General features: G+C 71.0%; 106 protein-coding genes (1 of these 106 running past the window's edge). 56 read left to right on the plus strand and 50 right to left on the minus strand.

All coding sequences use genetic code 11. From position 1 onward, the window contains the following. Positions 1 to 688: 688 nt before the first annotated feature. Complete coding sequence (lipA, locus tag AB0G04_RS30475; protein ID WP_360989832.1) at positions 689 to 1,585, minus strand: lipoyl synthase; 897 nt, start codon at positions 1,583 to 1,585, stop codon at positions 689 to 691. Between the two features lie 392 nt (positions 1,586 to 1,977). Here lipA and aspS point away from each other — a divergent pair, with 392 nt between their 5' ends. Both aspS and AB0G04_RS30485 read left to right on the plus strand, forming a co-directional pair. After that, the gene (gene aspS, locus AB0G04_RS30480; RefSeq protein WP_360989528.1) at positions 1,978 to 3,240 is read left to right on the plus strand and encodes an aspartate--tRNA(Asn) ligase; all 1,263 of its coding nucleotides are present in this window, start codon (positions 1,978 to 1,980) and stop codon (positions 3,238 to 3,240) included. Positions 3,241 to 3,276: 36 nt separating this feature from the next. After that, positions 3,277 to 4,443: a hypothetical protein gene (locus AB0G04_RS30485; protein WP_360989531.1), complete on the plus strand. Its 1,167-nt coding sequence runs from the start codon at positions 3,277 to 3,279 to the stop codon at positions 4,441 to 4,443. A gap of 139 nt (positions 4,444 to 4,582) precedes the next feature. On the opposite strand, the gene AB0G04_RS30490 is transcribed toward AB0G04_RS30485, so the two are convergent. The 7 genes from AB0G04_RS30490 to lpdA form a co-directional block, all read right to left on the minus strand. After that, positions 4,583 to 4,747: a peptide ABC transporter substrate-binding protein gene (locus AB0G04_RS30490; protein ID WP_106316781.1), complete on the minus strand. Its 165-nt coding sequence runs from the start codon at positions 4,745 to 4,747 to the stop codon at positions 4,583 to 4,585. Then, positions 4,747 to 5,376, minus strand: a complete 630-nt coding sequence (gene lipB, locus AB0G04_RS30495; RefSeq protein WP_360989534.1) for a lipoyl(octanoyl) transferase LipB — start codon at positions 5,374 to 5,376, stop codon at positions 4,747 to 4,749. The genes AB0G04_RS30490 and lipB overlap by 1 nt, the downstream gene beginning before the upstream one ends. 10 nt (positions 5,377 to 5,386) lie before the next feature. Next, positions 5,387 to 7,297: a DUF2079 domain-containing protein gene (locus AB0G04_RS30500; RefSeq protein ID WP_360989537.1), complete on the minus strand. Its 1,911-nt coding sequence runs from the start codon at positions 7,295 to 7,297 to the stop codon at positions 5,387 to 5,389. Positions 7,298 to 7,323: 26 nt separating this feature from the next. Next, positions 7,324 to 9,195 (minus strand): DUF2079 domain-containing protein, encoded by a 1,872-nt coding sequence (locus AB0G04_RS30505; protein ID WP_360989540.1) that lies wholly within the window; start codon positions 9,193 to 9,195, stop codon positions 7,324 to 7,326. 31 nt (positions 9,196 to 9,226) lie between these two features. Continuing rightward, entirely contained in the window at positions 9,227 to 10,144 is a 918-nt protein-coding gene (locus AB0G04_RS30510; RefSeq protein WP_360989543.1) for a TIGR01777 family oxidoreductase, read from the minus strand. 88 nt (positions 10,145 to 10,232) lie between these two features. Continuing rightward, entirely contained in the window at positions 10,233 to 12,137 is a 1,905-nt protein-coding gene (sucB, locus tag AB0G04_RS30515; RefSeq protein ID WP_360989545.1) for a 2-oxoglutarate dehydrogenase, E2 component, dihydrolipoamide succinyltransferase, read from the minus strand. 40 nt (positions 12,138 to 12,177) lie between these two features. Further along, the gene (gene lpdA, locus AB0G04_RS30520) at positions 12,178 to 13,569 is read right to left on the minus strand and encodes a dihydrolipoyl dehydrogenase (protein ID WP_360989548.1); all 1,392 of its coding nucleotides are present in this window, start codon (positions 13,567 to 13,569) and stop codon (positions 12,178 to 12,180) included. A 164-nt stretch (positions 13,570 to 13,733) separates the two neighbouring features. Here lpdA and AB0G04_RS30525 point away from each other — a divergent pair, with 164 nt between their 5' ends. Then, positions 13,734 to 14,054, plus strand: coding sequence for a hypothetical protein (locus AB0G04_RS30525; RefSeq protein ID WP_360989551.1), 321 nt, complete (start codon positions 13,734 to 13,736; stop codon positions 14,052 to 14,054). Positions 14,055 to 14,075: 21 nt separating this feature from the next. On the opposite strand, the gene AB0G04_RS30530 is transcribed toward AB0G04_RS30525, so the two are convergent. Continuing rightward, positions 14,076 to 15,611, minus strand: coding sequence for a leucyl aminopeptidase (locus AB0G04_RS30530; protein WP_360989553.1), 1,536 nt, complete (start codon positions 15,609 to 15,611; stop codon positions 14,076 to 14,078). Positions 15,612 to 15,730: 119 nt separating this feature from the next. Here AB0G04_RS30530 and gcvT point away from each other — a divergent pair, with 119 nt between their 5' ends. Continuing rightward, a complete protein-coding gene (gene gcvT / locus AB0G04_RS30535) occupies positions 15,731 to 16,822 on the plus strand; it encodes a glycine cleavage system aminomethyltransferase GcvT (protein ID WP_360989556.1) in 1,092 nt (363 codons plus the stop codon). Between the two features lie 127 nt (positions 16,823 to 16,949). Here gcvT and AB0G04_RS30540 read toward each other — a convergent pair whose 3' ends face one another. Both AB0G04_RS30540 and AB0G04_RS30545 read right to left on the minus strand, forming a co-directional pair. Further along, positions 16,950 to 17,684 (minus strand): adenosylcobinamide-GDP ribazoletransferase, encoded by a 735-nt coding sequence (locus tag AB0G04_RS30540; RefSeq protein WP_360989558.1) that lies wholly within the window; start codon positions 17,682 to 17,684, stop codon positions 16,950 to 16,952. Beyond that, positions 17,677 to 19,554, minus strand: a complete 1,878-nt coding sequence (locus AB0G04_RS30545; RefSeq protein WP_360989561.1) for a bifunctional adenosylcobinamide kinase/adenosylcobinamide-phosphate guanylyltransferase — start codon at positions 19,552 to 19,554, stop codon at positions 17,677 to 17,679. The genes AB0G04_RS30540 and AB0G04_RS30545 overlap by 8 nt, the downstream gene beginning before the upstream one ends. An 82-nt stretch (positions 19,555 to 19,636) precedes the next feature. On the opposite strand from AB0G04_RS30545, the gene AB0G04_RS30550 reads away from it, so the two are divergent. Both AB0G04_RS30550 and AB0G04_RS30555 read left to right on the plus strand, forming a co-directional pair. Beyond that, entirely contained in the window at positions 19,637 to 19,834 is a 198-nt protein-coding gene (locus AB0G04_RS30550; RefSeq protein ID WP_106316865.1) for a hypothetical protein, read from the plus strand. Between the two features lie 10 nt (positions 19,835 to 19,844). Further along, positions 19,845 to 20,663, plus strand: a complete 819-nt coding sequence (locus tag AB0G04_RS30555) for a site-2 protease family protein (RefSeq protein WP_360989564.1) — start codon at positions 19,845 to 19,847, stop codon at positions 20,661 to 20,663. A 4-nt stretch (positions 20,664 to 20,667) separates the two neighbouring features. Here the strand turns inward: AB0G04_RS30555 and AB0G04_RS30560 are convergent, their stop codons facing one another. Both AB0G04_RS30560 and AB0G04_RS30565 read right to left on the minus strand, forming a co-directional pair. Continuing rightward, positions 20,668 to 21,666 (minus strand): aldo/keto reductase family protein, encoded by a 999-nt coding sequence (locus AB0G04_RS30560; RefSeq protein WP_360989567.1) that lies wholly within the window; start codon positions 21,664 to 21,666, stop codon positions 20,668 to 20,670. Between the two features lie 20 nt (positions 21,667 to 21,686). Further along, positions 21,687 to 23,951: a WG repeat-containing protein gene (locus AB0G04_RS30565; protein WP_360989570.1), complete on the minus strand. Its 2,265-nt coding sequence runs from the start codon at positions 23,949 to 23,951 to the stop codon at positions 21,687 to 21,689. A 5,132-nt stretch (positions 23,952 to 29,083) separates the two neighbouring features. Between AB0G04_RS30565 and AB0G04_RS30570 the strand changes: the two genes are divergently transcribed. From AB0G04_RS30570 to AB0G04_RS30580, 3 genes are read left to right on the plus strand one after another with little or no spacing between them, the layout of a single operon-like run. After that, positions 29,084 to 29,794, plus strand: a complete 711-nt coding sequence (locus tag AB0G04_RS30570; RefSeq protein WP_360989573.1) for an ABC-2 family transporter protein — start codon at positions 29,084 to 29,086, stop codon at positions 29,792 to 29,794. Beyond that, the gene (locus tag AB0G04_RS30575) at positions 29,787 to 30,587 is read left to right on the plus strand and encodes an ABC-2 family transporter protein (RefSeq protein ID WP_360989576.1); all 801 of its coding nucleotides are present in this window, start codon (positions 29,787 to 29,789) and stop codon (positions 30,585 to 30,587) included. Before AB0G04_RS30570 ends, AB0G04_RS30575 begins: the two co-directional genes overlap by 8 nt. Continuing rightward, positions 30,584 to 31,534 carry an ATP-binding cassette domain-containing protein gene (locus AB0G04_RS30580; RefSeq protein ID WP_360989579.1) on the plus strand — a complete coding sequence of 317 codons (951 nt, stop codon included), beginning with the start codon at positions 30,584 to 30,586 and terminating at the stop codon, positions 31,532 to 31,534. Before AB0G04_RS30575 ends, AB0G04_RS30580 begins: the two co-directional genes overlap by 4 nt. A 58-nt stretch (positions 31,535 to 31,592) precedes the next feature. Here the strand turns inward: AB0G04_RS30580 and AB0G04_RS30585 are convergent, their stop codons facing one another. Next, the gene (locus tag AB0G04_RS30585) at positions 31,593 to 32,150 is read right to left on the minus strand and encodes an XRE family transcriptional regulator (RefSeq protein ID WP_360989582.1); all 558 of its coding nucleotides are present in this window, start codon (positions 32,148 to 32,150) and stop codon (positions 31,593 to 31,595) included. Positions 32,151 to 32,216: 66 nt separating this feature from the next. On the opposite strand from AB0G04_RS30585, the gene AB0G04_RS30590 reads away from it, so the two are divergent. Then, complete coding sequence (locus tag AB0G04_RS30590) at positions 32,217 to 33,053, plus strand: AzlC family ABC transporter permease (RefSeq protein ID WP_360989584.1); 837 nt, start codon at positions 32,217 to 32,219, stop codon at positions 33,051 to 33,053. Further along, entirely contained in the window at positions 33,050 to 33,355 is a 306-nt protein-coding gene (locus AB0G04_RS30595) for an AzlD domain-containing protein (protein WP_360989836.1), read from the plus strand. Before AB0G04_RS30590 ends, AB0G04_RS30595 begins: the two co-directional genes overlap by 4 nt. A 191-nt stretch (positions 33,356 to 33,546) precedes the next feature. On the opposite strand, the gene AB0G04_RS30600 is transcribed toward AB0G04_RS30595, so the two are convergent. The 3 genes from AB0G04_RS30600 to nadA all read right to left on the minus strand — a co-directional run bounded on the left by AB0G04_RS30600 (position 33,547) and on the right by nadA (position 37,016). Then, the gene (locus AB0G04_RS30600) at positions 33,547 to 34,170 is read right to left on the minus strand and encodes a DUF3043 domain-containing protein (RefSeq protein WP_360989587.1); all 624 of its coding nucleotides are present in this window, start codon (positions 34,168 to 34,170) and stop codon (positions 33,547 to 33,549) included. 105 nt (positions 34,171 to 34,275) lie between these two features. After that, on the minus strand, positions 34,276 to 35,631 hold the full coding sequence (gene murA, locus AB0G04_RS30605) for a UDP-N-acetylglucosamine 1-carboxyvinyltransferase (protein ID WP_360989590.1): 1,356 nt from the start codon (positions 35,629 to 35,631) through the stop codon (positions 34,276 to 34,278). A 206-nt stretch (positions 35,632 to 35,837) separates the two neighbouring features. Then, the gene (gene nadA, locus AB0G04_RS30610; RefSeq protein ID WP_360989592.1) at positions 35,838 to 37,016 is read right to left on the minus strand and encodes a quinolinate synthase NadA; all 1,179 of its coding nucleotides are present in this window, start codon (positions 37,014 to 37,016) and stop codon (positions 35,838 to 35,840) included. 60 nt (positions 37,017 to 37,076) lie between these two features. On the opposite strand from nadA, the gene AB0G04_RS30615 reads away from it, so the two are divergent. From AB0G04_RS30615 to AB0G04_RS30630, 4 genes are all read left to right on the plus strand, one after another. Then, positions 37,077 to 38,195: a glycerate kinase gene (locus tag AB0G04_RS30615; RefSeq protein ID WP_360989595.1), complete on the plus strand. Its 1,119-nt coding sequence runs from the start codon at positions 37,077 to 37,079 to the stop codon at positions 38,193 to 38,195. Positions 38,196 to 38,284: 89 nt separating this feature from the next. Beyond that, the gene (erpA, locus tag AB0G04_RS30620) at positions 38,285 to 38,653 is read left to right on the plus strand and encodes an iron-sulfur cluster insertion protein ErpA (protein WP_109592071.1); all 369 of its coding nucleotides are present in this window, start codon (positions 38,285 to 38,287) and stop codon (positions 38,651 to 38,653) included. 130 nt (positions 38,654 to 38,783) lie between these two features. Then, complete coding sequence (locus AB0G04_RS30625) at positions 38,784 to 39,761, plus strand: carbohydrate kinase family protein (RefSeq protein WP_360989598.1); 978 nt, start codon at positions 38,784 to 38,786, stop codon at positions 39,759 to 39,761. An 18-nt stretch (positions 39,762 to 39,779) separates the two neighbouring features. After that, positions 39,780 to 40,292, plus strand: a complete 513-nt coding sequence (locus AB0G04_RS30630; RefSeq protein WP_360989601.1) for an AAA family ATPase — start codon at positions 39,780 to 39,782, stop codon at positions 40,290 to 40,292. A 44-nt stretch (positions 40,293 to 40,336) separates the two neighbouring features. Here AB0G04_RS30630 and AB0G04_RS30635 read toward each other — a convergent pair whose 3' ends face one another. Both AB0G04_RS30635 and AB0G04_RS30640 read right to left on the minus strand, forming a co-directional pair. Beyond that, positions 40,337 to 40,546, minus strand: a complete 210-nt coding sequence (locus tag AB0G04_RS30635; RefSeq protein ID WP_360989604.1) for a sulfurtransferase TusA family protein — start codon at positions 40,544 to 40,546, stop codon at positions 40,337 to 40,339. After that, positions 40,543 to 41,688: an aminotransferase class V-fold PLP-dependent enzyme gene (locus AB0G04_RS30640; protein WP_360989607.1), complete on the minus strand. Its 1,146-nt coding sequence runs from the start codon at positions 41,686 to 41,688 to the stop codon at positions 40,543 to 40,545. Before AB0G04_RS30640 ends, AB0G04_RS30635 begins: the two co-directional genes overlap by 4 nt. 157 nt (positions 41,689 to 41,845) lie before the next feature. Between AB0G04_RS30640 and coxB the strand changes: the two genes are divergently transcribed. Both coxB and AB0G04_RS30650 read left to right on the plus strand, forming a co-directional pair. Next, complete coding sequence (gene coxB / locus AB0G04_RS30645) at positions 41,846 to 42,781, plus strand: cytochrome c oxidase subunit II (RefSeq protein ID WP_360989610.1); 936 nt, start codon at positions 41,846 to 41,848, stop codon at positions 42,779 to 42,781. Positions 42,782 to 42,791: 10 nt separating this feature from the next. Beyond that, entirely contained in the window at positions 42,792 to 43,259 is a 468-nt protein-coding gene (locus AB0G04_RS30650; RefSeq protein ID WP_360989613.1) for a cytochrome c oxidase subunit 4, read from the plus strand. A 130-nt stretch (positions 43,260 to 43,389) separates the two neighbouring features. Here the strand turns inward: AB0G04_RS30650 and AB0G04_RS30655 are convergent, their stop codons facing one another. The 4 genes from AB0G04_RS30655 to AB0G04_RS30670 all read right to left on the minus strand — a co-directional run bounded on the left by AB0G04_RS30655 (position 43,390) and on the right by AB0G04_RS30670 (position 46,201). Beyond that, positions 43,390 to 43,593 (minus strand): hypothetical protein, encoded by a 204-nt coding sequence (locus AB0G04_RS30655; protein ID WP_360989616.1) that lies wholly within the window; start codon positions 43,591 to 43,593, stop codon positions 43,390 to 43,392. Positions 43,594 to 43,701: 108 nt separating this feature from the next. Further along, the gene (trpD, locus tag AB0G04_RS30660; RefSeq protein WP_360989619.1) at positions 43,702 to 44,760 is read right to left on the minus strand and encodes an anthranilate phosphoribosyltransferase; all 1,059 of its coding nucleotides are present in this window, start codon (positions 44,758 to 44,760) and stop codon (positions 43,702 to 43,704) included. Between the two features lie 39 nt (positions 44,761 to 44,799). Continuing rightward, complete coding sequence (locus tag AB0G04_RS30665; RefSeq protein WP_360989621.1) at positions 44,800 to 45,225, minus strand: hypothetical protein; 426 nt, start codon at positions 45,223 to 45,225, stop codon at positions 44,800 to 44,802. A 49-nt stretch (positions 45,226 to 45,274) separates the two neighbouring features. Beyond that, positions 45,275 to 46,201: a cytochrome c oxidase assembly protein gene (locus AB0G04_RS30670; protein WP_360989839.1), complete on the minus strand. Its 927-nt coding sequence runs from the start codon at positions 46,199 to 46,201 to the stop codon at positions 45,275 to 45,277. Between the two features lie 133 nt (positions 46,202 to 46,334). On the opposite strand from AB0G04_RS30670, the gene AB0G04_RS30675 reads away from it, so the two are divergent. The 4 genes from AB0G04_RS30675 to AB0G04_RS30690 are packed head-to-tail and all read left to right on the plus strand — an operon-like array spanning position 46,335 to position 50,532. Next, positions 46,335 to 46,931: a heme-copper oxidase subunit III gene (locus tag AB0G04_RS30675; RefSeq protein ID WP_360989624.1), complete on the plus strand. Its 597-nt coding sequence runs from the start codon at positions 46,335 to 46,337 to the stop codon at positions 46,929 to 46,931. A gap of 51 nt (positions 46,932 to 46,982) precedes the next feature. Beyond that, the gene (locus tag AB0G04_RS30680; RefSeq protein WP_360989626.1) at positions 46,983 to 47,831 is read left to right on the plus strand and encodes a c-type cytochrome; all 849 of its coding nucleotides are present in this window, start codon (positions 46,983 to 46,985) and stop codon (positions 47,829 to 47,831) included. Next, positions 47,828 to 48,925 (plus strand): Rieske 2Fe-2S domain-containing protein, encoded by a 1,098-nt coding sequence (locus AB0G04_RS30685; RefSeq protein ID WP_360989629.1) that lies wholly within the window; start codon positions 47,828 to 47,830, stop codon positions 48,923 to 48,925. Before AB0G04_RS30680 ends, AB0G04_RS30685 begins: the two co-directional genes overlap by 4 nt. Further along, complete coding sequence (locus tag AB0G04_RS30690) at positions 48,922 to 50,532, plus strand: ubiquinol-cytochrome c reductase cytochrome b subunit (RefSeq protein ID WP_360989632.1); 1,611 nt, start codon at positions 48,922 to 48,924, stop codon at positions 50,530 to 50,532. The genes AB0G04_RS30685 and AB0G04_RS30690 overlap by 4 nt, the downstream gene beginning before the upstream one ends. 759 nt (positions 50,533 to 51,291) lie before the next feature. Here AB0G04_RS30690 and AB0G04_RS30695 read toward each other — a convergent pair. The 8 genes from AB0G04_RS30695 to AB0G04_RS30730 all read right to left on the minus strand — a co-directional run bounded on the left by AB0G04_RS30695 (position 51,292) and on the right by AB0G04_RS30730 (position 59,345). Then, the gene (locus tag AB0G04_RS30695) at positions 51,292 to 51,690 is read right to left on the minus strand and encodes a hypothetical protein (RefSeq protein WP_360989634.1); all 399 of its coding nucleotides are present in this window, start codon (positions 51,688 to 51,690) and stop codon (positions 51,292 to 51,294) included. 98 nt (positions 51,691 to 51,788) lie between these two features. After that, positions 51,789 to 52,070 (minus strand): hypothetical protein, encoded by a 282-nt coding sequence (locus AB0G04_RS30700; protein ID WP_360989637.1) that lies wholly within the window; start codon positions 52,068 to 52,070, stop codon positions 51,789 to 51,791. Positions 52,071 to 52,464: 394 nt separating this feature from the next. Continuing rightward, positions 52,465 to 53,664, minus strand: a complete 1,200-nt coding sequence (locus tag AB0G04_RS30705; RefSeq protein WP_360989640.1) for a barstar family protein — start codon at positions 53,662 to 53,664, stop codon at positions 52,465 to 52,467. Between the two features lie 4 nt (positions 53,665 to 53,668). Next, entirely contained in the window at positions 53,669 to 53,956 is a 288-nt protein-coding gene (locus AB0G04_RS30710; RefSeq protein WP_109592101.1) for an Lrp/AsnC ligand binding domain-containing protein, read from the minus strand. A gap of 165 nt (positions 53,957 to 54,121) precedes the next feature. Beyond that, positions 54,122 to 54,955: a sugar phosphate nucleotidyltransferase gene (locus AB0G04_RS30715; RefSeq protein WP_360989643.1), complete on the minus strand. Its 834-nt coding sequence runs from the start codon at positions 54,953 to 54,955 to the stop codon at positions 54,122 to 54,124. Further along, a complete protein-coding gene (locus AB0G04_RS30720) occupies positions 54,952 to 55,524 on the minus strand; it encodes an NUDIX domain-containing protein (protein ID WP_360989646.1) in 573 nt (190 codons plus the stop codon). The genes AB0G04_RS30715 and AB0G04_RS30720 overlap by 4 nt, the downstream gene beginning before the upstream one ends. Positions 55,525 to 55,556: 32 nt before the next feature. After that, positions 55,557 to 57,341 carry an HD domain-containing protein gene (locus AB0G04_RS30725; RefSeq protein ID WP_360989648.1) on the minus strand — a complete coding sequence of 595 codons (1,785 nt, stop codon included), beginning with the start codon at positions 57,339 to 57,341 and terminating at the stop codon, positions 55,557 to 55,559. 201 nt (positions 57,342 to 57,542) lie between these two features. Further along, entirely contained in the window at positions 57,543 to 59,345 is a 1,803-nt protein-coding gene (locus tag AB0G04_RS30730; protein ID WP_360989651.1) for a DEDD exonuclease domain-containing protein, read from the minus strand. Between the two features lie 106 nt (positions 59,346 to 59,451). Between AB0G04_RS30730 and AB0G04_RS30735 the strand changes: the two genes are divergently transcribed. The 4 genes from AB0G04_RS30735 to AB0G04_RS30750 all read left to right on the plus strand — a co-directional run bounded on the left by AB0G04_RS30735 (position 59,452) and on the right by AB0G04_RS30750 (position 63,870). Beyond that, positions 59,452 to 60,840, plus strand: coding sequence for an NYN domain-containing protein (locus AB0G04_RS30735; protein WP_360989654.1), 1,389 nt, complete (start codon positions 59,452 to 59,454; stop codon positions 60,838 to 60,840). A gap of 95 nt (positions 60,841 to 60,935) precedes the next feature. Beyond that, a complete protein-coding gene (locus AB0G04_RS30740) occupies positions 60,936 to 61,157 on the plus strand; it encodes a hypothetical protein (protein WP_360989656.1) in 222 nt (73 codons plus the stop codon). A 329-nt stretch (positions 61,158 to 61,486) separates the two neighbouring features. Beyond that, complete coding sequence (locus AB0G04_RS30745) at positions 61,487 to 62,743, plus strand: M48 family metallopeptidase (RefSeq protein ID WP_360989658.1); 1,257 nt, start codon at positions 61,487 to 61,489, stop codon at positions 62,741 to 62,743. Next, a complete protein-coding gene (locus AB0G04_RS30750; RefSeq protein WP_360989661.1) occupies positions 62,743 to 63,870 on the plus strand; it encodes a glycosyltransferase family 4 protein in 1,128 nt (375 codons plus the stop codon). The genes AB0G04_RS30745 and AB0G04_RS30750 overlap by 1 nt, the downstream gene beginning before the upstream one ends. Before the next feature lie 140 nt (positions 63,871 to 64,010). Here AB0G04_RS30750 and AB0G04_RS30755 read toward each other — a convergent pair whose 3' ends face one another. Then, entirely contained in the window at positions 64,011 to 64,553 is a 543-nt protein-coding gene (locus AB0G04_RS30755; RefSeq protein WP_360989664.1) for a DUF4240 domain-containing protein, read from the minus strand. Positions 64,554 to 64,773: 220 nt separating this feature from the next. Here AB0G04_RS30755 and AB0G04_RS30760 point away from each other — a divergent pair, with 220 nt between their 5' ends. Continuing rightward, positions 64,774 to 65,103 carry a thioredoxin family protein gene (locus AB0G04_RS30760; RefSeq protein ID WP_360989667.1) on the plus strand — a complete coding sequence of 110 codons (330 nt, stop codon included), beginning with the start codon at positions 64,774 to 64,776 and terminating at the stop codon, positions 65,101 to 65,103. A gap of 47 nt (positions 65,104 to 65,150) precedes the next feature. Here the strand turns inward: AB0G04_RS30760 and AB0G04_RS30765 are convergent, their stop codons facing one another. Beyond that, positions 65,151 to 66,425, minus strand: a complete 1,275-nt coding sequence (locus tag AB0G04_RS30765; RefSeq protein WP_360989670.1) for an MFS transporter — start codon at positions 66,423 to 66,425, stop codon at positions 65,151 to 65,153. A gap of 70 nt (positions 66,426 to 66,495) precedes the next feature. Here AB0G04_RS30765 and AB0G04_RS30770 point away from each other — a divergent pair, with 70 nt between their 5' ends. Next, positions 66,496 to 66,990 carry a MarR family transcriptional regulator gene (locus tag AB0G04_RS30770; protein WP_360989672.1) on the plus strand — a complete coding sequence of 165 codons (495 nt, stop codon included), beginning with the start codon at positions 66,496 to 66,498 and terminating at the stop codon, positions 66,988 to 66,990. Between the two features lie 148 nt (positions 66,991 to 67,138). Here the strand turns inward: AB0G04_RS30770 and AB0G04_RS30775 are convergent, their stop codons facing one another. Beyond that, a complete protein-coding gene (locus AB0G04_RS30775; RefSeq protein WP_014688640.1) occupies positions 67,139 to 67,807 on the minus strand; it encodes a response regulator transcription factor in 669 nt (222 codons plus the stop codon). Positions 67,808 to 67,814: 7 nt separating this feature from the next. Continuing rightward, positions 67,815 to 69,443, minus strand: a complete 1,629-nt coding sequence (locus AB0G04_RS30780) for a GAF domain-containing sensor histidine kinase (RefSeq protein WP_360989842.1) — start codon at positions 69,441 to 69,443, stop codon at positions 67,815 to 67,817. A 157-nt stretch (positions 69,444 to 69,600) separates the two neighbouring features. Here AB0G04_RS30780 and AB0G04_RS30785 point away from each other — a divergent pair, with 157 nt between their 5' ends. From AB0G04_RS30785 to AB0G04_RS30810, 6 genes are read left to right on the plus strand one after another with little or no spacing between them, the layout of a single operon-like run. Then, a complete protein-coding gene (locus AB0G04_RS30785) occupies positions 69,601 to 70,053 on the plus strand; it encodes an SRPBCC family protein (protein WP_360989674.1) in 453 nt (150 codons plus the stop codon). A gap of 23 nt (positions 70,054 to 70,076) precedes the next feature. Continuing rightward, positions 70,077 to 70,841 (plus strand): hypothetical protein, encoded by a 765-nt coding sequence (locus AB0G04_RS30790; protein ID WP_360989677.1) that lies wholly within the window; start codon positions 70,077 to 70,079, stop codon positions 70,839 to 70,841. Between the two features lie 25 nt (positions 70,842 to 70,866). Beyond that, complete coding sequence (locus tag AB0G04_RS30795; RefSeq protein WP_360989680.1) at positions 70,867 to 71,814, plus strand: ROK family glucokinase; 948 nt, start codon at positions 70,867 to 70,869, stop codon at positions 71,812 to 71,814. A gap of 11 nt (positions 71,815 to 71,825) precedes the next feature. Then, positions 71,826 to 72,503, plus strand: coding sequence for an endonuclease/exonuclease/phosphatase family protein (locus tag AB0G04_RS30800; RefSeq protein ID WP_360989683.1), 678 nt, complete (start codon positions 71,826 to 71,828; stop codon positions 72,501 to 72,503). A gap of 25 nt (positions 72,504 to 72,528) precedes the next feature. After that, complete coding sequence (locus tag AB0G04_RS30805; RefSeq protein ID WP_360989685.1) at positions 72,529 to 73,848, plus strand: NAD(P)-binding domain-containing protein; 1,320 nt, start codon at positions 72,529 to 72,531, stop codon at positions 73,846 to 73,848. Continuing rightward, the gene (locus tag AB0G04_RS30810; protein ID WP_360989687.1) at positions 73,845 to 74,615 is read left to right on the plus strand and encodes an alpha/beta hydrolase; all 771 of its coding nucleotides are present in this window, start codon (positions 73,845 to 73,847) and stop codon (positions 74,613 to 74,615) included. Before AB0G04_RS30805 ends, AB0G04_RS30810 begins: the two co-directional genes overlap by 4 nt. Here the strand turns inward: AB0G04_RS30810 and AB0G04_RS30815 are convergent. Together AB0G04_RS30815 and AB0G04_RS30820 are read right to left on the minus strand one after the other, a co-directional pair. Then, a complete protein-coding gene (locus AB0G04_RS30815; protein WP_360989690.1) occupies positions 74,604 to 76,064 on the minus strand; it encodes a trehalose-6-phosphate synthase in 1,461 nt (486 codons plus the stop codon). The two genes, AB0G04_RS30810 and AB0G04_RS30815, sit on opposite strands and share 12 nt — an antisense overlap. A gap of 34 nt (positions 76,065 to 76,098) precedes the next feature. Beyond that, positions 76,099 to 76,896, minus strand: coding sequence for a DUF308 domain-containing protein (locus tag AB0G04_RS30820; RefSeq protein WP_360989692.1), 798 nt, complete (start codon positions 76,894 to 76,896; stop codon positions 76,099 to 76,101). Positions 76,897 to 77,038: 142 nt separating this feature from the next. On the opposite strand from AB0G04_RS30820, the gene AB0G04_RS30825 reads away from it, so the two are divergent. Further along, positions 77,039 to 77,713 (plus strand): lysophospholipid acyltransferase family protein, encoded by a 675-nt coding sequence (locus AB0G04_RS30825; RefSeq protein WP_360989695.1) that lies wholly within the window; start codon positions 77,039 to 77,041, stop codon positions 77,711 to 77,713. Here AB0G04_RS30825 and AB0G04_RS30830 read toward each other — a convergent pair. Then, positions 77,710 to 78,399 (minus strand): Crp/Fnr family transcriptional regulator, encoded by a 690-nt coding sequence (locus AB0G04_RS30830; protein ID WP_106316915.1) that lies wholly within the window; start codon positions 78,397 to 78,399, stop codon positions 77,710 to 77,712. The genes AB0G04_RS30825 and AB0G04_RS30830 overlap by 4 nt on opposite strands. Before the next feature lie 236 nt (positions 78,400 to 78,635). Here AB0G04_RS30830 and AB0G04_RS30835 point away from each other — a divergent pair, with 236 nt between their 5' ends. After that, a complete protein-coding gene (locus AB0G04_RS30835; protein ID WP_360989698.1) occupies positions 78,636 to 79,490 on the plus strand; it encodes a phosphotransferase in 855 nt (284 codons plus the stop codon). 34 nt (positions 79,491 to 79,524) lie between these two features. After that, on the plus strand, positions 79,525 to 80,019 hold the full coding sequence (locus tag AB0G04_RS30840) for a polyadenylate-specific 3'-exoribonuclease AS (protein ID WP_360989701.1): 495 nt from the start codon (positions 79,525 to 79,527) through the stop codon (positions 80,017 to 80,019). Here the strand turns inward: AB0G04_RS30840 and AB0G04_RS30845 are convergent. Then, positions 80,000 to 80,650, minus strand: a complete 651-nt coding sequence (locus AB0G04_RS30845) for a helix-turn-helix domain-containing protein (protein ID WP_360989704.1) — start codon at positions 80,648 to 80,650, stop codon at positions 80,000 to 80,002. The genes AB0G04_RS30840 and AB0G04_RS30845 overlap by 20 nt on opposite strands. A gap of 100 nt (positions 80,651 to 80,750) precedes the next feature. Between AB0G04_RS30845 and AB0G04_RS30850 the strand changes: the two genes are divergently transcribed. The 4 genes from AB0G04_RS30850 (at position 80,751) to proC (ending at position 85,168) form a co-directional block, all read left to right on the plus strand. After that, positions 80,751 to 82,229: an MFS transporter gene (locus AB0G04_RS30850; RefSeq protein ID WP_360989706.1), complete on the plus strand. Its 1,479-nt coding sequence runs from the start codon at positions 80,751 to 80,753 to the stop codon at positions 82,227 to 82,229. 255 nt (positions 82,230 to 82,484) lie between these two features. Beyond that, on the plus strand, positions 82,485 to 82,982 hold the full coding sequence (locus AB0G04_RS30855; protein WP_360989709.1) for a pyridoxamine 5'-phosphate oxidase family protein: 498 nt from the start codon (positions 82,485 to 82,487) through the stop codon (positions 82,980 to 82,982). A gap of 142 nt (positions 82,983 to 83,124) precedes the next feature. Further along, a complete protein-coding gene (locus AB0G04_RS30860; protein ID WP_360989711.1) occupies positions 83,125 to 84,153 on the plus strand; it encodes a 6-phosphofructokinase in 1,029 nt (342 codons plus the stop codon). Positions 84,154 to 84,355: 202 nt separating this feature from the next. Continuing rightward, positions 84,356 to 85,168, plus strand: a complete 813-nt coding sequence (proC, locus tag AB0G04_RS30865; RefSeq protein WP_360989714.1) for a pyrroline-5-carboxylate reductase — start codon at positions 84,356 to 84,358, stop codon at positions 85,166 to 85,168. A 101-nt stretch (positions 85,169 to 85,269) separates the two neighbouring features. Here proC and AB0G04_RS30870 read toward each other — a convergent pair whose 3' ends face one another. Beyond that, positions 85,270 to 85,947 carry a DUF429 domain-containing protein gene (locus tag AB0G04_RS30870; RefSeq protein ID WP_360989716.1) on the minus strand — a complete coding sequence of 226 codons (678 nt, stop codon included), beginning with the start codon at positions 85,945 to 85,947 and terminating at the stop codon, positions 85,270 to 85,272. A 254-nt stretch (positions 85,948 to 86,201) separates the two neighbouring features. Here AB0G04_RS30870 and AB0G04_RS30875 point away from each other — a divergent pair, with 254 nt between their 5' ends. The 5 genes from AB0G04_RS30875 to AB0G04_RS30895 all read left to right on the plus strand — a co-directional run bounded on the left by AB0G04_RS30875 (position 86,202) and on the right by AB0G04_RS30895 (position 92,960). Further along, on the plus strand, positions 86,202 to 87,674 hold the full coding sequence (locus tag AB0G04_RS30875; RefSeq protein WP_360989719.1) for a glycosyl hydrolase family 18 protein: 1,473 nt from the start codon (positions 86,202 to 86,204) through the stop codon (positions 87,672 to 87,674). A 71-nt stretch (positions 87,675 to 87,745) separates the two neighbouring features. Then, positions 87,746 to 89,152, plus strand: a complete 1,407-nt coding sequence (locus tag AB0G04_RS30880; protein WP_360989722.1) for a class II 3-deoxy-7-phosphoheptulonate synthase — start codon at positions 87,746 to 87,748, stop codon at positions 89,150 to 89,152. After that, positions 89,145 to 90,164, plus strand: coding sequence for a GntG family PLP-dependent aldolase (locus AB0G04_RS30885; RefSeq protein WP_360989724.1), 1,020 nt, complete (start codon positions 89,145 to 89,147; stop codon positions 90,162 to 90,164). Before AB0G04_RS30880 ends, AB0G04_RS30885 begins: the two co-directional genes overlap by 8 nt. Before the next feature lie 214 nt (positions 90,165 to 90,378). Beyond that, positions 90,379 to 91,710, plus strand: coding sequence for an IPT/TIG domain-containing protein (locus AB0G04_RS30890; RefSeq protein WP_360989727.1), 1,332 nt, complete (start codon positions 90,379 to 90,381; stop codon positions 91,708 to 91,710). Between the two features lie 26 nt (positions 91,711 to 91,736). After that, a complete protein-coding gene (locus AB0G04_RS30895) occupies positions 91,737 to 92,960 on the plus strand; it encodes an IPT/TIG domain-containing protein (protein ID WP_360989730.1) in 1,224 nt (407 codons plus the stop codon). Here the strand turns inward: AB0G04_RS30895 and AB0G04_RS30900 are convergent. Then, the gene (locus AB0G04_RS30900) at positions 92,945 to 93,631 is read right to left on the minus strand and encodes a hypothetical protein (protein ID WP_360989733.1); all 687 of its coding nucleotides are present in this window, start codon (positions 93,629 to 93,631) and stop codon (positions 92,945 to 92,947) included. The two genes, AB0G04_RS30895 and AB0G04_RS30900, sit on opposite strands and share 16 nt — an antisense overlap. Positions 93,632 to 93,702: 71 nt before the next feature. Between AB0G04_RS30900 and AB0G04_RS30905 the strand changes: the two genes are divergently transcribed. Next, complete coding sequence (locus AB0G04_RS30905) at positions 93,703 to 94,536, plus strand: LysR family transcriptional regulator (RefSeq protein ID WP_360989736.1); 834 nt, start codon at positions 93,703 to 93,705, stop codon at positions 94,534 to 94,536. Here the strand turns inward: AB0G04_RS30905 and AB0G04_RS30910 are convergent. Continuing rightward, entirely contained in the window at positions 94,511 to 95,380 is an 870-nt protein-coding gene (locus AB0G04_RS30910; protein ID WP_360989844.1) for a deoxyribonuclease IV, read from the minus strand. The two genes, AB0G04_RS30905 and AB0G04_RS30910, sit on opposite strands and share 26 nt — an antisense overlap. Then, positions 95,368 to 97,362, minus strand: a complete 1,995-nt coding sequence (pknB, locus tag AB0G04_RS30915; protein ID WP_360989738.1) for a Stk1 family PASTA domain-containing Ser/Thr kinase — start codon at positions 97,360 to 97,362, stop codon at positions 95,368 to 95,370. The genes AB0G04_RS30910 and pknB overlap by 13 nt, the downstream gene beginning before the upstream one ends. Positions 97,363 to 97,576: 214 nt before the next feature. Here pknB and AB0G04_RS30920 point away from each other — a divergent pair, with 214 nt between their 5' ends. Together AB0G04_RS30920 and AB0G04_RS30925 are read left to right on the plus strand one after the other, a co-directional pair. Beyond that, a complete protein-coding gene (locus AB0G04_RS30920; RefSeq protein WP_360989741.1) occupies positions 97,577 to 98,149 on the plus strand; it encodes a hypothetical protein in 573 nt (190 codons plus the stop codon). A 92-nt stretch (positions 98,150 to 98,241) separates the two neighbouring features. Next, positions 98,242 to 98,592, plus strand: a complete 351-nt coding sequence (locus AB0G04_RS30925) for an Rv2175c family DNA-binding protein (RefSeq protein ID WP_360989744.1) — start codon at positions 98,242 to 98,244, stop codon at positions 98,590 to 98,592. A gap of 45 nt (positions 98,593 to 98,637) precedes the next feature. Here AB0G04_RS30925 and AB0G04_RS30930 read toward each other — a convergent pair whose 3' ends face one another. Beyond that, a complete protein-coding gene (locus AB0G04_RS30930) occupies positions 98,638 to 99,708 on the minus strand; it encodes a polyprenyl synthetase family protein (protein WP_360989747.1) in 1,071 nt (356 codons plus the stop codon). 95 nt (positions 99,709 to 99,803) lie between these two features. On the opposite strand from AB0G04_RS30930, the gene metF reads away from it, so the two are divergent. The 4 genes from metF (at position 99,804) to AB0G04_RS30950 (ending at position 102,981) form a co-directional block, all read left to right on the plus strand. Further along, a complete protein-coding gene (gene metF / locus AB0G04_RS30935; RefSeq protein ID WP_360989750.1) occupies positions 99,804 to 100,727 on the plus strand; it encodes a methylenetetrahydrofolate reductase [NAD(P)H] in 924 nt (307 codons plus the stop codon). Positions 100,728 to 100,969: 242 nt separating this feature from the next. Next, positions 100,970 to 101,638, plus strand: coding sequence for a CDP-alcohol phosphatidyltransferase family protein (locus AB0G04_RS30940; protein ID WP_360989847.1), 669 nt, complete (start codon positions 100,970 to 100,972; stop codon positions 101,636 to 101,638). A gap of 132 nt (positions 101,639 to 101,770) precedes the next feature. Then, positions 101,771 to 102,208 carry an HNH endonuclease gene (locus AB0G04_RS30945; RefSeq protein WP_360989753.1) on the plus strand — a complete coding sequence of 146 codons (438 nt, stop codon included), beginning with the start codon at positions 101,771 to 101,773 and terminating at the stop codon, positions 102,206 to 102,208. A gap of 281 nt (positions 102,209 to 102,489) precedes the next feature. Beyond that, entirely contained in the window at positions 102,490 to 102,981 is a 492-nt protein-coding gene (locus AB0G04_RS30950; RefSeq protein WP_360989755.1) for a hypothetical protein, read from the plus strand. A gap of 31 nt (positions 102,982 to 103,012) precedes the next feature. Here the strand turns inward: AB0G04_RS30950 and AB0G04_RS30955 are convergent, their stop codons facing one another. Next, complete coding sequence (locus AB0G04_RS30955) at positions 103,013 to 103,153, minus strand: hypothetical protein (protein WP_360989758.1); 141 nt, start codon at positions 103,151 to 103,153, stop codon at positions 103,013 to 103,015. After that, positions 103,150 to 104,415: an FAD-dependent monooxygenase gene (locus AB0G04_RS30960; RefSeq protein WP_360989760.1), complete on the minus strand. Its 1,266-nt coding sequence runs from the start codon at positions 104,413 to 104,415 to the stop codon at positions 103,150 to 103,152. Before AB0G04_RS30960 ends, AB0G04_RS30955 begins: the two co-directional genes overlap by 4 nt. 42 nt (positions 104,416 to 104,457) lie before the next feature. Between AB0G04_RS30960 and AB0G04_RS30965 the strand changes: the two genes are divergently transcribed. Continuing rightward, the gene (locus AB0G04_RS30965; protein ID WP_360989763.1) at positions 104,458 to 105,039 is read left to right on the plus strand and encodes a TetR/AcrR family transcriptional regulator; all 582 of its coding nucleotides are present in this window, start codon (positions 104,458 to 104,460) and stop codon (positions 105,037 to 105,039) included. A 281-nt stretch (positions 105,040 to 105,320) separates the two neighbouring features. Here the strand turns inward: AB0G04_RS30965 and AB0G04_RS30970 are convergent, their stop codons facing one another. Genes AB0G04_RS30970 through AB0G04_RS30980 form a run of 3 tightly spaced genes read right to left on the minus strand, consistent with a single transcriptional unit; the run spans position 105,321 to position 108,663 of the window. Further along, positions 105,321 to 106,064, minus strand: a complete 744-nt coding sequence (locus AB0G04_RS30970; RefSeq protein WP_360989766.1) for a succinate dehydrogenase/fumarate reductase iron-sulfur subunit — start codon at positions 106,062 to 106,064, stop codon at positions 105,321 to 105,323. Further along, complete coding sequence (locus AB0G04_RS30975; protein ID WP_360989769.1) at positions 106,064 to 108,013, minus strand: fumarate reductase/succinate dehydrogenase flavoprotein subunit; 1,950 nt, start codon at positions 108,011 to 108,013, stop codon at positions 106,064 to 106,066. The genes AB0G04_RS30970 and AB0G04_RS30975 overlap by 1 nt, the downstream gene beginning before the upstream one ends. Positions 108,014 to 108,015: 2 nt before the next feature. Continuing rightward, the gene (locus AB0G04_RS30980) at positions 108,016 to 108,663 is read right to left on the minus strand and encodes a succinate dehydrogenase cytochrome b subunit (RefSeq protein ID WP_360989849.1); all 648 of its coding nucleotides are present in this window, start codon (positions 108,661 to 108,663) and stop codon (positions 108,016 to 108,018) included. A gap of 164 nt (positions 108,664 to 108,827) precedes the next feature. Between AB0G04_RS30980 and AB0G04_RS30985 the strand changes: the two genes are divergently transcribed. The 3 genes from AB0G04_RS30985 to AB0G04_RS30995 all read left to right on the plus strand — a co-directional run bounded on the left by AB0G04_RS30985 (position 108,828) and on the right by AB0G04_RS30995 (position 112,333). Next, positions 108,828 to 109,736, plus strand: coding sequence for a LysR substrate-binding domain-containing protein (locus tag AB0G04_RS30985; RefSeq protein ID WP_360989852.1), 909 nt, complete (start codon positions 108,828 to 108,830; stop codon positions 109,734 to 109,736). A gap of 33 nt (positions 109,737 to 109,769) precedes the next feature. Continuing rightward, complete coding sequence (locus tag AB0G04_RS30990; protein ID WP_360989772.1) at positions 109,770 to 110,525, plus strand: methyltransferase domain-containing protein; 756 nt, start codon at positions 109,770 to 109,772, stop codon at positions 110,523 to 110,525. Between the two features lie 95 nt (positions 110,526 to 110,620). Further along, entirely contained in the window at positions 110,621 to 112,333 is a 1,713-nt protein-coding gene (locus AB0G04_RS30995) for a substrate-binding domain-containing protein (RefSeq protein WP_360989774.1), read from the plus strand. Positions 112,334 to 112,388: 55 nt separating this feature from the next. On the opposite strand, the gene crtI is transcribed toward AB0G04_RS30995, so the two are convergent. After that, positions 112,389 to 113,162 carry the 3' portion of a phytoene desaturase family protein gene (gene crtI / locus AB0G04_RS31000; RefSeq protein ID WP_360989777.1) on the minus strand. It continues 660 nt past the right edge of the window, so the window shows 774 of its 1,434 coding nt (coding positions 661-1,434); its start codon lies beyond the right edge, outside the window; the stop codon is at positions 112,389 to 112,391.

Here is a 113,162-nt window from a genome sequence, read left to right on the forward strand (position 1 = left end):
CAAACCACGGTGGACAGCCGCAATCAGAGCGTTCCGCCGGTCACCTCGACCAAGCCTGGCCGGGCTGCGGTCGTACGACCAGTAAATAAGTAGCCGCGACCAAGCCTGGCCGGGCTGCGGTCGTAGATCAATGAAACAAGTAGCCGCGGATAACGCGCGCTGTGAACCCGTAACCGCATGACGCAGAGTCATGACTTGGTGGACCTCGCGGTCCTCGTGAGGCAGCCCGGCGGGGCGGTGTCGGACCGTCAGCATCATCCGCCCCGCCGTCTAAAAAGCGACCGGGCGAATTCGCCAACAGAGTCCCGGGCCGGTGCGGGGCTCGCTGCGTTCAGGATGCCGACGGGAGGGCCAGTGCGCGGCGGAACCGGGCCGAGATGTCGGCCGAAGCACCAGGTCGAAGCACCAGGTCGAAGCGCCAGGCCGAAGCGCCAGGCCGGATCGTTCGGCCGCAGCCTGGACCGCGCGTCGGCGGCGGCCCGGCCCAGGGCTGGGTCGTTCGGCCGAAGCTCGGGATCGGGTGTCGGCGGCCAGGGCCGAATCGTCGGCCGCAACGGCCGGGCCGCGTCGTCGGCTGCGGCGCGAGGGCTGAGACGCCGGCCGTGGCCCAGGCCCGAGATGTCAGCCGCTGGCCTGGCCAGGGATGCAGCCGCGGGCCTGGCCAAGGATGCAGCCGCGGGCCGGGATGTCAGCCGCGGGCTTCGAGGGCCTGACGGTAGAGCCGCCCCGCGCGGTAGGAGGATCGGACCAGCGGCCCGCTCATCACGCCGGAGAAGCCGATCTGCTCGGCCTCCTCGCGGAGCTCGACGAACTCCTCGGGCTTGACCCAGCGCTCAACCGGGTGGTGCCGCGGGGTGGGGCGGAGGTACTGGGTGATGGTGATCAGCTCGCATCCGGCCTCGTGGAGGTCGCGGAGGGCGGCGGTGATCTCGGCCCGGTCCTCGCCCATGCCGAGGATCAGGTTGCTCTTGGTGACGAGGCCGGCCGCGCGGGCCTGGGTGATCACGTCGAGGGAGCGCTCGTAGCGGAAGCCGGGCCGGATGCGCTTGAAGATGCGCGGCACGGTCTCCAGGTTGTGGGCGAGCACCTCGGGGCGGGCACCGAACACCTCGGCCAGCTGGTCCGGGTCGGCGTTGAAGTCGGGGATGAGCAGCTCGACGCCGCACCCGGGCTGCAGCTTGTGGATCTGACGGACCGTTTCGGCGTAGAGCCAGGCGCCGCCGTCGGGCAGGTCGTCGCGGGCGACACCGGTGACGGTGGCGTAGCGCAGGCCCATGGTGGCGACGGACTCGCCGACGCGGCGGGGCTCGTCGGCGTCGAACTCGGCCGGCTTGCCGGTGTCGATCTGGCAGAAGTCGCAGCGGCGGGTGCACTGGTCACCGCCGATGAGGAAGGTGGCCTCGCGGTCTTCCCAGCACTCGTAGATGTTGGGGCAGCCGGCTTCCTGGCAGACCGTGTGCAGGCCTTCCTTCTGCACGAGGCCGCGCATCTCGGTGTACTCAGGGCCCATCTTCGCCTTGACCTTGATCCACGGCGGCTTCCGCTCGATGGGAGTCTCGGCGTTGCGCGCCTCGATGCGCAGCATGCGGCGGCCCTCGGGAGCAATAGTCACAACCCGAAGATACGCCCGCAGGGCGCATGCACACCGCAGGGGCGACGAGGCTCACGTGGCCATTCCTGTGAGGGCCGTCACCCATAATTCAGAAGAACGCCGCATCGGTGACTGTTAGCGTTCCCACCACGGCGATGATGGGACCGAGTAGCGCTTCGATCCGCCGGCCGAGAGAGCCACCCGGCAGCTGGGAAGGGTGGCCCGCGCGCCGGAGCGTGAAGACACCCCGGAGCCGCGGCACGAAAAAAGAGGCGCCCGTCCTCGAAGCCGGAAGACGGGCGCGAAGGTGCGGTGGTACCGCGAGGATCCCGCTCGCCCGCACCTCCCTGGGGCCGCGTTGCTGCATCCCGAGGAGGTAACCCGCCATGCAACGCATCCTCTCCACCCAGCTGGTCGAAAGAACCGGCGAAACCGTCACGATCGCCGGCTGGATCCATCGCCGCCGGCTGCTCAAATCGGTGGCCTTCCTGATCGTCCGGGACGCCGCGGGGCTCAGTCAGGTCGTCGTCACCGACCCGGCGGCCCGCGAACAGCTGGAGCAGCTGACCGAGGAGAGCGTCGTCGAGGTGACCGCGCTGGTCACCGCCAACGAGCAGGCGCCGCACGGGGTCGAGCTGACCGGCCCCATCATCCGGGAACTGAGCCGGGTGACCGTACAACTGCCGTTCGAACTGCATCGGCCCGCGCTGAGCGCGGGCCTTCCCGCCCAGCTGGACCACGCTGCTCTGGCGTTGCGGCATCCGAGCCGCGTCGCGAACCTGCGGATCGCGGCGGCCGCGGCGAAGGGTTTCCGGGCGGCGCTGGAGGCGCAGCGGTTCGTCGAGATCCACACACCGAAGATCGTCGAGTCGGCGACCGAGTCGGGTGCGAACGTGTTCAAGCTCGACTATTTCGGGCGCCCCGGGTATCTGGCGCAGTCGCCGCAGTTCTACAAGCAGCTGATGGTCGGCGTGTTCGAGCGGGTCTTCGAGGTGGGCCCGGTGTTCCGGGCCGAGCCCAGCGACACCGCCCGGCACCTGGCGCAGTACACGTCGCTGGACGCCGAGATGGGTTTCATCGCCGACCATCGGGACGTGATGGCCGCGCTGACCAGGACGATCGCCGGAATGCTGAGCGAGATCCGGGAACAGAGCGGGATCGGTACGGACATCCTCGACGAGGTGCCGGCGGTCCACTTCAGCGAGGCGCTGCGGATCGCGGGCGCACCCGCGGACGAACCCGACCTGGCGCCGGCCCACGAGCGGGCGCTGGGGGAGTGGGCGCTGAGGGAGCACGGCTCGGAGTTCCTTTTCGTGACCGGCTATCCGATGCGCAAGCGGCCGTTCTACACGCATCCGGACCCGGCCGACCCAACGTGGTCGAACGGCTTCGACCTGCTTTTCCGCGGCCTCGAGATCGTCACCGGCGGGCAGCGCCTGCACCGCTACGAGGACTACGTGGCCGCGCTGGAGAGGCATGGGCAGCCGCTCGAACCGTACGCCGGATATCTCGACGGCTTCCGGTACGGCATGCCGCCGCACGGCGGCTGGGCGATCGGCCTGGAACGGTTCGTGGCGAGGCTGACCGGAGTGGCGAATGTGCGGGAGACGACCGCGTTCCCCCGCGACCTCCATCGGATCGCGCCCTAGCTGCCGTTCAGGCGCGATCACCGGCGGTGGGGTTGAATGCTGGTCGTGATGATCGATCTCGACCGGGTCGCCCCACCGCCCGAGCCGGCGCCCCGATCGCGCTCCTGGCCGGCCGCGGTCGTCGCCATGGCCTTGGCGCTGCTGCTCACCGGGGCTGCGCCGATACCCAGGATCGCCGAGCTCCGGCAGGTCGCCGTCACCGCGGGTGAGGCCGGCCCGTGGCTGCTGACGTCCGGCGCGCTGTACAGCACACACTCCTCCGCCAACGGCCGCTCCGACTTCGACGTCGTCGCCCGTTCGCTGACGACGGGTGAGGCACTCTGGCAGCGGGAGGTCGCATGGTGGGGCGAGGTCCCGGTGCTCACCGAGACCGGTACGGCGCTCGTTCTGGCGACCCGTGAGCGGGCCGCCCGGCCGCTGGTTCTGGATGCGCGGACCGGCGCGGATCTGGTCGACCCGGACACCTACACGACCGCCCGGCCGGCCGGTGAACGGGTGCTGCTGTGGCACGAGCCGACCGGACGGCTCAGCCTCTACGACCCGGCTGCCAGGCGGGTCGCCTGGCAGCGGAAGTCCGACGGTCTGGTGGACGCGGCCGTGACATCCGATGGCCGCCTGCTGGTACTGACCGGGAGCGACTTCGTCACACTGGCGCTGAGCAGCGGGGATCTGCTGGGCCGGGTGGTCCGCGACGAGATCTGGGGCAGGGAGCTGTCGATCGCGGCCACCGCGGGGTCGTCGGCCTACCTGCTCGGCAGGATGAACCTCAACGCCGTCCGATTGCCGGGCAGTCCGCTGTGGAGCGCCCCCCTGCCGCTTCCCGGCGAAGCGGTGCCGTGCGGCACCCGGATCTGCGTCTCCGGCGGGGTCGGCCTCTTCGCGCTCGATCCGGCGACCGGCAGCATCGTCTGGGACAACCACGACTGGGTCGGCGGTGCGGACGGCCTGGTCCGCACCCGGCACGGCCACGTGCTGCGTATCGATCCGGAGACCGGGCGGGTCCGGACGGATCTCGGCCCCGGTCTGCCCGCCGATGACATGCTGCTGCGGCCCGGCTCCGGCGGCGTCGATCTGGTGGATCTGACGACCGGGCAGATCCGGGCACACCAGCCGGGCGTCCAGCCGGGCGCCTGCCGGCGCGCCGGCGAACACCTCGCCTGTCAGAAGGACGGCGGTCAGGTCACGGTCTGGCGGTTGCCTTGAGAAACGCGATGGTACGGCCGTCGAGGAGCACCGTGAGTCGCGGAGCGAGGTGGCTGCCGGGGCGCGGCCCCAGCGCCACTTTCGGGCTGAAGCCGCTGGTCACCGCCACCCCGAGCGTCTGGGCGTACCGGATGGATGTCTAGAGAAGGACCGCTACGGTGACCACCGTGACGATCACGAACGGGATGATCGTCGTGCACACGAGGATGGCCCAGGCGATCGGGTGCCCGAAATTGAGCACCACTCCGCCGCCCGGTCTCGGGACGAAGACCCGCTTGTCGCGCGGGTCGCGGTAGAGGGCCATCAGAGCAGCGTCGCGAGGTGGCGTTCGACGACCGGCATGACCTCGGTGACCGGAACCGGCCGGCCGATCTCGGCGCTGAGCGAGGTGACCGCCGCGTCCCGGATGCCGCAGGGGACGAAGCGATCGAAGTTCGACAGGTCGCAGTCGCAGTTGAGCGCGAAGCCGTGCAGGGTGACCCCCCGCGACACCCGGATGCCGATCTGGGCGATCTTGCGGTCGAGCCCGCCGTCGGTGGCCCGGACCCAGGCACCGCTGCGGCCCTCGATGCGCTCGGCCGTCACGCCGAACTCGGCGCACACGTCGATCAGCATCTGCTCGGTGCGGCGCACGTAGGCGACCACGTCGACCGGTTCGGGCAGGCGCAGGATGGGGTAGCCGACGATCTGGCCGGGACCGTGCCAGGTGATCCTGCCGCCGCGGTCGACGTCGACCACCGGGGTGCCGTCGAACGGCCGGTCGGCCGGCTCGGTGCGCTTGCCGGCCGTGAAGACGCTGGGGTGCTCCAGCAGCAGCACCGTGTCGGGCTGGGTGCCCGCGGCGACGCCCTCGTGCAGACGCTTCTGCTCCTCCCAGGCCTCCAGGTAGTCGACCAGGCCGGGCCGCAGGACGGTGAGAACGGAAGATGTCACGGCCGCAAGCCTACTTCTCTTCCCACTGGTCGACCGGATCCACTCCGGGACGGATGCGCCACACCAGTACGTCGTCCACGTGCTCCGGCTCGCCGAGCAGATCGGTGGTGACCCGCAGCAAAGCGTCCCGGTTGAGCGGGCCCTTCGGGCCGGTCAGGTCGGCCGGCAGGAAGATCGCCTCGAGCTGCCAGTACTCGAAGTCGATCCGTGCCTGGATGCGGTCGAGGCTCGTCATCTTCGGTGTCTGGCCCCAGCGGGCGGCCCGGTAGAACAGCTTGTCGGTGGGGCGGTCCGGTGCGCCGACCCGGCCCACCAGGTGCCGGCCGGTCTCCTCGTAGTCCTGCGGCCCGAGGAAGTAGCCGGCCGGGATGCGGAACTGCCGGTCGCCACCGCGCGCCATCGTGTACGCCTGCCACCGCATGCTGTCCACCGCGACGTCGATGGAGAGTGGCAGCGAGGTGATCACCCCGTGGTCGGAGACGTAGTCGGTCCAGCGGCCGCCGGAGATGAAGACCGGCTCGGGGGCCCGTTCGAGGGTACGCAGCGGCAGCGGGGCGATCGGGGCGAGCGCCGCGACGATGGCGACGCCGAACGCGAGCCGGCCGGAGGCGCTGCGGATCAGACTGTCCCGGCGGCGGACCACCTCGTCCGTCAGCAGCGCGATGACCAGGGCGAACACCAGCACCACGACGAGGGTGTAGCGGACCGGCAGCGCCGAGTCGAACAGCGGCACGTCCACGAGCAGGGCGTACGGCAGCGGGATGTGCGACTGCTCCTCGCCGAGGAATCGCAGCCGCGGCCCGAGCGACAGCAGGAAGAAGATCAGCCCGACGATGGTCAGCGCACGCAGCGTGATCCGCCGTTCCGGTGAGGACCGCCGCCAGAGCAGCGCGACCGCCACCACGAACAGCACGATCAGCGGGGCACCGAGGAACGAGGTGGCCTCGGTCGCGTTGGGTGCCAGGTCGGCGCCCCAGCCGAACAGCCCGGCCACCGACCGCAGCGGGAACGCCACGTACGAGACCAGGTCCTCGGAGTAGTACCGCATCCGGAAGCCGGTTCCGGAGAACTTGAGCGGCCCGTTGAAGTGCATGTAGAGCGGCCATGCCAGCAGTGCCCCGGCGACCACCGCGGTCACGCCCAGCGACGCCAGCACGGGCCGGACGGCGGTCCGGGCCCGGCGCGGACCGGGGCGGGACAGCATCCACACGAGGAGGAAGAGCCCACTGGCCAGGGCCGTGAAGAACAGCGCCTCGGCGGCTACCGAGAAGCCCATCGTGCAGAGCAGGCCGAGCACGATGCCGTTGCGCAGCCAGTGGTCGCGTTCCGGCAGTTTCAGCACCTGCCACGCGACGATCCCGACCATCCAGCCGGAGGTCCAGTTGAGGTGCCCGTTGGCGTGCGAGACGAGTCCCGGGCAGAAGCCGAAGATCAGGCCGCCGACGGCTGCCGCGATCCCGCTGCGCACCAGCCAGCGACGCAGGAAGAGGTACCAGACGAACGCGGAGCCGGCGAGGTTGAGCGTCAGGATCGTGGCGAACGTGATCTGTGGACCGGCCAGGTGGGTCAGCGGTGCGAACACCACGGCGTAGAACGTGCTTGACGTGTTCATCGCCAGGTTCACGCCGCGCGGCGCGTTCAGCAGGTCGGTGAAGAACGGATTGCTGACGTTCTGGAGCAGATAGACGCCGTACGACAGCATCCACTCGAACTGGCCCTGGTCACTGACGTTGTCGGCGACCACGTGCTGGTACGGCGCGCTCCACAGTCCCCGGCAGACGTGCACCGCGGCGGCAAGCGACACGACCGCCATGGTCAGGTGGGCGAGCCAGGCGCGGCGTAAGCGAGGGACCGGCTCGGGTTCGTCGGGGGCGGACGGTGTCGTCAGGTCCGTTTCCGGGGCGGGCGCGGCGATCGTCACGTCGCGGAGATTATCCAGCCCCGAACTCATCGGTCGATCGGGTCCACGCCGGGACGGATCCGCCACACCAGGACATCATCCACCTGTTCCGGCGGGCCGAGCAGATCGGTCGCCGTGACCAGCACCGAGTTGCGGAACAGCGTCATGTGGTCGGAGCCGGTGATCTGTTCCGGCAGGAAGACCGCTTCCACGTCCCAGTAGTCGAAGTCGGCCCGGGCCTGCGCGCGGTCGGCGTCGCTGAGCTCGGTGACGTAGCCGTACAGGGCGGCACGGGTGAAGAGCCAGTCGGTCGAACGCGTCGGTGCGCCGATCTGGCCGATGCCCTTCTTGCCCTCCGGGCCGTTGACCATCGGGCCGAGGAAGTAGCCGTCCGGGATCCGGAACTGGCGGCCACCCCGGGCCATCGTGTACGCCTGCCAGCGCTGCCCGTCGGCGGTCACGTTGAGCGCGAACGGCAGGGCGGAGATCACGCCGCCCTCCGACACGTACTTCTGCCAGGTGCCCTTGGCGATGAAGTCGGGTTCGGGCGCCCGCTCCTGATGGCGTACCGGCAGCGGGAGGATCGGCAGCAGTGCCGCGACGATCGCCGCGGTCAGCCCGGTGTGCACGGTCGGCGCGATCCGGCGGTCCAGCAGCTCCTGCGTGACCAGCGCCAGGGTGATGCCGAAGACGGCGGCCACGACCAGCGCCAGCCGCAGCGGCAGTGCCGCGTCGAACAGCGGCAGACGGGCGAGCAGGGCGTACGGCAGCGGGACGGGCAGTTCCGCGTCCATCCAGTTGAGCCGCGGGCCCAGGGACAGCACCAGGAACGTGCCGCCGACCACCATGATCGCGCGCAGGGTGGCCCGGCGGCCGGGTGACGCGTTGCGCCACACCAGCACCAGCGACACCCCGATCAGTACGACCAGCGGGACCCCGAAGAAGGACGTCTCCTCGGTGCGGTTGGGGCCGAGGGTGGAGCCGAGCCCGAAGAGCGCCGCCAGCGATCGGCTGGGGAACGACAGGTAGGCGGCCGCGTCCTCGGCGAAGTAGCGCTGGTTGTAGCCGGTCCCGGAGAACGTCTGCGGTCCGGCGAAGTGCATGTAGAGCGGGTATGCCAGCAGTGCTCCGGCCACCGTCGCGGCCACCCCGAGGGCTTTCAGCACGGTGACCCAGGCCGCCTTCACCTCGGCACGGACCGCACCGGCGCACGACCACACGATGACGAACATGCCGCTGGCCAGGGCGGTGTAGAACAGCCCTTCGGCGGCGATCGTGAAGAACGCGCCGAGCATCACGCCGAGGACAAGGCCGTTACGCAGCCAGTGGTCGCGCTGACGCAGCCGCAGCACCTGCCACACGACGACCGGCGCCACCCAGCCGGCCGTCCAGTTCAGGTGGCCGTTGGCGTGCGAGATGAAGCCGGGCGCGAAGCCGCAGAACATGCCGCCCAGACCGGCCGCGAGCGGGCTGCGGACGAGCCAGCGGTTGAGGAACAGGTACCACGCGAAGGCCGACCCGGCGAGATTCAGTGTGAGGATTGTCACATAACTGATTTGCGGGCCGGCCAGATAGGTCAACGGGGCGAACAGGATCGTGTAAACCGTGATCGAGGTGTTCGCCGCAAGATTCACCCCCCACGGGTGATTCAGCAGGTCCGTGAAGAACGGATCGGCCCCGTTGCCGAGGATGTAGACGCCGTAACCCAGCAGCCACTCGAAGAACGCCTGGTCACCGATGTTGTCGGAGAGACCGTTCCGGTACGGGTCACGCCAGAGACCGCTCGTCACGTAGACGGCCAGCGCCAGCGCGAGCAGGGCGACGGTCCATTGGGCACGCCGATTACGGGCACGCGACGGTGCCGGTGTCTCGGCGGGCGGATCGGCTGAGGCGGCTGGGGCGGGGGCGGCGACTGACATCAGGCGCAGATTAGCAAGAAAGCCGGTTGGCTCAGCCGGTCATCGCCGGTTCGGGGCGCAGTGCCACCGCGATCGCGGACGCCATCTCCGGGTACGCCCAAGTGAACCCGGCACCCGACAGCACCCCCGGCAGCACCCGCTGACTGCGCTGCGCCTCCCCGGCCAGTTCGCCGAGCGCCACGTCGAGCACCGGCCCGGGCACCGAGAGCAGGGCCGGCCGGCGCACCGCCCGCGCCAGATCGCGGGTGAACTCGGCGTTCGTCACCGGATTCGGCGACACCATGTTGACCGGACCGGCCAGATCGTCGCGGTCCACCAGAAACTCGGCCGCCGCCAGCCAGTCGGCCAGCGCGATCCAGGCCATCCACTGCCGGCCGCCGCCGATCCGCGCGCCCGCCCCCAGCTTGAACGGCAGCAGCAGGGGCTTGAGCAGCGCGCCGCCGGCGTCGATCGTCGGAGCCGTCCGCAGCAGCACCACCCGCGTGCCCGCGTCCTCGGCGGGGCGGGCGGCGGCCTCCCAGACCCGGCACAGATCGGCCAGGAAGGAGTTCCCGGCCGGGGCCTCCTCGGTCACTGCCTGGTCTCCGGTGTCGCCGTACCAGCCGACGCCGGAACCCTGCAGCAGGGTGACCGGCCGATCGCCGGCCGGCAGCTTGCTGATCGTCCGCGCCAGCGTGTCGGTGGTGTTGAGCCGGCTGGACCGCAGCACCCGTTTGTACGCCGTCGTCCAGCGCCGGTCACCGACGTTCGCACCGGCCAGGTTGATCACCGCATCCGCCCCGGCCAGCACCGCGGCGTCCAGCCGCCCCTGGGCCGGATCCCAGGACGCCTCGTCGGGTTGCTCGGATGGCCGCCGGACCAGCCGGACGATGTCGTGACCGCTGTGCCTGAGCCGTTCGGTGAGCCGGGTGCCCAGGAATCCGGACGCGCCGGCTATGACGATGCGCATGACCTGATTCTTTCCCGAAGATCCGGCTATACCAAACAAACACGGGGGGTACGCCGTGACGGCGCACCCCCCGGTCCTGCCTCTGCCCTTACAGGCCCAGGTCCGCCTCGAAGTGCCCGCCCTCCAGGCGCTCCTTGAGCGTACCCAGGAAGCGGGCCGCGTCGGCGCCGTCCACGATCCGGTGGTCGTAGGAGAGCGCCAGGTAGACCATCGACCGCGGCACGATGATCTCGCCCAGCTCCGGGTCGTTCACGATCACCGGGCGCTTGACGACCGCGCCGAGACCGAGGATGCCGACCTGCGGCTGGTTGATGATCGGCGTGTCGAAGAGCGCGCCGCGGCTGCCGGTGTTGGTGAGCGTGAAGGTGCCGCCACCGAGCTCGTCCGGGCTGATCTTGTTGTTGCGGGTGCGGTCCGCCAGGTCCGCGATCCGCTTGGACAGACCGGCCAGGTTCAGGTCGCCGGCGTCCTTGATGACCGGGACGACCAGGCCCTTCGGCGCGTCCACCGCGATGCCGAGGTGCTCGGCGCCGTGGTAGGTGACCGTGCCCGCCTCGACGTCGATCGAGGAGTTGACCACCGGGTGCTGCTGCAGCGCCTCGACCGTGGCCAGGGCGAAGAACGGCAGGAAGGTGAGCTTCACGCCGTGCTTGGCCTGGAAGTCGGCCTTCGCCTTGTTCCGCAGGTTGGCGATCTTGGTCACGTCGACCTCGACCACGGTGGTGAGCTGCGCGGAGACCTGCAGCGACTCCACCATGCGGCGGGCGATCGTGGCGCGGATCCGGGTCAGCTTCTCGGTGCGGCCACGCAGCGGGCTGGGCTCCGCCTTGACCTTCTCCGCGACCGGGGCAGCCTTCTCGGCCGAGGCTGCCGGGGCCGGAGCGGGCTGCGCCTTCGCGGCGGCGGCCTTCTCAGCGGCGTCGATGACGTCCTGCTTGCGGATGCGGCCACCCACGCCGGTGCCGGTCAGGGTGGACAGGTCCACGCCCTTCTCGGCGGCCAGCTTGCGGACCAGCGGAGTCACGTACCCGGCGTCGCCGGACCCGTTCGACTGCGCGGTCTCGGTGGACGGCGCCGTCGGTGCGGCCGGGGCGGCCTGCGCCTCGGAGGGTTGCTGGGTCGGCTGCGCGGTCTCCTCGGCGGGCGAGGGGGTCGCGTAGGACCCACCGGCTACGTTCGGAGCCGGGGCCGACTCGACCTTCGGCGCCGCAGCCTGCTGCGGCGCGGGGGCCGCGGCGGGCTTCTCCGGCTCGGGCGCGGGGGCCGCGGCGGGCTTCTCCGGCTCGGGCGCGGGGGCCGCGGCGGGCTTCTCCGGCTCGGGCTCCGGGGCGGGAGCGGCGGCCGGGGCGCTGCCGGGCGTGCCGACGATCGCCAGCACGGCGCCGACCTCGGCGGTCTCGTCCTCGCCGACCTTGATCTCCAGCAGGGTGCCGGCGACCGGGGACGGCAGCTCGGTGTCGACCTTGTCGGTGGAGACCTCGACCAGGGGCTCGTCCGCCTCGACGGTGTCGCCGACGGCCTTCAGCCAGCGGGTGATGGTGCCCTCGGTGACGCTCTCGCCCAGCGCGGGCAGCTTCACCTCGGTGCCCTCGCCACCGCTCGCCGGGGCGGCGGCCTGCGGGGCAGGAGCCTCCTCCTCGACCGGCTTCTCGGTCGACGGGGTGACCGGGGCGGCGGGCTCCGGCTCGGCCTCGGCCTCGGCCTGGGCCTCCGGCTGCTCGGCCGGCGCGGGCGCGGCCGAACCGGCGTCCTCGCCGTCGCCCGCGATGACGGCCAGCTCACTGCCGACCTCCGCGGTCTCGTCCTCGCCGACCACGATCCGCGAGAGGATGCCCGCGGCGGGCGACGGGATCTCCGTGTCGACCTTGTCGGTGGAGACCTCGAGGAGCGGCTCGTCCGCCTCGACGCGCTCGCCCTCCTGCTTGAGCCAGCGCGTCACGGTTCCCTCGGTGACGCTCTCACCCAGCCGCGGCATGGTTACCGATGTCGGCATCTCTTCCCAAACTCCTTAAGACGTCAGAACGCGATCGAAATCAGCTGTGCGCGTGCAGCGGCTTGCCCGCGAGCGCGAGGAAGGCCTCGCCCAGCGCCTCGTTCTGCGTCGGGTGGGCGTGTACGAGCTGGGCGACCTCCTCGGGGAAGGCCTCCCAGTTGGTGATCAGCTGGGCTTCGCCGACGAGCTCGCCGACCCGGGCGCCGACCATGTGGACACCGACGACCGGGCCGTCGTTGACCCGTACCAGCTTGATGAAGCCCGCGGTCTTGAGGATCTGGCTCTTGCCGTTGCCGCCGAGGTTGTAGTTGTACGTCGAGACCTTGTCCGCGCCGTACTGCTCCTTGGCCTTGGCCTCGGTGATGCCGACCGACGCGACCTCGGGGTCGGAGTAGGTGACCCGCGGGATGCCCGCCTCGTCGATGACCGCCGGGTTCTTGCCGGCGATCTCCTCGGCCACGAAAATGCCCTGCTGGAAGCCACGGTGGGCGAGCTGGAGGCCGGGAACGATGTCGCCGACGGCGTAGATGTTGCCGACGCCGGTGCGCAGCCGCTCGTCGACGATCACGAAGCCCCGGTCGAGCGTGATGCCCTGCTGCTCGTACCCCAGGTTCGCGGTTGTCGGGCCACGGCCGACCGCGACCAGCAGGACCTCGGCCTCGAGGGTCTCGCCGCCGGCGATGGTGACCTTGACGCCGTTGTCGGTGTGCTCGACCTTCTCGAACGGCTTGCCGACCTTGAGGTTGATCTTCCGCTTGCGGAAGGCGCGCTCGACCTGCTTCGAGATCTCCTCGTCCTCCGCGGCGACCAGGCGGGGCAGGGCCTCGATGATGGTCACGTCGGCGCCGAACGACTTCCACACGCTGGCGAACTCGACGCCGATCACGCCGCCGCCGAGCACGATCGCCGACTGCGGCACCCGGTCCAGCTTGAGTGCGTGCTCACTGGTCAGCACCCGCTTGCCGTCGACCTCGAGGCCGGGCAGCGAGCGCGAGTAGGAACCGGTGGCGAGGATGACGTTGCGGCCGGTGTAGCGCTGGCCGTTCACCTCGACGGTGTCCTTGCTGACGAGCTTGCCCTCGCCCTGGACGATCGTGATGTTCTTGTTGTGTCCCAGCAGGCCGGTCAGACCCTTGAACAGACGGCCGACAACCCCGTCCTTGTACGCGTTGACACCCGCCATGTCGATGCCGACGAGGTCGGCCTTCACGCCGAACTGCTCGCTCTCGCGCGTCTGGTCGGCGATCTCCGCGGCGTGCAGGAGCGCCTTCGTGGGGATGCACCCGCGGTGCAGGCAGGTGCCGCCGAGCTCGGCCTTGTCGATCAGCGCGACCGAGAGGTCGAACTGAGCGGCACGCAGGGCGGCCGCATAGCCACCACTGCCGGCGCCGAGAATGACGATGTCGAAGGTTCCGCCGTTGGGCTGGCTCACGTTGACTCCAGTGGTCGCATCGTCTCCGGTGTGGGTCACACAATGGAAACGGTCACAGTCCCGTCACCGACATCTTGTCACTTCTCGACCCGGTCAATGCAGCCAGGTGCCCCACGACACGTCGGTGCGTCGTACCCTTGCGGGATCGAACGCGAGGAGGAGCAGTGGCTTGGTTTCGGCGGCGTACCCGGTCCGGCGGGCCCGGCGGCCGGCAGGTCAACCAGGCCGATCTGGAGCATCTTACGCAATTCTTCCGGACGAAGCAGGGAGTCGAGGCATTCATCGAGCCACAGACGACAGTGACCGAGACCACCCTGTTGCTTGTGGCACACGACGGTGAATGGACCCGCCGGCGGATCGGCTCACCGGATGTCGCGTGGAAATTCGCGCACCAGCTCAGCATGCCGGTCTATGACGTGAAACTCCTCGGCTATCCACAGCGGATGCGCGACTACAACGAACGGCAGCGGCGCCGCCCGGTTTGAGCCGGACGGCGCCCCCAGCCGTCAGGAGAGGTCGTCGATCAGCTTGAGGAACGTGCGCACCGGCACGCCCGTGCCGCCCTTCGTCCAGTAACCGTTCGCCTCACCGGTGTGGTAACTCGGCCCCGCGATGTCGATGTGCGCCCACTCCACGCCCTCGGCCACGAACTCCCGCAGGAAGACACCGCCCTGCAGCATGTGCCCGGCCCGGTCCATGTTGGCGTTCGTCTGGCAGATGTCGGCGATCTCCGACTCCATGCCCTTGCGCACGTCGTCCGGCAGCGGCATCCGCCAGGACGGCTCGCCGACCGCCTTGCCGGCCGCCTCGACCAGAGCGGTCGCCTCGTCCGAACCCATCAGGCCGGAGATCCGCTTACCGAGCGCGATCACCTGCCCGCCGGTCAGCGTCGACGTCTCGAACAGATAGTCGGTGCCGTCCTCGCAGGCTCGCGCGATCGCGTCGGCCAGTACCATCCGGCCCTCGGCGTCGGTGTTGAACACCTCGACCCGCTTGCCGCCGTACATGGTGATCACGTCGCCCGGCCGGTACGCCGAACCGGACGGCATGTTCTCGGCGATCGCCAGGTAACCCGAGACGGCCACACCCGGCTTGAGGGCGGCGATCGCGATCAGGGTGGCGGCCACCGCGGCGGCACCCGCCATGTCGGACTTCATCTCCCACATGCCGGCCGCCGGCTTGATGCTGACACCGCCGGTGTCGAAGGTGATGCCCTTGCCGACCAGCGCGATCCGCTTCGGGTTCTCGACCCCGGAGGGCGTGTAGGTCAGTTTCACCAGCCGCGGCGGCGCCTCGGAGCCCTGGCCGACCGCCACGATGCCGCCGTACCCGCCGTCCTTGAGCTGCTCGAAGTCGAGCACCTCGACACCGAGACCGGCCTCGGTCGCGGCCGCCGCCACCTGGTCGGCCAGATCGGCCGGGCGCAGCGCGTTCGGCGGGGTGTTCACCCAGTCGCGGGTCTGGCGCACCGCCTCCGCCACCACCTCGGCGCGGCGCAGCTCGGCCTCGGCCGCCTCGTCGGCCGCGTCCGCCACGTGCAGGCGCAGCTCGGCGACCGGCGCCCGCCGGCCCTTCTGCGGCTTCGTCTTGTAACCGGCGAACCGGTAGCCGCCGAGCAGGGCACCCTCGAGCACGGCGCGCAGCACCGGCGGGGCGTCCGCGTCGTCCGGCACCGGCAGGGCCAGCACCACGGTGGTGCTGCCGGCCAGGGCGCGGACCGCCGCGCCGGCAGCCCGGCGCAGGGTCTCCAGGTCGGGCGCGGGGCCGTCCGGCTCGGCACCGAGGCCGACCGCCACCAGCAGCGGGGCGGCGATCGTACCGAGGGTGGCCAGCTTGGTCACCTCGCCGGCCGCGCCGGTGGCGCCGAGCAAAGCCAGCGTCGAGGTCAGCTTGCCGTCGAAGGCCGCGGCGATGCTCTCGGCGCCGGAGGCAGGCAACAGGGTGCCCTCCTCGTCGGGCTGGCTGTGCAGGCCGATGACGATGGCATCGACCACCGATTCGGCCGGGTCGGTGTCGACCAGGCTGAGGCTGGGCTGGGTCACTCGGTCTCTCCGGACGTCTGGGCCGGTGGGGCGCCGGTGGGCGCGCTCCCGGCTGTTGGGAAATCGGTGTTGTCCCCGCGACTCTAAACCTGGTCAAGGTCACCGGTAAGTTGAGTCTCATGTCTGCCGCGCCGCTTCAGTCCCCACTGCATGATCGCCACGCCGCCCTGGGCGCGAAGTTCGCCGGGTTCGGGGGCTGGGACATGCCGCTGGAGTACGCCGGCGGAGGGGTCCTCAAGGAGCACGCCGCGGTCCGCGAGTCGGCCGGCGTCTTCGACGTGTCGCACCTCGGCAAGGCCCGCGTGCGTGGCGCCGGAGCAGCGGATTTCGTCAACTCGTGCCTCACCAACGACCTCGGCCGGATCGCCCCCGGCCGCGCGCAGTACACGCTGTGCTGCGACGAGAGCGGCGGTGTGGTCGACGACCTGATCGTCTACCTGCACGGCGACGACCACGTCTTCCTGATCCCGAACGCGGCGAACACCGCCGAGGTGGTCCGCCGCCTCGCCGCGGCGGCACCGGCCGGGCTGACCGTCACCGACGAGCACCGCGACTTCGCGGTCCTCGCCGTCCAGGGCCCGCAGTCCGCCGAGATCCTCGGCAAGCTGGGCCTGCCCACCGGGCACGGCTACATGTCGTTCGACACGGCGTCGTTCCGGGGCGCCGAGCTGACCGTCTGCCGGACCGGATACACCGGGGAGCACGGTTACGAGCTGGTCGTCGGGTGGGACGACGCGGCCGCCGTGTGGGACGCGGTGATCGACGCCGGCGTGCGCCCGTGCGGGCTCGGCGCCCGCGACACGCTGCGCACCGAGATGGGATACCCGCTGCACGGCCAGGAGCTGACCCTCGACATCAGTCCGGTCCAGGCCCGCTCCGGGTGGGCGGTCGGCTGGGACAAGCCGGCCTTCTGGGGCCGGGCGGCCCTTCAGGCCGAGAAGGTCGCCGGTCCGCGGCGGCAACTGCGGGGCCTGGAACTCACCGGCCGCGGCATCCCACGAGGGCACATGAGTGTGTACGCGGGGGAGCGTCCCGTGGGAGAGACGACCAGCGGCACCTTCTCCCCGACGCGGAAGGTCGGCATCGCGCTGGCCCTCATCGACACCGCGGCCGGCCTGGCCGACGGCGATCTGGTCGAGATCGACATCCGCGGCCGCCGCACCGAGGCCCGCCTCGTCAAGCCCCCCTTCGTGACCCCCTCCACCCACTGACCCCCGCTGGTCCGCACCGCTGTCTCAGCCCGCCCAAAACAGCGGTGGGAGCCAGCTGGGTTTCGGTGGCTGGGTCGGCGCATTCGGAGCAGCGGCAGCGGTTCGAGCCGGCTGAGGGTGCGCGGGGTCAGGCGAGTGTCACGGCGACGAGGGTCAGCGTCACCGCCAGCTCGACGACCGCGCCCAGCACGTCGCCGGTGATGCCGCCGAATCGCCGTACCGCATGACGGAGAAGCAGGACCACCGCGGACAGTGAGAGGACGACGGCGGCCGGCCCCTGCCACGGGCGACCGGGGACGGCGGCAAGTGCGGGAACCACGACGAACGCCGCGCCGGCCGTCACCGCCCACCGCGGCACGGTCGACGCCACCAGCGCGCCCAGACCGTCCGGACGGGCCGGTGGCACCCCACGGCGGCAGGCGACGGTGATCGCGAGCCGTCCGGCCGCCCAGGCGGTCACGATCGCCCACGGGCCGGCCTCGGTGAGAGCGGCCGCCTGGATCAGAACGGTGACGGCGAGCGCCGCGACCCCGAAGGGCCCGATATCGGGCTTCTTCATGATTTCGAGGGCGGCCGGGCCGGAACGGTAGGACCCCAGCGCGTCGACCGTGTCCGCGAGCCCGTCCAGATGCAGCCCGCGAGTGAGCAGCGCCCCCGCCGCGACCGTCAGCCCGGCGGCGACGAGATCCGGCGACCCAGCCGCCCGCAGCGCGACGTGCAGACCGGCCAGGACGAGCCCCAGAACGGCGCCCACCACGGGTGCCACCGCCATCGCCACCGCGGCGGTGGACCGGTCCACCCGGCCCGCCCGCAGCGGGAGCACCGTCAGCGTGGTGACGGCCAGCCGGATGCCGTCAGACACCCGTCGTGGCGGGCCCCGGCCCGCGCGGCTCGGGCTCGGCGAACTCCGCCGGGTCGAACTCGCCGGCACCGTCGTCGAGGTCGTCGTCGAGCTCGTCGTCCAGGCCGTCGTCCAGTCCGTCGTCACCGACCTCGCCGAGCAGCGCCGGGTGCACCGGCAGTGCCGACGCCAGCCCGATCGCGGACCGCAGCACCGGCAGTACCGACAGCGCGTTCGCCCCTTCGCCCAGGTCCAGCCCGATCTGCAGGACCGCGGTCAGCCCGAGCACGTCGGCACCCTGCTTGACCAGCGCGAGCGTCCCCGCCTCCGGCAGCAGGCACCAGTGCCGGGTCTGACTGGCCAGGTCGCGGGCGACGAGCCCGGCGGCGATCCCGAGCGGACCGTCGACCAGCACCGGGACACGGCGGGCGGCGGCGCCGAGCAGCAGCCCGGTGGCCACCGCGATGTCCAGGCCGCCGATCTCCCGCAGGATGTCGGTGGCGCCGCGCGGTTCCTGCCGGATCCGGTGCATGGCGTCGCGGACGGCCGCGCAACGGACCATCCAGGCGGCGTCGTCGAACCGGGCGCCGGGCGCGAGTACCCGGGGCAGCGTGGCGACCGGTTCGGCGCCGGTGGTGGCGGCCAGCACCGCGGTGGCGGCCGCCTCGATGCCGGCGCTGACGCCGGCCAGCACGATCACGTCACGGCCCGCGTCGGCGGCGCCGTCGGCGAGCTGCCAGCCCTGCCGGAGCGCGTCCTTGACGGCCTGTTCGTCGGCGACCGGGCCGTCCTCCATGGCACCGACCGTCGCGGTACGCAGCACGGAGATGTCGGCACCGGCCTGACCGGCGAGCCGGCCGAGCAGACCGGTCCCGGACTCGGTCTCGGCGAGGCGGCGTTCCACGTCGCCGGCGTCGGTGCCGGCGACCGCCCCACCGGTACGCCCTCCACCGATCACCACCAGCCGGGCCGTGGTCCAGGCCCGCGGGGTGACCGTGCTCTGGGTGGCCGCGGCGAACTCGACGGCCTCATCGAGCGCACCGAGCCCGCCGCCCGGCAGGTCGAGCCCGGCCAGTCGTTCCCGTGCGTCGGGGCCGGAGTCGGAACTCGGCAACGGCAGGTCCATGCCGGGGGTGATCTCGGTGAGCCCGGACGCGACAAGCGGCAGGGTCATGGTGGACCCGGACAGCGCGCTGACCGTTGCCCGCTCGGGTTCGGGTTCGGGGGTGGGCTCGACCACGGTCACCGGCGGTGGCGGGGGAGCGGGGGTCGAGGGGGTGGGCACCGCGATCGGCCGCGACGTGACCGGGGCGGGCTTGACCGGGGCGGCTTCGACCGGGGCGAGCGGGCCGCCCTTGAGCCACGTCGGCTGCCCGGCGACGACCAGCGCGACACCGTCGACGGCGCCGGCGAGCGCCTGGTTGGTCGTTCCCAGCGCGTCCGCGAAGGCCCGCCCGACGGGGGTGACCGGCACGAGCGACAGCCCGACCTCGGGGCTGACCAGCACCACCCGGGCCGCGGTCGCACGGACGGCTGCCGCGAGCGCCGCCACGTCGGCCTCGTCGTCGTTGGGCTGCCGGGCCGGGTTCAGCACCGCGGCCACCCAGCCACCCAGGTCGTCGACGAGCACGGTCTCGTCCGGCCCGGCCTGCTGAAGCAGTTCGACGAGCAGCGCCGGTTCGGTGCCGGTCTCCTCGGTCGTCCAGGACTGCGGGCGCCGCCGCTGATGGGCCTCGATGCGGTCCCGCCATTCGGGGTCGTCCTCGCCGCCGGCCGCGGTGGCCACGTAGCGCACCGAGGGCGCCCCGGCCACCAGGGACTCGGCGAACCCGGATTTGCCGGACCGGATACCGCCGAGGACGAGAACCGTGTTCCACCGATCTTCGGACATGCCCCGTACCTTAGAGCCGGGTCGCACACCCGGAACCCGTAGGGTGGAAGCCCACCGAGGTATGACGTGAGGGGGCGGCTGTATGCCGTGGAGTTGGCGGTACGAAGACGTCGACGGCAAGCCGGTCGAAGGCCCGGACGAGTCGTTCAGCAGTCAGGCCGACGCCGAGTCGTGGATCGGTCAGGAGTGGCGGCAGTTGCAGGCCGCCGGAGTCAGCACGGTCACCCTGGTCGAGGACGACCGGGTCGACTATCAGATGAGCCTGCTCCCGGCCGAGTGAGCGGATTGCCGTGACCTACGAACCGGTCTACACCCGCACTCCGCGCAACGCTTTCGTGCCGAGTCCGGTCTTCGTCGGCATCGTCGCCGTGTTCGCGGTGAGCGGTGTGATGACCTGGACCAACTTCGGCAACATCAAGCTCGACGTCTTCCTGTTCATCATCTCGGGCTGGCTCATCTCGCTGTGCCTGCACGAGTATGCGCACGCCGTGCTCGGCTACTTCTCCGGTGACGTGACAGTCGCCGACCGGGGTTATCTCCGGCTGAATCCGCTGAAGTACACCCATCCGCTGCTGTCCATCGTGCTGCCGGTGATCGTGGTGATCCTCGGCGGCATCGGTCTGCCGGGTGGCGCGGTCTGGGTCGATCACCGCTACATCCGCAGCAAGGTGAGGGACTCGCTGATCAGCGCGGCCGGCCCGCTGACCAACGTGGTCCTCGCGATCGTGGTGGCGTTCCCGTTCTTCACCGGCCTGGCGCCGGACGTGGTGCGCACCCTCGGCCGGGTGACGCTCACCGACGACACCCACGGATCGTTCTGGGCGGCCCTGGCCGCGCTGGCGTTCCTGCAGGTGACGGCGAGTGTGCTGAACTTCCTGCCGATCCCGGGGCTGGACGGCGGCGGCATCATCCAGCCGTGGCTAAGCCCGGCCTACCAGCGCGCCTGGAACCTGATCGCGCCGTGGGGCTTCCTGGTCCTGTTCCTGCTGTTGTGGCAGACCCAGGTGGGCACGTGGTTCTTCACCGGCGTGGACTGGCTGGCCGGGCTGATCGGGGTCGACTGGGAGCTTTACGCCGCCGGCCTGCAGCTGATGCGGTTCTGGCAGTAAGCCGTCACGGACGCTCGGCCGGGCTGGAGGTGAGCGACGGATCGCGGGTCACGACCGGCTCCACGATCTCGTCGATCGCCTTCAGCAGGCCGTCGTCCAGTTTCACCCCGGACGCCTTCACGTTGTCCCGCACCTGTTCGGGCCGGGACGCGCCGATGATCGCCGCGGAGACGTTCGGGTTCTGCAGAACCCACGCGACGGCCAGCTGAGCCAGGGTCAGTCCGGCCTCGTCGGCCAGCGGCTGGAGCCGGGCGACCGCGTTCAGCACGTCGTCCTCCAGCCAGCGGGCGATGAACCCGGCACCGGACTTCTCGTCGGTGGCCCGCGACCCGGCCGGCGGCTGCTGCCCGGCCTTGTACTTACCGGTCAGCACGCCCTGCGCCAGCGGCGACCAGACGATCTGACCGAGGCCCAGCTCCTGCGAGGCAGGCACCACCTCGGCCTCGATCACCCGCCACAGCATCGAATATTGCGGCTGGTTGGAGACGAACCGGACACGCAGCTCGTCGGCGAGCGGCTTCGCGGCCCGGATCTGCTCGGCGGTCCACTCGGACACCCCGATGTAGTGCGCCTTGCCCTGGCGTACGACGTCGGCGAATGCCTCCATCGTCTCCTCGAGCGGCGTGTGGTGGTCGTACCGATGGGCCTGGTAGAGGTCGACGTAGTCGGTGCCGAGCCGCCGCAGCGACCCGTCGATCGACTCCATGATGTGTTTGCGGGACAGGCCGCTGTCGTTGGGGCCGGGCCCGGTCCGCCAGTAGACCTTCGTGAAGATCTCCAGGCCCTGCCGGCGCTCGCCCTTCAACGCCCGGCCCAGCACCTCCTCGGCGCGGGTGCCGGCGTAGACGTCGGCGGTGTCGAACGTGGTGATGCCGGAGTCGAGGGCCGCGCGCACACAGGCGACCGCGGCCTCCTCCTCCACCTGCGAACCATGGGTGATCCAGTTGCCGTAGGCGATCTCGCTGACCAGCAGGCCGGAACGGCCGAGATGACGAAACTCCATCCCCCGACCCTAACCGGGTCTCACAGGACCGGCCGGGTCTCCTCGGGCAGCGCTTCGACAACCGAGTCCCGGTCCCGGTGGCCCATGTCGACGAGCGGCGCGCCGGTCCGGCTCAGGGCACCCCACACGCCTGCCGCGTTCTGCACCAGGAACGCCGACGGGTGGATCACCACGGCCGCGTGCGCCGGCTCGATCACCATCCGCCCGGCCCGGTCCACCACCCCGAACCGCTCACCCGCGTCCACGACCGCCAGCCCGTCGCCGGAGAACCCGTCCACCGGCCCGCCGACGTGCAGCACCGTCGCGAACTGCCGGAACCGCGGCGCCACCACGATGCGCCCCTGCCGGTCGACGGCACCCCAGACCTCACCCTGCCGGACCAGGGCCAGCCCGCGCCGGAACGGCCGTACCTCCTCGAACCCGCCGGCCCCGCCGACGAGCCGGTTCTCCCGGTCGATCGCGAACCAGCCGCCCTCGTCACGGGCCACCCAGGCCACCCCTTCGGCGAACCGGCTCACCCCGACATAACCGTGTGCCGCCGGAATCAGCAGCTCACCGTCCTGGTCGATCAGCTCCCAGGCAGCCGAATCGGGCCGGCGAACCCAGGCAGCACCCTCGGCGAACGGCTGCGCCTCCGCGTAGCGCGGTTCGACCGCGGCGGCGTACCCCCACAGTCCCGCACCGTCGTCGAGCAGCGGAACCGGCGCCTCCGGCAGACCCAGAATCTGGTCCCGGGTACGCGGGTAGGGCCCCCAGCCGTCCCCGGTGCGGCGGGTGATCGCGTCGAGCGCCAACTCGATCCGCTCCACCAGCTCCGGATCCTCACCATGGCGTACGTCCAGCGCCCGCTCGAAATGGTTGACCGCCTCCAGATACCGCCCTTGCTCGAACGCCGACCGCCCGGCCAGCTCACGGATCTCCGCCCGCATCCGCGACGGCAGCTCCGGCGAGTCGACCTCGGCGTAGATCCGGTCCGCCGCGTCGAACTCGCCCCGCCACTGCAGGACGTGCGCCAGCCGGGCCTGCGCGATCGCCACCGTCCGCAGCTCCCCGGCGGCCTCCGCGTGCCGCAGCCCTTCCCGCCCGTCGTCCAGCGCGTCGTCCAGTTCACCCAGGATCCGATGAACCACCGCACGCAGGCTGAGCAGCCCCGCCCGGACGTTGTCCCGCTCGGCGAACTCCAGCCGGTCGGTCAGCCGGTCCGCCACGTCCCACAGCCGGTCCGGCTCGTCGACCTGCTCCCGCAGCGTCTGCGGGTCATAGGTCCACGGGTACGACGCCAGAATCTGCTCCGGATCGGCCCGCCGCCGGTCCGCCGGCGCCCGCTGATCCCGACGCTGGCGTACCGGCTCGGCCTTCGCCTCCGGCAGACCCTTCCGCGACGCGGACTCCCCGCCGGCCACTGCCGCGCGGCCGGCTTCCCGATCCGCCACAGACCCCGCCGACGGTACGTCCGGAGCACCGCCCTCCCGAGCCGCGCCCTCGTCCCCGCTCCCGGCCTCTCCGAAGCCCGCTGCAGCCGCCGTGCCGTCCGTGGTGTCGCCCTCGGGCGTCGTGTCGTCGCCGCTTGCGGTCGCGTCCCCATCGGCCGCCGTGACGTCGTCTCCGGCCGCCTCGGCTGCCGTGCTGCTGTCCCCGGCCACCACAGGATCGTGCTGGTCATCGCTCCCGGTAGGGCCGGTCCCGGCATGTTCGGGAGCGTCGGCGTACTGGCCGGCCCCGGCGTGCGGAACCGTCTCCGGTTCCGCAGCCGCCCCCGGCGAGTCGTGCACAGCGTCCGCCGGGACGCTTCCGTCCGCCTCGTCGGGGCCATCCGCCCAGGTGCCCACAGCCGCGTCCTCGGTGCCGGATCCGCTGAGCGCAGCGGTCGGCTCATCGCTTCCCGCGTGCACGTCATCGTCCGGACGCACCACGCCGTCAGCACCTTCGCTGGGCGGCAGACTCCCGCCGCTCGCAACGGTCTCGCCGTGGGGCAGACTCTCGCCGCTCGCGACACTCTCGCCGTCCGCAAGTTTCTGGCTGCTGGCGGGAATCTCGCTGTGCGGAACGTCCTCCACATCCGCGACGACCTCGGCGGCCGGAAGTCCCTCGCCGCGCTCTGGTGCAGCGCCGTCCGAGGAAAGATCATCCGTCGAGTAAAGGAGGTTCTCCGCCGCGGGCCCCTGGTCGACGGCCGGCGTGGCCTCGTCGAGCGAACCCGGGGCATCCTCGGCCGCGCTCTCGACCACACCGTTCTCCGGTTCGACCGACAGCGCCCGCGAGATGAGAACCGTGTCATCACTCATGGCCGCCGACGAGCCGGAGACAGCCCCGGGCCCGCCCGATGCCGCACCAGTGCCGGACGAGAGATCCGAGCCGATGCCGGGCTCCGTCTCTCCCTCGTCGTGACGGTAACCGGCCCCCGCCGAATCCTCCCGCCAGTCAACATCCGAGCCGACTGGCACGTCCTGGTGTTCCACGTTCGAGCCGACCGGCACGTCCTGATCGCGCACCACCGTGAACGGCGAAGCCCCGCCTCCGTCCACAGCGACGTGCCCGGCGGCCGTGTACGGGCCGGTCACAGCCGATCCGTCCGGCTCACCGACGGCAGACTCACGGCCACCCGGTGTGCTGTCGGACTCATCGCCCACAAACAGAACCTCGACGGGCTCACCAGCTCCTGACTGAACGGCCTCCGCAAGGCTGGCCGGCACGCCGCTACCGGAGCCGCCCTCGACGAGGCCGTCCTCATCCTGGCCGCTGTCCCCAGCCGCCGACGGAACGAAGTCGTCCCCAGCCGTCCCGGTCGAGCCCGGGATGCCGCTGTCCGAAGCGTTCCGGGCAGGCAGAGCAGGCCAAGCGACCGGAGCATCGGCCGCGGTGGACCCGTCCCGGGTGTCCCCGGGCGTTGAGATCCGGGCGGACCCGCTTCCGGTCGAGGCCGGCGCGTCCTCGGTCGATGTGTGCCCGTTGGCCGCAGAAAGCCTTTCCTGCATGCTGACAGCCGCAACCGGCCAGGCGGAGTTGCCTGCAGCCATTGCGGGCCAGGCAGGCGGCCCTCCGGCCGTACCCGAACCTCCGCCTGTATCCGAACCTCTGCCTGTATCCGTGCTTCCGGCCGCATCCGGGCTTCCGGCCGCATCCGGGCTTCCGGCCGCATCCGGGCTTCCGGCCGCATCCGGGCTTCCGGCCGCATCCGGGCTTCCGGCCGTACTCGGCGCTCCAGTCGTACTCGGCCCAGCGGTCGCGCTTCCGGCGGCAGAGGACAGGTCCGTCACGTCCCCCACGACGGCAGGCGGCCAGTCTGCAGCCTCACTCGCCATCGAAGGCGTGTCCTCCGCCGCGACGGCTCCAGTAGAGGCTTCCCCGCTCCCGGCCAGCACAGGAACAGCGGTTGCGGAAACGTCTTCGGCCGACATGGATTCGTCCGGAACCGAAACCCCCGCAGCGAATACGGACTCTCCCGCTGCCGGAACGTCCTGACCCGGCGCGAACTCCGTGTCGGCAACGTCTTGGGCCGGCGTGAACTCCGCCGGGTCGGCAACGTCTTGGGTCGGCGTGAACTCCGCCGAATCCGCAACTTCTTGGGCCGGCACGAACTCCGCCGCGGCCGGAGCGTTGTGGGGTGATGCGTCCTCACTTGCCGCCTCAGTGTCCTGAGCCGACTCGGCCATGGCCGGCACGTCCTGCGGCGATGCCCCCTCACTCGTTGCCGGAGCTTCCTGGGCCGGCGCGAACCCGACCGCGATGGAAACGTCCTGGAGTGGTGTCAGCTCGCCTGCCGCCGGAGTGTCCTGGCCCGGCGCGAACCCGGCTGTGACCGGAACGTCCTGGAGCGGTGTCAGCTCGCCCGCCGCCGGGGTGTCGTGGGGCGACGTGAACCCGGCCGGGGCCGGCACCTCCCGGGGTGAGGCGGACTCAACCGGCTCGGGCTCTTCCTCGGCCGGCCTGGCTCCGGTGGGCGCCGAAACGACCTCGGTGAGCGTGGCATCCTCGTCGCCGGTCCCGGCGCGCGTGTCATCGCCCGTCGAAGTGTCGGCAGTCTCGTCCTCGACGGGAGCGAACCAGCCCAGCGGCCGTTCCTCGGGAGCGACGATCTCGACCGGTTCGACCGGTTCGGCTTCGGGGACCGGGGTGGTGGCTCCGAGACCACTCATGGACAGGAGCCAGCCGAGACCGCGGGTCTCCGGTTCGTCCGTGACCGGCTCCGCGGCCGGCCCACCGGTCACCGGGGCGATCGCCGACTCGGCGGCGAACGCCCCAGAAGGCTCCGCAGCGAACGGCAAGCCGGGTTCCGCAGCGAACGGTACGGAAGGCTCCGACGCGAGTGGCGCGGCGGGCTGCGCGAGTGGCGCGGCGGGCTGCACGGGTGGCGCGGCGGGTTGCGCGGGTGGCGCGGCGGGTTGCGCGGCGGACTGCGCCAAGGGCACAGCGGGCTGCGCCGAACGCCCAGTGGACTCCGTGGAAGGCACGGCAGGCTGCGCGGAATGCACGGCAGGCTGCGTGAACGGCACGCCAGGTTCCGCGGCGAACGGCTGAACGCCACCGGTCCCGGCAGGCGTCCCCGGCGTTGCGGGTGCCCATCCGCCGGTTCGAGCGCGATCGTTCTCGGCCGGAGCCGGGTCGGCAGCCGCGGCTTGGCTCCCGGGCTGGAGGTTCGGGTCCTGCCGCGGTTCGACGGCGGGGGAACGCTCGTCGGTACTGGACGCACCGGGCGTACCGGAAGCCGCCACCGCGTACCCGCGCCGGTCGATCGCCCGGGTGCGTTCGTCGGTGTGCCCGGCCGTCTCTGCACCGGATCGCCGCAGCCCGAACGGCCGCGTCGGGTCGTCCAGGTTCTGCGTCACCTCGTGACGCGCGCCCGCCTGCGGGCCCTGCCCGAACCGTCGCGGGTCGAGCGGCCGGGTCGGGTCCTGTTCGTCCTCACGTCCGCGCCCGTCGCTCCCGCCGGGCGCGAAGCCGCTCCCGAATCCGCTGCCGCCGACAGGCTCCTGCCCTCGGGGGTAGGAAACACCGGGCAGGCCCGCTGCGGGTTCTGACACGGACGCGGCGCCAGAGATTCCACGGGGGCTGGGATCGCTGGGCATGCCTGCTGCGGGCCCTGACACGGGCGCGGCGCCAGAGGCTCCATGGGGATAGGGGACGCCGGGCATGCCCGCTGTGGGCCCCGATACGGAAGCGCCTCGGGAGTCGTATCCCGTTGGGCCGCTGGTCGGTGCGGGCGCGGAGACCGGCGCGACCGATGCGTGTCCGGCCGCGCCCGGGAACGCCGCCCGCGGGTCCATCGCGGCCGGCCCGGAGACCGGTGCAACGCCAGGGCCGACGATCCCGGTCGCCGGAGCAGGTATGGCGGGAGCGCGCAGTGTCTGGGTCTCGTCCAGGGAGGCCTCCCCGGACGCGAACCGTCCAGCGGGCCCGGCCTGGCCGGACGAGAACCGTCCACCGAGCCTGGCCTGCTCGGAACCAGGGACCGGTTCACCCGCCATGCCACGACCGGCTGCGGCTTGGCCGTGTCCGGCTCCGGTTTGGCTGTGACCCCCAGCGGGCCCGGAAACCGGGACACCGCGGCCGGGAGCGTTCTGATCGGGATGCCCAGCGGGCCCGGAGGCCGCGATGCCGTACCCGGCCTGTCCCGGAACACCCGCGTGGCCCGGAAGCCCGGCCTGGCCCGGAAGCCCGGCCTGGCCCGGGGCACCGGTCGGCCCGGAAACCGGAGCGGCCGCACCCCGATTCTGTGCGGGCACCGGCCTGCCGGAACCTTGACCGGGCGCGCCAGGATAGAGCGCCGCCGGATTGACCGGCTGCGACGGAGTGACGCGGGTCGGCTGCGGAGCCGGGCGCGAGGGGGCCGGGGAGTTACGGTCCTGCGGCGCGGGGCGCAGGTCGAACGGCGAGTCCGGGGTACGTCCGTCACGGGGGGTACGGCGGTCGTCGGCGTACGCCGGGAAGGCCTCGGCAGGCACCGGACGCGCGGCACCGTAGGCGGACCCGGCCGGTGACGTCGGCCCGGTGACCGGTCGAGCCGTCCCGCTCTGGCGCGGAATCTGCTGTTCCGGTGCCTGACGGCGGCCCTGGTAGACCGGGTCCTGACCGGGTGGGAACCCGGCTGGGGCGGCCGGTGTGATCGGTGTGCCGAAGCGATCGGCGGCCCCTTGCTCGTGACGGCCGGCGTGCCCCTCGTGCCGGCCGGGCACGCCCTCATGCCGTCCGGGACCGTTCTGAACCGGCTGACCGGACGTGCGCGGCCCACCGTGCGGCGCCTGAACCGGCCCGCCGTGCGGCGTCTGCCCCGGCCCACCGTGCGGCGTCTGCCCCGGCCCACCGGGAGATGTCTGCCCCGGCCCACCGGAAGTTCCGGGTCGTGCCGAACCGGTGGGCATCGGACCGCCCTGAGCCGGAAAAGCACCGGGACGGCTCTGCGGACCCGGGCCGCCGAACTGGCCGGCGGATGGCGCGGCGCCGCGCGGCCCCGTCCCGCTGTGCGGAGCCCGGCCGTCGGACCCACGATCCGCCGGACCGGGGGAAACGGGCCGGTTGCCGGGCTCGCCGCCCTGCTGCGGTCCACGTCCCCATCCGGAAGCGTCGGACGGCGCTGGCTGCTGCGGGATGCGGCCGGCCGGTGGCCGTCCACCCTGTCCGGGCGAGACGGGTGCGGGGGACATGGGCCGGCCCGGGTTGACCGGCGCCGGCGATCCGGGCCCGAACTGTCCGGACTGTCCGCCCTGGTCCCCGGCCGCCCGGCCGTAGACGGGTGCGGCACCGCGCCGTTGTTCGGGTGTCTGGTTCTGCATGTGGACGGACCGGTTCCACGAGGGCTCGTCTCGCGGGGGCTGCGGCGTGTTGCCGGCGGTGCGCTGCTCAGTCTGGTTCTGATCAGCGGGAGTGACTACGGCACGGCCACGGCCCGCGCCGCTGACGGGTGCCGAACTGGCCGGGGCGGAGCCGCCACGCGACGCCTCGTAGACGGGGGTGTGCACGGCTTTGCGCCGGCCGGGGTCGCCGGGATAGCGCTGCCCGGGCAGCGCCTCCCACTCCCACGTGATCTCGTAGACCCAGGCGGGCTCGTCGTCCCAGTTGTCGCCCGGCCGCGAGCTCCAGCCGTTCATCGGGCGACCCGCGGGTGGCCCGTCGAATGGCAACGCTCCGTCACGGCGAACTCCACCTGTCATGAAATATGAGACCGGTCCTTCAGGGACGAGTCCGGTCAGAAAATGAGCCGCGCCCGAACCGGGGACCCGCGTAGAGTCTCCCGGCTCCGTTGCGGGGGTTTGGAAAGGAGATTAACGGCGTGGACCAGCGAGACGCCAGCGTGCCGACGATCTCTCGAATAGGTCCGTTCCGCGCCTCCATTGGTACTTTCGGTGCGCTGATCGGCTCGGGTTTCCGTCGGTACGCCACTTACCGGCAAGCCACCATAGCCGGAACGTTCACGAACATCGTGTTCGGCTTCCTCCGGTGCTATGTGCTGCTGGCGGTGGCCGAGCAGGCCGCCGGGCAGCGTCCCGCGGGGTACGACGCCGGACAGCTGGCCCTGTATGTCTGGGTGGGTCAAGGTCTACTCAGCGTCATCGGTATCTGGGGCTGGACGGAACTGGCCGATCGGATCCGTACCGGTGACATAGCGGCCGACCTGTTACGTCCGATCGCCCCGGTGACCGCCTATCTGGCTGCCGACCTGGGCCGGGCCCTGCACGGCATGATGACGCGGTTCGGCCCGCCGCTGCTTGCCGGGGCCCTGTTCTTCCCGCTGCACACCCCGCAGCGCTGGCAGACCGTGCCACTTTTCGCGCTGTCCGTACTCCTCGCCGTGATCATCTGTTTCGGTTGCCGTTATGTCGTGAACTCGACCGCCTACTGGTTGCAGGACGCCCGTGGCCCGATCACGCTCTGGACTCTCGGCTCCGGGGTGCTGGGCGGCCTCTACTTCCCGTTGCGGCTGCTCCCGCAGGAGTTTCTCGTGGTGCTCTGGCTGGCCACACCGTTGCCGAGCCTGTTGCAGGCGCCGCTGGACGTGATCGCCGAGCGGGACGGTCCGGCGATGCAGGCCGGTCTGGTGCTGGTGCAGGCGGTGTGGGCGGTGGCGATCCTGGCGCTGGCCGGGCTGCTGCAGCGACGGGCCGAGGCGCGCCTGGTGGTGCAGGGTGGGTGAGCTGCGGGCCTATGCGGCCCTGGGTGCGGCGCAGATCCGGTCGGCGACCGTCTACCGCGCCTCGTTCCTGGTCGAGGTGTTCGGCAACATGGGCGCCACGGTGTTCGACGTGCTGACGGTGCTGGTGCTGTTCCGGGCGACCCCGGCGATCGGCGGGTTCTCGCTGCGTGAGGCGGTGCTGATCGTCGGGCTGAGTTCGGCCGGTTTCGCCCTGGCGGACTTCGCGGTCGGCAACGTGGACCGGCTGAAGAACTACGTGCGGGCCGGGACACTCGACGCGGTGCTGGTCCGGCCGCTGCCGGCGTTGCCGCAGCTCCTGCTGATGGACCTGCCGATCCGTAAGACGCTGCGGGTCGTGTTCGCCATCGTGGTGCTGGGCGTCGCGGTCGCGGCGAACGACATCCACTGGACCCCGCTACGACTGTTTCTGATCGTGCTGACCCCGCTCGCTGGGGCGGTCTTCTTCGGGGCGATCTTCGTGCTCAGTGCCAGCCTGGCGTTCTGGTGGGTCGATTCGGGGGAGATCGGGGCGGCGTTCACGTACGGCGGGCGCGACTTCACCTCGTACCCGATCTCGGTCTACGGCAGTGGGTTCCGCAATCTTTTCGCGTACGCGCTGGGTTTCGGTTTCATCGCCTACCAGCCGGCGCTCGCGTTGCTGGGCCGCGCTGATCCGCTCGGTCTGCCGGTCTGGGCCGGCTTCCTGTCCCCGCTGGTCGCGCTGGGCGCGGCAGCGATCGCCGCCGGTGTCTGGCGCGCCGGCATCCGCCACTACCGGAGCACCGGGTCATGATCAAAATGCAGGACCTCAAGAAAGATTTCACCGTACGGGTCAAAGCGGGCCGATTCCGGCGGCTGAAACGCACGGTAGCGGCCGTGGACGGGGTGAGCCTGACCATCGAGCGCGGTGAGATGGTCGGCTACATCGGCCCGAACGGCGCCGGCAAGTCGACGACCCTGAAGATGCTGACCGGGGTGCTCACGCCCTCGTCCGGCGAGGTGTCGGTGTGCGGCCTGATCCCGGTTCCGCAGCGCACCCGGCTGGCGCTGCGGATCGGCGTGGTCTTCGGGCAGCGTTCGCAGCTGTGGTGGGACCTGCCGCTGCGCGAGTCGTTCGAGCTGCTCCGGCACGTCTACCGGGTACCGGCCGCCGACCACGCGTCCCGCCTGCGGCGCTGCCGGGATCTGCTCGACCTGGACGAGTTCCTGGACACCCCGGTCCGGCAGTTGTCGCTCGGGCAGCGGATGCGCGGCGAGCTGACCGCGGCCCTGCTGCACGGCCCCGAGGTGCTTTTCCTGGACGAGCCGACGATCGGCCTGGACGTGGTGAGCAAGCAGGCGGTCCGGTCGTTCCTGGCCGAGCTGGGCCGCACCGGCGACGTCACCCTGGTGCTGACCACGCACGACCTCGCCGACATCGAGCGGCTCTGCGAGCGTCTCGTGGTGATCGACCACGGCCGGGTGGTGCACGACGGCAGCATCGAGGCCCTGCACGCCCGGTACGGCTCCCGCCGCAGCCTGGTCGCGGATCTGGACCGGCCACTGCCCGACGGGTTCGCCCTGGACGGCACGACGCTCACCGCGGTGACCGCTAATGGTCACCGGGTGACGTTCACGCTGGACTCGGTGACCGCCGGAGTGGCGGTGGCCGGACTGGTGGCCGCCGTCCCGGTCCGCGACCTGTCCGTGGTCGAGCCGGACATCGAGGACGTGGTGGCCCGCCTGTACGCCGAACGCTGACCCGACCCAACCCGAGTCCGCCGGCCTGTTGGTGGTGCTCGGAGGGTGCGCCGGGCTTTCAGCGGTGTTCCATCACCAGGATCACCCACGAGCCCGGCTCCAGAGCCTCGTAGCTGTGCGGCACGTCACCGGGGAACGTGACGTAGTCGCCCGGCCCGACCTCGACCAGCTCGTCGACGGGCCCGGTACGGACCCGCCCGGCGGCCACCACCAGGTGTTCGATGCTGCCCGGAATGTGCGGGTCGGCGTCCCGTCGCGCCCCCGGTTCGAGCTCGAGCACATAGACATCCCGCCGCGTGCCGGGAATCCCCGCGGTCAGCAGCGTCCCGTAGAAGTCGGCGCCCTCGGCCCGGACCCGGGGACTGCTGCCGGCTCGCACGACACGTACCGGTGAGGACGGTGGCTCGACCAGCCGGCTGAACGGGACACCGAGCGCCACACCGAGCGCCCACAGCGTCTCGATGCTCGGGTTGCCGCTGCCGGACTCCAGCTGGGAGAGGGTCGACTTGGCCAGTCCGGCCCGCCGGGCCAGCTCGGTCAGCGAGATCCCGGCCCGGTCCCGCTCCCGGCGCAGTGCGGCGGCGATGACGGCCAGCGGCGGTGCCGGCTGCTGCATGTTCGCTCCATCGGTCTACCGCGTTCGGTTTGACGAACGCTCGCGTTTCGTTCAGCATGTCGAACTGTGGGGACGATATATCGAACACGCGCCCGGCTGCGAGACATCGGTGCCCTGGCCGCCGCCACACTCGCGGTCGGCGCGTCCTTCGGGGCCATCACCATCGCGTACGGGCTACCCGCCTGGGTCCCGGTCGTCATGTCGGTGCTGATCTTCGCCGGTGGAGCCCAGTTCCTGGCCGTGGGCCTCCTGGCAGCCGGCAACCCGATCGCGGCCGTACTGGCCGGCCTCCTGCTCAACGCCCGCCACCTGCCGTTCGGACTGGCCGTGGCCGACACCATCGGCCCCCGCTGGCGCGACCGCCTGGTCGGCAGTCACCTCATGACCGACGAGACCGTGGCCTTCGCCCTGGCCGAGTCCGACCCCGCCGCCCGGCGCCGGACCTACTGGACCGTCGGCGCCACCCTCTTCGTCACCTGGAACACCGGCGTGGTCCTGGGCGTCCTGCTGGGCGGAGCCACCGGCGACCCGGACGCCCTCGGCCTGGACGCCGCCTTCCCGGCCGGCCTGATCGCCCTGATCCTGCCGTCCCTGCGCGACCGCGAAACCCGTCTGGCAGCCGTGACCGGCGCGGCGGTGGCCGTCCTCCTGACACCGGTCCTGCCGGCCGGCCTCCCGGTGATGTGCGCCCTTCTGGGCCTGGCCGTCCTGTTCCGCCCCGGCCGCCCCCGCCCACCGGCCGAAGCCGAGCCCCTTGCTCGTCCGGGCCCGTCCGCCGGGGCGGAACCTTCGGCCCGTTCACCCCGGCCGGCCGAGACCGGGTCTTCTGCCGCCGTGCTTGCCGCGGATCCCGACGATGCGACCGCATCTGCCGACGCCGCCACGGAGGATAAATGCCGATGATCGTCGCGATCCTGGTCCTCGCCGCCGGAACCTATGCGTTCCGCCTCAGCGGCGTCCTGCTCCGCGACCGCCTGGAGCTGTCGGCCTCACTGCAGCGCCTGCTGCCCATCTCGGCGGCAGCGCTGTTGGCCGCGCTTGCCGCCACAGCCGCGCTGATGGCCGGAAGCGAGTTCGCCGGCTTCGCCCGCCCCGCGGGTGTCCTGGCCGGCGCTCTGCTGGCCTGGCGAAAGGCCCCGTTCGTCGTGGTGGTGATCGCCGCAGCCGCGGTGACCGCCCTGCTACGCCTGGCCGGCCTCGAATAACCACCCCGCCCGCCTATGGTGACCTGCGCTTCCCGGCAAGCCGCAGATGCCCACGGGTTCCGCGAGCCCTCCCGTGTGCGGTGACCTGTGGCTGGCTCGGGACCACAGATGTCCACACCGAGGCCTTCCGCGAGCAGCGTGGTGACGTGCGCCCGTATTCGCGCCACACATCACCACGCGGAGCTCTGCGGTCAGACGGTGGTGCCGAGGTCGACCTTCGGCTTGGGGACGCGCATCCGGCGGAACGTCAGGCCGCGCATGATGCCGTAGAAGTACAGTCCGCCCATCTTCTGCGTGGTCTCCGGGAACCGGGCCTTGACCAGCTTCTTGATGCGCCGGCTGATGAAGATGCTGTCGATCAGGACGGCGAGCGCCAGACCGGCCCACAGCAGGTTGCTGGCGAGCTGCACGGCCGGGATCGCAATCGACGAGCCGACCAGAACGATCACCGCACCGGCGATGAAGTACGAGCCGGCGGTGCGGCGGGAGTCGACGATGTCCCGGACAAGTGACCGCTCCGGCCCCCGGTCGCGGGCGAGAAGGTATCGCTCGTCACCGTTGCGCATGCCCTCGGACGCCTCGAGCCGCTCGGCCCGCTGCCGCTCACGCAGCTGCTTGTAGGCCTCCTTGCGGCTGGCCGGCGCCGGGTCCTGGACACGGCGGCCCTGGACGGTCCGTTTCGGGGTGACCACGCCCAGCTCTTTCTTGCTGGGGGTGTAGCCCTTGCGGTGGGCGGTGACGGACTCCTCCTCGGTCACCGAGGCGGTCGCGTCGGCGACGAGGTCACTGGACTTGCGGCGAAACAGCGGGGACACCCCAGAAGCGTAGCCAAACGGCGCGGTGCGTTACACACCGCGCCGTCGATCGTGACGAAATCGCAGATCAGGGCCGCCCGGCCAGGGGCGGCGCAGGGGAACGGGTCAGGGGCGTTCGACGTGGGCGCCGAGCGCGGCCAGCTTGGCCTCGAAGTCCTCGTAGCCGCGCTTGATCAGGTCCACACCGTAGACCCGGGAGGTGCCCTCGGCGGCGAGCGCCGCGATCAGGTGCGCGAACCCGGCCCGCAGATCGGGGATACGCAGGTCGGCGGCGTGCAGCTTGGACGGGCCGGCGATGACCGCGGAGTGCATGAAGTTGCGGCGGCCGAACCGGCACGGGGTGCCACCGAGGCAGTCGCGGTAGACCTGGATGGTGGCGCCCATCGAGTTGAGCGCCTCGGTGTAGCCGAGCCGCTGCTCGTACACCGTCTCGTGCATGATCGAGATGCCGCGGGCCTGGGTGAGCGCGACGACGAGCGGCTGCTGCCAGTCGGTCATGAAGCCGGGGTGCACGTCGGTCTCCAGTGCGACGGCCTTGAGCTCGCCGCCGGGATGCCAGAACTTGATGCCGCCCTCGGCCCCGGACACGCCCTCGCGGGCCACCCGGTCGTCGGTGATCTTCAGCTCGCCGCCGATGGACCGGAAGACGTTCAGGAACGTCATCATGTCGGCCTGGCGGGCGCCGACCACCTCGATCTCGCCACGGGTGGCGAGCGCGGCGGCGGCCCAGCTGGCGGCCTCGATCCGGTCCGGGATCGGCTTGTGCTCGTAGCCGTACAGCCGGGGGACGCCCTGGATCTCGATGACCCGGTCGGTGTGGACCGTGATGATGGCGCCCATCTTCTGCAGGATGCAGATGAGGTCCATGATCTCGGGCTCGATGGCGGCGTTGCGCAGTTCGGTGACGCCCTCGGCGCGGGCCGCCGTGAGCAGGACCTGCTCCGTGGCGCCGACACTCGGGTAGGGCAGTTCGAGCTTGGCGCCGTGCAGACCGTTGGGGGCGCTCAGGTGCATGCCCTCGGGGGTCTTGTCGACGACCGCGCCGAACTCGCGCAGCGCCCTGATGTGGAAGTCGATCGGTCGCGGGCCGATGTGGCAGCCGCCCAGGTCCGGGATGAACGCGTGACCGAGCCGGTGCAGCAGCGGGCCGCAGAGCAGGATCGGAATCCGGCTCGAGCCCGCGTGCACGTTGATCTGGTCGGTGCTGGCGCTCTCCACATTGGTGGGGTCCATGACCAGCTCGCCGTCCTCGGCACCGGCGGAGACCTTCACCCCGTGCAGCTCGAGGAGTCCGCTGACCACCTCGACGTCCCGGATACGCGGGACGTCGTAGAGGCGGCTCGGGGTCTCACCGAGGAGGGCGGCCACCATGGCCTTCGAGACGAGATTCTTGGCGCCACGGACCCGGATCTGCCCCTGCAGCGGCGTGCCACCGTGCACGACCAGGACATCTTCGGTCAACGTAACCTCCAGCCGGCGGGCGCACAGGCGCCCGAGATCGAGTAGGCAGAGCGCGGGCGGGGGTACCCGATCCTGCAACCGGGGAAGCATAGCGCTGAGTGACAACCACGGCAGCTTGGCGAGCATGGAAACGCCGTTTAAATGCTGCTGACTAAGGCGACCTTAAAGAATCCCCCATGCGGGTGGATTCAATTGACTACCGAGCGTCACGGAAGGGCGAGCATCTGGTCCAGGGCGACCCGGGCCTCGCGCGCGGTCTTCTCGTCCACCGTGATGACGTTCGGGACCCGGCCGGCGACCAGTTCCTCTAGCGTCCACACCAGGTGGGGCAGGTCGATCCGGTTCATGGTCGAGCAGTAGCAGACCGTCCGGTCGAGGAACATGACCTGCTTGTCCGGGTGGGCGAGCGCGAGCCGGCGTACCAGATTGAGCTCGGTGCCCACCGCCCACGCCGAACCGGCCGGCGCCGCGTCCAGGGCCTTGATGATGTACTCGGTCGAGCCGACGTAGTCGGCGGCCCGGACCACGTCGTGCCGGCACTCCGGGTGGACCAGCACGTTGACACCGGGGACGCGCTCGCGGACCTCGCGGACGCTGTCGATGGTGAACCGGCCGTGCACCGAGCAGTGGCCGCGCCAGAGGATCATCTTCGCATTGCGCAGCTCCTCGTCGGTCAGGCCGCCGTGGGGCTTGTGCGGGTCGTAGAGAACACAGTCGTCGAGATCGAAACCCATCTCGAGCACGGCGGTGTTGCGGCCCAGGTGCTGGTCGGGCAGGAAGAACACCTTCGAACCCTGTTCGAACGACCAGGTCAGGGCCCGCTTGGCGTTGGACGAGGTGCAGACCACGCCGGAGTTGCGGCCGACGAAGCCCTTGATGTCGGCGGACGAGTTCATGTACGTCACCGGGACGATGTCACCGGCGATGCCGAGGTCCTGGAAGTGCTCCCAGGCAGTCTCGACCTGGCCCAGGACGGCCATGTCGGCCATCGAGCAGCCCGCGGCGAGATCCGGGAGGATGACGCGCTGCGAGGGCTTGGTCAGGATGTCCGCGCTCTCGGCCATGAAGTGCACACCGCAGAAGACGATGAACTCCGCGTCGGGGCGGGCCGCGGCCTGCTGCGCGAGCTTGAACGAGTCACCGGTGACGTCGGCGAACCGGATCACCTCGTCACGCTGGTAGTGATGCCCCAGGACGAACACCCGGTCGCCGAGGGCGGCCTTCGCCGCGGTGGCGCGGGCGACCAGATCGGGGTCGCTGGGTGCGGGCAGATCGCCGGGGCAGTCCACCCCGCGCTCGCTCGCCGGGTCGGTGCCCTTGCCGAGCAGGAGCAGGGCCAGCGGGGTGTTCGAGGGTTCGGTCCAGGTCGACGTCACGTCAGCCATGTTCGCACAGCGGATGGGACGGTAGCTGCGCATAAATGAGTGTGCTGCCACACTCGCGGGGTGCGCGTACTGATCTGTCCGGACAAGTTCGCCGGCACCCTTTCCGCCCCTGAGGTCGCCCGTGCCGTCGCGGACGGCTGGTCCGCCCCCGGTGACGTCCTCGTCCAGCGTCCGCTCGCCGACGGCGGCCCCGGCTTCGTCGAGGTCCTGGCCGCCGCGCTGGACGGCCGGCGCATCCCGGTCGAGACGGTCGACCCGCTGGGCCGCCCGGCCCGCGGCGAGATCCTGCTGGCCGCCGGCGTCGCCTACGTCGAGAGCGCGCAGGCGTGCGGCCTGCACCTGCTGACGCCGGAGGAACGAGACCCGAGGACCACCACGTCGTACGGCCTGGGCCTGCTGATCGCCGCGGCGGTGGAGTCCGGGGCGGCCGAGGTCGTCGTCGGTCTCGGTGGCTCGGCCGTCAACGACGCCGGCGCCGGGATGCTCGCCGCTCTCGGTGCGGCTCCGCTCGACGTGGCCGGATACGCCCTGCCGTACGGCGGTGCGGCCCTGAGCGGCGCGGTCTCGCTGGGCGGGGTCCCGCAGCTGCGGCAGGTTCGCCTGGTGGCCGCGACCGACGTCGACAACCCGCTGACCGGCCTGCACGGCGCCAGCAACGTGTTCGGCCCGCAGAAAGGCGCCTCCCGCGAGGACGTGCTCCTGCTGGACGCGGCGCTGGAGCACTTCGCCGGTGTCCTGGAGCAGGCCTTCGACCTCAAGGATCTGGCCCTGCAGCCGGGTGGGGGAGCGGCCGGCGGGATCGGCGCCGCGCTCATCGCGCTCGGTGGCCGGGTGACCTCGGGTATCAACCTGGTCACGAATCTGATCGGCCTGGACGCCGAGCTCGACGCCGCCGACCTGGTGATCACCGGCGAGGGTTCCTTCGATCACCAGTCGCTGCGCGGCAAGGTGGTGGCCGGGATCGCGGCCGGTGCCCGGGACCGCGGTCTGCCCTGTGTGGTGCTGGCCGGACGCAACGAGACCGGCCAGCGGGAGGCCGCGGCCGCCGGGGTGACCGAGACGCACACTCTCGTGGAGCATTTCGGCAACGTCGAGACCGCGCTCGCCGAACCGGCCCGTGGCCTGCGAGAACTCGCAACACGCCTGGCCGGGCAGTGGAGCCGCCAGGCAGGGGCGTGATCTGTGTTCCCCCGGATTGGGAATCGGAGGGATTGGGGTTAGCGTTGCCTGGTACGGCACATGACCGCACCTGGCAGGGAGATACCTAAGTGACCACTGAAGCGCACACCGAGTCGACCGAGGCGACTGCCCCGTCCGGCATCAACCTCACCGACGTCGCCGCGGTGAAGGTCAAGGCCCTGATCGAGCAGGAAGGGCGCGACGACCTGCGCCTGCGCATCGCCGTACAGCCCGGTGGCTGTTCCGGCCTGCGTTACCAGCTCTTCTTCGACGAGCGTTCCCTCGACGGGGATGTCGTCAGCGACTTCGACGGCGTCGAGGTCGTGGTGGACCGGATGAGCGCTCCCTACCTGGCGGGCGCGACCATCGACTTCGCCGACCGCATCGACGCTCAGGGCTTCACGATCGACAACCCGAACGCGCAGAACTCCTGCGCCTGCGGTGACTCCTTCCACTGAGCCACAGCACCGAACCGCTCCACAGCGACAAGCAGACAGGCCGTCCCGTTAACGGGACGGCCTGTCTGCTGTAACCGACCGGTAGTCTCAACCCGTAACGCCCCCTGTTTCCCGACCCCCGAGGGCCGAAATGAAGATCGCCGTCACCGGCTCGATCGCCACCGACCACCTGATGCACTTCCCCGGCAAGTTCGCCGAGCAGCTCATCGCGGACCAGTTGCACAAGGTCTCGCTCTCCTTCCTCGTCGACGATCTGGTGGTCCGGCGGGGCGGCGTGGCTCCGAACATCGCGTTCGGCATGGCCAAGCTGGGTCTGCGGCCGATCCTGGTGGGTGCGGTCGGTGCGGACTTCGCCGACTACCGGTCGTGGCTGGAGCGGCACGGCGTCGACTGCGACTCGGTGCACGTCAGCGATGTGGCGCACACCGCCCGGTTCGTCTGCACCACCGACGACGACCTGAACCAGATCGCCTCGTTCTACGCGGGGGCGATGTCCGAGGCGCGCAACATCGAGCTGGCTCCGGTGCACGAGCGGGCCGGCGGCCTCGACCTGGTGCTGGTCGGCGCGAACGACCCGGCCGCCATGATCCGTCACTCGCAGGAGTGCCGGGAGCGTGGTTACCGGTTCATCGCCGACCCGTCGCAGCAGCTCGCCCGGATGGACGGCTCCGACGTGCTGAGCCTGATCAGCGGCGCTGAGTTCCTGATGACCAACGAGTACGAGCGGTCCCTGCTGGAGACCAAGGCCGGCCTCACCGGCGAGCAGGTGCTCGAGCAGGTCCGGGTGCGGGTCACCACGCTCGGCAAGGACGGCGTGGAGATCACCGGACGGGACATCGAGCGCATCCACGTGCCGGTCATCCCCGGTGTGATCGGCGAGGACCCGACGGGTGTCGGCGACGGCTTCCGGGCCGGTTTCTTCGCGGCCGTGTCGTGGGGTCTGGGGCTCGAGCGGGCCGCGCAGGTGGGCTCGCTGGTCGCGGCACTGGTGCTCGAGACGGTCGGCACCCAGGAGTACGACATCAGGGCCGCAGACTTCAGCAAGCGGCTGGCCGAGGCGTACGGCGAAGAGGCGGCTGCCGAGATCGCACCCTTCCTCCCGGCGTGAGGGCGTAGACCTCAAGTCATGGTTCTAGCGGTTTTCGCCGGTCTCCCCGGAGTCGGCAAGAGCACTCTGGCCGCCGCGGTCGCAGCCGAGCTGCCCGCGGCGGTCCTCGCCGTCGACACGGTCGACTTCACTCTGCAGCGGTACGGGGTGCACGAGCCGCGGCCCGGCTTCGCGGCCTACGGAGTGGTCGCCGCGGTCGCCGAGGAGCAAATCAGAATCGGTCACCACGTGATCATCGACGCGGTCAATCCGGTCAAGTCGGCGCGGGAGCTGTGGACCGATCTCGCCGACCGGATGCAGGTGCCGCTCCGCGTGGTGGAGGTGGTCTGCGGCGACGACGCGGAGCACCGCCGCCGGGTCGAGGAGCGTTACCAGACCCGAGACCACGAGGGCGTCCCGGACTGGGTGCGGGTCCTGGAGCGGCAGGTCGAGTACGAGCCCTACCTGGGCCCGCGCCTGGTCGTCGACACCCACCTGGCCAAGGACCCGGTCCCCCGGGTGATCGAGTACCTCGACGACGGCCGCCGGTGAGATGGCACCCGGGTACGAGATGATCGTCCGCCGAGCCAGCCGGTTCAGGTGATCCTGCGCACGTCGTAGGCGTGGCCGTCGGCCGCGACGAACTCCTGGCCCTTCATCCGGCACCACGCGGGGATGTCGCCGGCCGCGGCCGGGTCGTCGGCGAGCACCCGTACGATCTCGCCGACCGCGACGCCCGGCATCGCCTTGGCCAGCCGGATCACCGGAATCGGGCAGCGCAGGCCACGGCAGTCCAGGGTGATCACATCCCGGCCTCCTTCCGGATGCCGGCCACCAGCTCCGGCAGCACGGCCAGGAACCGCTCCACGTCCGTCTCGGTGGTGTCACGGTGCAGTGACACGCGCACATTGCCGTGACTGAGCACGCCCATCGCCTCCAGCACGTGACTGGGCCGCAGCGTGGAGGACGTGCACGACGAACCGGACGAGACGGCGAACCCGCGGCGGTCCAGAGCGTGCAGCAGCGCCTCCCCGTCCACGTACAGGCAGCTGAAGGTCACCAGATGCGGCAGCCGGTCCACCGGGTCGCCGACGATCTCCACGTCCGGCACGGTGGCCGCGACCCGTTCCCGGATCCGGTCCACGAGCGGGCTCAGCCGCGCCGCCTCTGCCCGGGCCTCACCGGCCGCGGCGCGCAGGCTCGCGGCCGCAGCGACGACTTCCGGCAGGGCGAGCGTGCCCGGGCTGCCGGGGCGATAAAGATCATCCTGCGGGTACGGGGAGAGCCAGCGCACACCCTTGCGGACGACCAGCACGCCCACGCCGGGCGGGCCGCCCCACTTGTGCGCGCTCGCGCTCAGCAGCGACCAGCCGCTGGGCAGCGGCGCCCGGCCGGCGATCTGGGCCGCGTCCACGAAGAGCGGCACCCCCGCGTCGGCGCAGAACCCGGCCGCGGCCGTCACCGGCTGCATCGTTCCGACTTCGTGACTGGCGCCGATCAGGCTCGCCAGGGCCACGCCGGCACCACTGACCGCGGTGGCCCAGGCGTCCAGGTCGAGCCGGCCCAGCCGGTCCACACCCACCTCCACGACCTCGGTGGTGCGGGCCGCGTGCAGGACCGACGAGTGCTCGATCGCCGAGTGGACAAGCGTGCGGCCGGCACGTTTCCGGCCGCCGAGACCGCCGAGCACCGCCGCCTGCGCCGCCGCGGTGCCGGACGGCCAGAAGGTGACCTCGTCCGGGCGTACGCCCAGAACCTCGGCGACCACCGCGGTGGCCGCGTCGTGCAACTGCCTCGCCCGCCGCCCGGCCGCGTAGAGCCGTGCCGGGTCGGCCCAGCCGTCGGCGAGGGCGGCCATCAGCGCCTCGCGTGCCACCGGATGCAGGGGTGCCGCGGTGGCGGCGTCCAGGTAAGCGGGCGCCCCGGCCGGATCGCCTGTGTAATCCACACAGGGAACGGTATCGTCCGGTTGTCCGGGTGTTTTCCGCGACGGTGCCCCCGGTGGGGAGCGGGCCGTTCTTGGTCGAGTAGTGTGCGACCGTCGGTGAGCCTTGCCGCCAGGTGTCCGGTTTCGGCAGGCGGCGCTGCTAAGGAGGCAGAAGCAGGTGGGCGCAAGGAGTTCGGCCACGAGGCCGCGGGCAGTTGGCCGGGCGGCCGGGCTGGGTCTCGGCGGCGCGACGCTGCTGACGCTGCTCTCGGGCTGTTCGATCGCGGACTGGGGAGATGCTTTCGGCCACTTCGGCTGGCCGAGCAACGGCATCACCCTGCAGGCCCATGAGATGTATGACCTGTGGATCGCGTCGACGATCGCGGCTCTCGCGGTCGGTTTCGGTGTGTGGGGTCTGATCTTCTGGTGCGTGATCCGGTATCGCAAGCGCGGCGACGAGCTGCCGGTGCAGACCCGGTTCAACATGCCGATGGAGATTCTCTACACGGTCACGCCGGTCCTGATCGTCGCGGTGCTCTTCTACTACACGGCGATCGTGCAGACCAACGTCGACAAGCTGTCGAAGAACCCCGACCAGGTCGTCGAGGTCGTCGCGTTCAAGTGGAACTGGCAGTTCAACTACCGCGACGGGATGGGCAAGGACGCCGGGACGGTCGCCTCGACCGTCGGTTCGTCCGACGTGATCCCGCTGCTGGTGCTGCCGGTCGGCCAGAAGATCCGGTTCGAGGAGACCAGCAGGGACGTCATCCACTCGTTCTGGGTGCCCGAGATGCTGTTCAAGCGGGACGTGTTCCCCGGCAACGTGCGCAACGTGTTCGAGGTGACCCTCGACAAGGAGGGCCGCTACGTCGGCCGGTGCGCCGAGCTGTGCGGCACGTACCACGCCTTCATGAACTTCGAGCTGGTCGTGGTCTCGCCGGAGAAGTTCGACCAGTTCATCGCGGCCAAGAAGGCGGGTTCGTCGACCCAGGAGGCGATGGGGGCGATCGGCTACACCGGCGACGAGGTGTATGCGACCAAGACCTCCCCGTTCAACACCCGGCGCCAGGCGAACACCTGGAACCAGCCCGAGACCACAGCCGCAGGGAAGTAGGACTGTCGACGTGAGGACCGAGTACAAAATCTTCGCCGCGGTCGCCGCATTCCTCTTCGCCGCGGCCGCCGTCTACGGCGTGTACACCCTCAACACCGGCAACATCTCGGGTACCGACGCCGACGCGGCCGGTTTCCGTGGTGGCGTCGAGTGGGTCGGCGTCGTCGCCCTGATCCTTTCCGGTCTGCTCTGCACGATGTGCGCCGGCTTCTTCTGGTTCGTGGCCCGCCGTATCGACCTGCGGCCGGAGGACCGGGAGGACGGCGAGATCGCCGAGGGCGCCGGCGAGGTCGGCTTCTTCAGCCCGGGCAGCTACTGGCCCTTCGGTATCGCCCTCGCGGCGGCCGTGGCCGGTCTCGGCCTGGTGTTCTGGATGTGGTGGCTGCTGGCCTTCGGCCTGGTCTCCGTGATCATCGCCTCGTGCGGCCTGCTCTTCGAGTACTACTCGGGCACCCGTCACCCGGAAGCTCACCTCTGAGCTGAACGTCCAGAAGGCCCGCACCTCGATGAGGTGCGGGCCTTCTGCTTTGTCGCCTCAGCGTGCGGGGCCCGGGTGCGCTCGGCACCCGGACCCCGCACGCTCGGTGTTCAGGCTGACGTTCGGTGGTTCAGGCCGCGGTGCGCTGGGCGGGAGCGATCCGCCGGCCCTTACCGGGCATCCAGAGGTGTACGACGATCGGGGCGACCACCTCGGCGGCGCCGCAGCGGGTGCAGACCAGCTCGGGGCACTCGTCGTGCCCGTCCTCGCAGGGCGGCACCTCGAAGAGCATGTCGCCGTCGCAGAGGACGCATCGGAGTTCGCGTTCCTGCACGGGTGTCTCCTTCAGGGAAGGGGTAATTACCCGAATGTCCTTCAGGACATTGTCATGTGAATCGGGCGTTGTCGGGCATTCGAAGCGGCGTGTTGAACAGAATCGCGATTACTCGGCGGCCTTGGCGGCCTGAGCGGCAGCCACCCAGCGGTCCAGCTGAGCGGCCGTGGCGCCGGAGTCGATCGCCCCGGCGGCCCGGTCGATCCCGGCCCGCAGCGTGTCCCTGAAGTCACCGGGGAAGCCGCTCTGCGCCGCGAACGCACCGGCCGCGTTGAGCAGCACCGCGTCCCGGACGGGACCGTGCTCACCGGCGAACAGCCGGCGAGCCACCTCGGCGTTGAACGCCACCTCGCCGCCCCGCAGATCGGCCGGCCGGCTGCGTGCCAGGCCCAGCTCCACGGCGTCGAGCAGGAACTCCTCCACCTTGCCGTCGCGGGCCATCCAGACCCGCGTGGGCGCCGCCGTGGTGAACTCGTCCAGGCCGTCCTCGCCGCGCACCACCAGCGCCGAGTCGCCGCGCTGGGCGAACACCTCGGCCATCACCGGTGCCATCCGGGGGTCGAAGCACCCGACCATCGCCGAGGTGGGCCGGGCCGGGTTTGTCAGCGGGCCGAGCACGTTGAAGAACGTGGGCACGCCCAGCTCACGACGGGTGACCGCGGCGTGCCGCATGCCGGGGTGGTAGCGGGCCGCGAAGCAGAAGCCGATACCCGCCTCGGCGACCGACCGGGCCACGCCGGCCGGGCCCAGGTCGAGCGGAAGGCCGAAGTGCTCCAGCAGGTCGGCGGACCCGGTCGTCGACGAGGCCGACCGGTTGCCGTGCTTGACCACCGGTACTCCCGCGGAGGCCGTGACGATCGCCGCAAGTGTGGAGATGTTCACGGTGTTGGCCCGGTCACCGCCGGTGCCGACCACGTCGACCGCACGGGTCCGGGTCTCCTCCGGCAGCTTGACCAGCGTGGCGCTGGCGATCATCGCCTCGACCAGGCCGGCCAGCTCCGCCGGAGTCTCACCCTTGGCCCGCAGCGCCACCGCGAACCCGGCTATCTGCACCGGTGTCGCGTTGCCGGACATGATCTCGCCCATGGCCCACGCGGTGTCCGCGGTGGCGAGCTCCTCGCCACGCAGCAGGGCGCTCGTCAGATTGGGCCAGGTGCGTGCGCCCATGGCGCTGCCTCCAGGGGGTTATGTGTCGGTTTGTCGACGTCAGCGGGGAATGGTGCCCAAGGTCCCCAGCGGGATCGCCCCGTCCCGGCGGGCGCGGAGCAGCCCGGCGACCGTCTGCCCGGTCGTGACCGGGTCCAGCGGCGCCACCAGGGTCGCGTCCACCTGGGCGTACGCGGCAAGCCAGCGGTCCGCGGCCCGGGCGATCACGACGCAGGTGGGCGGGGGGTTGAGATACTCGTCCTTGGTCTGGCGAGCGATCCCGATACCGCCGGCGGGGCTGGCCTCGCCGTCGAGCATCATCAGGTCGATCTCGTACTCGTCGAGCAGGCGGCGGCATTCCTCCCAGGTGGAGGCCTCCGCGAACTCGACCTTGAGATCAGCGGCGGGCCGCGAGCCGATGGCGAGCCGGATCCGGTCTCGCACCGCCGCGTCATCGCTGTAGAGCAGAACGGTGTACTCGCTCATCTTGTGCCCCACCTCACGTCCTAGGTCCCGGGGGATCGTACCGAACTTGTTACCCGGCGTCGGGTTCCGGTCGGGTCACATCTTTGCCCGCGGCGGTCCGGGCCTCCTCGCGGTCCAGGGCACGGTCGACCCGCCTGGCCTCGCGCTCCGACTGGCGGACCCACTGGACGACCAGGATGCCGAGCATCGTGACGCTCACGATCTCGCCGCCGGCCCACAGGATGCCGCCCGCGGTGACCTGGTCGGCCTTCGGATCGAGCCAGCTCAGGCCCAGGCTGGGGTACCAGTCGCCGCCGAGCAGCGTGGTGCTCTGCATGATCGTCAGGCCGAGCACCGTGTGGAACGGCACGCTCAGCACCATGAGCAGGGCCCGCCCGGGGTACGGCCACCGGTTCGGCAGCGGGTCCAGGCCCAGCAGCGGCCAGAAGAACAGGCAGCCGGTGACGATGAAGTGGAAGTGGACGAACTCGTGCACCCACACGTGTTCGAGGGTCTGCCGGTAGGCGCCGGTGAAGTAGAGGACGAACGGGTTCGCGATGAACAGCCCGAACGCCACCAGCGGGAACGTCAGGATCCGCACGTAACGGCTGTGCAGGACGGCGAGCAGCGCCTTGCGCGGCTGCGGCCCGAGAACCCGCAGGGCCAGGGTGGTCGGCGCGCCGAGGGCCAGGAAGATCGGGCCCACCATGGACAACACCATGTGCTGAACCATGTGGACCGAGATCAGAACTGTGTCGTACGCCTCGATGCCGGTCACCGTGACCGCCGCGACGGACCCGAGTCCACCCGCGAGGAAGGCCACCGTCCGCCCGGGCGGCCAGTGGTCGCCACGCTGCCGCAGGCGCCACACGCCGTACAGATACAGCGACGCGGCGACCAGCAATCCCAACGCGATTGGACTGACCAGGTTCATCTCGGTGAAGAAGGCCGCCGGGGTGAACGGAGGAAGTTCAGTATCCCCGCCGACGGCCGCGATTGGGGGCAAAACGTGAAGCTGCACCACTCGAGGCTAGGCCTACCGGCTGGTCACGGAATATTCCGGGCCTCCCAGTTGGCCGGATTGGGGACCCCGGCGGACCTTGGGCCTATCTCGGATGAATAATGAGGCCGTGACTGCGGCAGCCATCGACAAGAGCCGGATCCACTCGCTGACCCGACCCAACATGGTCAGCGTCGGGACCATCGTGTGGCTCTCCAGCGAGCTCATGTTCTTCGCGGCGTTGTTCGCGATGTACTTCTCCATCCGCGCAGCCGCGCCGGAGCAGTGGGAGAAGAACACCGAACATCTCAACATCCCGTACGCCACCACGTTCACCGTGATCCTGGTGCTCTCGTCGGTGACCTGCCAGCTCGGGGTCTTCGCGGCGGAGAAGGGCGACGTGTTCGCCCTGCGGCGGTGGTTCACGATCACGTTCGTGATGGGCCTGATCTTCGTTCTCGGTCAGGTGAACGAGTACGTCACCCTGGTGCACCACGGCGTCAAGATCAACGGCGACGGCTATGGGTCGATGTTCTACCTGACGACCGGGTTCCACGGTCTGCACGTGACCGGCGGCCTGGTCGCCTTCATCATCTACATGATCCGGACGACGATGGGTAGGTTCACTCCCGCCCAGGCCACGTCCGCGATCGTCGTGTCGTACTACTGGCACTTCGTGGACGTCGTGTGGATCGCTCTGTTCGCCATGATCTATTGGCTTCAGTGACGCGCCCGTAATCCGCCGTGCATCAGGTTCGAATCCCAAGGGACATAGCCCATGACTTCTGACACCCCCGCCCGCAGGCGCGCCCGGGTGTTCTCCCGGCGGCGCGGCACGCCCAGCCGGGCGCGCCGGAGGCTCGGCGCGGCGGTGCGCATGATCGCCGCCCTGGCTCTGGCCGGCGGCGTCTACACCGCGTTCGCCCCGGGCGCGTTCGCCGAGCCCAACGTCCAGCTTTCCGCTGTCGCACAGGAGGGCAAGGCGCTCTACGACACCAGCTGCATCACCTGCCACGGCCGTGACGGCCAGGGTGTCGAGGGGCGTGGGCCGAGCCTGATCGGCGTCGGCTCGGCCTCCGTCGAGTTCCAGGTCGGCACCGGCCGCATGCCGATGACCCGCCAGGAGGCCCAGGCGGAGGAGAAGCCGCGGCAGTTCGACGACGCCCAGACCGAGCAGCTCGCGCAGTACGTGCAGGAGCTCGGCGGTGGCCCGGAGCTGCCCGAGGGCCCTCTCGTCGAGGACATCAAGAGCAACCCGGACGCCCTCGCCCGCGGTGGTGAGCTCTTCCGGGTCAACTGCACCTCCTGCCACGGCTTCGGCGGCGGCGGCGGCGCGCTCTCGTCGGGCAAGTTCGCCCCGGCCCTGCACGACCCGACGGCGGAGGAGATCTACGCCGCCATGCTCAGCGGTCCGCAGAACATGCCGGTCTTCGGTGACAACCAGCTCACGCCGGACCAGAAGAAGCAGATCATCACGTACATCCAGCTCCAGCTCCAGCAGGAGAAGGACCCGGGCGGCCTGTTCAACCTGGGCCGGTACGGCCCGTCGACCGAGGGCATGGCGATCTTCCTGGTCGGCATCACGCTCCTGGTCTTCACGTCGCTCTGGATTGCGGGGAAGTCATGACGGCGCAACACGGCGCGGCCGGCGAACCGGTCGACGTCAACGACCCGCGCATGACGCGGTTCGACATCGTCAAGGAAGGTCTGCGGCGCGACGACATCGAGATCGTCACGTACGAGTCGCAGTTCCACGGGTCCAACTCGAAGGCGGAGAAGCGGGTCGTCCGCAACATCTCCTTCCTGTTCCTGCTCTCCGGCCTGTTCACCCTGGCCTTCCTGGTCTTCTACATCATCTGGCCGTGGAAGTTCGAGCTCGGCCACACGCTGAGCGACTACTACACGCCGATCCTGGGCGTGACCCTCGGCCTCGGCCTGCTGGCCCTCGGCTTCGCGATCCTGGCCTGGGCCAAGAAACTGTTGCCGCACGAGCTGTCCATCCAGCAGCGGCACGGCGACCCGTCCTCCGACGAGGAGCGCCTGATCACCGGCCAGACCATGATGTACGTCGCCGACGAGCTGGGCGTGCAGCGCCGGCCGCTGCTCAAGGGCGCGATCGCCCTCGGCGCGGCCCCGCTCGGCCTGGCCGTCGGTGCCCCGCTGGTCGGCGGCATGATCCAGGACCCGCACAAGGGCAAGCACCCGATCATGTACACGACCGGGTTCCACCCCTCGAAGAACGGCGACAAGCCGGTCCGCCTCACCCGTGAGGACGGCAGCCCGATCCGGCCGGACGACGTCAGCGCGGGTGGTCAGATGACCGTCTACCCGGGCATCCCGCACGGCGCCACCAACCACTACGCCGACTCGCCGACTCTGCTAATCCACCTCCGGGCGGACGACGCGGAGGAGACCCGGAGAAACGCCGACGCCGACAAGAACGGCCGCAACAAGGGCTCGATGTACGGCAACTACGTCGCGTACTCCAAGATCTGCACGCACGCGGGCTGCCCCGCCAGCCTCTACGAGCAGCAGACCAACCGTCTTCTCTGCCCGTGCCACCAGTCGCAGTTCCTCATCACCGACAACGCCCAGCCGGTTTTCGGACCCGCGACTCGTCGTCTGCCGATGTTGCCGCTTACAGTGGACGAGGAAGGCTACTTCGTGGCGGCGGAAGACTTCAGAGACGTCGTCGGACCTGACTTCTGGGAGCGGCCGTGAAACGCCGGAAGATGGACCTCGCTGAGGCCCCCAAAACTTTCGCCAAGGGAGTCGACGACCGCTTTCAGGCCGCGACCCCGCTACGTGGACTGCTGAACAAGGTTTTCCCTGACCACTGGTCGTTCCTGCTGGGCGAGATCGCTCTGTTCTCGTTCATCGTGCTGCTGCTCAGTGGCGTGTTCCTCACTCTCTTCTTCGACCCGTCGATGAAGGAGGTGGAGTACGACGGCAGTTACCTCGCGCTCCGCGGCACCATGATGTCCGCGGCGTACGAGTCCTCGCTGAACCTCTCGTTCGAGGTCCGCGGTGGTCTCTTCATGCGGCAGATGCACCACTGGGCGGCGCTGCTGTTCATGGCGTCGATCATCGTGCACATGGCGCGCGTCTTCTTCACCGGCGCGTTCCGCAAGCCGCGTGAGATCAACTGGGTGATCGGCGTCCTGCTGTTCCTCCTCGGCTTCTTCGCCGGCTTCACCGGTTACTCGCTCCCCGACGACGGCCTCTCCGGCACCGGTCTGCGCATCGCCTCGGCGATCATGCTGACCCTCCCGGTCATCGGCACCTGGCTCTCGGCCGCCATCTTCGGCGGCGAGTTCCCGGGCGAGCTGATCATCGGCCGGTTCTACATCGCGCACGTGCTGCTCATCCCGGGCATCCTGCTCGGCCTGATCGCGGCCCACCTGGGCATCGTGTTCAAGCAGAAGCACACCCAGTGGCCCGGCCCGCTGCGCACCAACGAGAACGTGGTCGGCGAGCGCATGTTCCCGCGCTACGCGATGAAGCAGGGCGGCTTCTTCATGGCCGTCTTCGGTGTCATCGCGCTTATGGCCGGCGTGTTCCAGATCAACCCGATCTGGCTGTTCGGCCCGTACCGCGCGGCCGAGGTCTCGTCGGCCTCACAGCCCGACTTCTACGTCATGTTCATGGACGGCCTGGTCCGTCTCACCCCGAACTGGCAGATCTACATCCCGATCGGTGACGGTTACAGCATCCCGCCGATGTTCTGGCCGGCCGTCGTCGGCCTCGGGGCCCTGTTCACCCTGCCCATGGCGTACCCGTGGCTGGAAGCCCGCAAGCTCAAGGACAAGCGCAGCCACCACCTGCTGGAACGGCCGCGTGACAACCCGGAGCGCGTCGGCATCGGCATGATGGCGCTGACGTTCTTCATCATCGCCACGCTGTCCGGCGCCAACGACGTCATCGCCGACAAGTTCCACGTCAGCCTCAACGCGATGACCTGGGCCGGCCGTATCGGCCTGGTCATCCTGCCGCCGCTGGCCTACTACATCTCCGTCCGCATCTGCCTCGGTCTGCAGCAGCACGACCGCCAGGTGCTGGCGCACGGTGTCGAGACCGGCATCATCAAGCGGCTGCCGAACGGCCAGTTCGTCGAGGTCCACCAGCCGCTCGGCCCGGTCGACGACCACGGCCACCCGATCCCGCTGGAGTACGCGGGCTGGGTCGTACCGAAGAAGATGAACCGTCTCGGGGCCCTGGCTCCGGCGATCAAGGGCTTCTTCTACCCCGTCGAGAAGCCGGCCGAGATCCCGGTCTCCCCGGCGGTCGGCGGCCCGGTCCAGCGCGAGGAGATCAAGTCCGGTCGCTGATCGGCATGCGCCACGAAGGCCCGTCGGGTTCCCGCCCGGCGGGCCTTCCGCATGTCCGGCCATCCCCGGCTGCGTGCGTCGTCAGCTTCCGGGCGCTCGCCCAACGTCCGGAACGCGTCGTCAGCTTTCCCGGGCGCACGCCCGCCGTTCGCAGCGCGTCGTCAGCTTTCCTGGGCGCACGCCTGCCGTTCCCAGCGCGTCGCTGGACCCGGATGTGACCGGTAACGCCTACACGCTGCCCGGCGGCCTGCAGTGACCCGACCGCGCCCGCCGCTGGAGGAATCTCCGCCGGCCCGGCCCGGCCCGGTCCGCGCCCGGCTCGGCGACAGTGCGTACCGGCATGCTCTCCGTCGGGCAGTGCAGCGAGTGGCGGCCGCGCTCATCGCAGCCACCGGTGTGCACCCGTGGCCGCAGCCCCTGGGCCGCCACCACCGCACATGCAGGCGGCGGCCGTGCTGCAGCCCGCGCCGCCGCGCGGGGCCGGCCCGCCGCCGGCACGTGCCCGACACCAGACCTCGCCCGGCTGGCCCCCCCGAACCCACTACCCAGCACCGCGGCGATCAGCAGCCGCCGGAGGAATGGCCGGAACCCGCTCGGCTCGGCGCCGGCCTCCCACCCACCTTCATGATCGACAGTGACCGTGACCCTGTCGCCGGCCGGTGACGGCGGGCAGTCGGGCACGCCTTGTTGTCGCGGTCGCTATGTGGATCGGCTCGTCAAGGTCTTGAGTGTTCCTCCGGATCGCCAGCCTCCGCCTTCTCACCAGAGTGTTGAAGTTGGCGTCCCGGAGTTCTGGACCGATGTCAAGGCCGCCACTGGGTGATCGAGTATGCCGAGGGCGGACGGTGGAAGCTGGCTGACGCCCCGCTCGCCGAGGTGCAACGGGCTGCGCTCGGCGTCGAGTGCGACCCGCTGGACATGCCGCGGGATCAGTTCCGAACCGCCGTGGACGCGTGGCGGATGGTGCGTGGCGGCGAGGCGGACCCCGAACTCTTCGGGCTGCCGGGCCAGGCCGTCGGGACGGGTTTCGTGGCCGGTGATGTCGTGCACGACATCACCGCGCTTCAGCAACGTCGAGACGCTCCCCTGGGACGGGTGGTCACCGATGCCGAGCCCGGGCGAGGAGTTCGATCCATCATTGTTCGACCGGATCGCCATCGGCGACGAGGTCGTGTCTGTGCCCGAGCAGGTGTTCAACGGCCGACGCGGGCGGGTCTAACCGCTCACGGTGGTCGCGGTTTCCACCAGGAGAGCGTCTACCAGGTGGCTACCACCGCGGCGACGTCGAGCCCGAACGCGAGTGCCCAACCGAGCGCGGTGGCCCCGATCCCCCGACCGATCCCGGTGACGGGCGGTCGGGCTGTGGCGGGCTGACGCCACGCGAATGGCAGTGCCACGGCCAGCCCGACCGTGAGGGCGCCCAGTCCGACCGGGCCGAGCATAAAATCGACCGGCACGAACCAGCCGCCTGCGCCGGTGGCCTGACGCAACTGGCCAGAGAGGATCGCCGTCACCAGAGCGCCGTTCGCGACGAGCACGGTCCCTACCGACCACAAAACTCGCGCGTTCGTCCGGGCCGGGCCCGCACCTGTGTTCGTCATGCCAACTACCCTTCCGCACGACCAGCGGAGCTGGACCACGCCCCCGGCCCGGGTCCACGATCCGGATCAACTCGTCCGTCCCGATGTCTGGCAACGACTTCAACCGCTCCATCTGACCCTCGGGGAACAACCGCGTCGCCACAACGGCCCCATCACGCCAACCTCAGCGACGACGTCCGCTGCAGCCGCCCGCTAACCCAAGCCACTGACATTTCTTGTCGCGACTACTGACACCGGCTGTCGCCGTCCCCTGACATTTGGCATTTGGCTGTCGCTCAACAGGCGCCGCTACGCGTCGCCTACTCGACGCCAGGCCACCCCGGACCGCCTCTCAGCGCAGGACGACTTCGACCTGTTTCTCGGTGAACCAGCCCACCAGCATGGCGAAGTCGTCCGCGCCCAGGTGCCGGCGGGCGATCTCCGCGTCGTGCCAGATCAGACGGAACGGAGTGGCGGCGCCCCACGTGCCGCGGAGACAGTCCTCGAGGGCGGGCGGGTTCCAGCCGAAGTAGCCGCCCGGCCCGTTGATCGCCTCACCCACGGCGCAGAAGAAGGCGTCCATGTCGGTGACGTGGCGCCCGTCCAAGCGGTAGACGGTTTCCGGCGCACGATCCGGATGGGCCCCGTAGCGGTGCCCGGCCAGCGCCAGCCGGAGCCACTCGTGCCGCATGTGCGGGGCCAGTGGCACCCAGGTGCCGAGTTCCGCGGGTTGCCGGTCCATCCAGCGGTCCCACAACTCGCGGGCTTCCGCCGGGATCGGCTCCCACACCCCGTCGTCCAGTTCCACGTCGAGCAGATCCGGATCCCGCCGCGACGGGCGGACCGCCAGGACGTGGGCGAAGACGCCGGGCTGCAGAGTGCTGAGTTCGCGCCCGTCAGAGGCCCGTGCCGCGATGGTGGCGGCCAGCCGTACCGGTTTCCCACCGTCCGACGGCACAACGCCCAGCCGGCCCGCCTGTGCCGTGTCCGGCTGTCCCGCTTCTCCGCCGTCCGGCCGCCAAGTGCTGAGCAGGGCCGCGAACCAGGGCTCGGGGCGGAAGCCGAGCAGAGTCACCGGCGGGCGGTCAAGTTCGGGCCGTTCCCGGAAGAGGCCGCCGACCGTGCGGCATCGGGCCAGCAGGGTGTCGTCACCGGAGGTCAGCCGGAACTCGTCGGCCTCCGGCGTCTCCGTGTCCGGCTGCAAATGCCGGTCCTGCTGGACCCGGCCGGTGAGCTCGACCCGGTCGCCATCGATCGCGACCACGGTCACGTCCCACAGCCAGGTGTAATCGCCGACATGGCCGGCCCGGACCGGTTCCACGAAGACGTCACCGAGCAGCGGCTGCCGGATGAGCGCCTCGCGCAGGCGGCCGGCCGGCTCGCACCCGATCAGCGTGAAGCGTTCCAGGGGTGGATCCGGCAGGTCGGCGAACAGGCCATCGACCTCGATGCACGCCCCGAGCGGGCGCCACATCGGGTCCATGTCCTCCAGTTCGTCGCTGAACTCGTCGTTCAGCAGCCAGCGCAGTGCGGGCTCGCGGGAGGAGGACAACGAGTCAGTCGGCGTCCGGGAGACCGATGGCGAAGGCGTCCTCCAGATCGTGCTTGGAGTAGGCGCGGAAGGCCACGAACGTCTCGCTGTTGACCACACCCGGGGTCTTGGAGATGCGGCCCGCGATGACCTCGGCGATGTCGTCGAAGTGCGGCACCCGGACGATCGCGATGAGGTCCACCCCGCCGGCGACCGAGTAGACCTCGCTGACGCCGTCCAGCGCGGCCAGTGCCTCGGCGACCTCCGGGATCGAATCGGTCGCGCAGTCGATGTGGACGATGGCGGTGTTCACCGGCGGGCTCCTCGCCTATGAGGACGGAATGTCAGTCGCGCCCATGCTATGCCGTCACGATCCCCTCCCGCACGCGCCCGGCCCACCCGCCAGACGTAACCGGAACGGCGAATCGGCCCGGCCCGGCGGGCGGGGGTCCGGTCAGGTCCGGCGAGGAGGAGGGGCCTAGATCTTGATGGTGAGGCCGGAGGCCGTACGGATCGCGTCGGTGAGGGTCTCGCCCGCGCCGACCCGGGCACCCGGCAGCAGCACGCAACGGGTGGCCACGCCCTCGACGACGGCACCGGCCCCCAGGACCGAGTTGTCAGCCCGCCCGCTGACCAGCGCCGACGCGTCGGCAAGGGTGGCTCCGGCGGCAGCGTGCAGATTGGCGGTCAGGTAGTCGGCGGGCGTGCCGGTGTCGAGGTAGTGACCCTCGTACGCGATCAGCTCGAGGTCGCCGGCGGCTTCCGCGGGCCTCCAGACGGTACGGACCAGGTCGCTGCTCACCTCGGCGAGATCCTTCAGGTAGCGCCACGGGATGAGCGAGAAGCCGGCGAAACGACGGCCGCTGAAGCCGCCGGTGTCGCCCGGGAAGCACGGTTTGGTCAGCATCCGCACGGTGTCGCCGGACCAGCCCTCGAGCAGCGCCGCGATGTCCTTGCCGGGTTCGCGTGCCGGGTCGTGCAGGTAGGCGTCGGCGTTTCCGGCCAGGGCCGCGCGGCCGTCGATCCACGGGCGCAGCCGGGCGAGGCCGCCGGACGTGCCGATCGGGCCGTCCGGCTCGACCGACAGGTGGGCCCGGTCGCCGACGTGCGCGACGACCTGCTCGGCCAGGTAGGCGGCGTTCACCGCGACCGACTGCGGCCCGCTCAGGCCGAGGCCCGAGAGACGGCGCAGCGCGTGGTCGAGCAGCGGCAGGTTGCCGACCGGGCACAGCGCCTTCGGCAGTGTCTCGGTGAGCGGGCGCAGCCGCCGCCCTTCACCGGCCGCCAGCACCACCCCGCAGACCGCGGTCATCGCGCCTCACCCGAGCCCGGGAACGGGGTGTGGTAGCTGCCGGCCGGGATCGACGGCGGCAGTTCGCCGGCGCGCGGGCCGAGGCCGTAGATCCCGAGCAACCGTGCCGTCGGCCAGGTGAGGTCGGGAAGGTCGTCGATCGGGAACCAGCGGGCCTCCAGCACCTCACCGCCGTCGACCGCCAGGGGCGTGCTGGACGCCGGGACGGCGCCGAACCAGATGGTGTCGACCACTCCGCCGTTCGGGTGCACGATCGCGTTCGGGTTGCCGGGTGTCAGGTCACCGGGCTCCAGCCGTACTCCCGATTCTTCGAAGAGCTCGCGGGCCGCACCCACCGCGGGCAGCTCGCGGCGCTTGAGGATCCCGGCCGGAAGGCCCCAGCCGCGCCCCGGCGGCTGGCGCAGCAGAAGGATGCGCCCCGGAGCGGCGGCCTCCGAGTCCCGGATGATCGCGACCGCTCCGACCAGGTACTTCGGTGAGACGAAGCGGGCGATGTGACGGCGCATCGGGAGGGGCAGCCCGTAGAAGGCCTGATAGGCGAGGCCGCGGATCTGCCGGGGAATGTTCACGCGGGTAAGGCTAACGGGGGATGCTGAAAGGTTCAGTCCGGGTGGTCGACCAAGGCGATGAGCTGCTCGACGACCGCGTCCGGTTCGAGGCTGCGCTCACAGACCGCGACGAGGAGCGTCTCCAGGTCGGGGTAGCCGAGCTCCTCGGCGAGCCGACGCAGCGGCACCTCACTGGCCAGACCACGGTCGTGTTTGCGCAGTGTGAGCCCGATGGTGGCGCGGCCGAGCCGGACCTTGTCGGCGATGCTGATGCCCGGCTCGTTCTTCTCGTCGAAGTACCGGTTGATCTGCATCTGCGCCTGGCTCGACTTGACGAACCCGAGCCACTCCTTGCGGGGGCCACGCGGAGCGTTCGGTTCGACGTCGACCTGCCCCTCGGTCTCCGAGAAGATCTCCACGACGTCACCGTCGCGGAGCGGCGAGGACAGCGGTGCGAGACGTCCGTTGATGGTCGCGGCGAGGCACTGGTCACCGTGGCGGGGACCCAGCTCGTACGCCAGATCGACCGGTGTGGACTGGCTGGGCAACTCGTAGGCGTTGCCGTGCGCGAAGACGGTGATCTGGCCCTCGGCGAGGTCGCACCGCAGCGAGTCGAGGAACTGGCCAGCGTCGGTGGTGTCCTGCTGCCAGTCGAGCACCCGCTTCAGCCAGGTGAGCTGGTCGGCGCCTGGTGGCTCGTCCGACTCCTTCGGATACCGGTAGCTGGTGGCCACGCCGTACTCGGAGTAGCGGTGCATGGTCTTCGTCCGGATCAGGACCTCGACCAGCTTGCCCTCGGGTCCGACCACTGTGGTGTGCAGGGACCGGTAGAGGTTGTTCTTCGGCGAGGCGATGAAGTCCTTGAACCGGCCGGCGACCGGGCGCCATCGGCCGTGGATCGCGCCGAGAGCCGCGTAACAGTCGGTGTCCGGCCCGTCCACCACGACCGCGATCCGGGGCAGGTCCTGCGGCACCGGGTGATTGCCGGCGACCGTGTCCTTCCAGATCGAGTAGTAGTGCCGGGGTCGCGGGGTCACCTCGGCGGTCACCTTCTGCCGGCGCAGCGCGGTGCGCGCCTTGTGCGACACGTCGGCGAGGTACTCGTCCCAGCCGGGGCGGTTCTTCACGTGCTCGTCGATGCGCGCGAACGAGTCGGGTTCGAGGTGGAAGAGCACCACGTCGTCGAGGTCCCGCTTGAGGGCTTGGATGCCGAGCCGGTCACAGAGCGGGACGAGGACGTCGAGGGTGGCCGTCGCGATCCGGGCCCGGCTCGCGGTTCCGCGGGCACCGAGCGTGCGCATGTTGTGCAGCCGGTCGGCCAGCTTGATCACCAGGACTCGGACGTCCTTGCCGGCCGCGACGATCATCTTGCGGATCGTCTCGCCCTCGGCGGCCTTGCCGTAGTACGCCTTGTCGAACTTGGTCACACCGTCGACCAGGTGCGCCACCTCGGGGCCGAAGTCACCCTGCAGCGCCTCGAGCGTGTAGCTGGTGTCCTCCACCGTGTCGTGCAGCAGCGCGGCGACCAGGGTGGTGGTGTCCATGCCGAGCTCGGCGCAGATCTGCGCGACCGCGAGCGGATGCGTGATGTACGGATCGCCGCTCTTGCGGAACTGGCCGCGGTGCATGCTCTCGGCGATCTGGTAGCTGCGGCGCAGGATCGCGACATCCGCCGAGGCGTGGATGCTGCGATGCGTACGGGCCAGCTCGGCGACCGGATCGTCGTCGTTGTTCTGGAAGCTGAGCAGCGAGCGCAGGCGCCGGGTGAAGGACGTTTCAGCGGAATTGGCCGGCAGGGCACGACCGAATGCGGCGCCGTGGCCGGCGTCGACGTCCACCCGGACACCCCCTCACCGATCGTCCACGCAACACCCGGTGCGTGAAGTCGCTCCGCGTTTCCGTCGCAAGCGAATCATCGGAGGGGGCCGGTCGCCAAGCTCCTGGCCCGCAAATGTGACAAGTCACTACCAACAAGTCACTACCAGCGGGTCACTGCCAGCGGTCCCTACCAACAAGTCATTACGACAGTTGCGCGTGCCTTACAGCCTAAGCGAGCGAGCGTCATCCGAACGGTCAGTTACCGATAGGCGAACGGTCGAGTCTTGGACTGATGCGGCGGCTTCAGCCCTGGTGAGGAGGTCAGAGAATCGCGCCGCGCCACGAACCGGTGACACCCAGTCGCCCGAGGTTTCCACCAACCGGGTGTCCGGGCGTTGCAGCCACGCCAGGATCCGCTCCGTCTCCTCGGCCGTCGCGGCCGGAACCGGACCCGGACCGGGCAGCACCGTCTCGGCGGTCAGCCGTGCCGCGTCGAGCGTCGGACGGGGATGCTCCCGCGGCGGTGACGTCGCCGCGGCCGCCAGCCGTCCGTGCCGGACCACCGCGATCTCCCAGCCGCCCTTGTCGTCCCGGCGGGCCGCCACCAGCTCGGGCAGGCGGGTCAGCGCGTCGAGCCGCTGCATCCGGATGAGCGCGCGGAGCAGGGCGATCAACCGGGAGCGGACGACCGCTGCCTCCTCGTACCGCTGCTTCTCCGACAGCGCGTCGATGCGGGTCAGGATTGCCGAGACGACCGGGCCGGGGTCGCCTGAGGTGGCCGTCCGGAACGGCAGGGCGGCGCGTACGTCGTAATCCTCGGGGGTGATCTCGTGCTCGCACGGTGCCGGGCACCGGCCCAGCTCGGCCAGCGCGCACGCCGGCGTCTTCGAGCGCAGCGAGAGCTTGTGGTTGCACTGCCGCAACGGCACGGCGTCGTAGACACCGGCCGCGGCCAGTTCGGCCGTGCGCCGCGAGGAGAACGGGCCGAGATAGGTGCTGCCGTCCTCGGTGAGCCGGCGCACCACCGACAGGCGTGGGTAGGCCTCCGCGGTCAGCTTCAGCCAGACGATCCTCTCGGGAAACTTCGACCTGCGGTTGTACGGCGGAGCGTGCGCCGCGATCAGCCGGAGCTCGCGCACCTCGGCCTCCAGCGGGTGCGCGCACTCCACCGCCTCCACCCGGACCGCGGCGGTGAGCATCTCGGTGGAGATCCGGGACCGTTTCTCGGTGGCCGTGAAGTAGGCGCGGACCCTGGTCGCGATGTCCTTCGACGTGCCGACGTAGAGCGGGCGGTCGTCAGAGGCCCGGAAGATGTAGACCCCCGGCACGTGCGGCAGCCCGTCGGCCAGGTGCCGCTGCCGGCGCTGCGCCGGGGTGACCGCCTTGGCGAACTCGATGGCGTCGCCCAGCGTGTGGACCTTGAAGCTGCCCAGCCGCTCGATCAGCCCGTGCAGCACGTCGACCGTGGCCTTCGCGTCGTCGAGCGCCCGGTGGTTGGGCTGCACCGTGGACCGGAAGAAGTGCGCGAGCGTGCCCAGTTTCCGGTTGGGCACCTCGTCACGGGTCAGAGCGCGACGGGCGAGCGCCGCCGTGTCGAGCACCCGCGGGTTCGGCCAGGGATAGCCGTGCCGGGCGCAGGCCGCCTTCAGGAAGCCGACGTCATAGGGCGCGTTGTGGGCCACCAGGACCGCGCCCCGGAGGAACTCCAGCAGGGCGGGCAGCACCGTCTCGATCGGCGGGGCCGGGCGCAGCATCGCCTCGGTGATGCCGGTCAGGACGGTGATGAACGGTGGCAGCGGCTCGCCCGGATTGACCAGGGTTGCGAACTCGCCGAGCGGCTCGCCGGCGCGCACCTTGACCGCGCCGATCTCGGTGATCCCGGCGCCGTCCGGAGCGCCGCCGGTGGTCTCCAGGTCGAGCACCACGAACGTGGTGTCGGCCAGCGCCAGCGCCGCCGGGTCCACCGAGCCGTCGGCGGACAGCAGCGAGTCCAGAGTGCCCTGCACGTAGGCCGGTTGCGTCACGGGCGGCAACGATAGAGCGGGGGTACGACACAAACCGGGACCGGGGCGCGAAAAGATCACTTGCTCCGCTGGGCTAATCGCCGGTGACCGGTGTGAGAATGGGTAGATGTCCGCACTGCTGAACCCTGATGACCGCCCCGAGGAGGAGGCGGTGCCGGAGGGTGCGGACCTGACCCTCGAAACGGATATCTCACCCGAACCGGTGTTGCCGGAGGCGGTCCGTCAGCGGATCACTTTTCTGGCCGCCGCGGCCCTGCCGTCGCTGCCGGCCGACGAGATGCCGGTCCCGCTGCGCCGGGTCGCCCGTTTCGCGCCCAACCGCCGGGCCCGCCTCGGCGGCCGTGACATCGCCGCCCAGCTCGTCGCCGACCCGCTGTTCCGGCAGCGCATCGGCGCCCGCATCGTCGCCGATTCCGGTGATCTCGGGGCGGCCGTGACCAGCGGGGTCGCGCCGGCCGCGGCCGACCCGGTCGAGGTGGCGGCGCTGGCGTACCTGGCCCGCCCCGACGGCTGGCGGGAACTCATCGGCGCCGCCGGCGACGCGGTCCGGGCCGAGGCCGACAGTGCCGCGGTGACCGCCCAGGTCCGGGCCGCCGAACAGCGCGCCGCCCGTGCCGAGCACGACCGGGCCGTCGCCCGCGTCGAGGCCGACAAGCTCCGTGACGAGCTGGCCCGGGTCCGCGAGGAGCTCGGCCAGGTGCGCGAGGAGGCCCGCAGCTCCGCCAAGGCGCTGCGCGAGGCGCAGGCAGCGCAGAAACGCGCCGCCGATCTGCTGGCGACAGAGAAGGGCCGCGCCTCGCGGGCCACCCTCGACCACGAGGCCGAGCTGCGCCGGCTGCGATCCCGGCTGGCCGACGCCGAGTCGGCCGCCGCCACCGGGAAACAGGCCGCCAAGGACGCGCGTGCCGTCGACGACGCCCGCCTCTGGCTGCTGCTCGAGACCATCGGCCAGGCGGCTTCCGGGCTCCGCCGCGAGCTGGCCCTGGGGCCCGCCGACAAGCTGCCCGCTGACTTCGTCGCCGACTCCTCGGCCGACAAGCCGGGCGCCCCCGAGCGGTCCCGTGCCCGCGCCCAGGACACCGACGACCCGGGCCGCCTGGACCAGTTGCTCGCTCTCCCGCGGGCTCACCTGATCGTCGACGGCTACAACGTGACCAAGCGCGGCTTCGCCGACATGTCCCTGGAGCAGCAGCGCAAACGCCTGATCACCGGGCTCGGCGGGATAGCCGCGCAGACCGGCGACGAGATAACGGTGGTCTTCGACGGCGCCGAACGGGTGCACGGCCTGCCGCCCGCGCCGCGCGGGGTCCGGGTCCTGTTCTCCCGTAAGGGCACCACTGCCGACGAGCTGATCCGCCAGCTCGTCCGGGCCGAGCCGCCGGGCCGCCCGGTCGTGGTCGTCTCCTCCGATCGCGAGGTCGCCGACGGGGTACGCCGGCACGGCGCCTACCCGATGGGCGCGGATTCTCTGCTGCGCCGGCTCGCGCGCTCGTAAAACTGTCATACCCCTCGCTTAGCGTGACTGTCACCGATGGTGGCCGGTCAGTCGCTTGCCTTACGGACGTGGCCGACCTCCGATGAGGAGGGGTAATGATCATCGATTGTGGGCGCTGCGCCGAGCGGAGCGTCGATTGCAACGGGTGCCTGGTCAGTGTGCTCATGGAGACGCCCGACGGCATCGCCGACCTGACACCGGGGGAGCTGCGGGCCATCGAGGTGTTCGAACTGGCCGGTTTCGAGGTGGAGCTGCTGCAGACCCCGCCCCCGCCGGTCTTCCTTCCGGCTGATCCGTCGCGCCGTGACGTGGCGTGATCATGAAAGCGGTGCCGTGGCCGCGCCGCCCGCCCCGGCCGCGGCCATTGCGGGCGGCGGCGTCCGCGGGGCGGCATCCGGTCAGCAGGCACGGACCCCTCGTGGTGTACGAGGTGAGCACGCTGCCCGGGAACACCGACCGAACCGGCCGGTCAGCCGGGAGCGACCGCGAACTCTAGGATTGGCGATCACACGCTGGGACGGTTCGTGCGGGCACCGCCCGTTCCGGATTCGTCCACCGGCGGGCTGTTCCGGCCGGCGCCCGGCCGGGGCGGGGCTGCTTCCGGCGTACCCTCGGAAGGGATCTTGATGTTGGCAGGGGCCGAGCGGTGACTCCACGGTTCTGGGCGGTCGGCACGTTCGCGGTGCTCCTGGTGGCCCTGATCGGGTTCGCCGCCGTCGCCGTGCCCTGGCATCGCGCACCCGCGCCCCGCGCCGACCAGCTCGCCGCCCTCGGCCGGCTGCCCGCCGAACAGGTGGCCCGGTCCCGCGCCTTCCACGCCGCGCTGCGGCCCGGCTCCTACGCCGGCATGGCCCTCGGCCTGCTGGCGGTCCTGCTGCTCGGCCTCACCCCGCTCGGTGCCCGCCTGGTCGAGTTCGCCGGCCGCCCGTTCGGCGACCACTGGCTGGCCCGTGCCGTCCTCGGCGGTCTGCTCGTGGTCCTGGTGACCGAGCTGCTCACCCTGCCACTGGCCGCCTGGCGGCACACCATCGTGGTGCGCTACGGCATCTCCACCCAGACCTGGGGCGGCTGGTCCGTCGACCTGCTCAAATCCTTCGGCGTCGGGGCGATTCTCGGAGCCCTCGTGCTCGCCGGTTTCTTCACCGTCACGCACTTCGCGCCCCGCTGGTGGTGGGCGTTCGGCGCGGCCGGTGCGGCCGGGCTCGTGGTGTTGCTGTCCTTCGTGCTGCCGGTGGTCGTCGAGCCGGTCTTCAACCGGTTCACCCCGATGTCCGACGGTCCGCTGCGTACCGAGTTGCTGCAGCTCGCCGCCCGCGACGGCGTCCCGGTCAAGGACGTGCTGATCGCCGACGCGTCCCGGCGCACCCGGGCGGTCAACGCCTACGTCTCCGGTCTCGGCCCCACCCGCCGGATCGTCGTCTACGACACCATGCTGGCCGAGGCCACCCCCGGCGAGATCGTCTCGGTGACCGCCCACGAACTCGGCCATGCCAAGGACAACGACGTCCTCACCGGCACGATCATGGGCGCGCTCGGTGCCGCCGTCGCCGTGGTCGCCCTCTACCTGCTCGGTTCCTGGCCATGGCTGATCCGCCTGGCGGGCGTCGACTCGATCGCCGAACCCCGGGCCATCGGCCTGCTCCTGGCCGTCACCACGATCGCCGGCCTGATCTCCGGCCCGGCGCAGTCGTTCGTGTCCCGCCGGATCGAGGCCCGGGCCGACGTCCACGCCCTCGAGCTGACCGCCGACGCCCAGACCTTCGAGGCGATGCAGCGCCGTCTCGGCACCGTCAACCTGTCCGACCCCGACCCGCCAGCCTGGGAGCACGCCATGTTCGCCTCGCACCCGTCCACCGTGCAGCGGATGGCCGCCGCCCGAGCCTGGGCCCGGGGAGACCGCTGATGGCCCGCACCCTGCTCGTCACCAACGACTTCCCGCCGCGGCCCGGCGGCATCCAGCAGTTCGTGCACAATCTGGCGGTGCGCCAGCCGGCCGGCTCGATCGTCGTCTACTCGTCGACCTGGCGCGGCGCCGCCGATTTCGACGCCGAGCAGCCGTTCGAGGTCGTCCGCGAGAAGACCGGCCTCCTCCTGCCCACCCCGGCCGTCGCCCGCCGCGCCGCCGAACTCGCCCGCGCACACGGGTGCGACAGCATCCTCTTCGGTGCCGCCGCCCCGCTCGGCCTGCTCGCCCACGGCCTGCGCCGCAACGCCGGCATCCGCCGGGCCGTCGGCATCACCCATGGTCACGAGATCGGCTGGGCCGCGCTGCCCGGGGCACGCGGTCTGCTCCGCCGCATCGCCCGCGGCAACGACGTCATCACCTATCTCGGCGAATACCAGCGCACCCGTCTCGACAGGGCCCTGCACGGCCTCACCGACCTGCGGCGGCTCGCCCCCGGCGTCGACGTCGACAAGTTCCACCCCGGCGTCGACGGCGCCGCTGTCCGCGGACGCCACGGGCTCAGCGACCGTCCGGTCGTCGTCTGCGTCTCCCGGCTGGTGCCCCGCAAGGGTCAGGACATGCTCATCCGTGCCCTGCCGGAGATCCGCCGCCGCGTCCCCGGGGCGGCGTTGCTGCTGGTCAGCGGCGGCCCGTACCGCAAGACGCTGGAACGGCTGGCCCGCGAGCACGACGTCGAGGCCGACGTGGTGTTCACCGGTTCGGTGCCGTGGGCGGAACTGCCCGACCACTACGCGGCCGGTGACGTCTACGCCATGCCGTGCCGTACCCGGGCTGTCGGACTGGACGTCGAAGGCCTCGGCATCGTGTACCTGGAAGCCTCCGCGACCGGCCTGCCCGTCATCGGCGGCGACTCCGGCGGCGCCCCCGACGCCGTTCGTGACGGCGAGACCGGCTACGTGGTCGGTGGCTCCGATGTCGCCGCCATCGCCGCCCGGACCGCCGAACTGCTCGGCGACCCGGTCAAGGCGAAGGCGATGGGCGAGGCCGGCCGCGCGTGGGTGGAACAGGAGTGGCGCTGGGAGACCCAGGCCGCCCGCCTGACCGGCCTGCTCACCACGACCTGATCTCCCTCCCCGGTCCCGCGAAAGACGAGGGGCCTCCCGATGCCTTCCGCGCGGCGGTGCCCAAGGCCGCCCCGGAGCGGGCCTCACTGCCGACCGGCCCGGTTCTTGCGGTGGTGCCCAAGGCCGCCCGAGAGCAGGCCTTACTGCCAGCCGGCCCGGTTGCTGTGGCTCTCGCGGCTGATGCCGGAGCCGGTCTGCGGGTAGTCGCCGAACCGGCTGTTGTGGAGGTGGGCGAAGAAGTAACACATCTCCTCCCACTCGGCGTCCATGATCGCTTTGGCCGGGTCGGCCTTGACCGCCTCGTAGAACGAGCGGCCCGCGGCCACGATGAAGCCCCGGGCGTAGAGGAAGCCGTCGTCCGAGCCGTCGGTGAACTCGTGGATGTCCTCCCGGTCGATGTCATGGAGCTTGCGCTCGAGGACGCGATCCAAAACGGTCAGCTCGGCCGCGGACAGGCCGGCGCAGGCGGCCCGCAGCCGCTCGGTGAACTTGTCGAGCCAGGCGTCGAGGGCGTACAGCGCCTCGTCATCCTCCCCGTCCGGGTCCGGCGTGCGGTCGACCAGCAAGTGCCGGATCCGGGCGGGCTCCGGCCCCAGCTCGGCCCACGCGGACTCGATCAGCTGCCAGAAACGGTCCTCTTCCGCGGAGGTGGGAATCTTCGCGCCGGATGCATCGGTGGTCATGGCCGGGAACCTAACAGCAGGGTCTGACAGAACGAGGAGACCCCGAAAGCTACGGGGGCGCAGCCCGTCACGGGCGGCCGGCGGGCCGGGCGGCGCCGGCGGGTCCGGGCGCTTGGCCACGGGTGGCGGTGGCGGGTCGGGCGGCGCTAGCGGGTCCGGGGCGCCTGGCCGCGGGTCGGCGGAGGTGGCGGGTCCGGCGGCGACGAGCCAAGATCAAGGGATGACCGACGGCGTACGGCTGGAGCCCGCCCTCCTGGCGCGGCTGGGGGTGGAGCCGGCCCCGGCCACCCTGCTCCAGTTCTCCACGGCGTTCTGTGCACCGTGCCGTGCCGTGCGCCGGATCAGTGCCGAGGTCGCGGCCCTGCTCCCGGGCGTCCGGCACGTCGAGGTGGACGCCGAGAGCCACCTCGGCGAGGTCCGGGAGCTGGACGTCCGGCAGACCCCGACCCTGCTGATCCTCGACGCCGAGGGCCGTGAGGTCCGCCGCGCGACCGGCGTGCCGACGAAGCCGCAACTGATCGCCGCACTCGCGGGCCTTCTGCAGCGGTGAAGTCCGACACGGCGGGCGCCCGGACCTGACCCGCGAATGACCGGTGGTCAGCCGGCCGGATGGTGGTGCCGCGGCGGTTCGACGGGCATCGCGTCGGCGGGCGTCGGATCGAGGAGCGGCACCAAGGGGTCCGGTGCGGGCGCGCCGGTGCGGGTCAGGCGCCGGGAGCCGCGGACCGCGAGCATGGCGATGGCCGCGATGAGCAGGACGGCCGCACAGACGGTCAGCACCGGGTCGATGCCGAACCGGTCGGAGAGCGGCCCGGCCAGCGCGTTGCCCACCGGCATGGCCAGGAACGACGCCAGATAGTCCCAGGAGCTGACCCGGCCCAGAGCCCGGTGCGGCACGTTCTCCTGCAGGGAGGTGTCCCAGGCGACGTCGTAGAAGAGCAGGCCGGCGTACCCGATCACGGCGCCGATCATGATGGCCGCGAGGGTGCCGGGCCAGACGTACGCGAAAGCCCACACCGACATCAGCGGCAGTGCCAGCAGGCCGGCGAAGAGCAGGCGGCGCGGCCGGAACCGCATCCCGATGGCCGAGCCGATCACGCCGCCCAGGCCCTCGGCCGCGGCGATCCAGCCGATCGCGTGGGCGCCGCCGAGCCGCTCCATCGCGACCACCAGTACGAGCACCAGGATCACGCCGTTGGCGAGGTGGTACGCCGTGGCGCCGAGCAGGTTGGCGAGCAGCCAGTCGCGGCTGCGGATCTCGCGCCATCCGGAGGTCAGTTCGGCCAGCATGGGGGAGCGGGGGCCGCGCGGGGCCCGTACCCGGATCAGGGCGGCGGCGACCAGGGAGGCCAGGAAGCTGACCGCGTTGATGGAGAAACCGGCCGGCGCGCCGAAGGCCGCGACGGTGATGCCGGCCGTGGCCGGACCGGCGACGCCGCACGCGGACTGCAGCAGGCTGAGGGTGGCGTTGGCCTTCTGGCGTTCCTCGGCCGGGACGAGCAGCGGTTTGAGGGAGCTCATCGCCGGGCTGAAGAAGCTGCCGGCGCCGGCCGAGACGACGGTGAGGGCGCAGAGACCGGCCAGGTGGTAGCCGCCGCCGGCGAACATGGCCGCGATGCCGGCGGTGGCGGCGAACCGGATCAGGTCGGAGACGACCATGACGCGCTGGGGCTGGAGCCGGTCGGCCCAGATGCCGCCGAAAAGTGTGCCGGCCAGCAGCGTGAGGATGTTCGTCGCCATGACGATGCCGAGGTCGTGGGCGCCGCGGCCGGTGGTGTTGACGACGGCGACGGCGAGGGCGACGGTCTGGAACGCGTTGCCGAGCCAGGAGAGCCCCTGGCCGACGGCGAGCAGCCGGAAGTCACGAGTCATGACGGCGAGATTAGTTCACCGTCTAACTATCCGCCATCTAATAATCAGAGACGTGGCACACTTGGTCGGTATGGAAGACAGCGTGGATCAGCATGTGGCCCGGTGGGCGACGTTCTGGAAGGACGAACCGGCCTTCGCGCCCGAGGTCGAGGGAGCTCTGGTCCGGATGAAGCACATTCAGCGCTGGATCGACCGGGCCGATCTGTCGATCTTCACGGAGGGCTTCACGCCCCAGGACTTCAAGACGCTGCACGTGCTGATGGTGCAACCGTGGCCCACCGAGGCGACCCCCGCGCAGCTGGCCGAGGCGGCGAACGTGACCCGCGCGGCGATGACCAGCCGGCTCGACCGGCTGGCCGAGGCGGGGCTGATCACGCGGCAGATGGACGGCGCCGACCGGCGGCGGATCCTCGTCCGGCCCACCCAGGAGGGCAGGAAGATGTGGAACAAATACATCTTCAAGGGCATGGCGGTCGACCAGCGGGCCCTGCGCGGCTTGAGCGTCGAGGAGCTGGGGCAGCTCAACGGTCTCCTGCGGAAGGTCCTGCTCGCGCTGGAGGAGTGAGGGGGCGCGTGGAGGCGGCAGCCATCGTCGCGGCCGCTTGGGCTTCGGTCGCGTGCCTCGGCGCGGCCTTCGGGCTCTGCCGGGGCCGCGACGCTAATATCTCGATTCGGCGCCTGAAAAACAGAAACGCCGAATCTGTCGGGATTGTCTAGAACTTAGGCGCGTCGGGCGCTTCGAGCAGGCCCAGTCGCAGCGCGGTCATGAGCGCCTGTGCCCGGTTCGCGGCACCCAGCTTCTCGTACAGCTTCGAGATGTGGGTCTTGGCCGTCGACTCGGAGACGAACAGCTGCTTGGCGATGCCGGCGACGCTCATGCCGTCGGCCAGCAACCGCAGCACCTGGCCCTCGCGAGGCGAGAGCTGCGGGCCGGACGGAGCGAGGCGCCGCTTCATGGCCTCGGCCAGATCGGCCGCCGTGAACGCGCTCGGTGCCGACGCCGCGTGCCGGGCGGCCGCCACCACCTCGTCGGCCGGTGCGGTCTTGGGCACGAACGCGCTGGCCCCGGCCTCGAGAGCGCCGAAGAGCTGGTCGTCGCCCGCATACATGGTCAGGACCACGATGCCCATGTTGGCGTTGTTCTTCCGCAACGCGCGGGTCGCCTCCAGGCCGCTGCCGTCGGGCAGGCGCAGGTCCATGATCACGACATCGGGCTGCAGCGCACCGGCCTGGCGCACCGCTTCCGCCGCCGTGGCGGCCTCGCCGACGACCTCGAACTGCCGGTCGCGCTCGAATGCGTGTCGCAGCCCTTTACGGATCAGGTCGTGATCGTCGACAAGGAGGACCTTGGTGCGCGTCGTCGGCGCAGGACTGGTCGACATGCTCGGGTTACTCCCCTTCTGGAGCTGAAACGCTATCCCGCACGCTATCGCGCCGAGGCGGGGTTCCGAGCACTACGGCGACGGTTGTCCCGCTGGGGTGTCGCGGCGTGATCTTGAGACGGCCTCGGATGCGTTCGGCGCGTTCCGCCATGATGGTAAGACCGTAACGGCCGTCGGGGCGGGTGTCCGCGAACCCCTTGCCGTCGTCGGACACCTCGATCTCCGCGTACGGCGGGTCGACGGTGCATGTCACCCACAGGTTCGACGCACCGGCGTGCTTGCGCGCGTTGGTGATCGCCTCCTGGGCGATCCGGAGCAGTTCGGCCTCGGTCGCGGCGGGCAGGCGGGCGGTCGACTCGTCGAAGGTGAAGTGCACCCGCAGGCCGGCGCTCGTGCCCAGGGTCCGCGCGTACTCCGCGATGGCCGCGGCCAGACCGCCGTTGCGGTCGACCTCGGACCGCAGCTCGAACAGGCTCAGACGCAGCTCGGTGATCACCCGGGTCACCTCGGCCCGCAGTGTCCGCAGCTCCTCGGCGGTCTCCTCGGCTCCCTCCGGCAGGGTCGCCTGCGCGTTGTCGATGCCGTAGCCGACCATCACCAGCTCCTGCGCGACCCCGTCGTGGATCTCGCGGGCCAGGCGCTGGCGCTCCTCGTTGGTGGCGAGCGAGCGGACGTCGTCGAAGAGCAGGGCGGCCTCCAGGCGCAGCGAGGCCGGGCCGGTCACCTCGGTCACGGCCTGGACCACCGAGGACGGGTACGCCCCGGAGGCATCCGTCTCCAGGATCACGAGGCCGATCGTCCGGACCCCGGCGACCAGCGGCACCACCAGCGACGACACGTCGCCACCGGGGTGGCTGCGGGCCTGCGACCGGCTCGCCGTCTGCGGCTGCTGGGTGGCCCAGGCGTCGGCGATGCCGGAGTCCGCGTCGAGGGTGGTCTCCCAGTCGACGCGTTCCGCCCCGGTCTGCGCCAGCACCACGAGCCGTCCGCCGCCGCTGGCCGACAGCACCGCCGCCCGGTGGCCGGGCGCGACCGCGCGCAGCTCCTCGAGCAGGTGCTCGGAGATGCCGCCGGGGTCGAGGGTGGCGCCCGGCAGGGAACGGGCCACGCTGCGCAGCTGGGTCAGCAGGCGGGTGGCCTCCGCGTACGGCTGCGGGGTGGGCTCCGGCGGCTGCAGCAGCTGACGCATCGTCTCGGCGGCGAACGTGATGATCGCGCCGAGCACCAGCCACTGGCCGCACGCGGCCAGATAGCCGGGCTGGCGCAGCGTCTCGGCGGACGGGCCGGCGACCGCGCCGCCGACCACCATGGCGACCGCCGCGACGCCGAGCAGCGCGATGCCCTCGGCCGTGCGGCGCCGCAGGGCCGCGGTCAGCAGTGGCACCGCCAGGTACGGCAGGACGGCCTCCGCGCCGAACCCGGCGTCGACCCGGTCGGCGGTGACCGCCGCGGCGGCGACCGATCCGGCGGCGAGGCAGGTCACCACCACCTCACCGAACCGGCCGAGCGGGGCCAGGACGGCATGGCCGCGGGCGATGAACGAGGGCACCGCGGCGACCGCCAGCAGCGCGATCCAGCCGAGCTGGACCGGGTCGCCGGTGGCGGTCAGGGTCAGGGCGGCGACCAGCGCGAGCATGACGGCGCGGGCGGCGGCTTCGGCCGGTCGGATGCGCACGGGACCACTGGCGAGGGCTGGCACGTGACGGATGGTAGCGGCCGGGGCGGACATCGGCTCGTTCCGCGCCACGCCCCGGTCGCGCGATCCTTCGTCCCCGGCGGGTAGCCTCGCCTGCATGGCGGACACCTCGACGCAGTCGATTCAGGTCCATGCGCCCCTGGCCCGGGTGGCGGCGGTGATCTGTGACTTTGCGCGCTACCCCGAGTGGGCGGAGTCGATCAAGAAGGTGCAGGTCCTCGAGGAGTACGAGGACGGTTATGCCGCCCAGGTGCGCTTCCAGATCGACGCCACCGTGCTCGTCGACGAGTACACCCTGGAGTACGCGTACGCCGACGACCTCTCCCGGATCGAGTGGCACCTGGTCGAGCCGTCGAAGACGCAGCGTTCCCAGGAGGGCTCCTACGACCTGGTGGAGAACGCCGACGGCAGCACCTCCGTGACGTACACCCTTGCGGTTGATCTTGCGATCGGGATGCTCGGGATGTTCCGGCGCAAGGCCGAGAAAATGATCATGGATACGGCGCTGAAGGAGCTCAAGCGCCGCGTCGAGAGCATGCCCGCGGCCTGACCGCGGGCCGAGGGGAGCGCGAGATGTCCGGATCAGCTCGGGAAGAGGCCGAACGGCTGGTCGCGGCGGTCCTCGCACGCGCCTCGGCGGCGTCGGCCGGCCACTCCGCGGGGAACGGCTTCGGCCTCCTGGGTGAATCCGTGGCCGGCCTGATCGGCGTGCTCAACCGCGGCGACTGGTCGACCGGGAGCGCCGAGTGCTGCGTCTGCCCGGTCTGCAAGGCGATCGCGGCCGTGCGCGACCCCAGCCCGGAGACGGCCGAGCGGCTCGCCGCCAGTGCCGGCGACATCGCCAGTGGCGTCGCCGGTCTGATGCGGGCGTTCTCCTCGATGGCCGCGGAGAACCCCCGGCCGCCGGCCCCGCGTACCCGGCCCACGCCCGCCCCGGACCAGGCCTGGTCCGCCGCCACCCGCGTCGAGCAGCAGGAGGAGCCGCCGGCCCCGGCGGGTGCCGGCGGGGACCCGTGGGCGGCGGCCAGCGCGGCCGACGCCCGCGAGGCGGCCACCGCCGCCCGGGCCCGCGCCGCCGCGGCCGAGGAGGCGGTGGCGAGAGCGGTCGCCCAGGCCAAGGCCCGGGCGGCCCGGCACGCCGGGACCGGGGACCATGGCGCCCCGGCGCCGGCTGCCGCAGGATCCCGGACGGGCGACGTCTGGGCCATGGCCACCACGGAGGTGGCCGCAGACGACGCGGCCGAGCCCCGTAGCGTGGATCATGAGCTGGGCGCCTCGGCGCCTGAGGACCGCGACCCGGGAGTGGGCGACGACGCCCGCCCGGGCGGCGCGGTGTGAACTGTTTGCAGAGGGGACGGGCAGCGTGACGCTGACCATCGGAATCGACGTCGGCGGCACCAAGGTCGCCGGTGGCGTGGTCGACGAGCACGGCAACGTGCTGGCGTCGAACCGCCGGCCGACACCGGCGGACGACCCGGCCGGCACCCGGGACACGATCGTCGAGGTGGCCGCTGAACTGGTCGCTCAATATCCGCAGGCCACCGCCATCGGGATCGGGGCCGCCGCATGGATCGACGCCACCGGCTCGACCGTGCTCTTCGCGCCGAACCTGGCCTGGCGGGACGAGCCGCTGCGGGACTACGTCACCAAGGCCATCGGCCTGCCGACCGTGCTGGAGAACGACGCGAACGTCGCAGCCTGGGCCGAGTTCCGGTTCGGGGTGGCCCGGCACGCCGACTCGATGGTGATGATCACCGTCGGTACCGGCATCGGGGGCGCGATCGTGACCAACGGCGGCCTGTGGCGTGGCGCCAACGGCATCGCCGCCGAACTCGGCCACATCCAGTCTGTTCCGGACGGGCACCCGTGCGGCTGCGGGCGGCTCGGCTGCCTGGAGCAGTACGCGAGCGGCAACGCCCTGGTCCGGTTCGGCCGGGCCGGCGCCCGTCAGGAACCGGAGCGGGCCGCTGCGCTGCTCGCTCTGGCCGGTGGTGACCCCCTGGCCATCACCGGCCGGCAGATCACCGAGGCCGCGCGAGCCGGCGACGGGGTGGCGATGGACGCCTTCGCCCAGGTCGGCTACTGGCTCGGGGTGGCGCTGGCCGACCTGGCGCAGAGCCTCGACCCGCAGATGATGGTGATCGGCGGCGGTGTGATCGACGCGGGACCGCTGCTGATGGGGCCGATCGAGCGGGCGTACCGGGATCAGCTGGCCAACCGGAACCGTTTCCCGGTGGCCGAGGTGCACGCCGCCCGGATGGGCAACGCCGCCGGCGTGGCCGGCGCTGCCGACCTCGCCCGACGCGGCTGAGGCGGCCGGGGATGTCCGGGGTTCCGCTGCGGGTGGTCAGCTACAACGTCCACGGGTTGCGGGACGACCGGGCCGCGCTGACCGGGCTGATCCGTGACCTGGCCCCGGACGTCCTCGTCGTGCAGGAGGCGCCGCGCCGGTTCCGGTGGCGGCAGAAATGCGCCGCGTTCGCCACCGAGACCGGCCTGGTGGTGGCCGCCGGCGGGTTGCCGTCGCTGGGCAACCTGCTGCTGGTCAGCCTCCGGGTCCGGATCCGGCGGAGCTGGTGCCTGCGGTACCCGCTGACCCCGGGCCGGCACATGCGCGGCGCCGTCTTCGCCGAGGGCGCGGTACGCGGGGCGACGTTCACGGTCTCCGGCTCGCACCTGGCCACCGACCCGGCCGAGCGGCCCGAGCAGGCCGCCTTCTGGAAGGCCGAGCTGGAGAAGATCGACGGGCCGCTGGTGGTCGCCGCCGACCTCAACGAGGGCCCGGGCGGCGGCGCCTGGCGTACGGTCGGGGACGGCCTGCTCGGCTCGTCCGACGAACTGCCGACCTTCCCGGCCTCGGTGCCCAGCCGCCGCATCGACGGGCTGTTCGTCACACCCGGCGTGACCATCGAACGTTACGAGATCGTCTCGACCGATCGGGCACGCGTGGCGAGTGATCATCTACCCATCGTCGCGGACCTTTTGCTCCCTTCCTCCTAAGCGTGCGGTCTGCAAGGATCGCCGGGTGCAAGACTCCCCCGACCTCGGCGACCGTGGCGGCGCCGTCTGCGTCGTCGGCGCCGGCGCCAGCGGCCTGACCGCCATCAAGAACCTGCGTGAGCAGGGCTTCGCGGTGGACTGCTACGAGCGAGAGACCTCCGTCGGCGGTGCCTGGAACTGGCGCCACGACCGCAGCCCGGTGTACGCCGGCGCCCACCTCGTCTCGTCACGGCCGCTCACCGAGTTCCCCGACTTCCCGATGCCGGACACCTGGCCCGACTACCCCCACCACAGCCAGGTCCTGGAGTACCTGGAGCGGTACGCGAAGCACTTCGGGCTCGGCGAGCACATCTGGTACGGCATGGAGGTCACGTCGATCGTGCCGGCCGGCGACGGCCGCTGGGACGTGACCATCCAGTCGATCGGCGGCGGCACCTCCCGGGTGCAGCGGTACGCCGCCGTGGTGATCGCGAACGGACACAACTGGTCACCGGTCACTCCGGAGATCCCGGGCGACTTCGCCGGCCAGGTGATCCACGCGAGCGCCTGCAAGGACCCGGCCCGCATGCGTGGCCGGAAGGTGCTGGTGATCGGCGGCGGCAACACCGGCTGCGACCTGGCTGTGGAGGCGGCCCAGCACGCCGGCCGGGTCTGGCACTCGACCCGGCGCGGCTACTGGTACTTCCCGAAGTACGTGGGCAACCGGCCGGCCGACCAGGTCCACCACCGGCGGATGCCGTCCTGGCTGCGCGACCGCCGCCTGCGCCGGACCGCCGCCGACCTGACCCGCTGGGGTGTCCCCGCACCGGACCACGCGCCGCTGGAGAGCCATCCGATCGTCAACGGCCTGCTGCCGCACTACCTGGGCCACGGCCGGATCGAGGCGGTGCCGGACGTGACCCGCTACGACGGCACCGCCGTGGAGCTGGCCGGCGGCCGGTGGATCGAGCCGGAACTGGTGATCACCGCGACCGGGTACCGGCCCAATTTCGACTTCCTCGAGCCGGAGCTGCTCGACATCGACGAGGACGGCCGGCCCGACCTTCACCTGCACGCGTTCGCCCGCAAGCATCCGACGCTCGCCGTGGTCGGCCTGGTGCAGGCCGCGGCCGGGTTGTTCCCGCTGGCGCACTGGCAGAGCGTCGCGGTGGCCCGCTGGCTGCGGCTGCGGGCCGACGATCCGGACAAGGCCGCCGCCGTGCAACGGGAGGAGTCGCGGCGCCCGCTGGCGTCCTGGTCCCGGCGCAAGGTGGTGCCGAGCCGCCGGCACTGGTTCGAGGTCGACCACGTCGACTACCTGCGGGCCGTGGAGAGCCTGCTGACGAACATGGGGACGGCGAAGTGAGCGGGATCCTGCGTTTCGAGGACTGGTCCGATCCCGTGCCGCCGGCCGAACGTGAGGTCGTGTCCCGGCTGCCCGAGGACGACGGCGGCCGTCCGCCGCTGCTGTTCGTGCCCGGCCTGGGGCACGGTGCCTGGGCGTTCGCCGAGCACTGGCTGGCGCACGCCGCCGGCCGGGGCTTCCCGGCGTACGCCGTCACCCCGCGTCCCGGCGGCGACCTGCGCGCCCAGGCTCACGACGTGGTGCAGGTGGCGGCGTCGCTGCCCCGTCAGACGGTCCTGATCGGCCACGGGACGGGCGGCCGGGTGGTGGCCCGGGCGCTGGGGCGTTATCCGGCCCGTGCGGCCGTGCTGGTGGCTCCGCTGCTGGACGGCTGGGCGGCGCTCGGGGCGGCCCTGCGAAGCAATCCCACGGGCACGGTACCGGCGTTGTTCGGCAGGCGGCTCAAGTTCTCCGCCCGGCAGCTGTTCGGGCCGGAGCTGCCCGCTGAGGAGGCGGCAGCGCACCTGGAGCGGGTCGGCGCCCGCCCGGCCGCCGGCCTGCTGGCTCGCGACGAGCTGCCGGCGCCGGTCGGCGGGCCGCCCACGCTCGTGGTGGGCAGCCCGGACGACCGGGTGGTGCCGCGGGCGGCCCTGGACCGGGCGGCCGCCCGGTACGGCGGTGCACCGCTGCTCTTCCCCGGCATGGGCCACTACCTGATGCTGGAGCCCGGCTGGGCCGAGCCGATCGACGCGATCCTCGACTGGCTGGACAAGGAGTTACCGCGCTGAACGCTGCCGGGGCGGCCGCCGCCGCGACGGCGGGGCCGTCCGCGGCAGCCGGTCGGCCAGCCGGCCGGTGTGGTCGAGCGCGCTCAGGTAGGCCCGAGCCCACGCGATGATGTCGTGCTCGGTGATGTGCCGGCGCATCGCCGTCATCCGGGCGGTCAGGTCGCTGCTGTCCGCCTCCATGGCCCGCAGCAGGGTCTCCTTCAGGCCGTCCACGTCGTGCGGGTTCACCAGGAACGCCTGCGAGAGCTCCGCGGCTGCGCCGGCGAACTCGCTGAGCACCAGTGCGCCGCTGCCGTCCTCGCGGGCCGCGACGAACTCCTTGGCGACCAGGTTCATCCCGTCCCGCAGCGGGGTCACCACCATGACGTCGGCGGTCTGGTACAACGCGGCCAGCTGGGAACGGCCGAACGGCTGGTTCAGGTAGTGGATGGCGGGCTCACCGACCCGGCCGAACTCACCGTTGATCCGGCCCACCTCGCCCTCGATCCGGTCGCGCAGGTCCCGGTAGCTCTCCACCCGTTCCCGGCTGGGTACCGCCACCTGGACCATCACGGTGTCGCGCACCTTCACGAAGCCGTCGCGCAGCAGTTCGCTGTACGCGGTGAGCCGGTGCTCGATGCCTTTGGTCCAGTCGAGGCGGTCGACGCTGAGCAGCACCCGTTTCGGCTGCCCGAGGTTGTGCCGCAGCTGCTTGGACTGGCTGACGACGTCCGGCCGGGTGGCCAGCGCCTGCATCTCGGTGACGTCGATGGAGACCGGGAACGCCCCGGTGCGTACGGTCCGCCCGTCGAACGTGATGGTGTTGTCGGCGTTGACCGCCCCGAGCAGCTTCTTGGCGAGCTGTGCGACGTTGTGCGCGGCCTGTTCACGCTGGAAACCGACCAGGTCGGCACCGAGCATGCCGCGCAGCAGTTCGACCCGGCGGGGGAGTTGCATGTACAGCTCCGGAGGCGGGAACGGCACGTGCATGAAGAAGCCGATCAGCAGATCCGGCCGCAGCTCGCGGAGCATCCCGGGGACCAGCTGGAGGTGGTAGTCCTGCACCCAGACGGCGGCGCCGGGCTCGGCGACCTCGGCGGCGGCCTCGGCGAACCGCTGGTTCACCGTCCGGTACGTCTCCCACCAGCCCCGGTCGAACGTCGGCTGCTGCACCGCGTCGTGGTACAGCGGCCAGAGGGTCGAGTTGGCGAATCCCTCGTAGTACCCGCGCAGCTCGTCCTCGGTCAGCGACACGGGCCGTAGCCGCAGACTGCCGATGTCCGGCAGGGCCGGCGCCGGCCCCACTCCGCCGGCCCAGCCGACCCAGGTGGCCGGGGTCTGTTCCAGGATCGCGTGCAAGGCGCTGGCCAGGCCGCCGGGGCTGCGGCGCCACTCGCAGGCCCCGTCCGGAGCGGCGCTGTCATCCAGTGGCAGACGGTTGGCGATGACGACGAGCGAACTCTGACGCATCACCGTAGGTTATCGGTTGGACACCGATGTCTGTCTATACGACGGCACCGTCGTCGAACTCGTCGTCGTCATCGCCGGAGCGCAGACGCCAGACCAGGGTGCCCGCGCCCCCGATGATCGCCGCGAAGCCCAGCACGGTGACCAGGTTGGGGTCGATCGGGAGCAGCTCGGGGAAGAGGAAGAGCACGAAGCCGACCGCGACACCGAGCAGGGCCGTCGCCGCGTACTTCGAGATGCGCGGCAGCGGCGGTGGCGGGGGAGGGACGTACCGCTCCTCGTCCTCGTCGTCGGCCGGGAGATCGGTGCCGAACGTGTCGAGTCCGTAGAGGATCGACGGCTCGTCCTTCGGGTCGGTGCGCCGCCGGTTGTGCGGCGTGCCCTCGTCGGTCACCGGGCGGGCCGGTGGTGACGGCGGGCCGGGGTCGTCCTCGGCGGCCGGCCACGGTGCCGTCCCGGTGTCGACCGTGGTGTGGAAGCCGGCGATGATCTTCGCCCACTCCTCGTCCACCTCGGCCTGTGGTTTCGGCTCGGGCGCCGGCGCGGCGGGCGGGGTCGGCGGTGCGCCGCCGGTCACCTTCTGCAGGTGCTCCTTGGCGGTCGCCAGATGCGTCCGGTCGACGAACAGCCGATCGATCGGCCGCGCGGGCAGTGTCGTCGCACGCAGGATCGGGTTGAGATCGGCCGTCGGCTGGAGGTACGCCGCGATCCCACCGGCCGCGAGAACGTCGAGCAGGTGCTCGCCGATCCGTGGATCCACATCTCCCGCCGCCGCGTAGTCGGCGGCGTCGAGCCCGTTGTCGCGCCGCCCGCGACGGGCGCCACCCGCTGTCACCGATGCACACCCCCTTGCCGACCGTGCCTTGAATGGTGACACGGCAGGCACCCGTTGCGGGAGTGCGTTGTGATGCGCCGTCCCCGCTTCGTACGCTTCCACTGGCCCCGGACGCACGGTGGCATCCGATGAAAGGACGTCAGTGTTCTACTGGCTGCTGAAGTTGGTGGTCCTCGGACCGGTGCTGAGACTGGTCTTCCGTCCCAAGGTGGAGGGCCTGAACAACGTGCCCAGGTCCGGTCCGGTGATCCTCGCCTGCAACCACCTCTCGTTCTCCGACTCGATCTTCACCCCTCTGATCATGCGACGGAAAGTGACCTTCGTCGCCAAGGCCGAATACTTCACCGGCAAGGGGATCAAGGGGTGGTTCTCGCGGATGTTCTTCACCGGCGCGGGGACGATCCCGGTGGACCGTTCGGGTGGAGAGGCGGCCCAGGCGGCTCTGGACACGCTGCTGCGGGTCCTCAAGGAGGGCGGCGTCGCCGGCATCTACCCGGAGGGCACCCGCTCGCCGGACGGGCGGCTCTACCGCGGCAAGACCGGGGTGGCCCGGCTGGCTCTGGAGAGCGGCGCCCCGGTGGTCCCGGTGGCGCTGCTGAACACCGACGAGATCCAGCCGACCGGAACCCTGGTGCCCACCGTGAAGCGGGTGCGCATCCGGATCGGCGAGCCGCTCGACTTCTCCCGTTACGCCGACCAGCGCGGCGACCGGTTCGTCGAACGCGCCATCACCGACGAGATCATGTACGAGCTGATGGCGCTCTCCGGCCGCGAGTACGTGGACGTCTACGCGTCGACGTTGAAGACGGCCGCCTAACCGGTCATCCCGGCGCGGCGTCGCAGGGCCTGCACATCGGTGACGACGATGCGCCGGCCCTCGGTGCGCAGCCAGCCGCGGCTCGCGAAGGACCCGATCGCCTGGTTGACGCTCTGCCGGGAACCGCCGGCCATCTCGGCGAGCTGGCTCTGGTTGAGCTCGATGGTGATCATCGGCGCCTGGCTCTCGCCGGAGAGCCGGACCAGTGTCTTGGCGACCCGGCCGGGCAGGTCCAGGAAGACATGATCGGCGTTCTGCTCAGTGAGCCGGCGGATCAGCCCGCCGACCGAGCGCATCACCGCGTCGAGGATGCGCGGGTTGGAGTGCACCAGTTCCATGAAGGCGACCCGGGACAGCGACAGCGCCTGCGAGTCCTCGATGGCCTCGGCCGAGGCGCTGCGGGTGGAGGCGTCCAGGAGGGACACCTCGCCGAGCACGTCGGGCGGGCGGACCACGGTGAGCACGGCGCGCTCGCCGGTCGGCGCGGTCCGGAAGACGGCGACGGCGCCGCGTTTCATGATGATCAGTGAGTCGCCGGGGTCGTGCTCGACGAAGAGGATCTGACCCTTGCGGTAGTGGCGTGGGACGGCTGCGGCTATGACGCGCTGACGTACTTCCGGTTCCAGACCGGCGAACATCTCCACGCCGGTGAGTGCGTCGCCGGGATCCGGCATGCGATGGTCCACGGCGCTACTTCCTCCCCCGGTGAGGACACGCCGACGGCCGACGGCGCCGGCCCCACGACGCGAACGATCACTCTTAGCACGAAGCGTGCCTCGAACGCCATTTTCAAAACGGACATCGACACTCGCCTCGTACGATCATGTCCCTTAGGTTGCGTTCTGTAAACCGTCAATCTCTCTCAGTCACTGTCGCCCTGTCTGTCCGTCGTATTGGCGGCATCTGTCGAGATAATCCCGCGGTGCCGGATGACGACTTCCTTCGATCGATCCTGTGGGACCAGTGGCACCTCGCCCCGTCCGGGATGACCGCGCTGCCGCCGACCGTGATGTCACACGGCTGGGAGTTCACGGCGGGCAGCGAGGTGTACGTGACCCGGCTCGCCGACCTCGGCCTGCGCCAGTCGGTCGAGGCCGGTCTGGCCGTCGCCAGCCATCTGCGCGGCCGCCGGATCGACGCCGGCGAACCGGTCCGCACCCTGAGCGGCGCGCTGACCGTGGCCACCCCGCACGGCGTGCTGGCCGTCCTGCGCCGCCTCCCCGGCCGCCGCCTGGACGGCCGGGACCCGGTGGACCAGCAGTGGTGGGGTGAGCGCCTGGGGGCCGTACACCGGTGTCTCCAGCACTTCCGGCATCCCGGGCTGCGCCCCTGGCAACTGCTGGAGGCCGACGCCGCGCATCTCGACGCGGAGCCCTGGCTGCGTGAGACGGTGACCGCCGCGGTCGCCGCGGCGACCCGGCTCGCCGTGACCGACCGCCTCACCTACGGGGTGCTGCACGGCGACCCGTCGCCGGAGATCTTCGTGCTGGACGCCTCGACCGGCCGGTCGGGTCTGCTGTTCTGCGGAGCGAGCGGGACCGGCCCCCTCGTCCACGACGTGGCCGCCGCGGTCGCCTACGCCGGTGGCCCGGAGCACGCCGGTGAGTTCCTGGACGGCTACCTCGCGGCCGGGCCGGTCGGCGGTGACGAACTCGACGCCGCCCTGCCGGTGATGCTGCGGCTGCGCTGGGCGGTCCAGGCGGTACGGGCGGCCCGGTTCGGGTGTGCCGCGGCACTCGGGACGGCGAGGGAGGCCCTGGGGTCCATGCCCGGGTGAGAGGTCCTCCCGGCGATGGGCAAGGATGGACCCGATGCCTTACCGCTATTTTTACGACTGCGAATTCATCGAGGACGGCCGGATCGTCGACCTCGTCTCGATCGGTGTCGTCGACGAGTTCGGCCGCGAGTTCTATGCGGTCAGCACCGAGTTCGACGACACCCGTGCCGTGCCCTGGGTGCGCCGCAACGTCCTCGACAAGCTCCCCTCGCCGTCCGACAAGGCATGGCGCAGCCGCGAGCGCATCCGTGACGACCTCTACGAGTTCCTGTCCGAGCCGATCCGTGGCCGGGGTGAGCAGATGGAGCTCTGGGCGTGGTACGCGGCGTACGACCACGTGGCGCTCGCCCAGCTGTGGGGCGCGATGCCGGCCCTGCCGCGGGAGATCCCGCGTTTCACCAAGGACCTGCGCCAGCGCTGGGACGATCTGGGCCGACCGCACCTGCCGGAGATGGCAGGCCGCCACGACGCCCTGGTCGACGCCCGGCACAACCTGGCCCGGTGGAACGCTATGACCGCGAAGGCCTGACCGGCTTCATCCCCGGGACGCACTCGCGCATGACGGCCCGGACGTCGGTCTCGGTCGGCGCGGTCCCGAGGGTGCCGTTGTCCGGCCGGGCGCGCAGGCCGTCGATGACCAGCTCGAGATAGCGCTCGTAAAGGCCCGGCCGGCACTCCTCGCTGTGCTGGGCCATTTCGGTCACCATCGCCATGATGATCGGGAAGTCGCGGAACCCGGTGTCCGGCCGGAGGCTGCCCTCGGCGTGCGCCCGTTCCATCAGCTGCTCGAGCAGCGGCACCATCTGCTCGCCGGCCGTCTTGAAGTGCTGCTCGTCCATGCTCAGCGCGGCGTCGCGCAGCCCCCGGTCGGCCGCGTGCCAGCGGGCCGAGGTGCGCAGGAATCCGGTCAGCCCGTCCCAGGCCGGCTCGGTGGCGAGGGCCTGCTCGGCGAGCGTGACGAGATCCTCCAGCCGATCGCTGAAGACCGCCTCGATCAGCTCCTCCTTGGTGGGGAAGCGCCGGTAGACCGTGCCGATCCCGACGCCGGCGTGATGGGCCACGTCGTCGAGCGTGGCCGCGAACCCGCGGGCGGCGAAGACCTCGCGGGCGGCCTCGATGATCCGCTCCCGGTTGCGTTGTGCGTCGCGCCGAAGAGGCATGTGGCCAAGCCTACAACTAAGTGGAGGTAACTCCTCAACTTCTGCTGCTAGCCTGCCGAAGTGGAGGACGTACCTCAACTTAGCTCCGGAAGGCTTCCGCATGAGCAGCACCCTTATTGATCGGCCCCGGCCGGCGGAACGTGAGACCGGGCGCTGGTGGGCGCTCGTCGTGCTGGCGCTGGCGCAGCTGATGGTGGTGCTCGACGCCACGATCGTGAACATCGCGCTGCCCACCGCGCAGGCCGACCTCGGCTTCGACGACCACGGCCGGCAGTGGGTGGTCACCGGTTACGCCCTCGCCTTCGGCAGCCTGCTGCTGCTCGGCGGGCGCCTCTCCGACTTCTTCGGCCGCAAGCGGATGTTCATCATCGGCCTGATCGGGTTCGCCCTCGCGTCGGCCCTCGGCGGCGCCGCCGCCAACCTCGAGCTGCTGATCGTCGCCCGTGCCCTGCAGGGCGTCTTCGGTGCGGCGCTGGCCCCGGCCGCCCTCTCGCTGCTCTCCACCACGTTCACCGAGCCCGCCGAGCGCGGCAAGGCGTTCGGCATCTTCGGCGCCATCTCCGGCGCCGGCGGCGGCATGGGCCTGCTGCTCGGCGGCGTCCTCACCGAGTACGTCTCGTGGCGCTGGTGCCTCTACGTCAACCTGGTCATCGCCGCGATCGCCGTGGCCGGTGCGATGCTGAAGCTCCGCGACGAGCCGGTCCCCGCCCACGGGAGGATCGACGTCCCCGGCACCATCACGGCGGTCGCCGGCCTGGTCGCGCTCGTCTACGGCCTCGCCAACGCCGAGACCGACGGCTGGACCGACACCATGACCCTGGGTCCGATCATCGCCGGTCTGGTCCTGCTCACCACGTTCGTGCTGATCGAGCGCAAGGCCGCACACCCGCTGCTGCCGCTGCGCGTCGTCCTGGACCGCAACCGCGGCGGTTCGTACGCCTCGATCGCGATCGCCGGCGCCGGCATGTTCGGCATCTTCCTGTTCCTCACCTACTACCTGGCCGGCATCCTCGGCTTCACGCCGGTCAAAACCGGCCTTGCGTTCCTGCCAATGCTCGGCGCCGTGATGCTCACCGCCACGACCGCCGGTTCGATGCTCGCGCCGAAGATCGGCCCGCGCCCGCTGGTTCCGGTCGGTGCCCTGGTAGCGGCGGCCGGCATGGTGCTGATGACCCGCCTCCAGCTCGACTCGTCCTACGCCACCGACGTACTTCCGGCCCTGATCGTCATCGGTCTCGGTCTCGGCCTGGTCTTCGCGCCCACCCAGAACGCCGCGACCTCCGGCGTCGAGCACCGCGATGCGGGCGTCGCCTCCGCGATGATCAACACGGTGCAGCAGATCGGCGGCTCGATCGGCACCGCACTGCTCAGTTCCTTCGCCGCCAGCGCCGCCGAGGACTACATGGTCGGCAAGACCCCGTCCCAGCTGGTGCAGGCCCAGGCCGCGATCGAGAGCTACCACACCGTCTTCTGGTGGTCGGCCGGCTTCTTCGTACTGGCCGCCGTGGTCGCCGCGGTCCTCTTCCGCACCGGCCCGCTCGACGTGGACCCGGACGCCCCGCGCGCCATGGCCCACTGACGTCGGCCCGGGCGCCCCGCGTGGCATGAGTCCATGAGAGCGGCCGTTTTCTGCGCCTCGGCCTGGTGCGCCGGCCCGGTCCGGTCGTCCTGCAGTCACCGCACGGAACTCCGCCCTTGATCACGGGAGCCCGGCCGTACTCGCGGCCGGGCTTCCGCGCGTAGCCGTACCCAAGCCGGATGTTGATCTTGATGGGTTTGACGGGCGGTGTCGAGGAAAGGAGGGGAGAACGGCTCTCACGGACGAGGAGGCGACATGACCGCGACGGAGCAGGAACAGCGCGAGAAGGTCAAGGCGATGGTGGCGGACGCGAAGATCGCCATGCTGACCACGATGACCGAGAGCGGTAAGCATGTGAGCCGCCCGATGGCGGTGCAGGACCAGGAGTTCGACGGCGATCTGTGGTTCTTCACCTATGCCGACTCCGACCTGGTCGCACAGATCGGCGTTCACCCGCAGGTGAATGTCGCGTTCAGCGACCAGAAGCACAACAACTGGATCTCCATCTCGGGTGCGGCCGTACGGGTCGACGACCGGGCGCAGGCGGAGCGGCTGTGGAACCCGTTCCTCAAGGCGTGGTTCCCGGACGGGCTGGAGACGCCGAACCTGACGCTGGTCAAGGTGCACGCGGACACCGCGGAGTACTGGGAGGCGGCGCACAGTTCGAAGGTCGTCACGCTTCTCGGGTACGCCAAGGCCGCGGTTACCGGAAAGACGCCGGACGCGGGCGAGAACGAAACCGTCAGGCTTTAGTGGGCCGCGTTCCACCTGGATCAGGGTGGCGGCTAGAGTCGCGGTTGCGGCCCGCCCCGGACCGGCAACGCTGCCGACGACATCGTCCCTGGGGCCTCGACGGGCTATCCGCATCTCGCTACCCGATCCAGGGGGAAGAAACATGCGTATCGGCGTGCTCACCGGTGGCGGCGACTGCCCCGGTCTCAACGCGGTCATCCGTGCCGTCGTCCGTAAGGGCGTGTCCGCTTACGGTCACGAGTTCGTCGGCTTCCGCGACGGCTGGAAGGGCCCGCTCGAGGGTCTGACGAAGCCGCTCGGCATCGCTGAGGTGCGTGGCATCCTGCCCCGCGGCGGCACCATCCTGGGCTCCTCCCGTACGAACCCGTTCAAGATCGAGAACGGCGTCGAGCGGATCAAGGCGAACCTGGCCGAGATGGGCGTCGACGCGCTCGTCGCGATCGGCGGCGAGGACACCCTCGGCGTCGCCACCAAGCTGTCCGAGCTGGGCGTCAACGTGGTCGGCGTGCCGAAGACCATCGACAACGACCTGAACGGCACCGACTACACCTTCGGCTTCGACACCGCGGTCAACATCGCGATGGAGGCCATCGACCGGCTGCACACCACCGCCGAGTCGCACCACCGCACCCTGGTCGTCGAGGTCATGGGCCGCCACGCCGGCTGGATCGCGCTGCACGCCGGCCTCGCCGGTGGCGCCAACGTCATCCTGCTGCCGGAGCGCCAGTTCGACGTGGACCAGGTCGCCACCTACGTGACCAAGCGGTTCCAGGTCGAGTACGCGCCGATCGTCGTCGTCGCCGAGGGCGCCCAGCCGCTCGACGGCCAGATGGTCCTGCACAACCAGGAGCTCGACAGCTTCGGCCACGTCCGCCTCGGCGGCATCGGCCAGTGGCTCGCCGAGCAGCTCGAGGAGAAGACCGGCAAGGAGGCCCGTACGGTCGTCCTCGGTCACATCCAGCGCGGTGGCACCCCGACCGCGTTCGACCGGGTCCTGTCCACCCGTTTCGGCCTGCAGGCGATCGACGCCGTCAACGAGGGCGACTTCGGCAAGATGGTGGCGCTGCGCGGCACCGACGTGGTCCGGATCCCGCTCATCGAGGGCACCGGCGAGCTGAAGACCGTTCCGCTCGAGCGTTACGAAGAGGCCGAGGTCTTCTTCGGCAGCTGATCTGCCGTCGTGATGCCGGGGAGCGCGCTCCCCGGCATTCCGTTCTTCACCGGCTGGCGCTCCGCGCTGTCTCAGCGAGTCCGAGACAGCCGTGGTGGCCAGCCGGGTTTTGTGGCTGGCGGTGGCCGTTGTCTTGGTGGGTGTGAGGCAGCGGTCGGAGCCGGCCGGAGGCGTTCCGGACCGCATCGTCGAGGAGTCTGCGTTGTCCCAGCACACCGTCGCGGTCCTGGGGGCCGGCAAGATGGGTGAACTCGTCCTCTCCGGCCTGCTCCGGTCGGGCTGGCCCGCCGACCGTCTGCTCGCCACGGCGCGCCGCCCGGACCGCCGCGCCGAGCTGGCCGAGCGCCACGGCGTGCGCGTCGTCGACAATGTCACCGCCGCCGGCGAGGCTGACGTACTGGCCGTCGCGGTCAAGCCGCAGGATGCCGGGACGCTGCTCGACGAGGTCAGCGGCCGGATCTCCGCCGGCACACTCGTCGTGTCGCTCTGTGCCGGGCTGCCCACCGGCTTCTTCGCCGCCCGGCTGTCCGAGGGCACGCCGGTGATCCGCGTCATGACGAACACGCCGGCCCTGGTCGGCCAGGCGATGACGGCGATCTCAGCCGGCCCGCACGCCACCGACGATCATCTGGCCGTGGCCGATGCGATGTTCAAGCCGCTGGGCACGACCGTCCGTGTCCCCGAGTACCAGCAGGACGCCGTCACGGCGCTCTCCGGCTCCGGCCCGGCCTACTTCTACCTGATGGTCGAGGCCATGATCGACGCCGGCGTCCTGCTCGGGCTGCCGCGTCAGACCGCCCACGAGCTCGCCGTGCAGACGGCGCTCGGGTCGGCGACGATGCTCCGCGACTCCGGCGAGCACCCGGTGAAGCTCCGTGAGTCGGTCACGTCCCCGGCCGGGACCACGGCCGCTGCCCTCCGCGAACTCGAGAACCACGGAGTCCGCGCCGCCCTGATGGACGCCCTCTCGGCGGCCCGCGACCGGGCCCGCGAGCTGGCGGCCCAGGCCCGCTGACCGCACCGGCCCGCGTGGTGACCTGTGGCGTGCATACGGGCGTAGGTGACCACGCGCGCTGCGGCGTGATGCGACTGGCGCGCGCCGGTGGGCGTACCGGATCAGTAATAGATCGCGATCTTGCTGCCGTTCTGTTCCTCGGGCGGGCTCGGGTGACTGAGGGCCGTGCCGGTGGCCACGCGGTGGGCGGTCCAGGCGACGGCGGCCGCGTCGAGGATGTCGTCCGGCGGCGCCTGGCCGGCCGGGCCGAGCTTGTCCGGCAGCACGATGCCGTTGCGGGCGAGCAGCTCCCGGCGGCGGGTCTGTCCGCTCCAGGTTTTCTTGGCGTGCGCGAGCGGCTCGCCGGCCATGGTCCGGAAGGACACTTCGGGGTGGGCCTCGAAGAGCAGGCCGGGGTGGCGTTCCCAGATGGCGTTGGCCTCGAGCAGTTTCGGTCGTAGCGCCCAGGACTGGCGGCTCAGCCCGGCGCCGGTCAGTTCACGGCACACCCGGTTGGCGGAGGCGAAATCGGACTCCTGCCAGACCGCGCGCGGCGGGACCCGGAAGACGCTGCTGCGGCGTGGCCCGAGCTGGTCGGCGGCGAGGGTGTCGGCGGCCCGCCAGCGGTCCGGCAGCATGCCGAGAGGGATGTCCACACCGATCACCGCGGCGCCGGAGCTTCCGGCGACGATCTCGTAGAGGGTGGCGGCCAGGACGGCCCGGCCGAACGCGCCGTCGCGCAGCTCCACGCCGACCCAGCCGAGCGCGTACGCGTCGACGCCGATGACGTGGATGCCCATCAGCCAGCGACCCGGCCGCGGTGGCGGTCCATATCGGTCGTGCCACCGGTGGGGGCCCCGATGCTGACGTCGTAGATGGTCATGACGGAAGACTACTGGTTGTGTCTGCTTGATTGCACCCGGTGGCGGCCCGCTTGTTGATGTTAAAGAGACCTTAAAGCTGTTCACCTGGCTTGACTGTTGTTAATCGATGTGACTACCGTCTCCTCAACCCTCTCTTTGGAAAGTTTCCTAACTGTTGAGGAGACACCCCCGTGCAGAAATCCGCCCGTCGGGCGATCTTCGTCGGCGCAGTCATGGTCGCGAGCGGCATCGCCGTTCCCACCATGTCGGCGTCGGCGGCCGCCGCCTGTGCCCCCGCATGGAGCGCTTCCGCCGTCTATGTGAAGGACAACGTCGCCTCGCAGAACGGCAAGAACTACACCGCCAAGTGGTGGACGCAGAACGAGTCCCCGGCCACGAACAGCAGCCAGTGGGCTGTGTGGATCGACAACGGCGCCTGCAGTGGTGGCCCGACCACGCCCACCACGCCGCCGTCGACCCCGCCGACGACGCCGCCCACCACACCCCCCACGACTCCGCCGACCACCCCGCCCACGACGAACCCGCCGACCGGTAGCAAGTGGGTCGTCGGCTACTTCGCCGAGTGGGGCGTCTACGGCCGCGGCTACCACGTGAAGAACATCGACACGTCCGGCTCGGCCTCCAAGCTGACCCACATCCTGTACGCGTTCGCCAACACCACCGGCGGCAAGTGCACCATCGGTGACTCGTACGCCGACTACGAGAAGGCGTACACCGCCGGCGAGAGCGTCGACGGCGTCGCGGACACCTGGGACCAGCCGCTGCGTGGCTCGTTCAACCAGCTCCGCAAGCTGAAGAAGAAGTACCCGCACCTCAAGGTGATCTACTCGGTCGGTGGCTGGACCTGGTCCGGCGGCTTCACCGAGGCGGCCAAGAACCCGGCCGCGTTCGCCGAGAGCTGCTACAACCTGGTCGAGGACCCGCGTTGGGCCGACGTGTTCGACGGCATCGACATCGACTGGGAGTACCCGAACGCCTGTGGCCTGACCTGTGACACCAGCGGCCCGAACGCGTTCAACAACGTGATCACCGCGCTGCGCAGCAAGTTCGGCTCCAGCGCCCTGATCACCGCCGCCATCACCGCCGACGGCAGCAACGGCGGCAAGATCGACGCCACCGACTACGCCACCGCGGCGACGAAGATGGACAAGATCTTCCCGATGACGTACGACTACTTCGGCGCCTTCGCCGCGCAGGGTCCGACCGCCCCGCACTCGCCGCTGACCTCGTACAACGGCATTCCGCAGGCGGGCTTCAACTCGGACGCCGCGGTGCAGAAGCTGAAGTCGAAGGGCGTTCCGGCCAGCAAGATCCTGCTCGGCATCGGCTTCTACGGCCGTGGCTGGACCGGCGTCACCCAGGCCGCCCCGGGCGGTTCGGCGACCGGCGGCGCTGCGGGCACCTACGAGACCGGTATCGAGGACTACAAGGTCCTCAAGACCAAGTGCCCGGCCACCGGTACGGTCGCCGGCACCGCCTACGCCTTCTGCGGCAACAACTGGTGGAGCTACGACACCCCGTCGACCATCGCCGGCAAGATGACGTACGCGAAGAACCAGGGTCTCGGCGGCGCGTTCTTCTGGGAGCTCTCCGGTGACACCGCCAACGGCGAACTGATCACCGCGATCAAGGGCAACCTGTAACACCTGATCGGTACGTGAGAAGAGGGGCACCGGCCGCAAGGTCGGTGCCCCTCTTCCGTACGCTTTGCGGTATGCGCCGTGAGTGGCATCAGCTCAGTCATCCCGGGGTCGGTAACCCGGCTCTGCAGACCTCCCGCCCGTCGACGAACTCCGCCGAGGACGAGGCTCTCGGCCTCGACCACTGGCGCAGCCTGCCGCGCGTGCAGATGCCACCCTGGCCGGACATGGGCGAGGTCGCCGAGGTCTGCAAGGTCCTCGACAACGTGCCGTCAATCGTCGCGCCTTACGAGGTCGACCAGCTGCGGCACCGCCTCGCCGAGGTGTGCGAGGGCCGCGCGTTCCTGCTCCAGGGCGGCGACTGTGCCGAGACGTTCGCCGACAACACCGAGAGCCACCTGCTCGCCAACGCGCGCACCCTGCTGCAGATGGCCGTGGTGCTGACGTACGGCGCCTCGATGCCGGTCGTCAAGGTGGCGCGGGTCGCCGGGCAGTACACCAAGCCCCGGTCCGCGCCGACCGACGCGCTGGGCCTCCCGGCGTACCGCGGCGATCTGATCAACTCGCTGGACGCGAACGAGGCGGCCCGCGTCGCGGACCCGCAGCGCATGATCCGGGCGTACGCGAACTCGGCCGCCGCCATGAACATGCTCCGCGCCTACCTCTCCGGCGGTCTCGCCGACCTGCACGGTCTGCACGACTGGAACAAGGACTTCGTCCGGGCCTCCCCGGCCGGCGAGCGTTACGAGGCCATTGCCCGCGAGATCGACCGCGCTCTCGACTTCATCCGCGCCTGCGGCATGACCGACAGCGAGGCGCTGCGCACGGTCAGCCTGTACTGCTCGCACGAGGCCCTGGCCCTGGAGTACGACCGGGCCCTGACCCGGGTCTCCGACGGCCGGGCGTACGGGTTGAGCGGCCACTTCCTGTGGATCGGCGAGCGCACCCGCCAGCTCGACCACGCGCACATCGACTTCATCAGCCGGATCGCGAACCCGATCGGCGTCAAGATCGGCCCCGGGACGTCGCCGGAGACCGCGATCGAGCTGTGCGAGAAGCTGAACCCGGAGAACATCCCGGGCCGGCTCACCCTGATCAGCCGGATGGGCAACGGCAAGGTCCGCGACACCCTGCCCCCGATCGTGGAGAAGGTGCACGCCTCCGGCGCCAAGGTCGTCTGGCAGTGCGACCCGATGCACGGCAACACCCACGAGTCGAGCAACGGCTACAAGACCCGCCACTTCGACCGGGTCGTCGACGAGGTGCTCGGCTACTTCGAGGTGCACCGCGGCCTCGGCACCCACCCGGGCGGCATCCACGTCGAGCTGACCGGCGAGGACGTCACCGAGTGCCTGGGCGGCGCGCAGGGCATCGAGGACCTCGACCTGCCGGGCCGCTACGAGACGGCCTGTGACCCGCGGCTGAACACGCAGCAGAGCCTGGAGCTGGCGTTCCTTGTCGCCGAGATGCTCCGTGGCTGACCTGCGATCGGACACCGTCACCCGGCCCACCAAGGGGATGCGGGCCGCGATGGCGCGAGCCGCGGTCGGCGACGACGTGTTCGGCGACGACCCGACCGTCAACGCGCTCGAGGCTCACGTGGCGGCGCTGTTCGGGCACGAGGCGGCGCTGTTCGCCCCGTCCGGCACGATGGCCAACCAGATCGCGCTGCAGCTGGTCGTCCCACCCGGTGGTGAGTTGCTGGCGGGGGCGGACGCGCACGTGGTGACGTACGAACTGGGGGCCGCCGCGGTGTACGGCGGCATCTCCAGCCGGACCTGGGGTTCCGACGGCGCCGCCCTGGACGCCGAGCGGATCTCCGAGATGATCCGTCCGGCCGGCTACCCGTCGGTGCCGACCGCGGCGATCGCCGTCGAGCAGACCCACAACCTCGGCGGCGGCGCGGTGATCCCGTTGTCCACGTTGCAGGACCTGCGGGTCGCCGCCGACAGGCACGGGATCGCTCTGCACTGCGACGGCGCCCGGATCTGGCACGCGCACATCGCCGACGGGGTGCCGCTCGACGAGTACGGCGGCCTGTTCGACACCCTCTCGGTCTGCCTCTCCAAGGGGCTCGGCGCACCGGTCGGCTCGCTCGTCGTCGGCAGCCGGGAACGCATCGCCAAGGCCCGGACCATTCGTAAACGGATGGGCGGCGGCATGCGGCAGGCCGGCATCCTGGCCGCGGCCGGACGGTACGCGCTCGACAACCACCTCCGGCGGCTCACCGAGGACCACGAGCGGGCCCGGCAGATCGCCGAGGCACTGGCCCCGTTCGGGGTGGTGGACCCGGAGAAGGTGCGGACGAACCTCGTACCGCTGAATCTGTCGAAGCACGACCTGGACGCGCCGACGCTTGCCGCACGCGCCGCCGAACGGGGCGTGCTGATCGCCGCGATGCTGCCCGGCCTGGCGCGGCTCGTCACCCACCTGGACCTCGACGAGGCGGCCGTCGACCAGGCCATCGATGTCCTGAGCGATCTGCTGGCCTGACCTTTTCGTCCGCGGAAAAACCTGCGGGCGGGGGTGTGCGCGACCGATACGTCTCCACGTTATGGCGCACACATCCCCAGCCCGCAGGGCAAAAGCATTTGCCGCCGCTGTCGCTGTCGCGGCCACCGTCGTTCCGCCGTCCGCTGCCCTCGCGGCGGGCTCTCCGCTCGGATCGCCCTCCGGGCCGGTCCGGGTGGTCTCGGCCGTCCCGGTCGTGCAGAGCGTCACCCCCGCGGTGGGCTCGGTCGACGGGGGTACGGCCGTCACCATTGCCGGATCCGGCTTCACGACCCTGGACCGGTCGGATCCGGCCGCGGTGCGGTTCGGTGACCTCCCGGCGACCCGCATCGTGGTGGTGAGCGACACCAAACTGATCGCGGTGGCCCCCGCGCAAGCCGGCGGCGATGTGCTGATCACCGTCGGGACCGGTCCGAACGCGAGCCGGACCGCGTCGTTCGGGTACCGGAGAGCGCTGACCGCGGTGTTCGAGGGCATCACGACGACCGCGGTCGGAGGTGTGCAGATCCTCGTCGACGTGCCCGGCGGTGGTGCCGGTGCGACGTCGGCGGAGTTCACCACCCTGAAGATCACCGCGCTGGTCGGTGACGTCACCGCCAAGGTGACGTGGGTGAGCGCCGAACGGGTGAAGGTCACCGTTCCGGCCACCGGCAAGCTGGGTTCCTTCCCGGTGCGGCTGGTGCAGGACGGTTTTGCCGGGCCGCGGTCCGACGCCACCGTGACGTACCTGCCGGGCATCACCTCGGTCACCCCGTCCCGGGTCGGTACGGTGGGCGGCGACGCCGTGAAGATCGTCGGAGCCGGCTTCGGCACGGTGGACCCGGAGGATCCGTCCGCGGTCACCGTCGGCGGGGTGCCGGCGGCGTCGTTCACGGTCGTCTCGGACACCGTGATCGAGGCGCTCACGCCGCCGGGGGAGGCCGGACCGGCAGCGGTCCGGGTCGTCACCGCGAGCGGCAGCAATCCCGAGTCGGCGGCGGCCCGGGTGTCCTACCTGGGGCAACTCGGCCTGGACCTGACCGGTGACGTCTTCGTCCGGCCCGGCGGCGGCAAGCACCTGCTGGCTGTCAGCGGCGCCACCCTCGGAGCCGACGCGAAGGCCTTCGCCGCCTCGGGCATCAGCCTGCGGCTGGGGAAGACGAAGCTGATCGCGTCCTGGGCAGACCCCACGCACCTGAGCGTCACCCTGCCGCCCCAGACCGGCAAGTCGGTGACCCTGACCCTGCTGAACGGCACCGTCAGCGCCGACGTCACCCTCCCGGTGGTTCCGGTGATCACCAGTCTTTCCGCGACCACCGACACGGTCGCCGGCGGACGGAAGGTCACCGTCAAGATCGCCGGTGCGACCACGGCGACCGACTTCCGGTTCGGCGCGGCCGGGGCCACCTGTGAGGGCGGCAACAGCGTGTACGTCTGCGTCGTCCCGCCCGCTGCCGAGGCCGGCCCGGTCTGGGTGCGGTTCACCTCGGGCGACGTGACGAGCCGCTTCACCGCGACCGCGACGTTCCGCTACTCCGACCTCGACTGAGACACCACTCCCGGGAGATTGCACCCATGGCGACATCGAAGAAGTCCCGCCGGGCAGCCGGCCTCGCGGCGGTGGCCGTCGTCGCGGCGACCGCCCTCTCCTCCGAGGTCGCGGCGTTCGCGGACCAGCGGACCGGCATTCTCGCCGACGCGGTCACCCTCGCCGCCGACTTCGAGGACGGGATCGCGGCCAAGGCGTCCGGCGGCACCGTCATCCCGGTGACCGTGACGGGCGGCTCCGTCGGCGACACGGCGCAGGCGTTCAGCGCTCTGCGGATCACCGCGAAGATCGGTGGTGTGACCGCCCCCGTCGCGTGGGTGGACGGCAGCCACCTCAAGGTCACCGCCCCGGCCACCGTCAAGGCGGCCGCCACGACGATGCGCCTGTTCAAGAACGGCGTGGCCGGCCCCGAGTCGAGCGACCGGGTTGGTTACCTCCCGATCGTGAACAGCGTGGCGCCGTCCGTGGTGAACGCCGCCGGTGGTGCCACCGTGACGGTGACCGGGGCCGGCTTCCTCGGCGTCGACGCCGGGGACGCCTCGGCGGTCACCTTCGGCGGCACGAACGCGACGTCCTTCACCGTGGTCTCGGCATCGAGGATCACGGCGGTGGTGCCGGCCGGCCTGAACGGCCCGGCCACCGTACGGGTCTCGTCGACCGGCGGGGAGAGCCCGATTGTCCTCGGCAGCAAGGTCAGCTATCGAGCTGCGCTCGGCGTCTCCGGCGACCCGGTCGCCAAGTTCAACGGCGGTCCGACGATCCTCACGATCACCGGTGCCGGGCTCGGGGCCAACGCCAAGGCCTTCGCCGCCGAACGCGTCACCGTGCTGGTGGGTACCCGTAGCGTGACGGCCTCCTATGTCGACTCCACCCGGGTGAAGGTCACCATGCCGGCCGCCACGACCGCCACGGTGCCGGTGAAGGTCATGCACGACGGCATCGCCGGCGAAGCGGCCACCGTCACCATGGTCCCGGTCGTGACCGGCCTCTCGGCCCCGAGCGATGCGCTGGCCGGTGGCAAGAAGGTGACCGTCAAGGTGGCCGGTCTCAAGATCGCTGACGCCACCGGGTTCAAGTTCGGCGACAACCCGGCCACCTGCGAGAAGAAGGGCATCGGTACGGCCGTGACCTTCCTCTGCACCGTCCCGCCGGCCGGCGCACCCGGCCCGGTCACGGTGAGTTTCCTCGACGGGGAGAACCGGGAGAGCCGGTTCACCGCGGCCGCCACGTTCAGTTACACCGTCAACTGAAGGGCCCCGACGAAGCCGCGGATGATCGGGTGCGGGTCGGTCCCGTCCCCGCTCAGCTCCGGCTGGAACAGCGTGGCCAGGAAGAACGGGTGGCCGGGCAACTCGGCCACCCGTACCTCCCCGGCCTCGTCGTGGCCGGTGAAGCGCATCCCGTGCGACGCCAGCAGATCCAGGTGGGCGACGTCGAGGCCGTAATCGCAGTGATAGCGCTCGACGGTCCGGCCGGCGCCGAGCAGCCGTTCGATGAGCGAACCGGGCGCCAGGGTGACGGCGGCCTGATGTCCGGCCAGGGAGCAGGACAGCGCGACGATCAGCTCGTCGTGGCCGGCCGGGCCGTACTCGGCGTGCTGGGCGGAGCGGAAGCCGCAGACGTCGCGGGCGAACTCGATCATGGCGTGCTGGAAGCCCGCGCATGTGCCCAGGAACGGGATGCCCTCGGTGCGGGCGGTGCGTACCGCGGTCAGCGCGCCCTCGACGCTGCAATACGGGCTGCCCGGGACCAGCCAGACCCCGTCGAACCTCCGCAGCGCAGCCGGATCCTCGGCGTCCCGGGTCGGGATCCAGTAGACGTCGAGATCCTGGTCGTCGCGGAGCGTGTCGAGCAGAACCGGGATGCGGGTGTGGGCGCGGACGGCCGGTGACCGGTCGCCGACCAGGGCGATTCTCAACATGGGTCCACTCTCGCGCCTGCGCCACATCAGGTCCAACGATGGCTGCTGCAGTCAGCATTAGCATCGCTGATGTGGAACCGCACCTGCTCCGTACCTTCGTGGCCGTCGCCGAGACCGGCTCGTTCTCCGCCGCCGCTCAACGACTCAGCTACACCCAGTCGGCGGTCTCCCAGCAGATCGCTGCCCTGGAGGCCGATCTAGGCACCCCGCTGCTGACCCGCCGCCCTGTCGCTCTCACCCCGGCCGGTGAGCGGCTGCACCGGCATGCCGCACTCATCCTGGTCCGGCTGGCCGCGGCCCGCGCCGACGTGACCCGCGCGGTCGCGCCGCCCGGCCGCCTCGTCGTCGGGCTAACCCCGCTGGCCTGGTCGTCACGGGTGTCGCGCGCGCTGACCCGGATCCGTGCCGAGTCGGCCCGCCTGGAGAGCCGGGTGCTGGTCGCCGACCGGGACCGGATCGTCGCCGCGTCCGCCACCGGTGAGATCGACATCGCCCTGATCGACGGATTCACCGCGCCGAACGACCCCCTGCCGCTCCCGGTGGCCGGGGCGGTCGGGGTGGCCGAGGACGGGGCCGTGGTGGCGCTTCCCCGCGATCATCCGCTGACCGGGCGCCGGACTCTGGAACTCGCCGACCTCGCCGAGGCGTACTGGATCGACGCTCCCGTGGTGTCACCGCTGGCGGGCCTGCCGGTCGACGGCCTGCACACCGGGTTGCGTTACGAGGGAGCGGACGTGGCGGTGCTGCTGGGCCTGATCGAGGCGGGACACGGCCTCTCGATCCTGCCCTCGAGCGTGGGGACCGGGGTCGTGCTGCCCCGTCTGGTCCACCGGGTCGAGCTGCTGGCCACGCCGGGCGCCGGTGACCCGGCGACCCGGCTCAGCGAGCTTCTCGCAGGCCCTTGAGCAGGGCGATGTCGGCGGCGTGGCCTTCGTGCTCGACCGTCGGCGTCTCCACGATGACCGGGATGCCCTCGGTCGCCGGATGGGCGAAGAGCTCGGCGAACGGCGCCGTGCCGATCCGGCCCTTGCCGATCGTCTCGTGCCGGTCCCGCGTCGAGCCGCACTCGTCCTTCGAGTCGTTGGCGTGGATCAGCTGCAGCCGGCCCGGCCCGGCCGCCGCGACGAGCGCGTCCAGGGTCGCCGTCATGCCACCCGGGGTGACCAGGTCGTGCCCGGCCGCCCACGCGTGGCAGGTGTCGAAGCAGACGCCCATCCAGGGGTGGTTCTCCACCGCCGCCAGATAGGGCTCCAGGTCCTGCACCTTCGACGCGAGGCTGCGTCCACCGCCGGCGCTCGGTTCCACGAGCAGTTTCGGCAGGCCCTCGGCGGCCGCCCGGTCGAGCAGCGGCAGCAGGCACTCGTGCAGCTGGTGCAGCGCCTTCTCGCCGTGCTCCTCGTCGACCGAGCTGCCGGCGTGATAGACGACCGCGGTGGCGCCGATCGCCTTGCCCCGGTCCAGGGCGTGCGCCAGCGTGGCGACCGATCGCTCCACCGTCAGCTCGGTCGGCGAGCCCAGGTTGACCAGCAGGGAGGCGTGGATGTACGCGGGCAGACCGCGCTCACCGATGCCGTCGCGGAACAACACGTCCTGTTTCGGGTCGCCCGGAGGCAGGGCCCAGCCGCGGGAGTTGGAGACGTACACCTGGAGGGTCTCGGACCCCGCGGCGTCGACGTAGGGGAGGGCCGCTTTGGCCAGCCCTCCCGACGTCTTGGTGTGCGACCCGATCCGCTGGCTCACAGGAAGCAGACCAGTTGTACGACGCTGCCCGGCGGCACGGGTGTGCCCGGCCCGGGGTTCATCTGCCGGGCGGTGGCGTTGGGGTCGCCGTTCAGCTGTGCCTGAAGTCCCAGAGCCTGGAGCGCGGCGGCCGCCTCCTGGCACGGGCGGTTGGTCACGTCCTGCAGGACCACCTGCGCGGGACCCCGGCTGATCCGGAGGGTGACCTGGGCGTTCTTCTCCACGCCGGTGCCCGCCTTGGGTGTCTGGCCGATCACCTCGTCGGCCGGCTTGTCGCTGTCCTCGAACTGTTCGGCCACCTGCAGGCCGCGCTGAGCGAGGATCGTCCGGGCGTTGTTGATGTTCTCGCCGACCAGGTCGGGGATGACGATCGGGGCCTTGCCCTTGCTCAGGATCAGGGTGACGGTGTCGCCCGGCTTGAGCTCGGTGCCGGCCTTCGGCTCGGTGGACAGCACCACGCCCTCGGCCGCCGTGTCGCTGTACTGGCCCTTGCCCTGTTTCACCTTCAGCTTGATCGCTTCCAGCTGGGCCTTGGCGAAGGCCAGCTCCTGGCCCTCCAGCTCCGGAACCGGGTGCACCTCGGGGCCGAGCGACAGGATGATCGTGATGTTGTCGCCCTTGACGATCTTGTCGCCCGGGCCGGGGTCCTGGATCTTGACCGAGCCCTTCGGCAGGTTCGGGTCGAACTGGCCGTCACCGACGATGACCTGGAAACCCTGCTGCTTCGCGTACGCCACGGCCTGCTCCTGGCTCATCGTGAGCAGCTGCGGGGCCTCGGTGTAGCGGCCGAGCGTCACCCACCAGGTGCTGCCCAGGACGACCAGTGCCATCACCGCGATCAACGAGGTCAGCACGACCCGGCGCCGGTCGGAGAAGAAGCCGGCCAGCCCGCCGGCGGGTACCGCGGCCCGGCGGTGCGGCACGGTGCGGCCGCCCTGTTCCGGCAGCCGGGCCCAGGTCGGCCGGTGCGACGCCTGATAACTGGTGCCGGCCGGAACCGGTGGCACCAGAGCGGTCGCGTCGGCCGACGGAATGGCCGGGACGATCCGGGTCGCGTCGGTGGTGCCGGGAGCGCCCGGGACCTGACGCAGCAGCGCGGTGTCGGCGTGCGTGACGCCGAGTCCCTCGCGGGTGGTCTGGACCTCGGTCAGGAAGGCGCCGGCGTCGGTCGGCCGGGAGCCGGGGTCGCGCCGGGTGGCCCGGGCGACGAGGCGGTCCAGGACCGTGGGCAGGCCGGGGACGATCGACGAGGGCGCCGGGACGTCGTTGTCGACGTGCTGCCAGGCCACCTCGACCGGCTCGGCGCCGTCGTACGGCACACGACCGGTGAGCATCTCGAAGAGCACGACGCCGGCCGAGTAGACGTCGGTGCGGGCGTCGGCGTGCCCGTTCTGCACGAGCTCCGGCGCCACATAGGCGACCGTGGCCATGAGCTGGCCGGTGTCGTCGACGGTGCTCGCCTCGATGGCCCGGGCCAGACCGAAGTCGGCCACCTTGACCACCGCGTCGACCAGATCGGCCGTGCCGCCGCTGGGCGCCTCGGCGACCAGCACGTTCTCCGGCTTCACGTCGCGGTGGACCAGGCCGGCGCGGTGTGCGGCGGCGATCGCGGCGAGCATCTGCTCCAGGATCGCCAGGGCCTCGACCGGGCTCAGCCTGGTGCGCTGGCTCAGCAGGTCCCGCAGGGTGCGGCCCTGCACGAACTCCATCACGAGGTAGGGCAGGCCCTGATGGCGGCCCTGGTCGTAGACGGCCACGACGTTCGGGTGGGTCAGGCGGGCGATCGTCTTGGCCTCGTCGGTGAAACGATCGACGAAGTGGACGTTCGTGGCCTGCGACGGGTGGATTATCTTCAGCGCTACGGTGCGCTCAAGCCGCTCGTCGGTGGCCCGGTAGACGGTCGCCATGCCACCACGGGCGACGCGACCGGTGATCCGGTAGCGCCCGTCAATCGTTGTGCCGATCAACGTATCGGCGACTGTGGTGTCCATCGGCGTGAAGTGTATGTGTCTTTCCAGTGGGGGTGACCCAGGATGTCACAGCTGAGTCCAAACGGGTACCCAAACGCGTCTGACCTGCACCGATTGACGTGGAACCCTTTCACATAAGGCGAAATACCGGTTTTGTCAGTGCCGGTTCCGATGGTGATGACCGTCACTGGCTGGCAGGGATGGGCTCGGCTCGGCCGAACTCGGCGAGACCTCCGTGGAGGGGGAGGCGGACACGGGCACCGAGGGGGGCGGCGCGGTCGGCGTCGGTACCGGCGGTGTCTCGCAGTCGCACTCCGGCGAGCGGGTGACCGGCACCGTCGCCGGCCTGCTGGTCCGGCCCGTGACGGGGCCGGCCGCGGTTGCTGCCGGGAGCGTGGTGACGGCGGTTGCCGGTGCCGGCGCCCGTACCGCCGCCGGTGGTGTCGTCCCGCGGGGTTTGCGCGGAGCCGCCGGAACGCCGCCCATCCCGGCGTTGCCGCCCGTGCCCGTCCCGGTCCCGGCCTCCGTCCCGGCCGCCGGCGGCAGCGCGGCCGCGACCGCCGGAGCGGGGGTGTCGGTCATCCGGCCGGCGAAGGCGGTGGTCGCGACGAGATACGACCCGGCCGCCCCGCACGCGGCGAGTGCACAGAACGCGCTGATCGCGACCAGTCGCCGCGGCGGCCGCGCGTCGGTCTCCGGCGGCTGGGCGGGCAGGTCCACCAGCGATCCGGGGAACGTGTTCATCCCGGTCGAGGTGACGTCCGGGCCGGCCCCGGAACCCGGGCACGGGCGATGTCCCAGGTCGTAACGGATCGACCGCCATGCTCCGGCCATCTCGCCACGGATGCTTCGCCACAGGCTCATCAACTGTTCTCCGATCTGGTCTGGCACGCTGTACCGGTGACCGAACCCGTGACTACCGGCCCCACCGGCTGGATCACCCTGCCAGATGTGTCCGAAAAGCTCGGTTTGTCGATCAGCAAGGTGCACCAGCTGATCCGCGAGCGCTCGCTCCTCGCGGTCCGCCGTGACGGCATCCGGGTGGTGCCCGCCGAACTGGTGGCGAACGAGACCGTGCTCAAGCACCTGCCCGGTGTGCTGACCCTGCTCCATGACGCCGGGTACAACGACGAAGAAGCCCTCCGGTGGCTCTACGAGCCCGACGAGACGCTCGGCGGCAACGCGGCGATCGCCCTCGGCGGCGACCGGGCACGAGAGGCCAAGCGGCGCGCGCAGGCCCTCGGCTTCTGACCGGGCGGAAAACCTTCTGCGGGTACGAGGTGGGCGCGGCCGTCCTCAGACGGACCGGCGGACCGCCGCGTCGGCCAGCGCGCGGAGCACCGTACGTGCCTCGCCGTCGATCGGCGCCCGTTCCAGGGCGGCCAGCGCCTCGCCGTTCAGCGTGTCGATGCGGCTCTCGGTCGCGGCCAGCGCCCCGCAGTCCCGGATCATCGCCCGCAGCCGTTCCACGCCCGCGTCGTCGAGCAGCGGGTCGCCCAGCGAGCGGTCCAGCTCGTCGCGGCCCGCCTCGTCGAGCGCACCGAACGCGCACGCCACCAGATAGGTCCGCTTGCCCTCGCGCAGATCGTCCCCGGCCGGCTTGCCGGTCTGCGCCGGATCCCCGAACACGCCGAGCACGTCGTCGCGCATCTGGAACGCCTCGCCGAGCGGCAGCCCGAACGCCGTGTACGAGGTGAGGATCTCCGGGCCGCCCCCGGCGAGTGCCGCGCCCAGCAGCAGCGGGCGTTCCACCGTGTACTTCGCGGACTTGAACCGGGCCACCTTGCCGGCCCGCTCCGGCGACGTGTTCCCGGTCGCCTGCGTGTGCACGTCCAGGTACTGCCCGACGGTCACCTCGGTGCGCATCCGGTCGAAGACCGGCCGGGCCCGGGCCAGGTCGGCCAGCCCCATCCCGGAGGTGTGCAGCAGCTGATCCGACCACACCATGGCGAGGTCGCCGAGAAGCACCGCCGCCGAGTCACCGAAGCCGGTCGCGGTACCGCGCCATCCCTCCGCCCGGTGCAGCAGCTCGAACCGCCGGTGCACCGACGGCTCCCCGCGCCGGGTGTCCGACCGGTCCATCAGGTCGTCGTGGATCAGGGCGCTCGCCTGCACCAGCTCCAGCGCCGAGACCGCGGCCACCACCTCGTCCGAGTCGACGCCGCCGGCACCCCGGAACCCCCAGTAGGCGAACGCCGGCCGCAGCCGCTTGCCACCACCGAGCACGAACGCCGACACCGCGTCCGCCACCTCGGCCAGCGCCCGGTCGATCTCCAGCAGGTGGGCCCGCTGGCCACCGAGGAACGCGGAGAGGGCCTTGTCGACACGCGGCCGCAGACCGGCCGACTCGAGCGGAGAAGTCGTCACCCTTCGAGACGCTATCTCGTACCGCCGGGACGCGATCGACCAGATCACTCGCTTCCACCCCGCGGTCCGGCCGGCCGGCTCGGTAGGGTGACGGGGTGTCTCTCGGTCTACCCTCCCGGCTACCCGGTACGCCGTCCGTCGGCGATCTGATCCGCGACCCGGCGCCGGCGTTCTCCTTCGAGTTCTTCCCGCCGAAGACGCCGGCCGGTGAGCAGTTGCTCTGGCAGGCGATCCGCGAACTGGAGTCGCTGCGCCCGAGCTTCGTCTCGATCACGTACGGAGCCGGCGGCACCACCCGGGACACCACCGTCGCGGTGACCGAACGCGTCGCCACCGAGACCACCCTGCTGCCGATGGCGCACCTCACCGCGGTCGACCACTCGGTCGCCGAGCTGCGCAACGTCATCGGCCGGCTGGCCGGCGCCGGCATCAGCAACATCCTCGCCGTCCGCGGCGACCCGCCCGGCGACCCGACCGGCGAGTGGGTGCGGCACCCCGAGGGCGTCCTGTACGCCGAGGACCTGGTCCGGCTGATCCGCGAGTCCGGCGACTTCAGCGTGGGGGTGGCCGCGTTCCCGTACAAGCACCCGCGCTCGGCCGACGTGGAGAGCGACACCCGCGCCTTCGTCCGCAAATGCCGGGCCGGCGCGGACTTCGCCATCACCCAGATGTTCTTCGACGCCGACGACTACCTGCGCCTGCGCGACCGGGTCGCCGCGGCCGGCTGCGACACCCCGATCCTGCCCGGCGTCATGCCGGTCACCCGGATGGCCACCATCGAACGGTCGACGCAGCTCTCCGGCGCACCGTTCCCGCCGGCCCTGCTGTCCCGCTTCGAACGGGTCGCCGGCGACGAGGCTGCGGTCCGTGCACTCGGCATCGAGACCTGCGCCGAAATGTGTGCCCGGCTGCTCGCCGAGGGCGTCCCCGGCATCCACTTCATCACCCTCAACCGCTCCACCGCGACCCGCGAGGTCTGGCAGCACCTGGCCCCCGCCGAGATCGCCGCCGCCGCCTGACCATGACCCCGACCGGCCCGTCGTCACCCTCCGAGCCGCCACCGCCTCGGCCGGCGTCGGCGTCCTCGTCCGGCCGGCCTGCATCGGCTGCTGTGCCTCCGGCCGCTTCCGCTTCGCCGGCTGCTGTGCCTCCGGCTGCGTCCGCTTCGCCGGCTGCTCTGCCTCCGGCCGCGGGGTCCGCTTCCCCTGCTGCTCCGTCTCCGGCTGCGGGTTCCGCCTCGCCGCCCGGCACGGGAGCCGTTCTGGGGTGGGACGAGTACGTCGAGGTCTGGTCGGGGCTCCACGGCGGCTTCGACCCGCGGACCGCCTCCGCTGTGGTTCGCGGGTGGGTGCTCTGGGCGTACCGGATCGGGGTTCTGCTCGGCCGTAACCGGGTCGCACCGCTCACGGTGACCGTCGCCGGGCTGCTGCTCTGCCTCGCCGTGCCGGTGGTGATCGGACTCGGTGGCCCGGCCGGAATGGTGGCGGGTGCGGTCCTGGTGCTGCTGGCCGCGATGGCGGACGGGCTCGACGGAGCGGTCGCGGTCGTCACCGGGCGGGTGACCAGGATCGGACATGTGTACGACTCGGTCGCCGACCGGCTCGGCGAAGCGGCCTGGCTCACCGCGTTCTGGCTGGCCGGAGTGCCTGCCTGGCTCGCCGTCGGGACCGGCGCGGCGAGCTGGCTGCACGAGTACCTGAGGGCCCGCGCCACCACCGCCGGGATGACCGAGATCGGAGCCGTCACGGTGGGTGAACGCCCGGCCCGCGTCTCGGTTGCCGTCACCGCCCTGATCCTCGCGCCGATCGCCGCGCTGCTCGCACCCGCCTGGACCGTCGTGGTCCTCACCGCGGCCGCCGGGATCTGGCTGCTGCTCCAAATCGTCGGCCTGGTCCAGCTGACCACCGCGGTCCACACCGCCCTGCGCTGAGGCACCCGCGTTTTATTCAGTTGTCGGTGATCGATGTCGCGCCTATTTTTTCCTCAGCGGATCCGGCCGGGGTGGAACGCCTCTGAGCTGTGATTTCGCTATTGCGCAAACGATTTTCCGGGGGGTGACGAAATGAGTGCGGTTCTGGTTCTGAACGCCGACTGCGGGCCGCTGCACCGGGTCAGCCTCCGGCACGCGATCCGGATGCTGTTCCGTCAGGTCGCCGTGGTTCACGAGGCCCAGCCGGACACGCGGATCGGGGTCTACCCGGTGCCGACCGTGGTGCGGCTGGTCTCCTATGTGGTGACGCGGTGGCGGCGCGGGCGGGGTCCGGGCTGGTCGCGGGCCGGTGTGCTGGTGCGGGACGGGCGGAGGTGCGCCTACTGCGGTGCTGCCGCCTCGACCATCGACCACGTGCTGCCGCGGTCCCGTGGCGGCCGTAACGAGTGGCTGAACACCGTGGCGGCCTGCGAACGCTGCAACAACCGCAAGGGCGACCGTACCCCCGCCGAAGCGCGCATGCCGCTGCGGACGACGCCGTTCGCCCCGGTCTGGACGGCGTTTCTCTGATCCGGTCCGCCGAGCCGGTCCATTGCGGACCTTGCCTCGGCGGCGTATTCCCCTCTACTTTCCTCCATCGGCGGCCGGCGGGTTTACACGGGGACCCGCCGGCCGCCCCCTTCGTCGCCGCCGGATTGCACGCATGGCCCGCCGGCCGCCCTCTTCGTAGTCGGCGGGCTTGCACGGATGCCCGCCGGCCGCTCTCTTCGTCGCCGGCATTTTTCTGTCGCCGGTAACTGAAGCGGGAGCTGTTAGTGTCAACGTAAGTTTGACAACTTGTGGGGGTTGCCTTGGCAGAACTGGAGGGGCTGCGCGGCATCCGGGCCCGGCGAGCCGCTCTCGACGCCGAGGAACTGGAGTTGATCGACCGGGCCCGGCGTTCCGGCGGGACCTGGCCGGAGATCGCGGCGGCGCTCGGTCTCGGCAGCCGCCAGGCGGCGGAGCAACGCCGCCTCCGACTGGCCCGGGCGGCGGAGCGCGACTCGCTGCCGCGTCGTTGGGAGCTCGATCAGGCGTACGGGCGAAGTGCCGTTGATCTTCGGAAATGTGCTGTGGAGCTGCACCGGAGGATCGGCGCGGACCGGCGCTGGGACGACCGCTTCCGTCGGGCGGCCCTGGTCCGGGAGACGCTCGCGGCCGCCCCCGACGCCCCCGCCGGTGCTCTCCACGATCTGGTCACCGTGGTCCTGGCCGATCTGGCAGCTCCGGACGTGCCCGTCCTTCCCGGTCCGCTGCGTGCGGCGGTCAACCGCCTGCGCGGGGCCGCTGCGAGCTATACTTGAGTCGATTGCCCTCAACTATGCCCAGCGGGCATCATCGCTGAGCGCTGCCGAGGCCCCTGAGGTAGGTGAGGACGTCGGCCGGGTCATGGGTGGCACAGCCGATGTAGTTGTCCGGCCGGACCAGGAAGAGCGTCGGTGTGGCCGTGTCGTACATCGCGGCCGCCTCGGTCACATGACGGACCGGAACCGGAAGCTCCGGCAGCTCTCCGGTCCAGCCGACAGCCAGCAGGGTGGCGTGCGGCCCCGCAGCAGGTCGAAGACGCGGCTGTTCGTGAGCGGCGCGTCCGGGGCACGGTCGCCGGCCCGTACCGCACCGGGTTGTGGCCGATGTTCCGCCGCCAGGGTCGTGCCCCGGTAGTTCAGGGACAGCTGCCGCAGTACGGGGTCGTCCCGGCGCATGGCGTCCTCCTCACCGTCGGCGTGGCGCCGGTGCAGCCGGGTGCTGATGCCGAGGACGGCCGCAGCGACCGGCAGGCGTTCCTCCTCGTAGGTGTCGAGGATCGTGGAACTGCCGGTGGCGAGCTTCCAGCCGAGGTTGTAAGCGTCCTGGATGCCGGTGTTCAGTCCTTGCCCACCGGCCGGTGAGTGCACGTGGGCGGCGTCGCCGGCGAGGAAGACGTCGCCGTCGCGGAAGCGGGACGCCATCCGGACGTTGGCGCGGTACTCGGACGTCCACCCCACCTCCGTCACGGTGATCGACGGGTCGACGGCGGCCACGAGCCCGGCAGGGGAGAGCGGCGACGCCGGTGCGGTGAGCTGGAACCAGTCGGTGCCCGGCAGTGGGCACAACCCGAGGCGGAAGGTGCGCTCCGGGCCCGGCCACACGTGCCAGTGGTCGCGGTCCAGGCCGGTCAGGCGGACGTCGGCAACGAGCATCCGCTCCTCCTCGTGGGTCTCGCCCTCGAAGCCGATGCCGAGCAGCTTGCGGACGGTGCTGCCGCCCCCGTCGGCGCCCACCACGTACCGCGCGTCGACCGTCTCCCCGGTGTCCAGGGTGACCCGCATGCCGCCGTCGATCCGGGTGAGGCCGGTCAGGCCGGTGCCGAGTTCGACCGCGATGCCGTCGGCGAGCAGTTCCGAGGTCCGCCACTGCGGGATCATCAACAGGTTCGGATACGGCACGGACGGCACCGGGTCGTGCAACTCGTCGAGGCGGAACTCGTGGGTGCCGCCACCGGGCAGATGGGCCCGCAGCGGCGGGTAGGCACCGCCGGCGGCCAGGAACCGGGAGATCAGGCCGAGGTCGTCGAGGATCTCCAGGGTGCGCGGCTGGAGCCCTTTGGCGCGGGAACCGTCGAACAGCTTTGGTGACCTGTCCACGATCCGGTAGGGCAGGCCGTACCGGCCGAGCTGGCGGGCGAGCGTGAGGCCGGTCGGGCCGGCGCCCACGATCACGGTCAGCCCCGTCTCGGTGAATATTAATTCAGTGAACATAAATTCACCGTACGGCCGGCTGATAATCTCCGTCAAGTGGTGATGGGCACGCGAAAGCAGCAGGCGGCACAGACCGAGGCGGAACTGAAGGCGGCCGCGATCCGGGTGTTCGAGCGGGTGGGCTACCTGAACACCAAGATCACCGACATCACGGCCGAGGCCGGGCGCGCGACCGGATCGTTCTACAAGCACTTCGCGAGCAAGGAGAAACTGCTCGAGTCGCTGCTGGCCGACCTGCTCGCCGAGGGGGACGCGAACGCGGAGCTCCCCAGCCACCTGGACGACTTCCGGGACCGGGAGGCGGTCCGCTGGCACGTCGCGGTCTTCTGGGACTTCTACGGCCGGCACCGGGCGGTGATGTCGGCGCTGCAGCAGGCCGCGATCGTCGACGAGGAGTTCGCGCGGCGCAGCCGGGAGATGCTCGAACCGGACCTGCACCACATCGCCGGCCATCTAGCCGGTCTCGACCTGCCGGGGGACCCGCTGGTCGCGGCGTCGTTCTTCACCGCGACACTCTCGTCCGTGGCCGCCGGCTGGTTCGCCGGCACGGGCCCGGCCGCCGGCGAGCGGGAGATCATCGAGAGCCTGACGACGTTCCTGCACCAGGGCCTGGGCGCCCGCTGACACAGAGCCCTCCGTTGCGAGACCGCTGTCCCAGCACCCGGCCCCAGCCAGCTGCGCAAGGCCGCTGTCTCAGCGCCCTTAAGACAACGCTGGTGTCCAGCCGGTTTTGGTGGCTGTGCGGGGCCGCTGTCTCAGGGGGTTGAGGCAGCGGTGGTGTCCGGCTGGGGGTGGGTGGAATGGGTGGAAGATGCGGATGCCCGGCACGTCGTCGTGCCGGGCATCCGGAGAGAGCCGGGTACCGGGCACGCCGTTGTGCCCGGTACCTGGAGTCGCGGAAGCGATCAGTGCTTGGTGATCGCCTTGCGGTAGTCGCTGTTGAGGCGGCCGATGAGGCTCAGCGGAATGCCCTTGGGGCAGACCGTGGTGCACTCGCCGGCGTTGGTGCAGCCACCGAAACCGGCGTCGTCCTGCGCCTGGAGCATGTCGATGACGCGGCTGTCACGTTCGGGCTGGCCCTGCGGCAGCAGACCGAGGTGCGCGATCTTCGCGGCGGTGTACAGCATCGACGAGCCGTTGGGGCAGGCCGCCACACAGGCGCCGCAGCCGATGCAGGTGGCCGCCTCGAACGCGGCGTCCGCGTCCTTCTTCGGCACCGGCGTGGCGTGGGCGTCCGGGGCGGTGCCGGTGGGGGCGGTGATGTAGCCACCCGCCTGGATGATCTTGTCGAACGCGCTGCGGTCGACGACGAGGTCCTTGATGACCGGGAAGGCCGAGGCGCGCCACGGCTCGACGTCGATCGTGTCGCCGTCCTTGAACTTGCGCATGTGCAGCTGGCACACCGTGGTGGCCTTCTCCGGGCCGTGTGCCACGCCGTTGACCACCATGCTGCACATGCCGCAGATGCCCTCGCGGCAGTCGTGGTCGAACGCGATCGGGTCGTCGCCGTTGAGAATCAGCGTCTCGTTGAGTACGTCGATCATCTCGAGGAACGACGCGTCGGGGGAGATGCCCTTGACGTCGTAGGTGACCATCTTCCCGGCAGCCGAGGGGCCGGCCTGACGCCACACCCTGACCTTGATGTCCATTACTTGTAGCTCCGCGTGCTCGGGTGGACGTACTCGAAGTTGAGGTCCTCCTTGTGCAGGACCGGCTTGCCGTCGGCGCCGAAGTACTCCCACGCCGCGGCGTAGCTGAACTCGTCGTCGTGGCGCATCGCCTCACCGTCCGGAGTCTGCGACTCGGCCCGGAAGTGACCGCCGCACGACTCCCGCCGGTGCAGCGCGTCGATGCACATGAGCTCGCCCAGTTCGATGAAGTCGGCGACCCGGCCGGCCTTCTCCAGGTTCTGGTTGAGCTCCTCGCCCTTGCCCGGCACCTTCACCCGGCTCCAGAACTCCTCCTTGAGCGCCCGGATCAGGCCGATGGCCTTCGTCAGGCCCTCCTCGGTCCGCTCCATGCCGCAGTACTCCCACATGATCTGGCCGAGCTCGCGGTGGAACGAGTCCACGGTGCGGTCGCCGTCGATGGAGAGGAACCTGGCGATCCGGTCCTCGACCTGCTTGCGGGCCTCCACAACCGGGGCGTCCGACTCGGTGACCTTGGGAAACGGTCCGGCCGCGAGGTAGTTGCTGATCGTGTTCGGGAGCACGAAGTAGCCGTCGGCCAGACCCTGCATCAGCGCCGACGCGCCGAGCCGGTTGGCGCCGTGGTCGGAGAAGTTGGCCTCACCGATCACGAACAGGCCGGGGATCGTCGACTGCAGGTCGTAGTCGACCCACAGGCCGCCCATCGTGTAGTGCACGGCGGGGTAGATACGCATCGGCGTCTCGTACGGGTCCTCGCCGGTGATCCGCTCGTACATCTCGAAGAGGTTGCCGTACTTGGCCTCGACGGCCTTGCGGCCGAGCCGCCCGATCGCGTCCGCGAAGTCGAGGTAGACGCCGAGACCACCGGGGCCGACACCGCGGCCCTCGTCGCAGACGTTCTTGGCGGCCCGGGAGGCGATGTCACGGGGCACCAGGTTGCCGAACGACGGGTAGATCCGCTCCAGGTAGTAGTCGCGGTCCTCCTCGGGGATCTCGCCGGCCGGCTTCTGGCAGTCCGCGGCGTTCTTGGGCACCCAGACCCGGCCGTCGTTGCGCAGCGACTCGGACATCAGGGTCAGCTTCGACTGGTGCGAGCCGGACTCCGGGATGCAGGTCGGGTGGATCTGCGTGTAGCAGGGGTTCGCGAACAGCGCGCCCTTGCGGTGCGCCCGCCAAGCCGCGGTGACGTTGCAACCCTTGGCGTTCGTCGACAGGAAGAAGACGTTGCCGTACCCGCCGGAGGCGAGTACCACGGCGTCGGCGAACTCGGTCGTGATCTCACCGGTGACCATGTCCCGCACGACGATGCCGCGGGCCTTGCCGTCCAGGACGATCACCTCGAGCATCTCGTGCCGGGCGTTCATCTCGACGTTGCCGAGGCCGATCTGCCGCTCCAGAGCCTGGTACGCGCCGAGCAGCAGCTGCTGTCCCGTCTGGCCCCGGGCGTAGAACGTCCGGGACACCTGGGTGCCACCGAACGAGCGGTTGTCGAGCAGGCCGCCGTACTCACGGGCGAACGGGACGCCCTGCGCCACGCACTGGTCGATGATGTTCACGCTGACCTGGGCGAGCCGGTAGACGTTCGACTCGCGGGCGCGGAAGTCGCCGCCCTTGACCGTGTCGTAGAAGAGCCGGTACACGGAGTCGCCGTCGTTGCGGTAGTTCTTCGCGGCGTTGATGCCACCCTGCGCGGCGATCGAGTGCGCACGGCGCGGGCTGTCCTGGTAGCAGTACGACTTGACCCGGTACCCGGCCTCGGCCAGGGTCGCCGCGGCCGAGCCGCCGGCCAGACCGGTGCCCACCACGATCACGGTCAGCTTGCGGCGGTTGGCCGGGTTGACCAGCTTGGCGGAGAACTTGCGCCGCTCCCAGCGGGTCTCGACCGGTCCGTCCGGGGCGGCCTTGTCGAAGACGGGTTCGCCCTCGGTCCAGAAGTCGTTAGCAGTCATGATCAACCCACCAATCCGGTCAGGACCGCGACGGGCACCGACAGGTACATCGCGACGAGGATCACCGAGAGGGTCAGCGCGATGGCCTGGGCCCGGCGCTCGCCCTTGGTCGTCTGCTGGCCGAGCGTGCGGAACGCGCTCCAGATGCCGTGCCGCAGGTGGAAGCCGACGGCCACTACGGAGACGACGTAGAAGAGCGTCACGTACCAGCGCTCGGGAGCGAAGTCGGCGATCACCCGGGCGGACGGGTCCGAGTCGCCGCCCTCCGGGTTCAGGTGGCCCGTGGTCAGGTCGAGGATGTGGTAGACCACGAACAGCAGGATGATCACACCACCCCAGCGCATGGTGCGCGCGGCGTAACTGCCCTGGATCTTCGGCCGGTGCGCGTACTTGACCGGGCGCGCCTTGCGGGCGCGGACGGTCAGGACGGTCGCCGCCCAGATGTGCAGGCCGATCGCGACCAGCAGGCCGACCCGCTGGATCCAGAGGAACCACGCGTGCGGCAGCAGGGGCGTGCCGAGCCCTCGCAGCCATTCCGCGTAGTGGTCGAAGTCCGTCGTGCCCACGAAGAGCTTGAGGTTGCCCGCCGCGTGCGCGAAGAGGAACAGGACCAGCAGCGCGCCGCTGACCGCCATGATCACTTTGAGGATGACCGACGAGGGCCGGACCGACTTCCGCGGCGTGGGGCGTGCCGTCGCACCCGCCGCGTTGGTCGTCTTCGGAATAGGAGTGTCTACCGCCACAAGCTGAAAGGTAGAAAGTCTCTGGCCATTCGTCTAATGCATGCTGGTGCCCGCCTCCATAGCTATAAGCTATTAAGGTGCAGCTGCAACAACTCCGGTACTTCGTAGCGGTGGCAGAGACCCGACATTTCACCCAAGCAGCGGACGAATTGGGCGTCTCGCAGCCAACGCTGAGTAAGCAGATTCACACCCTCGAGACTTCGCTCGGCGCGCCGCTGTTCGAGCGGATCCGAGGCGGCGTGACCCTCACGGTAGCCGGGGAGACCCTGCTCCCGCTGGCGCAACGCATGATCGCGGACGCCGACGCGGCCCGGGACGCGGTCGCTGACATCATCGGCCTCCGGCGAGGGGACGTACGCCTCGGCGCCACCCCCAGTCTCTGCTCCTCGCTGGTGCCGGGAGTGCTCCGGGCGTACCGCGCCGAACATCCCGGCATCTCCCTGCACGTCACCGAGGGCAGCTCGCAGGACATGATCGCCGACCTCCTCGCGCACTCGCTCGACATTGCCCTCATCGTGCAGCCCGAGCACGGCGTCGACCCCGCGCTGGAGACCACCGAACTGCTGCGGGAGAGTCTCGTCGTGGCCTCGGTCGCGACCGGCCCGTCGCCGACCGTGGCCCGCCAGCTCGACCTGGTGGAGCTGCGGCACACCCCGATGGTGATGTTCCGCGACGGCTACGACATCCGGGACGTCACCCTGCAGGCTTGTGAGCGGGCCGGATTCACCCCGAAGTTCGCCGTCGAGGGTGGCGAGATGGACGCCGTGCTCGCCTTCGTCGAGGCCGGCCTCGGGGTGGCGCTGGTGCCGAGCATGGTGCTGACCAACCGGCCGCTGCTGCGGGCCACACCGCTCGCGCCGCCCGGTATGCGGCGCACCATCGCCCTGGCCCACCGCCGGGGAGCGGTCATGTCACACGCCGCGACGGCGCTGCGTGAAGTCGTGATCGAACACTGTGCGGCAACTGTCCACATCGGCTAGTCAAGCGGATGGGCGCGCGTCTAGGCTCCGGATGTGTGGCATGGCGAGTACCGGGAGCCCCGGCTGGTCGAGGTCTACGACGCTGAACACCCGTGGGGCTGGGAGGACGACTTCTTCATGCGGGTCCTCGCTGACCGTACGACCTCACGTGTCCTGGACCTGGGTTGCGGCACCGGCCGCCTGGCGATCGCCATGGCCGGGGCCGGCCACGAGGTGACCGCCGTCGACCTGGCCACGCCCTGCCTGGACGCGGCCCGCCGCAAGCCCGGAGCGGACCGGGTCCGCTGGGTCGAGGGGTCCGTCGAGACTCTGCCACCCCGGGCGTTCGACGTCGCCTTCCTGGTGGGGCACGTCGCCGAGCTGCTGGTCACCGACGAGGAGTGGTCCGCCGCGCTGCGGGCGCTGCGCGACGCGCTGGTCACCGACGGCCGGTTGATCCTGGACAGCCGCGACCCGGTGGCCCGCCCGTGGCAGGACTGGAACCGGCCGGCCACCGAGCGGTCCATCGTGCTCGCCGACGGGTCCGCGGTGCTGGCGTGGACCGAGAGCGCACCGGCGGGCGAGCAGACCGTCTCCGTCGTCCATCACTATCTGTTCCCGGACGGCGCCGAGCTGACCAGTACGGCCGTGCACCGGTTCCGGGACGAGGAAGCCCTCCGTGACTCCCTGCGAACTGCGGGTTTCCGGGTGGAGGAACTCTACGGCGGGTGGAGCCGGGAACCCGCCGGCCTCAGTGAGGACGGCGAACTGATAGTGATCGCGGCCGCCGAACCACGGATGCTTGCATGATGTGCCGCTTTACTTACTGAACCATTGCAGGACATGAATGCCGGACTACTATCCGGCTGGCATCGGTACCGACCTCAACGACGGGGCTAGGTGGCATGTCCGACAACGAGTGGCCAAGGCAGTTGCCCGCGCCGGACCACGGCGAATGGAACGACCAGCCTCAGTCGCGTGGCCGTGTCCTGCTCGCCGCGGCCCTGGTCATCACGGTTCTCCTGGTCGCCGGTGGCGTCGCCTGGCGGCTGATGAGCAACGGGACCGGCGACCCGGCCGCCCAGCCCAGTGCGGCGCCCGTGCCGTCGTTGAGCCGGCCCAGCGTCACCCCCTGCCCCAAGGCCGAGCTGACGGTGGCCGTGGCCCCCGAGATCGAGCCGGTGATCAGCGAGGCGGCCGCCACACTCAAGCCGGCCGGCCAGCGATGCTCCCCGATCGTGGTGCGGGCCGAAGAACCCGGTGTCACCGCCGGCGCCAAGGACCAGCCGGACGTCTGGGTGCCGTCGTCGAGCGTCTGGCTGCGGATCGCGGCCGACAAGAAGAACGTGTACCAGACCTCCGGCGCCACCCTCGCCTGGTCGCCGATCGTGCTGGGGGCGCCGCAGGCGCTCACCGCCCAGTTCGCGACGGACGGCAAGACCTCCTGGACCGGCCTGATCAAGGCGGTGACCGAGGAGCGCGTCCCGGTCGTCACCATGACCGACCCGCTGCTCACCACGACGGGCCTGCTCAGCGTCCACGGCGTGCACGCGGCGACGGCACTGACCACGAAGGACCCGGGAATCGCCCAGCTGCGCGCGCTCACCCTGCGCAGCCGGCTCACCGACGCGGACGCCGACCCGGCCGCCCTGTTCACCGAGATGTCCCGGCAGACCGACGCCGCCGACGCCTCCTTCTCGGTCGGCGTCTTCCCCCTGATCGAGCAGCAGGTCACCGCCTACCAGAAGGGCGGGTACCGGATCCCGCTGACCGCCTCGGTGCCGATCGACGGGCAGGTCTCGGCCGACTACCCGTTCGCGGTCCGCAAAGGCGTCAAGACCCGGCTGGCCGAACAGCTGCGCGCCGCGATCAGCAAGCAGGCCCTGGCGGCGGCAGGGTTCCGTACCGAACCGGCCGCCGGTGGCGTCCGCCTGCCCGACTCGGGGAAGGCACTCCTCGCCACCGCCCGGCAGTGGGCCGGGTTCCAGACCGTGGCCTTCCAGGTGCTGCTGCTGATCGACAGTTCCGGCTCGATGAACGAGAAGGCCGGCACCGGTGCGGGCACCAAGGCGTCGCTGCTGCGGGAGTCCGGTGCCAGCGCCGCCGAACTGTTCAACCCGGAGACCACGATCGGTATGTGGTATTTCGGGGCCAGCGCCACTAGCAACACCGCGCACACCGAGGCGGTCCCGTTCGGGCCGATCACGGCGGCCGTCGACGGCAAGGCCCGGCGCGATGCGCTCGGCGAGGCGATCACCGCCTACCGTCCACAGGCGAACGCCGGCACCCCGCTCTACCAGACCGTGCTCGACGGCATCGCGGACATGCGCGAACGGGTCCAGCCCGGCCGCCCGTCGGTGGTCGTGGTGCTCACCGACGGCACCGACGGTGGCACCAAGTTCTCGATGACCAACCAGCAGTTCCTGCAACGGCTCAACGCGGGGCGGGACCCGGGCCGGCCGGTGCCGGTCATCGCCGTCGGTTACGGCCCGGACGCCAACATGAAGGCGCTGCAGGACATGGCCAAGGCCACCGGCGGCCAGGCGATCGCCGCCCGCAATCCGGCCGACCTGGCCTCCGCGATGGCCAAGGCCTTCCTGGCGGCCCGAACCACCTAGTTTCCTGGCGGCCCGAATCACCTGGTCATCCTCGCGGCCGGACCCTGACAACGGATCAGGCCGGCCCGATCGCGTCGGCCACGATCCGGGCGGACAGGGTCACCATCGGCAGTCCGCCGCCCGGATGCACCGACCCGCCGACCAGGAACAAACCGTCGACCGGGCCGCGGTTGCCGGGCCGCAGCAGGCCACCCGCGGTGCCGTAGATCGACCCGCCCGGTGCTCCGGTCGCCTCGGCCAGGTCGGCAGGCGTACGCGTCTCGGCGAACTCCAGCCGGTCCCGGACATCAAGACCACGCCGGGCCAATACGTCCAGGACATGCCGGGCGTACGCGTCGGCCAGCCCTGGCCGCCGCCAGTCCACAGCGGACACCGCGGTGCCATGGCGTGCCGCGTTGACCAGCACGAACCACGCCTCGCGCCCGTCCGGCCGCACCGCCGGATCGGCGGCCCGGGTGACGAACACCGCCGGGTCGTCGACCGGCCTGACCCGGCGGCCCGGCCGCGGGAAGATCGCGTCGAACTCGGCGTCGTAGTGGCGCGGGAAGAAGACCGTGTGATGCGCCAGTTCCGGCGTCTCGCCGCGGACACCGAGCAGCAGCACGAACCCGCCCAGGCTGCGGTCGGCGAGCCCGGTCAGCCGGGCCGGGCTCGGCAGCAGATCCCGGTACAGGGTGACGGCGTCCACATTGGCCACCACCACGTCCGCCGGCACGAACCGGCCCGATGCCAGCCGGACCCCGCGCACGCCGGTGTCCGCCTCGATCGCCGTGACCTCGGAGCGCAGCTCCACCCGTACGCCCAGAAGATCGCACCGCGCGCGAAGCGC

Source organism: Actinoplanes sp. NPDC023801, from assembly GCF_040639655.1.
GTDB lineage: Bacteria > Actinomycetota > Actinomycetes > Mycobacteriales > Micromonosporaceae > Actinoplanes.

What these genes read in the sequence shown, in the direction of transcription:
- AB0G04_RS30560 (WP_360989567.1), bottom strand. Translation starts at nt 21,666, where the DNA reads ATGGAGTTTCGTCATCTCGGCCGTTCCGGCCTGCTGGTCAGCGAGATC.
- AB0G04_RS30895 (WP_360989730.1), top strand. Translation starts at nt 91,737, where the DNA reads ATGGCGACATCGAAGAAGTCCCGCCGGGCAGCCGGCCTCGCGGCGGTG.
- AB0G04_RS30565 (WP_360989570.1), bottom strand. Translation starts at nt 23,951, where the DNA reads ATGAGTGATGACACGGTTCTCATCTCGCGGGCGCTGTCGGTCGAACCG.
- AB0G04_RS30785 (WP_360989674.1), top strand. Translation starts at nt 69,601, where the DNA reads ATGGCGGACACCTCGACGCAGTCGATTCAGGTCCATGCGCCCCTGGCC.
- sucB (WP_360989545.1), bottom strand. Translation starts at nt 12,137, where the DNA reads ATGCCGACATCGGTAACCATGCCGCGGCTGGGTGAGAGCGTCACCGAG.
- AB0G04_RS30625 (WP_360989598.1), top strand. Translation starts at nt 38,784, where the DNA reads ATGAAGATCGCCGTCACCGGCTCGATCGCCACCGACCACCTGATGCAC.
- AB0G04_RS30995 (WP_360989774.1), top strand. Translation starts at nt 110,621, where the DNA reads ATGTCCGACAACGAGTGGCCAAGGCAGTTGCCCGCGCCGGACCACGGC.
- AB0G04_RS30780 (WP_360989842.1), bottom strand. Translation starts at nt 69,443, where the DNA reads ATGCTCGCGCTGGTCGCCGCCCTGACCCTGACCGCCACCGGCGACCCG.
- AB0G04_RS30545 (WP_360989561.1), bottom strand. Translation starts at nt 19,554, where the DNA reads ATGTCCGAAGATCGGTGGAACACGGTTCTCGTCCTCGGCGGTATCCGG.
- AB0G04_RS30510 (WP_360989543.1), bottom strand. Translation starts at nt 10,144, where the DNA reads ATGCGCATCGTCATAGCCGGCGCGTCCGGATTCCTGGGCACCCGGCTC.
- AB0G04_RS30755 (WP_360989664.1), bottom strand. Translation starts at nt 64,553, where the DNA reads ATGACCACCGATGCATCCGGCGCGAAGATTCCCACCTCCGCGGAAGAG.
- AB0G04_RS30800 (WP_360989683.1), top strand. Translation starts at nt 71,826, where the DNA reads ATGTCCGGGGTTCCGCTGCGGGTGGTCAGCTACAACGTCCACGGGTTG.
- AB0G04_RS30750 (WP_360989661.1), top strand. Translation starts at nt 62,743, where the DNA reads ATGGCCCGCACCCTGCTCGTCACCAACGACTTCCCGCCGCGGCCCGGC.
- AB0G04_RS30760 (WP_360989667.1), top strand. Translation starts at nt 64,774, where the DNA reads ATGACCGACGGCGTACGGCTGGAGCCCGCCCTCCTGGCGCGGCTGGGG.
- lipA (WP_360989832.1), bottom strand. Translation starts at nt 1,585, where the DNA reads ATGCTGCGCATCGAGGCGCGCAACGCCGAGACTCCCATCGAGCGGAAG.
- AB0G04_RS30685 (WP_360989629.1), top strand. Translation starts at nt 47,828, where the DNA reads ATGACGGCGCAACACGGCGCGGCCGGCGAACCGGTCGACGTCAACGAC.
- AB0G04_RS30695 (WP_360989634.1), bottom strand. Translation starts at nt 51,690, where the DNA reads ATGGCGATCCGGTCGAACAATGATGGATCGAACTCCTCGCCCGGGCTC.
- AB0G04_RS30665 (WP_360989621.1), bottom strand. Translation starts at nt 45,225, where the DNA reads ATGAGCGAGTACACCGTTCTGCTCTACAGCGATGACGCGGCGGTGCGA.
- AB0G04_RS30680 (WP_360989626.1), top strand. Translation starts at nt 46,983, where the DNA reads ATGACTTCTGACACCCCCGCCCGCAGGCGCGCCCGGGTGTTCTCCCGG.
- AB0G04_RS30970 (WP_360989766.1), bottom strand. Translation starts at nt 106,064, where the DNA reads ATGGACATCAAGGTCAGGGTGTGGCGTCAGGCCGGCCCCTCGGCTGCC.
- AB0G04_RS30900 (WP_360989733.1), bottom strand. Translation starts at nt 93,631, where the DNA reads ATGTTGAGAATCGCCCTGGTCGGCGACCGGTCACCGGCCGTCCGCGCC.
- AB0G04_RS30770 (WP_360989672.1), top strand. Translation starts at nt 66,496, where the DNA reads ATGGAAGACAGCGTGGATCAGCATGTGGCCCGGTGGGCGACGTTCTGG.
- trpD (WP_360989619.1), bottom strand. Translation starts at nt 44,760, where the DNA reads ATGGGCGCACGCACCTGGCCCAATCTGACGAGCGCCCTGCTGCGTGGC.
- AB0G04_RS30960 (WP_360989760.1), bottom strand. Translation starts at nt 104,415, where the DNA reads ATGTTCACTGAATTAATATTCACCGAGACGGGGCTGACCGTGATCGTG.
- AB0G04_RS30585 (WP_360989582.1), bottom strand. Translation starts at nt 32,150, where the DNA reads ATGCAGCAGCCGGCACCGCCGCTGGCCGTCATCGCCGCCGCACTGCGC.
- AB0G04_RS30580 (WP_360989579.1), top strand. Translation starts at nt 30,584, where the DNA reads ATGATCAAAATGCAGGACCTCAAGAAAGATTTCACCGTACGGGTCAAA.
- AB0G04_RS30850 (WP_360989706.1), top strand. Translation starts at nt 80,751, where the DNA reads ATGAGCAGCACCCTTATTGATCGGCCCCGGCCGGCGGAACGTGAGACC.
- AB0G04_RS30845 (WP_360989704.1), bottom strand. Translation starts at nt 80,650, where the DNA reads ATGCCTCTTCGGCGCGACGCACAACGCAACCGGGAGCGGATCATCGAG.
- AB0G04_RS30765 (WP_360989670.1), bottom strand. Translation starts at nt 66,425, where the DNA reads ATGACTCGTGACTTCCGGCTGCTCGCCGTCGGCCAGGGGCTCTCCTGG.
- AB0G04_RS30740 (WP_360989656.1), top strand. Translation starts at nt 60,936, where the DNA reads ATGATCATCGATTGTGGGCGCTGCGCCGAGCGGAGCGTCGATTGCAAC.
- AB0G04_RS30735 (WP_360989654.1), top strand. Translation starts at nt 59,452, where the DNA reads ATGTCCGCACTGCTGAACCCTGATGACCGCCCCGAGGAGGAGGCGGTG.
- AB0G04_RS30870 (WP_360989716.1), bottom strand. Translation starts at nt 85,947, where the DNA reads ATGGGCATCCACGTCATCGGCGTCGACGCGTACGCGCTCGGCTGGGTC.
- AB0G04_RS30965 (WP_360989763.1), top strand. Translation starts at nt 104,458, where the DNA reads ATGGGCACGCGAAAGCAGCAGGCGGCACAGACCGAGGCGGAACTGAAG.
- AB0G04_RS30485 (WP_360989531.1), top strand. Translation starts at nt 3,277, where the DNA reads ATGCTGGTCGTGATGATCGATCTCGACCGGGTCGCCCCACCGCCCGAG.
- AB0G04_RS30880 (WP_360989722.1), top strand. Translation starts at nt 87,746, where the DNA reads ATGCGCCGTGAGTGGCATCAGCTCAGTCATCCCGGGGTCGGTAACCCG.
- AB0G04_RS30595 (WP_360989836.1), top strand. Translation starts at nt 33,050, where the DNA reads ATGATCGTCGCGATCCTGGTCCTCGCCGCCGGAACCTATGCGTTCCGC.
- AB0G04_RS30775 (WP_014688640.1), bottom strand. Translation starts at nt 67,807, where the DNA reads ATGTCGACCAGTCCTGCGCCGACGACGCGCACCAAGGTCCTCCTTGTC.
- aspS (WP_360989528.1), top strand. Translation starts at nt 1,978, where the DNA reads ATGCAACGCATCCTCTCCACCCAGCTGGTCGAAAGAACCGGCGAAACC.
- AB0G04_RS30630 (WP_360989601.1), top strand. Translation starts at nt 39,780, where the DNA reads ATGGTTCTAGCGGTTTTCGCCGGTCTCCCCGGAGTCGGCAAGAGCACT.
- gcvT (WP_360989556.1), top strand. Translation starts at nt 15,731, where the DNA reads ATGTCTGCCGCGCCGCTTCAGTCCCCACTGCATGATCGCCACGCCGCC.
- AB0G04_RS30840 (WP_360989701.1), top strand. Translation starts at nt 79,525, where the DNA reads ATGCCTTACCGCTATTTTTACGACTGCGAATTCATCGAGGACGGCCGG.
- nadA (WP_360989592.1), bottom strand. Translation starts at nt 37,016, where the DNA reads ATGGCTGACGTGACGTCGACCTGGACCGAACCCTCGAACACCCCGCTG.
- AB0G04_RS30975 (WP_360989769.1), bottom strand. Translation starts at nt 108,013, where the DNA reads ATGACTGCTAACGACTTCTGGACCGAGGGCGAACCCGTCTTCGACAAG.
- AB0G04_RS30490 (WP_106316781.1), bottom strand. Translation starts at nt 4,747, where the DNA reads ATGGCCCTCTACCGCGACCCGCGCGACAAGCGGGTCTTCGTCCCGAGA.
- pknB (WP_360989738.1), bottom strand. Translation starts at nt 97,362, where the DNA reads ATGGACACCACAGTCGCCGATACGTTGATCGGCACAACGATTGACGGG.
- AB0G04_RS30855 (WP_360989709.1), top strand. Translation starts at nt 82,485, where the DNA reads ATGACCGCGACGGAGCAGGAACAGCGCGAGAAGGTCAAGGCGATGGTG.
- AB0G04_RS30945 (WP_360989753.1), top strand. Translation starts at nt 101,771, where the DNA reads ATGAGTGCGGTTCTGGTTCTGAACGCCGACTGCGGGCCGCTGCACCGG.
- AB0G04_RS30550 (WP_106316865.1), top strand. Translation starts at nt 19,637, where the DNA reads ATGCCGTGGAGTTGGCGGTACGAAGACGTCGACGGCAAGCCGGTCGAA.
- AB0G04_RS30790 (WP_360989677.1), top strand. Translation starts at nt 70,077, where the DNA reads ATGTCCGGATCAGCTCGGGAAGAGGCCGAACGGCTGGTCGCGGCGGTC.
- AB0G04_RS30860 (WP_360989711.1), top strand. Translation starts at nt 83,125, where the DNA reads ATGCGTATCGGCGTGCTCACCGGTGGCGGCGACTGCCCCGGTCTCAAC.
- AB0G04_RS30505 (WP_360989540.1), bottom strand. Translation starts at nt 9,195, where the DNA reads ATGTCAGTCGCCGCCCCCGCCCCAGCCGCCTCAGCCGATCCGCCCGCC.
- AB0G04_RS30715 (WP_360989643.1), bottom strand. Translation starts at nt 54,955, where the DNA reads ATGACCGCGGTCTGCGGGGTGGTGCTGGCGGCCGGTGAAGGGCGGCGG.
- AB0G04_RS30815 (WP_360989690.1), bottom strand. Translation starts at nt 76,064, where the DNA reads ATGCGTCAGAGTTCGCTCGTCGTCATCGCCAACCGTCTGCCACTGGAT.